We start from the raw sequence: 114263 nt of genomic DNA, 5'->3' as shown, positions 1-114263 counted from the left end.
AAACGGGAAACGGGAAACGGGAAACGGGAAACGGAAACGGAAACGGGAAACGGGAAACGGGAAACGGGAAACGGGAAACGATTTTATTTTGCTTTTCTAGGAACAAGTTCCGTCAACACCTTCTTAATCAAAATACCTTTTTACTACACTCTCAACGAGCACCTCTCGATTCCTAGAGCGAAACGTTCCCGCCTCTCGAAGCACAGCGTTCCCTCTCAACAAACAAAAAAAGGGCCGACACATTGTCGACCCTTTCAAAACCTTAATCCTTTGAATTACAGACCAGCAGCTGCAAACACTTGATTAACGATTTCCTGTGCTTCTGCTTCGATTTGTTTTAGGTGCTCTTCACCTTTAAAACTCTCGCAGTAAATCTTGTAGATATCTTCTGTGCCTGATGGACGAGCAGCAAACCAGCCATTCGCTGTTGTTACTTTTAGACCACCGATTGCAGCGCCATTACCTGGAGCGTGCGTTAAGCGAGCAGTAATTGTATCACCTGCTAGAGTTTCAGCCGCTACCATTTCTGGCGACAACTTCTTCAGCACGTCTTTTTGTGGGCCATTTGCTACAGCTTGAATACGGTTGTACTTCGATTCACCGTGCTTCGCTGCAAGCTCCTCATAGTAATCTTGAGGGTTCTTACCCGTTACCGCAGTGATCTCTGCCGCTAGAAGACATAGCAAGATGCCGTCTTTGTCTGTTGACCAAGGCGTACCATCTTTACGAAGGAAAGATGCACCAGCGCTTTCTTCACCGCCGAAACCGAACTTACCAGTGTACAGGCCATCCACAAACCATTTGAAGCCAACAGGTACTTCACATAGCTCACGACCTAAATCCGCTACAACACGGTCAATCAGAGCACTTGATACTAGCGTTTTACCCACAGCGACATCTTTACCCCACGCGTCACGGTGACGGTATAGGTAATCAATACAAACCGCTAAGAAGTGGTTCGGGTTCATCAGACCTTTTGGCGTTACGATACCATGACGATCGTAGTCAGGGTCGTTACCAAATGCTAGATCGTATTCGTCTTTCAGTGCCAACAAACCTGCCATTGCGTAAGGAGATGAACAGTCCATACGTACAACGCCGTCTTTATCTAGTGACATGAATTGGAAAGATGGGTCAATGGCTTCACTTACTAGCGTTAAGTCTAGGTTGTATGCCTGACCAATTTGACGCCAGTAATCAATGCCGCTACCACCCAATGGATCTACACCAATCTTCAGGTTTGCTTTTTGGATGGCTTCCATATCGATAACGTTTACTAGATCATCGATGTATGGTTTCACCAAGTCCATCTCAACAAACAGATCCGATGCTTTAGCTTCTGCTAGTGGTAGGCGTTTAACACCTTGTAGGCCTTCTGCAATCAGCGCGTTTGCACGATCTTCGATAGCTTGAGTCAGCTCTGCTTCTGCAGGGCCACCGTGCGTCGGGTTGTATTTGATACCGCCGTCTTGTGGTGGGTTATGAGATGGGGTAATTACAATACCGTCAGCTTTGTCATCATGCTTGATGTTGTGAGTCAGAATTGCATGTGAAATACCCGGTGTTGGTGTATAGCCGTTGTCTTGTTGGATAATCACTTTCACACCATTTGCAATCAATACTTCAATCACACTTGAAAACGCTGGTTCAGATAGCGCATGCGTGTCTTTACCTACAAACAGTGGACCTGTTGTACCTTGCTCAGCACGAACTTCTGCTACCGCTTGAGCGATGGCTAAAATGTGGTTTTCGTTAAAAGTGTGCTTATCTGCTGTACCGCGGTGACCAGAAGTACCAAATTGAACTTTGTGTTCTGCGTTTGCTGCGTCTGGTTGAAGTAAGAAGTAGTTAGCAACGAGTGCTGGGATATTGTGAAGATCTTCCTGCTGCGCTTTTTGCCCAGCACGAGGGTGCATAGCCATGTTTGACATCCTTTCTTTAAATACAAATAAAATTAAAAAAGCCTCATAATATCCGCTAAACGCTACACATTATGAGGCTTCTATCAGGTTTCTTTAGATTGAACCTGTTACTTTTTCGATTAAGTCAGGTTGGAACTCCATGTGTGTCATTACCTGCTCAACCATCTGTCTTTTACGACTGGTATTGTTATTGGTAATCACCCAAAACGGTGTATCCGGAATAGCTTTAGGCTTGGTTGTATTACCGTTTGCTAACAGTGTCTCTTCGTTGTCTGCAAAATATACACGTTTGCGACCTTTAACCTTTGTTGCTTGCGCAAACCCTTCTGGGTTCAGGTTATGCAATGTTGACAATACCAACATAAAACGATCAATTGCTTTTTTAAGTGACGCGAACTCATCCGAAATTAATAGCGAACGCATTTCTTTCACAGTATCAATTTGCGCGTCTTTACCAGCATCTTTACTTACTACAATTCCCTGTGGCTGCTCTAATACAGGAGCACTTGTTTGCTGCTGTTTTTGACCATCTAGGTCCAAAAGGCGTCGTAAAATATCCGAGGCACTTTCACCGATATGCTGAGTTTTGCTCGCAATAAAACGGTATAGATCCTCATCAACCTCAATTGTTTTCATTCGCTTTTCACATTCTCAACGTTTAAACTCTGGGGGATTATAACGAGATCCTCTCGGATACTCCACGTTAAACCCATCACGAATAAGATAAAATGTCAGCATTACTCAACTATAAGCAAGAAGGGCAAGGCCAACCGGTTGTTTTGATTCATGGATTGTTTGGAAGTTTCAGTAATCTAGGGTTACTGGCTCGCGATCTCGTTCAGGATCACTCGGTGATCAGTATCGATCTCCGAAATCATGGCCTCTCTTTCCATTCAGACACGCACAATTATGAAGTTCTAGCACAAGATGTGGCCGATTTACTTCGCTATCTAAAGGTTGAGCCTGCACTTGTCATCGGCCACTCTATGGGTGGAAAAGTCGCTATGAAGTTGGTGGATGCAGCACCTGAGTTTGTTAAACGACTTGTCGTGCTGGATATGGCGCCCGTGGCTTACCAAACCAACCGTCACGACAACGTATTTAATGGCTTGCAAGCAGTAATCAAAGAGCAACCATCTAATCGCCAGCAAACAATGGATATTCTCGCTCAACATATTGAGATCGATGGCGTCAGACAGTTCCTGTCGAAATCGTTGTATAAAAATGGCGACAAAATGGATTGGCGCTTTAACGTTGCGAGTTTGTTCAACAACTATAACGACATCATTGGCTGGCAAGAAATAGCACCTACAAACATTCCCACTTTGTTTGTTAAAGGTGGTGATTCAGATTACTTGATGCCTGAGCACCAGCCTGCGGTTCAGCGCCAGTTTAATAACGCCAAAGCACACATTATTGCCAATACCGGGCACTGGTTACATGCCGAGAAGCCGGTCGAAGTGATGCGCGTGATCAGGAAATATATTTCGAGTTAACAAATTCGAAAAACTACGCCTAATTATTGAAATAACCCTTCTTATAGTGCATTAACTTTACGGATTAACAGTGGTATAGTGCGCCCAAGATTTTTTGGCATGAAGGACGACAATGCTATACGACTATATGGACATGCTCGAGTCAATTGGACTCGATCTGCTTTTTGCTGCTATCTTCTTTTTCATCGGGATGGCAATAAAAGATGTACTCAAGCAAGGCAATGTACCTGTTTTTGGTCGTCGTATCGTATGGTTAGTCCTTTTCCTAGGCTGTGCTGGTTTTATCGCTAAAGGCATTATTCAGCTAAGCTGGGAAGGTACTGGATTAGGTTAAGTCCGGCTCCCCCATCGCCAGTAACATACAATGTAAAGGTATAGACTCTATGGCAAGTGTAGGTATCTTCTTCGGTAGCGACACAGGTAATACTGAAGCCGTTGCAAAGATGATTCAAAAGCAGCTAGGTAAACAGCTAGTTCACGTTCAAGACATCGCAAAAAGCAGCAAAGAAGACATTGATAACTTTGATCTTCTACTTCTAGGTATCCCAACTTGGTACTACGGTGAAGCACAATGTGATTGGGATGACTTCTTCCCAGAGCTTGAGCAAGTAGACTTCTCAACTAAGCTTGTGGCTATCTTCGGTTGTGGTGACCAAGAAGATTACGCAGAGTATTTCTGTGACGCGATGGGCACAGTGCGTGATATCGTTGAAGCAAAAGGCGGTACTATCCTAGGCCACACTTCAACTGATGGTTATGAGTTTGAAGCGTCTAAAGCACTTGTTGAAGGCGATGACAGTCAATTCGTCGGTCTATGTATTGATGAAGATCGTCAACCTGAACTGACTGACGAACGCGTTGAAAACTGGGTTAAGCAAATCTACGAAGAAATGTGCCTAGCTGAGCTTGAAGGCTAATACAGCATTCATGAAGAAAGACCTCCTACTGGGAGGTCTTTTTGTCTCTTATGATTATGGTGCTTCTGTTGCAATTTCTTCTTCTCGATACTGAGGCTTTTTACGTACATATAGCTTACGTTTAACTTCAGACACTACGTTACCATCTTTGTCTTTCACATAAGTGATGAATTCAGGAAAACACTTTTCTCCATTTCGCGTCATCTGATAGATCTCATCTAACATCCCATCGGTCACTTCGAAATCTGCATACAAATCACTTTGACCAGGTTTAATAAAGTTAATGCTCGCCTCTTTGTCCCATACATAGTATTCCTCTCGCAGAATGCCCATTAGCATCAGAGAATAAACAGGATCGGTCAGAGAGAAGATACTGCCACCATATTGGGTTCGATTTGCATTTTTGTTCCACCACCGAAGCTTCAGTCGGACTTTAACTGTTCGAAAGTCCTCGGAAATATGTAAGATTTTAATTCCAGCCCCCCCCAAAAAGGAGGCCAAATATTGAGCGCAAACTTCACTATTCCCGGCTTATATATTTTGGCGAGTCGCTTATTCATTGCCTTCCATGCCTCTAACATTTCCATGTTACGCAATTGTAACTGGTCTGATCTGTAATATAATCGACCCGTTCCCAATTTACAAAAATAATCTATTAACCCTTTGAAGTTCGTGGTTTATTGTTGACGCGGCTTAACCTATAATGGTAGGAATATTGAATTCTGTTAAATCGCTGCAGATGATCCAACGGGAAAGTATATGTCAGACAACAATCAGGCGCTAAAGGATGCGGGTCTTAAAGTAACGCTTCCTAGGCTAAAAATTTTAGAAGTACTACAACAGCCAGACTGCCAACACATCAGCGCTGAAGATTTGTACAAGAAGCTTATCGATTTAGGTGAAGAAATTGGTCTTGCGACTGTTTATCGAGTTCTAAACCAGTTTGATGATGCGGGTATCGTAACTCGCCACCATTTTGAAGGCGGCAAGTCGGTATTCGAACTTTCAACTCAGCACCATCACGACCACCTAGTGTGTCTTGATTGTGGTGAGGTTATTGAATTCTCAGATGACATTATCGAGCAACGCCAGAAAGAGATTGCAGCTCAATACAACGTACAGCTGACTAACCACAGCTTATACCTTTACGGTAAATGCAGTGATGGCTCTTGCAAAGACAACCCAGACGCACATAAACCATCAAAATAAATAGTTGTTGATGTTTATGTAATTTATGGTTAAAACGCTAGCGTAAAGCTGGCGTTTTTTGTTTTGGAGGTAGCCATGAATTCTCAGCAGAATGGTTTTACACTGCTTGAGCTTGTAATCGCGATCGTTGTGCTTGGTATTCTTGCTGTCGTAGCAGCGCCAAGATTTCTCAACATTCAAGACGATGCATATCTAGCTAAAATCGAAGATATCGCCACAAACCTCCAAACCGGGGTAAAGTTCACCCAGAGTCAGTGGCTCGCCAATGGTGCTACACCTGAAGCTCAGGTCAATTTACAAGGATATGGTGGTGGAAGCCTGGATGTAAATGAATTTGGCTATCCGCTAGGAACCAACAAAGGTAACAGTAACGGTAAGATTGGTAGTCCTTTTAACATTGGCAAGAACAACCCAGGCTGTATCGCCGTATGGGAAGCGTTATTGGGGGCTGAATATCGTTTATCTAACTCCAATAACCAGCATGATGCTGTCGACTTCATTACAAAAAGAGTAAGAGACAGCTCTGGTCACTGGTCTGTATGTTATTACATATATACAGTAAAGGGATATGATGATGATCCTGACAGCGCTCAGTTTGTGATTTGGTATGACTCTAAACAAGGTACCGCTTCCACAACAAAACCAGGACGTCTCTAACACTAACGTACAAACAAAAAATGCCAGCAATTGCTGGCATTTTTGTTGGCGATAAATTGAGATTATTGGTTCTCGATTTTCGCCCAAGTATCACGTAAACCAACCGTACGGTTGAATACTAGGTTATCTGCTGAAGAGTCTTTCGAATCTGCACAGAAGTAACCCATACGCTCAAATTGGTAACCTTTTTCAGCTTCTGATGATGCTAAGCTTGGCTCAACAAAACCGTTTAGAATCACTAGTGATTCTGGGTTGATTGTCGCAGCAAAGTCATCCGCAGCAGCTGGGTTTGGTACTGTGAACAAACGATCGTACAGACGAATTTCTGCAGGCAGAGCTTTGTCCGCTGAAACCCAGTGAATTACACCTTTCACTTTACGGCCATCTGCTGGGTTCTTACCTAGTGTATCAGCATCGTAAGTACAGAAGATTGTTGTGATGTTGCCTTCCGCGTCTTTCTCGATGCGTTCAGCCTTGATCACGTATGCGCCACGTAGACGTACTTCTTTACCTAGAACAAGACGCTTGTACTTCTTGTTTGCTTCTTCACGGAAGTCTTCGCGCTCGATCCAAACTTCACGAGTGAATGGCACTTCACGCTCACCCATTTCAGGTTTGTTTGGATGGTTAGCTACCGTTAGAGTTTCAACCGCGCCTTCTTCAAAGTTCTCGATAACGATCTTAACTGGATCTAGAACGGCCATCGCACGTGGTGCATTTTCGTTTAGATCATCACGAATACAAGATTCTAGTGAACCAAACTCAATCATGTTCTCCTGCTTCGTTACGCCGATACGCTTACAGAACTCACGAATAGATGCAGATGTGAAGCCACGACGACGCAGACCTGATACGGTTGGCATACGTGGGTCATCCCAACCGTCAACCAATTTCTCAGTTACTAGTTGGTTTAGCTTACGCTTAGACATCACTGTGTATTCAAGGTTTAGGCGGCTGAACTCGTACTGGTGAGGACGACATTCAATTGTGATGTTATCTAGTACCCAGTCGTACAGACGACGGTTATCCATGAACTCTAGAGTACAGATAGAGTGCGTAATGCCTTCTAGCGCATCAGAGATACAGTGTGTGAAGTCGTACATTGGGTAAATGCACCACTTATCACCAGTCTGGTGGTGAGTCGCGAAACGTACACGGTAGATCACTGGGTCACGCATAACCATGAATGAAGAACCCATGTCGATCTTCGCACGAAGACACGCTTTACCTTCTTCGAACTCACCCGCACGCATTTTTTCAAATAGCGCTAGGTTTTCTTCTACCGGACGATCACGGTATGGGCTTGGTTTACCCGGAGCCGTTAGCGTACCGCGGTATTCACGAATCTGCTCAGGACTTAGCTCATCAACGTACGCTAAGCCTTTATTAATCAATTCAATTGCATATTCGTAAAGCTTGTCGAAGTAGTTTGATGAGTAACATACTTCACCATCCCACTCAAAGCCCAACCAGTTTACATCTTTCTTGATAGACTCAACGTATTCGATGTCTTCTTTTTCAGGGTTTGTATCGTCGAAACGTAGGTTACATTGACCCTGGTAGTCCTGAGCAATACCGAAGTTCAAACAGATAGACTTAGCATGACCGATATGCAGGTAACCATTTGGTTCCGGCGGAAATCGAGTATGCACGCTAGTGTGTTTACCATCCGCTAGATCTTTATCAATGATCTGGCGAATAAAGTTTGATGGACGAGCATCAGCTTCACTCATCTATAGCACCTCAAAATAATAGTATTGTCAGAGAAAACGAGACTCTGTTAACCGCTATGGTTTTACAGAGTGCATTGCTCCTAATGATCCACAATTATTAGTAATTAGACAACAAGATCTCGCTTTAAATAGCCATTATTTATCGTGTTAGCTTGATTGCTCAGCAGTTCATCGTCTTAAAAACGAAAAAAGGCCTCCCGAAGGAGGCCCAATCATAGAGAGTCAGTTTGATGTAACTAAGGAAGTTTTACATCTGATAGGTCTTCACCTGCACCGATTGCTTTCATTTCACCAGCAACGATTTCAGCAAGAGGACCAAGGATAACTTGAAGGTTGTTTTCGCCTAGCTTAACGACACCTTTCGCACCTAGTTTCTTAAGTACAGCTTCGTCTGCTACTGAGCGGTCTTTAAGAGTAAGACGTAGACGAGTGATACATGCGTCGATTGAAGTTAGGTTGTCATGACCACCTAGCGCTTTCAGGTATTGACGAGCTAGGTCACCTTTCTTCGCATCACCAGCTGGAGCAGCAGATGTATCTTCGTCATCGTCTTCACGCCTGGAGATTTCAGGTTGAATGCGCGGATTGCGAAGCTAAATGTGAAGAAGTATAGAGCACCGAAGCCTAGACCGATTGCGAACAATAGTAGAGGTTTAGTTGCTAGGCCGTAGTTCAATACGAAGTCGATAAGACCTGCAGAGAAGCCGAAGCCGTGCAGTGTACCAAACATGTTAGCAACTACTAGAGATAGACCAGTAAATACTGCGTGCATTGCGTATAGAGCTGGAGCTAGGAATACGAACATGAACTCTAGTGGCTCAGTGATACCTGTTAGGAATGAACAGAATGCTACTGAGAATAGTGCACCACCAACTTGGCTACGTTTTTCAGCAGGTGCTGCTAGGTACATAGCTAGAGCTGCACCAGGTAGACCGAACATCATTACTGGGAAGAAACCGTTCATGAATACACCAGCGCTCTTATCGCCGCCGAAGAAACGGTGTAGGTCACCAGATTTAACAGTTTCTGTTACTTCTTTAACTGTTGCAGTGATTTCTGGAGTTACAGAGTTAGCAAATTCGAATGTGTGAGTTTGACCAGCAACAAGAGTCTTAGCTAGAGCTGGGTCAACACAAAGCTGTTGTAGAGCAGGAAGAGCTTGACCAGCAGCCGTTGCGCCAGAAACTAGAACTTCTTGACACGTACCCATACCGAACCAGAAGTACGAGTTTAGTACGTGGTGTAGACCTACAGGGATAAGTGCACGGTTAAGAGTACCGTATACGAACTGACCGATAGCACCAGAAGTAGAAACTGCGTGAGCTAGCGCGTCAAGACCGCCTTGGATTGTTGGCCATACAACACCAGCAACAGCACCAGCTACTAGCGAGAATAGACCCGCCATGATTGGTACTAGACGTTTGCCAGAGAAGAATGCCAACCACTCAGGAAGACGTGTAGCATGGAAAGCGTTGTAAGAGTGACCAGCGATAATACCAGCGATGATACCGCCGAAGAATGACATGTTAACGTCAGCGTTGATTGTGGTCGCTGTTGCTGTAATTACGAAGTAAGCAACTGCACCAGCTAGACCTGCAGCACCTTGACCGTCTTTAGAAAGACCAATCGCAATACCTAGACCAAATAGAAGTGGAAGCTGACCGAAGATCGCGCCACCAGCTTGAGCCATAAATGGAATGTCTAATAGGTCACCTTGACCTAAGCGTAGTAAAAGCGCCGCAACTGGAAGCGTTGCGATAGGAAGCATAAGAGCTTTACCTAACTTTTGCGCATATCCAAGAATATTCACCTTAAGTTCCCCCTATAGGATTTTATGTTTTGTCGAAAGACTTATTTCAGTCGTTCAATTTAGTCGTTCTCAGTTTATGACATTAATTTTGCTCCGCAAATTAAAAGCTCATTGTTTGTGATCATAATCACCAGTTTTTGCCTTTCCAAAAGGTTTTTGCTAGCGAGATCATAAAACTTATTTTATTATACGAAAAAATGGCGTTTTAAAGATAAGATTCTCGCACTTTATGCAAGACAGAATCAGTGTTATTTTGGTATCTCAATAGATGATTCATAGTAACTTCGCTCTGAAAAACAATCATAAAAACCAATTACTTTTATGTTTTTCAGTTGGTTACTCTGATAATGACATCGATAAAACGCGACTTGCTGTATTTAACTCGTTATCTAATTCAGTAACACAAAGTAAGTTACCGATTAGGTTCGCATTCATCGCTATTAGATAACGAGGAAGAATTTAAATTCTCACGTATAAGGATTAGCTGACTATGTATGCGCTAAGTAACTGTAAAATCTATACCGGTAGTGATGTTCTTACCGATCATGCGGTCATCATCGACAACGACAAGATTCAATCAGTAGTGCCAGTTACTGAACTGCCAGAAGGTATGGAAATTAGAAACCTAGAAGGTGCCAACCTAAGCCCAGGTTTTATTGACCTTCAGCTAAACGGCTGCGGCGGCGTGATGTTGAATGATGAAATCACTCCAGAAACAATGCAGATTATGCATGAAGCTAACCTTAAGTCTGGTTGTACAAGCTTCTTACCTACTCTTATCACTTCTTCAGACGAAGACATGCGTGCTTCGATTGCTGCGGCCCGCGAGTACCACAATAAATACCAAAACCAATCGCTAGGTTTGCATCTTGAAGGTCCGTACCTAAACGTAGCGAAAAAAGGTATTCACAGCGTTGACTTCATCCGCCCTTCTGACGACGGTATGATTGACCTGATCTGTGCGAATGCTGACATCATCGCAAAAGTAACGCTAGCACCAGAGCAAAATGACCCAGAGCACATCTCTCGTTTGAAAGCGGCTGGTATCGTGGTTTCTATTGGTCACACCAACGCGACTTATGCAGAAGCTCGTCAAGGCTTCGACGCAGGTATCACTTTCGCTACCCACCTATTTAACGCAATGACACCAATGGTTGGTCGTGAACCAGGTGTAGTTGGTGCGATTTACGACACTCCTGAAGTTTACGCAGGTATCATTGCTGACGGCTTCCACGTTGATTACGCAAACATTCGAATTGCTCATAAAATCAAAGGTGAAAAGCTTGTTTTGGTGACGGATGCCACAGCTCCAGCAGGTGCTAACATTGATCACTTTATTTTTGTCGGTAAGAAAGTATATTACCGAGATGGTAAGTGTGTTGATGAAAATGGCACACTAGGCGGCTCAGCTCTGACTATGATTGAAGCAGTTCAGAATACAGTTGAGCACGCAGGCATCGCTTTAGACGAAGCTCTACGAATGGCTACGCTGTATCCAGCAACCGCAATCGGTGTTGAAGACAGTCTTGGTCGTATTCGAAAAGGAATGGTAGCTAACCTGACCGTTTTCGATCGTGACTTCAATGTAAAAGCGACGGTTGTTAACGGACAATACGAGCAAAATTAAGCATGAATGGCGGACAGATTGGTAATGTAGATTTAGTAAAACAGCTTAACAGCGCTGCGGTATATAGGCTGATTGACCAACAAGGTCCAATCTCCCGTATTCAGGTCGCGGATGTTAGTCAGCTCGCTCCAGCGAGTGTTACCAAAATAACCCGCCAACTTTTAGAGCGCGGCTTAATCAAAGAAGTCGCGCAACAAGCTTCTACCGGCGGTCGACGAGCTATCTCGCTGACCACTGAAGTAAAACCTTTTCACTCCATCGCTGTTCGATTAGGACGAGACTATGTTCAGTTTTGTCTGTATGACCTCGGTGGCACCGCACTAGCAGAAGACCAACACGAACTTCACTACACCAATCAAGCAGACCTCATTGCAGGTTTGGTCGATTTGTTAAAAGAATTTGTGGATCGCTGCCACGATAAGATCGATCAATTAATTGCTATTGGCATTACGCTTCCTGGCTTGGTAAACCCTACCACCGGCGTAGTTGAGTACATGCCAAACACAGATATTGATAACCTAGCCTTGGGTGAGATCATTCGTGAAAAGTTCAATACCGCATGTTTTGTTGGTAACGACGTGCGTGGTATGGCACTGGCTGAACACTACTTTGGTGCGAGCCAAGATTGCCAAGACTCAATCCTTGTCAGTGTTCACCGTGGTACCGGTGCTGGTATCATTGTGAATGGCCAAGTATTCCTCGGCTTTAACCGCAACGTAGGTGAAATTGGTCACATTCAAATCGACCCGCTTGGCGAACAATGCCAATGTGGCAACTTCGGTTGTTTAGAAACCGTAGCAGCAAACCCAGCTATCGTTCAACGAGTGAAAAAGCTGATTGCACAAGGTTACGAATCTAGCCTTACCCAGCTTGAGCACATCACCATTGAAGATGTATGCACGCATGCAATAAACGGTGACGAATTAGCGAAGCAAAGCTTAGTTCGTGTGGGCAACCAGTTAGGAAAAGCCATTGCGATTACTGTTAACTTGTTTAACCCACAGAAAATAGTCATTGCCGGCGATATTACTGAAGCAGAAGAAATTGTTTTCCCTGCTATCCAGCGTAATGTTGAAAACCAGTCACTTAAAACATTCCACAATGAGCTGCCTATTGTCGCATCTCTTATTGATAAACAACCGACAATGGGTGCCTTTGCGATGATCAAACGCGCTATGTTGAACGGAGTTTTGTTACAAAAGTTGCTAGAAGACTAAGTTTATACAACCAATTGAGTTACAATCTCGGGCTGTGGTTTCACAGCCCGTTTTTGTATATCAGGAATATAGCTCAACAGTATGGAAATTATTCTAATTACAACGGCGTTTATCGCCGGCTTCATCGCTCTAAAATGTAACCTCCCCCCCCTTTGGTCGGCTTCCTACTTGCAGGTTTTGGCTTGCATGCATTTGGCTACCAAAGTAATGACGTCATTGTCACGCTCGCAGATCTTGGTGTGACCTTGCTGCTTTTCACCATTGGTTTAAAGCTGGATGTAAAAACGCTGCTTTCTAAAGAAATTTGGGGCGGTGCTACAGCGCACAATATTCTCTCGACTCTTTTCTTTGCGCTGGTTCTCGTTGGGCTGAAGTTGCTTGGGCTTTCATCCCTTGCCACCATGGATCACAGTCAGATCCTATTACTTGCCTTTGCGCTATCTTTCTCAAGTACCGTATTTGCCGTTAAAACTCTACAAGAAAAAGGTGAGATGAATGCTACTTACGGTACGTTAGCAATTGGTATTCTGGTTATGCAGGATATTTTTGCTGTGGTCTTCCTTACGGCTTCTACAGGCAAGATTCCAGAGTGGTACGCCATAGGTTTATTTGCATTACCGCTCCTTCGTCCATTGTTCTACAAGCTGCTCGATAAAGTAGGTCACGGTGAAATGCTGGTTCTGTTCGGCATCTTTTTCGCGTTAGTGGTTGGTGCAGGCTTATTTGAACTGGTCGGTATGAAACCAGATTTAGGGGCTTTGATCTTAGGTATGCTACTGGCTGGTCACCGTAAAGCGTCTGAGCTATCAAAATCACTCTTTAATATGAAAGAGCTCTTCTTAGTCTGTTTCTTCCTTAACATCGGTTTATCTGCGTCATTGAGCTTTACAGGTGTTGGCTTAGCACTGCTATTTATTCTGCTGCTGCCAATCAAGGGCTTGCTCTACTTCCTGACCATCAACCACTTTAAGTTCCGTGTGCGTACTTCATTGCTGACATCGTTATCACTTTTCAACTACAGTGAATTTGGTTTGATTGTTGGTGGCTTGGCCTACAAGATGGGGTGGATGCCTAGCGACATGCTGGCAGCAATTGCTGTTGCGGTGTCTATTTCATTCATCATTTCAGCCCCGCTGAACAGACTTGGCCACCAGATTTACCAACATTCTGGCAAATGGTTGCAAGAAACTGCAGCAGAAAAACTGAACCAACGCGACCAACTCATCAATCCCGGCCATGCCCAAGTCTTAATCCTTGGTATGGGTCGAATTGGCACTGGTGCTTACGACGAATTACGCGCTCGCTACGGTAAGATTTCGCTCGGCGTCGAAGTTCGTGAAGACGCCGCTCACAAGCATCGCTCTGAAGGCCGCAATGTCATCTCTGGCGATGCGACTGACCCAGATTTCTGGGAGCGTATTTTAGATACAGCAAACGTCAAACTGGTTTTATTGGCGATGCCGCATCACCAAGGTAACCAAACTGCGCTAGAGCAGCTGCAGAGTCGAAACTATAAAGGGCAAATTGCAGCGATTGCCGAATACCCAGATCAACTTGAAGGCTTGCTAGAGACCGGCGTCGATGCCGCATTCAACATCTATAGCGAAGCTGGTAGTGGTTTTGCACGTCATGTTTGCGATCAACTTCAACCTCAATTTACGCCGATGAAATAAGCATCGAGGTGGATATTTTTACCAAGCCCTCTTTCAATAAGAGGGCTTTTTTGTACATTTCTTAAACCAAACCTTGATCTCATTCATTAAAGATGGATAATTTTTAAATAAAATCTAATCAACAAGCCTTTTTATCATTTTTTTAATCACAAAACGTTGCTTTTTTTACTCAGAATGGCAAATTGAATCCATACCGATTAAAAATTGTTTAGTTTAAAAAGGATGTTGTATGTGTTCAGTATTTGGCATTTTAGACATTAAGAGCGATGCAGCGGCATTGCGCCCTATCGCACTTGAGATGTCGAAAAAGCTTCGTCACCGTGGTCCCGACTGGTCTGGTATTTACTCATCAGAGCGCGCAATCCTAGCGCATGAACGTCTGGCGATCGTTGGTCTAAATAGTGGTGCCCAACCGCTATACAGCCCTGATAAAAAACTCATCCTTGCTGTAAACGGTGAAATCTACAACCACAAAGAGATTCGTGCTCGCTACGAAGGCAAGTACGAATTCCAAACCGATTCAGACTGTGAAGTGATCCTAGCGCTATACCAAGACATGGGCGCTGACCTTCTGGAAGAACTAAACGGCATTTTTGCATTCGTACTTTACGATGAAGAAAAAGACGAGTATTTAGTAGGTCGTGACCACATCGGTATCATTCCGCTTTACCAAGGTTACGATGAGCACGGCAACTACTACGTTGCATCAGAAATGAAAGCACTAGTACCCGTGTGTAAAACCGTGAGTGAGTTCCCTCCAGGTTGTCACTACAGCAGTGCAGATGCGGAGCCTCAGCGTTACTACACCCGCGACTGGAACGAATATGCAGCCGTACAAGGCAACAGCACAAGCAAAGAAGAGCTAACTGAAGCGCTAGAAGCAGCAGTAAAGCGTCAGCTCATGACAGACGTGCCATACGGTGTACTTCTTTCTGGTGGTCTGGATTCTTCTATCACATCAGCAGTTGCAAAACGATTTGCAGCGATGCGTATTGAAGACGATGAGAAATCTGAAGCATGGTGGCCACAACTGCACTCATTCGCAGTGGGCCTAGAAGGTGCACCAGACTTGAAAGCCGCTCGTGAAGTTGCAGACCAGATTGGTACGGTTCACCACGAGATGACATACACCATTCAAGAAGGTTTAGATGCGATTCGTGATGTGATTTACCACATTGAAACCTACGACGTAACAACGATTCGCGCTTCAACACCAATGTTCCTAATGGGTCGCAAGATCAAAGCAATGGGCATCAAGATGGTACTGTCAGGTGAAGGCGCAGATGAAATCTTCGGTGGTTACCTATATTTCCACAAAGCGCCAAACGCGAAGGAATTCCACGAAGAGACTGTACGTAAGTTGCTTGCTCTGAACATGTTTGACTGTGCACGTGCTAACAAGTCACTAGCAGCATGGGGTGTAGAAGGCCGTGTACCTTTCCTAGACAAAGAGTTTATTGATGTAGCAATGCGCTTGAACCCAGCAGACAAGATGTGTGGCAACGGCAAGATGGAAAAACACATTCTTCGCGAATGTTTTGAGCACTACCTTCCAGAGTCGATCGCATGGCGTCAAAAAGAACAGTTCTCTGATGGTGTAGGCTACAGCTGGATCGATACGCTCAAAGAAGTTGCAGAACAGAAAGTAACGGATCAACAAATGGAAACGGCGCAATTCCGCTTCCCTTACAACACACCAACGACGAAAGAAGGTTATGTGTACCGCGAGATCTTCGAAGAGTTGTTCCCACTGCCATCTGCTGCAGAGTGTGTTCCTGGTGGTCCGTCAGTAGCGTGTTCTTCGGCTAAAGCGATCGAGTGGGATGAGTCGTTCCAAAACTGTGTCGACCCATCGGGTCGTGCAGTACAGACCGTTCACAACGACGCATACTAATCTTATTGAGCTTTTATTAGGGCTGGCTCCCCCAGCCTTGAATACAGGTAAGATAAACACGATCAAAAAGAGGTGCTTTCGCACCTCTTTTTCTATTTACTAGGGCCTGCTGATCTTTTGAGCTGATTTTTGCAGCACTTTGTGGGAAATTTCTACAAGGCAGAGGCTTTGAAGTGTAGCTAGCCTACATGAGAAGCCGATAACGCTGTAGAAATGAACCACAAAGGCTGCCCGAAGGGTTCGGTTAGAATCGTTTTATACTTCTTGCCGCGCCTAAAACGATTCTGACTAGGCGTCCCCATCCGAACAAAATTTAACCGCGAAAGATCAACAGACCCTAGCATCACAAGTCGAGATCTTTATTCTCAATACTGACAGGTACGCTTTGCGTAATCATTTTCACCAGCATCATTGAACGCTTCTCGCCATCTTTTTCTTGGAAGATCGCTTCTATACCAGCAAACTGACCACTCTTAATACGAATCATGTCTCCTTGCTTTGGCAAGCAACTGGCTGTTACTTGTTCGATTTGATGTTCCGATTCCCTTAGTTCAGAAATCAATGCTCCATCCACTTCTGTGGGTTGTGAGCCAAAGCGAACAAAGTCAATGACACCTCGAGTTGAACGAACTGCCGTAAATGTTGGTCCTTGCTCATAGTCAAACTTAGCAAAAACATAGGAAGGGAAAAGAGGCTCATTAACGACCTGCCTTTTCCCTCGTAAAATCTTTTCGACTTCTACCGTCGGATAGAAACACTCTACCGATTGGTTCTCTAAGTGCAGTTTCGCTCTAGCCTGCTCACCACGCTTACAATAAATCAAATACCAACGTTTCATTTTTTATATTCGCCTACTGCTTTTTTAATTATCGTAGCATTATCAAGAAAACGAGTCATTCCCGATCAAAATCATATACGTAACACCAAAACACATCCACGAAATCAATAACTTAAAACAACCCAACGCCGCAAAAGTCTATAACCAAAACTGAAAAGTAAGTTTGTAATACAAACATTACACCGACAAAAACACTGGATTTACACTCAAAAACAGCAACTTAGCAAAGGATTACTATCGAAACATGAAATTTTATTATTTGTCATCGCACAAATTGCAATGTATACGTAGATTTCGTTAAAAAATGTAATAACTACTATTAGAAGAGCTTATGTCAAACCAACATCAATACTTTGGTCACCCACGTGGCTTGTTCTTATTGTTCGGAACTGAACTATGGGAACGCTTTTCTTACTACGCAATGCGCGCCATTCTAGTACTTTACCTGACTGACACAACCATGAACGGTGGTCTTGGCTGGTCGACTAAAGATGCTCTAGATCTTTACGGCATCTATACTGGACTTGTCTACATCACTCCTCTTATCGGTGGCTACCTTGCGGATAACTACTTAGGTCAACGCCGCTCAATCCTGATTGGTGGTGCGTTGATGGCTGTTGGTCAATTCACGCTAGCGATGCCTGCAGATGCTCTAGGTCTTGGTTCTCTTCACACTTTCTACCTAGGTCTTGGACTTCTTATTGCTGGTAACGGCCTGTTTAAGCCAAACATCTCAACGATGGTAGGTGACCTATATCAAGAAGGTGATAACCGTCGTGATGGTGCTTTCACTATTTTCTACATGGGTATCAACATCGGTGCATTGCTTGCTGGCGTTGTATCAGGCTCAGTAACTAACGAATTTGGTTGGAAAGCAGGTTTTGTTGCCGCTGGTATTGGTATGCTTGTCAGCCTTGTTATGCAAATGACATTCGCTCAGTCTTGGCTTGGTGATATCGGCCGTGAACCAGCAGCAAAACGCGATCTAGCAAACAAGAATTCAGAGAAAAAAGAGCCACTAACGAAAGAAGAAGTGGATCGAATCAAAGTTATCCTAGTGATGAGTTTGTTTACTATCGTTTTCTGGGCTGGCTTTGAGCAAGCTGGTGGTCTAATGAACATCTACACGCAGCAATACACGGATCGCATGATCGGTGGCTTTGAAGTTCCAGCAGCGTGGTTCCAATCACTAAACCCATTCTTCATTATCACCCTTGCTCCTGTATTAGCAGTACTTTGGGTAAAACTAGGCAAACGTGAACCAAACTCACCAATGAAATTTGCCTTAGCTATGTTCTTCCTAGCTCTAGGCTTCCTATGCATGGTTGGTGCAGTTATGGAACAAGGTGGTGACACTGCTGTTAAAACATCAATGCTATGGCTAGTGGGCGCATTCTTCTTCCATACCCTTGGTGAACTGTGTCTATCTCCTATCGGTCTATCTCTAGTAACAAAACTAGCTCCGCTACGTCTTGCTTCGCTTATGATGGGTGCATGGTTTGGTTGTAACGCGATCGCAAACTACGTTGCAGGTTACGTAGGCTCTCACGTGGGCGAACTTGGTGCGCTAGCTATCTTCAGTGGCATCGCAGTTACTGCAACAATTTCAGGCGTGGTTCTACTGTTGTTCTCTAACACGCTAGTTCGTTGGATGCACGGTGCTGAAAACACGCACAGCACAGCAGAACAAATTGAAGAGCAACAAACTCAAGTTGCTTAATATAAAGTGCAAATAAAAACAAAGGGTCGCAATCGCGACCCTTTTTGTTTTCTGACACTCAAACGACGTTGGTGATAGATTTGGATTAAGCTTTATAGCTTAGAACGAACAAGCTCAGTCATCATTTCGATGTGATCATCGTTGTCGTTCAAACAAGGGATATAGCTAAAGCTCTCGCCACCAGCCTCTAGATAGATTTCACGACACTCTTCAGAGATCTCTTCAAGCGTTTCTAAACAGTCCGCCGAGAAAGCTGGGGTTATAATGTTCAGCTTCTTCTTACCTTGGCTAGGTAGCACTTCTAGGGTCTTATCCGTGTATGGCTGTAGCCACTCTTCGCGACCGAAGCGAGACTGATACGTCATGCCGATCTGCTCTTTATTCAAGCCTAGCGCTTCACCAAGCAAACGTGTCGTCTCTTCACAATGCTTAGGATAAATATCACCATTATCTGCGTATCGTTTAGGAATACCATGGTAAGAACACAGCAAGTAATCACCTTGGCCATGCTCTGCCCAATGGTCACGCACCGATTGCGCCAATGCAGCGATGTATTGGGGATGGTTGTGGTAATCACGGATAAAGCTAAACTCTGGCATTACAGGCATTTTTTTGAACGCCTTCGTCATACCGTCAGAGACGGCGGCCGTCGTTGTGCCAGAGTATTGCGGGTAAAGAGGCAATACAATCACTTCCTCTACCCCCTGAGCCTGCAGCGCTTCAAAGCCTGATTGTAAGCTTGGGTTGCCGTAAGTCATACCCAACTCAACTGGCATATCGAGGGCAACAGCTAACTTCTGAGCTTGTCGTTTTGAGTACACCATTAAAGGCGAGCCCTCTTCCATCCAGACTGACTGGTACAGCTTGGCAACTTTCGGTGAGCGAATTGGCAAGATGACACCGTGAAGAATTGGACACCAAAGCCAACGCGTCATATCAACGACACGATGATCATGAAGAAACTGACTTAAAAAGCGTTTTACAGCTGGTGCAGTTGGCTCATCAGGCGTACCCAAGTTAACCAATAACACGCCCTGTTTATTATTGTTGTTTTTCATAACATCCTATTCATGGTGATCGGCTTGCTTTGTACGGTGGAACGAACCAGATGGTTCATCGTACTTACAGGCAAAAATAAAAAAGCGACCCAAAGGTCGCTTTTAAATATATCAAAATATTAAATTTTGCCGTTAGCAAATTATGCTAGTGCTTTCTCAATATCTGCGCTTACTTCTGCAACTTGCTTAGTACCATCGAATTTAAGGTACTTAGTGTTACCTGCTTCAGCTTCTTTACCGTAGTAGTTGATAAGTGGCGCTGTTTGCTCGTGGTAAACACCTAGACGTGCACGTACTGTTTCTTCTTTGTCGTCATCACGAACAACTAGGTCTTCACCCGTTACGTCGTCTTTACCTTCCACTTTTGGTGGGTTGTAAACAACATGGTAAGTACGACCTGAAGGAAGGTGAGCACGACGACCAGCCATACGCTCAACAATCACGTCATCCGCTACGTCAAATTCAATAACGTAGTCTACGTCAACGCCCATTTCTTTTAGGCCGTCAGCTTGAGGGATAGTGCGAGGGAAACCATCTAGTAGGAAACCTTTTTCGCAATCGTCTTGAGCAATACGCTCTTTGATTAGACCAAGGATGATTTCATCAGAAACTAGCTGACCAGCGTCGATAACAGCTTTAGCTTGTTTACCAAGCTCTGTACCTGCTTTGATAGCAGCACGAAGCATATCACCAGTAGAGATTTGTGGAATACCGTATTTATCCATGATGAAGTTTGCTTGTGTGCCTTTACCTGCACCTGGAGCACCTAGAAGAATGATGCGCATGATTTATCCTCTTTAATATTTAAGATTTATACCGAAGCTCACAATAGCTGGGCTTCCAGGAATCAATCCTGCGAAGCACTGGCAACGATAAGTTTCGGTATAACGTTTAGGCGAGCCAAAATACACGCCTTATTACTCACATTCAAGTGTTGCGATTCTAACACAGGTTAACGATGCAATGAGCAGGTTAAGACTAAAGAATGTTAGCAATGCCTGCTTTCTTGTCTTATTGATTACTAACTCAACACTTAAAGTGTGAATCTATGCGGTAGCAAACAAAAAGCCCGCATTTTGCGAGCTTTTTGCTGATATTTGACTATTAAACCTTAGTCAAAAGCTTGTTGATGGCACCGACAAATTGCGTTGGATCTTCCATCGAACCTCGCTCTGCCAGCATTGCTTGGCCTAGTAACACTTCTACCCAACGTCCGAATGCTTCTTCATCTGCTTCGTCCGCCATGCGCTTCACTAGTTCATGCTCTGGGTTAATTTCGAAGATGTACTTCACTTCAGGTACCGCTTGACCGGCGGCTTCGAGAAGCTTCGCCATCTGCGTACCCATTTCGAAATCATCCGTCACGACAACCGCTGGCGTAGCAGCAAGTTTGAACGTCGTACGAACTTCTTTCACTCGGTCGCCTAGGTAAGACTGGGTGCGCTCAACAACAGATTTGAACTCTTCTTCAGTTTCTTTCTGCTTTTCTTTTTCCGCTTCGTCTTCAAACTTACTTAGGTCTAAACCTGCTTTAGTAATCGACTGGAACTGCTTACCATCAAACTCAGTCAGGTAGTTCATCAGCCACTCATCAATGCGGTCAAACATCAAAATAACTTCGATGCCTTTCGCTTTGAACTGCTCTAGATGCGGGCTGTTCTTCGCCGCTGCGTAGCTGTCTGCCGTTAGGTAGTAAATCTTATCTTGGCCTTCTTTCATGCGTTCAATGTAAGAAGCCAAACCAACGGTTTGTTCAGCAGAGTCCACTTCAGTAGAGGCAAAGCGCAATAGACCGGCAACTTTCTCTTTGTTTGCCATGTCTTCTGCCACGCCTTCCTTCATCACAAGGCCGAATTCTTTCCAGAATGATTGGTATTTATCTTCATCATTCTTCGCCATACGCTCAAGCATAGTAAGCACACGCTTGGTACATGCGTTGCGAAGTGACTGAGTAACCTTGTTATCTTGCAGAATTTCGCGTGATACGTTCAAAGGCAGATCGTTTGAATCAATCAAACCACGAATAAAGCGCAAGTAAGAAGGCATAAACTGCTCAGCGTCATCCATGATGAATACGCGTTGTACATACAGTTTTAAGCCTGATTTATGGTCACGGTTCATCATGTCCCATGGTGCTTTCGCTGGGATGTAGAGCAAGCTCGTGTAGTCGTTCTTACCTTCTACCCGGTTGTGGCTCCAAGTAAGAGGATCAGCAAAGTCATGAGAAACATGCTTGTAGAACTCTTGGTACTCTTCTTCAGAGATATCTGACTTATTGCGCGTCCAAAGCGCTTGGGCTTTGTTGATTTGCTCCCACTTCTTCTCACCCGTTTCGTTACCTTCGTCATCACGAACCGCTGTTTGGATAGAAACCGGGATACCGATATGATCAGAGTATTTGCTGATCACATCACGCAGACGCCATTCGTTTAGGAATTCTTTACCTTCTTCACGCATATGTAGCACGATATCCGTACCACGAGTGTCTTTGGTGATAGTCTCGATGGTGTAATCACCTTCACCTGCAGAATGCCATTGAACCGCTTCGTCAACCGCTAGACCCGCTGCACGAGTGCGAACAGTTACCGCATCGGCAACGATGAACGCCGAGTAGAAACCAACACCAAATTGACCAATTAGCTGAGAGTCTTTACTCTGCTCATCAGATAATTTTGAGAAAAATTCTGCCGTCCCTGATTTTGCAATCGTACCTAAGTGTTCAATCACATCATCACGGCTCATACCGATGCCGTTATCAGAGATGGTTAATGTGTTCGCGCTTTCATCAAACGCAAGCTTGACACCAAGGTCTGCATTGCCCTCAAACAAGTCTGGGTTAGATAGCGCTTGAAAACGCAGTTTATCCGATGCATCAGACGCATTTGAGATCAATTCGCGCAGGAAAATCTCTTTATTCGAATAAAGAGAATGAATCATAAGGTGAAGTAGCTGTTTTACTTCAGATTGAAAGCCACGAGTTTCTTTGTTTTGAGATACGGTCTCGCTCATGTTTGCTCCATATATCTAAATTAACGGCCATAATTGGCGTAGCCTGATAGGCATTTAATCATTCAATGCCAACGTGAGATGCTATTTAACATGTGGCTGACAAATGTAAATTCAAGGTCAATATTGGTAAAAACGGTGTTTTTTTAGAAAAATTTGTTTATCCTTGATGCATAAAACCTTCTAAAATTCACTATTTTGATCTTGTTATTGCAGAATAAATGCGATGCAAATCACCACTATTACAAAATCATCCATCTAAGAAGAACTAAATGACTAACATCGGCACCAAATTCCTACTTGCTCAAAGGTTTATCTTTGACCCAAATAGCAATTCTCTCGCTGACCAACAAAGTGGCAATGAAGTTGTTCGCTTAGGAAGCAATGAAAGTCGAATTCTGCTTATGCTTTCAGAGAGACCAAATGAAGTATTAACCCGCCATGAGCTCCATGAGTTTGTTTGGCGAGATCAAGGCTTTGAGGTGGATGACTCAAGCCTAACTCAAGCGATTTCTACATTGCGAAAAATGTTGAAGGACTCAACAAAATCCCCCGAGTTTGTAAAAACGGTACCAAAACGCGGCTATCAGTTGATTTGTAGTGTCGAAAGAATGAGCACTCCAACCTCAGAGCCAAATGCCGAGCTTGAAGATGTCGACGCTGAAGAAAGCACTTTGGAAAATGTTACCGAAGAGATTCAAGCGCAACCTCAGGTTGAAGACTCTGTATCAACAGATCCAAGCTCAGTAAGCGGCAACGCAACACCACTTTCAGCGGCAAAAGTAAGTTCAAAAAACAACTGGTTCACGCGTGCCATTTTATTCGTTGCTGTACTGCTGCCAATCATCGTCTTTACCCTCACTAAACCAGCTGAATCTCAATTTCGCCAAATTGCAGAGTTTAGCGGTGTACCCGTTATGACTCCGGCAAACCACCCTCAATTGATGCAGTGGATGCCTTCCATCGAGCAATGTGTTGCTCGATACGTAGAAAATCATACAAACGATGTAATGCCAGTGAAAGTTATCGCTACTGGAGGTCAAGGTAATAAGCTTGTATTGAACTACATTCACGATACGGACCATTCATATGAAAATGTGACATTGCGTATTTTTGCTGGTCAAAACGACCCAACTGACATCTGCAAATAATAGGAGGCATGATGAAAATTAAACTCGCTATTGCGGTGTTAGCCGTGTCTGCATTATTTAGTAGCTGGCTTTATTGGGGCAGTGACCTAAAAGTAGAACAAGTTCTGACTTCTAATGAGTGGCAGTCCACTATGGTTACCGTCATTACAGATAATTTACCTGATGACACTGTCGGTCCATTACGCCGTGTCAACGTTGAATCGAACGTCAAATACTTACCTAACGGCGATTACATTCGCGTAGCAAATATTAAGTTGTTTGCTCAGGGTTCATCTGCTGAGTCCACGATCAACATTTCAGAAAGAGGACGCTGGGAAGTAAGTGACAATTACCTCTTAGTTACCCCATCAGAGTTCAAGGATATCTCTTCATCTCAGTCAAAAGATTTTACTGACAAACAGCTGCGCTTAATTACGCAGATTTTCCGACTGGATGCCGAGCAAAGCCGTCGCATCGACGTGGTTAACGAAAAAACGTTACTACTGACTAGCTTGAACCACGGTTCTACGGTACTGTTTAGAAACTGATTTTGATTCAATGATAAGGGGCCAAGATGGCCCCTTTATTTCACGCATGGATTGGCTAGATACTCTCACTCTCTTCTTCGGTTCCCTTGTTGCAAATACACTCGCTTCCCTCTCTGGTGGCGGTGCTGGTTTATTGCAATTTCCGCTATTGATCTTTCTCGGCTTGCCCTTTTCTGTCGCACTTGGTACACACAAAGTGGCTTCAGTGGCACTTGGACTAGGTGCGGCAAGCACACACCTCAAAGCGGGCACAATAAAACCGAAAGTCGCACTTTATCTGATTCTAGTCGGCAGCATTGGTGTCGTGATTGGTGCGAATCTGATTGTCCAAATACCTGACAATATCGCTGAGAAAATGCTTGGTGCGATGATCCTTGCTCTTGGCATCTATTCCCGCTTTAAAAAAGAACTTGGCCAAGTCGAGCTTGCTACCCACCGAGATACATTTGGCTGGATCTTGGGCGGATTGGGGTTGATGTTAATAGGCATAGTCAATGGTTCTCTGACCGCAGGTTCAGGTCTCCTTGTGACGCTGTTCCTCGTGCGTTGGTTTGGGTACGACTACAAGCAAGCAGTGGCTTACACCATGATTTGTGTCGGTCTGTTTTGGAATGGTATTGGTGGTGTTGCCGTCGTACACGCAGGCGCTCCGATTCATTGGACGTGGCTACCCGTGCTGTTATTGAGTTCATTTTTAGGTGGTAGTTTAGGCGCGTGGGCAGCAACTCGATACAGCAATCGCGTTATCAAGATTGCGTTTGAGATCCTCACCTTTGCTGTCGGCATCAAACTGCTACTTTAGTCTTTAGAGAAAGGAAATAAGAAATGGATAAAGCCATCATAGACATTTACTACTGTCGCCAGTGCAATTGGATGTTGCGCTCTACTTGGCTATCGCAAGAGCTGCTTCATACTTTCAGTGAAGAGATTGAAACCATCAGCTTGCATCCGGACACAGGTGGCCGTTTTGAGATTTTTTGCAACGGCACGCAAATTTGGGAGCGTAAAAAAGACGGCGGTTTTCCTGAGGCTAAAGTCCTTAAACAACGAGTAAGAGACATCATCGACCCAGAGCGTGATTTAGGCCATTCAGAAACAAAATAGGGAGCCAATGGCTCCCTATTATTTAATATCTGATGTGCTCTATGACTCGTTGATTAAATCGTTGTTTGAGCTAGCACTGCACCTTCCGGCGTTTGCACGGTTAGTGTGTTACCTTCCATCAAACCATAGCTGCGCGGCAAACCGTTTCGAGGAAATGTCATCGAGCCAGGGTTAAAAATAACAGCCCCGTCTTGTTCCTCTGCCACTGGTATATGAGTATGGCCGTGAGCAATAATGTCTCCCTCACGCAATGGTGGACGCTTACCACTATGATACAAGTGACCATGAGTTAAGAAAATGCGCTTGCCGGATTCTAAAAGGATCCACGCATAGTCTGTCATCATTGGAAAGTTCAATAGCATCTGGTCAACTTCACTGTCACAGTTACCACGTACCGAAATAATCTGTTCACTGTATTGATTCAGAAGTTCTGCCACTTGTGGCGGATTGTAGCCTTCTGGCACTGGGTTTCTCGGCCCGTGATTGAGCGTATCTCCAAGTAAGATCAAGTGCTCTGCACCAGAGGCTAAATACAGTTTGATGGTTTCTTCTGTTGCTGGCAAAGAACCGTGCAAATCTGAGGCAAAAAATAGTTTCACGACATCGTCTCCTCAAAAAGAATGACGCCATTCTACGGCTTTCTTATATAACCTCAACAGCGATTCAGCTTCAGTACGGATTCAACTACTGCTGACGAGCAAACTCAATCATCATAGGCAAAAGGTAAAACCAGAAGGCATAACCAAAACCAATCAATGCAGCTAGCCATAGTGTCATCGACAGAAACTTAGATTTAGCCAAATGATTTAGAGGATCTGGCTCTCCACACCCCGGGCAACTGTGTGCTCGTTTTGAAATCTGTCTTTCGCAGACAGGACAGGCAACTAAAGGCATTCACTATTTCCTTAAAATTCTACTCTTTGCAAAAGGATAAAATGCATACTTCGGTTATGCAAAGGGATTTATAGCTGAAATAATGCTGTTCACTCCCAGTCGCTTGAATGAGATTAATGATCAGCTATTCCCCTTTCGCCATCCCATTCATGACAATGTTATTGTAACTAACCATGCCAATGACTTGACCATTTTCAATCACTGGTGCCCGACTAATACCAAAACGCTCAAATAACCGCGCACAATATTTTACGTTCATGTTAGGGTCGACTGTCAGCGCTGGTTTAGTCATGATTTCGTAGATATTGGTTCTTTGAGGAGATCGATCAACGGCGAGCACTTTTTTTGCAATGTCGTTCATCAGCACAATACCAAACTCATCATCTTGATTGCGTTTCTGGACGACTAATGCTTTGACCTGATGTTTTCGAGCCAGACCGATACCTTCATGAACCGTCATAAGTCCATCAACGATAACGTAGGTGGATGCCATCACATCTCTAATACGAATGATTTCTTGATTACTCATAGCTCATCCTCAACAACCTTTGCTAATGTCTCGACTTGGTGCGCAACACCCACTGCGTCTTCCACATCGATTTGTACCGCGATTCCCTGACCGGATTCTTGGTCAAACTCTCCGACCTCACTGATCGTTTCTAATATATGCCGCGAAAGATGCTCTTCAACGACAAATAGCAACACATCTTTCTGTACTTCAAGAGTGAGACCAAAGAAGGTACGTTTTTGATTTAAACCTTGCCCTCGGGCGTTATTGATGACCGTCGCCCCGGTTGCACCTGCTTCGCGAGCGGCATCCAACACTGTGTCGGTTTTGCTATCCTCCACAAAGGCCAGAATTAATTTAAAGCGCATTTTCTTTCTCCTCCGCGGTATCTTTATTCAACCACTGGGTTATTTGGGCATAGCCCATCACAGAAATCATAGGAAATAGACTGGCAAAAGCGATTAAGCCAAAACCATCAATCATCGGGTTTCGTCCAGGTACAGTAGACGCAAGCCCTAATCCCAAAGCCGTAACCAATGGGACAGTGACCGTCGATGTCGTCACCCCTCCCGAGTCATATGCCAAGGGAATGATTAACTTTGGTGCATATAGTGTTTGAATAACCACCACTATATAACCCGCTATGATGTAATAATGAATAGGGTCACCCACAACAATTCGATAGCTACCCAAAGCAATACCAATGGCCACCCCTAACGCAACCGCAATTCTGAGTCCGTTAACACTAATACTTCCCCCAGACACTTGATTTGCCTTGATGGCAACAGCGATAAGCGAAGGTTCAGCTATCGTGGTACTAAAGCCAATACAAAACGCGAATAGGTACACCCAATAATAGTCAACCCAACTCAGAGCTTTACCCAGTGAGACTTTAAATTCGATCAAAAAGTCAGGAGCTGTTAGCTGCATCGCCATTGTTTCACCTAATGGAAACAACGCCATTTCGAGCCCGATTAAAAAAAGAGATAATCCTAAAATAACGTAGAAGAAGCCAAGTATGACTTTAGAGAGGTTGGTAACAGGACGTCTCAATACCGCAAGTTGGAAACCAAAAATAATGGTCGCGATAGGCACGACATCACGAACGGTGGAAATAAAAGTATCCGAAAACTGAGCAAATGAGATCATGCCACCACCATCCCATAAACCATCACAAACATCATCGGTAGAAGGGAGGCAAAAGCAATCAACCCAAAACCATCAATCATCGGATTACGACCTTTGATCGCAGAAGCAAGCCCTACTCCCAAAGCGGTTACCAAAGGTACGGTAATCGTAGAGGTTGTGACGCCGCCAGAATCGTAAGCAATACCAATAATATTCTCTGGAGCAAACCCGGTTAGAATGACAACACCGATATACCCACCAATAATCATATACTGAATTGGCCAACCTTTGAGGATGCGTAGAACACCGAGCACGATTGCAATCCCTACCGACAATGCAACTGTGAGACGTAAGCCATCCGCGTATTCTTCCATCGCTTCTTCGGTATTGAGTATCATCCCGCCCTCAGCTGCCACTTCTGAAGCTTCATCAGCAACAGCAGTCAGAGCTGGCTCTGCGATGGTTGTTCCAAAGCCAAGACAAAAAGCAAAAATAAGCAACCAGAATACGCTGCCTTTTCTGGCAAAAGCCTGCGCCATGCTTTCTCCAATCGGAAACAACCCCATTTCCAACCCAAAAATAAAAAACGTCAGGCCAAGAACAACCAGCAATAAACCGAAAAGAATTGGAGCGATGTTGGGTAGCGGCTCTTGTAAAACAACCAGTTGGAAAAAAGTAATCACAACAACAATAGGAAGTAAGTCCCTTGCGCTGCTTAGACAGGCGCGAAATAGTGCCAACAATGCTGCCATTCAATTCCCTTTTTTGTATGTGCTTTTTTTAGAATGACATAGTTTTGAACAAGCGAGTGTGAGCAATATTCCGACATAAATAACATTTGGTTACATATGTTAAAAATGTGAACTAAGTGGGAGGGCAATGACTTAAATTGGGAATGTGCCAATGTATCAACATCAATTGAACACATCACTGATCATCTCAGTCAAAAAAGACTATAATGAGTAAATATGTCTTTAACTCAAAGGGATACCATGAAGATACTGCTTACTGGCGGCACTGGTTTTATTGGTTCAGAATTGATGAAGTTACTCACAACTCATCAAGTACTTTTGTTAACTCGCAATCCCGCACAGGCAAAACAGCGTCTTCAGCATGCTGATGTTGGAAATATTCAATACTTAGACTCTCTTAACTCCCTTGAAGATCTCAACGACATTGATGCCGTAATTAACCTCGCAGGAGAGCCAATTGCAGATAAACGCTGGACCAAGCAGCAAAAAGAGCTTATCTGCAGTAGTAGGTGGAAAATAACGGAGCGAATTGTCGAGCTAATTCATGCCAGCACCAAGCCACCTTCGGTGTTTATAAGTGGTTCCGCTGTTGGTTACTACGGCGACCAACAGGATCACCCCTTTGATGAAGCGTTGCATGTGAATAGCAACTGCTTTGCCCATCAAGTTTGTGAAAAATGGGAACAAATCGCAAAACATGCCGAATCTGAGCAAACTAGAGTTTGTATAATACGCACTGGTATCGTACTTGGCCAAAATGGTGGCGCGTTGGCAAAAATGATCCCTCCCTACAAGTTTGGTTTGGGTGGGCCACTGGGTAGCGGCAACCAGTATATGCCTTGGATACACTTACTCGATATGGTGCGAGCAATAATGTACCTATTAGAAACGCCTCATGCTCACGGACTCTTTAACCTATGCGCTCCTCATCCAGTTACCAACAGTATTTTTAGCAAGACATTAGCAAAAACCTTAAAGCGTCCCCACTTCATGCGTTCTCCTAAATGGGTGATGGAGCTAGCCATGGGCGAGGCAGCTTGCCTACTCTTCGATAGTGCGCGAGCTAAGCCGAAAAAGTTAACCGAACTCGGCTTCAAGTTCAGTTACTCTAGAGTTGCCCCAGCCCTCAAACACTTGCTTCAAGACCGAAGTTGTTGAATCATAAGGCTCACGCCCTCTCAGTGAGCCCTATACCATGAAAAAGTCAGTTCTTATCACCGGATGCTCCACTGGCATCGGTTACGTATGTGCCCATGCTTTGCAAAAGGAAGGCTTCCACGTCATTGCTTCCTGCCGACAAGACCAAGACATCGAACGCCTAACCAACGAGGGCTTAACGTGTATTAAGCTTGACCTTAATGATCCTGAGAGTATTTCATCCGGCGTCGCGCAAGCGCTCGAGCTAGCTGAGGGTAAACTTTATGCCGTCTTCAACAATGGCGCTTACGGTCAACCGGGTGCTTTGGAAGACTTGCCGACAGAGGCCCTTCAAGCACAATTTCAAACCAACTTCTTCGGCTGGCACCAACTCGTAAGAGAAGTGCTACCGCACATGCGTAAACAGGGTGAAGGGCGCATCATCCAAAACAGCTCCGTACTCGGCTTTGCCGCCATGAAGTATCGTGGCGCCTATAACGCATCTAAGTTCGCGCTAGAAGGCTGGACAGACACCCTACGTTTGGAATTGATGGATACCAACATCAAGGTTGCATTGATCGAACCAGGGCCGATAGAGACCCAGTTTAGACAGAATGCCTTAAAGGCGTTTGAGCAGTGGATTGATGTGGAAAGCAGCGCCCACAGAGCAGCTTACGAAGGGCAGAAGCAGCGTTTAGATAACGACAAGTCGAACAACAAGTTTGTGCTTCCTGCTGAATCTTGTATTGAGCCCGTGCTTCACGCACTCAACAGTGATAAACCAAAGATTCGCTACAGAATCACCACACCAACCAAAGTCTTTGCCGTTTTAAAGCGCCTATTACCAACTCGTCTTCTTGATAAAATTTTGCGACAAGCAGCATAAAAACTTTTTATCACAATGTAATTTTACCGTAACAATGTGATGTCATTATGAGCATGTAGGTTAAGAAAACCTCAATGTTCGAATCAATTTCTAGGTTAGTATCTTCATCCATCGAGCCTGAACGCGATGTGGATACTCACTTTAGATTTGGTATCGCCACCCTTTCTGTTTTGTATTTTCGCGAGACAATAATGACATTAAATCAGCTTAACTGGCTTAGTGTGGGTGTAGTGTTGACCATGTTCATCCTATTTTGATACCACACCCGGCACACAACTATAACGTCTAACAAGACTCTATTAACCCGTGCTGCACTTGCCAAATTTAATAGCACTTTCGCTTGCTATCAGGAATACGCTGCTTCGGCAGCGTTTTTCCTTTCTATCGCTTGAATTTCCCAAATATCAACTCCATATCTACAATCAACGACAAGAAACAAAAAGCAAGGATACTCTGATGCAATCCCCATTTATCGTTGAGTTAACAGAACAAAACTTCCGTGAAACGCTTGAAGGATCAATGAACACGCCGGTGTTGATTCATTTTTGGGCGAGTGCTCAACCAGAAAGTGCACAAGTGATTCCTGAATTACAAATGCTGACTCAGCAATACAACGGCGCTTTCACCCTTGCTCTATTGAACTGTGAACAGCAGCCTGCTCTTGCTTCTCAATTCGGCGTGCAAGTGCTACCGACCATCGCATTGTTTATGAATGGTCAAGCAGTCGATGGGATGGGTGGCCCTCAGCCAATTGACGCGATTACGGCAATGCTGCAAAAGCATCTACCAAGCCAAGATGAAATGCAGTTGAAGCAAGCTAGCGAACTGCTCCAACAAGGTGAACATGCTCAAGCTTTGGCGATTCTACAAACGTTATCGGAAGAGCTTCAAAACCGTGGTGATGTAAAACTAGCGATGGCAGATTGTTTACTGGAAACCAAGCAGTTTGAATTGGCACAAACGCTGTTGGGTGCGATTCCACTGGAATACCAAGACAACTACTACAAAGGTTTGATCGCGAAGTTAGATCTACATCTTCAAGCCGCAGATAGCCCAGAGCTTCAACGCCTTGAACAAGAGCTAGCCGCAAACCCTGATAATTTAGAACTCGCGTGTGAGCTTGCTGTTCAATACAACCAAGTCGGCCGTGATGAAGAAGCACTTGAGCTACTTTGGAACATTCTCAAAGCTAACCTTGGTGCACAAGACGGTGAAGTGAAGAAAGTCTTTATGGATATCTTGAGCGCACTTGGCCAAGGTAACGCATTAGCAAGCAAGTACCGCCGTCAACTTTACTCGATTTTGTACTAATCAAACCTTCGTAAAGTTAAAGAGTTTGAATAGAAAAGGCCGGAAAATCTCCGGCCTTTTGTGTTTCTGCGATTTCTCAAAACACTTGTTCAACCAAGCGCTAGCGCTAGAAATCACTGTACAGTGTTGGAACCGCTGGTGGGTATTCAATTGGCTGCCAGCGATCATTAAAGGTGTACTTGGCGTAGAGCATGAAATGGTTTGGCGTATAAAACTCTGAACGCTGCAAATCCACCAGCGCACCAAGGTACCAGCGTTTACTCACTCGTTTCTCAACGGCTGCTTGCAGCGAGGCACCAAAACCGCCACCGCGCTCAGAAGTGTCACCTTTAGACATATAAGGTGCATCTTCTTGCGTCCATGAATTAGAAATAGAAGCGCTAAGCTGATAGGACCATGTACTGTTGTAACGACCGTAATAGTTCACTGGCAATGATACAGAGAAATAACTTTGCGGGCTGTAGTAGCCGCCATGCCAAAGCGTGTATTCACCTAAGTTTTTATCGTAATCGAGGTACATCAAGTTGGTACCGATACTCAAACGCTGGTCATCCGTGGCAATCAGTTTGTAGTAAGCCCCACCTAGCACACCGAGACGAGTATTATCTTCAACGTTTTCTCCCGTCAGAGCATGGTATTGCAGGCTACTCCAAAAACCGTAAGGGCCGCCAATATCCCAGCTTGAATTAAGCTTAATACCAGTGCGAACCACACCACCCCATTTTTTGCCTTGAGGATCGCTGGTTCCACTCGGTTCCGTCATTCCAGCATAAGAAAGTGTGCTGCTGGTTTCTGGTCGGCGAGACGCTTCTGCAGTCCAACCAAAGTCACCAAGATCGCCATCAACACTGATGCCACCAACCCAAGTAGTATGATCAAAGCCAATTGGTGTAGTACCAATGTCCACTTGCCAGTCTTTCGCTTGCCAGCCTACACCAAGTGCCATTCCCGATGCCTCACTTTGAACCGTTGTTGGGGTCGGGTATTTTTCAGGATCCTTCTCGTAGTAATCTAGCTCACCAGAATCGACAGAGACGTAATCCGCTCTCAGCAACAAGTGACCGTCGAGTGATTCGATAGGAATGCGCGCTTCGATTGGCACTTGATTAGATGCATTCAACCCATCACGGGCGCTGTAATCCCAACCAATAAACACATGACCATCACTACGATCATGGAGCGTATCGATGTCTGACTTAACATTGCGAGTCAGCCAGTAGTCATCCTCTGTGTCATACAACTCGCGCAAAGTGAGAGTATCTTGCTGGGCTTTGTTCGGATTTGCGCTTTTTTCAATTCGGTCGCTATTTAGCGCTTGGTAACCTCGTTTTTCAGCTAACTTCCATTGCTGATTGTCCATCGCAATCGACATGCTGTCTCGGTAAGCCAAAGCATCAGCACCTTGCACGTCATCGAGCAATCGGTTGAGCGAGTTGGCGTCATTTTGATACCCAAGTTGATTAAATACAGAGGCAACCGTCATCAATTGAGCAGCAGAAAGCGTCTCACGCTTCTTATTCAAGATAAGATGCAGATCATGGTAGCTTGCTTCGTCTCCGCTCTGCGCACTGGCTTGCAACAACCCCACCTGAGCTTGCGTCTTGAATGGTTCAGGTTTTGATGAGATACGTTCATACAAAGCCATTGCTTGCTCTGGTTGTTGATTCGCAAGTAACAAATCCGCTTGCGCTAAGGTTCGACGTGTTTTCAGCTCATCAAATTGCAAAGTTTCAGACGCACTTACCTTTTGCTCATCCGAACTCAGCGCTAATTGCTCGTACCATTGGTCAAAATCTTCAAACTGATTCAAACTCACCATCATACTGCCGTAAGCGAGTTGCTCATCGCGAGACCAGTGTGGTGATTGTTCGAGGCTTCGATAAATTCTTTCAGCTTCAACGGCTTGATCGATCTCTACCCACGCTCCAGCAAGACGTGCTAGTGCCTGTACTTGGCCTTGATAGTCCTGCTCCAACGAATGCAACTTAGCTTGCACAGACGCGGGCTCCTCAAGGTAACGCTGTTGAATATCTTGTAATTCAGCATCGAGCTTCAATCGAGTCAAATTGCGCTGCATGGAAGGCGTGACCGCTTTCTCTGGCACACTTTCTAGCTCAGAAATTGCCTCTTCGACTTTGAAGTCTTGCGCGAGATACAGGGCATGAGCAAACTTCATCTCAGGGTCAGAACTGGATGCGGTCCACTCAGCCATCAGGGCATCTGCACGTTGCTTGTCCCCCATAGAACGAACAACACCAGCAATATCCAGTCTCAACCACGGCGATGTTGGTTTTAGCTCAATCAATTCTTCCACCGCAGATTGCATACCCGCTTGATCATTCTGGGCGATAGCGACTCTCAAACGAGCAAGAATTATCTCAGATTGAATACCATTGATTTTCTCAGACACCACCTGTTTTTGCGCTGGAGAAAAGCGCTGTGCAAGCGAAGCCGCACCCGCCCAATCCTGCTGCTCAATACGAACATCGAGTCGTCCACGTAAGGCAGAGCCGTTGAGTTGCTCAAGTTTGAGTGCTTGGATATAGGCTTTATCTGCCGCGGCATAGTTCTTTTGTTCTAAGTAAAGCGCCCCCAAAGAGGTAAAAGCGTAAGGCTGAGTTTTATCGGATTGAATGGCTTTACGGTAAAGGCTTTCAGCTTGTTTAAACTGCCCTTTCTCGGCTAGAGCATCACCTTGATCCAAATAAGCCCAATATTGCGAGGTTTCAATCAAAGTGGCCCATTTCGAGGCACTATCTGGATCTTTATCTAGCTGCTGTGCACGTTCAAAATACTCAAGCGCCTTTTGTTGCTGACCTTTACGCAGATATACCTTGCCCATCCCACCCAATATTTCTGGGTCGTTTGGACGCGTCGTCATCGCATAACGCAACTGCTTCTCAGCTTGTGAAGTTTTGTCTTCATCCAGCAGTTTGAGACCTTTCAATTTGGCAAGATAGGTTGGATCCTTACGCAGGTCTTGCTCGGTTTCCCAACGTTGCTTCGCACCTTGGTTGGCACGTTGAATCTCAAGGTCCGAAGGATAGTAGCTCGCTAGAATCGCGTATTGTTGAACCACTTGTTCTGAAATCGGCAATTGGTCGAGCGCACGCAACCAAGATGTCGCCGCACTGCTGCCAATGACTGGCGCTAAAGCGAGCTTTTTGTAGGTATCTAAAATCCATGGGTCAGCTGGATTCTCTTTGCGGATATGATTCGCCAATGCGAGTTGAAACTGAGGCACTCCCGGATAGTCTGCATTCAACCGCTCTAGGCCTTGTTTGACAGTCTGCCAACTGCCATCAAGATTGCTTTGCACCTGAAGAAACTCTAACTGCAAGGCAACCGAGGGCATGCCATTTGGAAAAATCGTTTTATACGCTTTGATGGCTTCTTCGTAACGTCCAGATTTAGCAAGCAGCTTCGCTCGCTGGTAATCGCCTTTCTTATCTCCCTGAAGAGCCATTATGGCGGCAAGATCTTTCGCTTGCGGGGAGTTTGGCGATTGTTTAGTTAAACGCTGAAAGGTCTGCTTGGCAAGCTCCGGTTGTTTACGCTTTAAATACATATAGGCTTGGTAATACAAGCCAATCGGGTTCCCTTCCTCAATTGCAAACAAACGCTCAAGGGTACTTTCAACGATATCATCACGCCCTATCGCATCCGCCAGCTTAAGCTGTTCAACCAACCACTCTACCGAGTTCACTCGAGCAAGAGACGTCGAGAACTGAATCGTTTCGATCGGTTGATAAACCGCGGCTAACTGCGCTTGGCTCAGCGGTTTTGAACTGAAACTTTGCGCGTGAACGGGGTAAATCCCACTCGCCATCATGGCCAACGGAATTAACCACGAAGCGCGTCTTATTCTTGGCATTGCTCGCTCCATGCAGGCAACAGTTCACCTTGTTTGCCAAAGCGGTAACGCGCCTGATGCCAGCCTAGGCCAAACAAGCTCAAGACATTGTCGTAGTAGTGGTCGTTTCTGTCCGAGATAAGCTTTTGCTTCGCTCGGCTTGCTTGTGCTTTGAGCAACTCAGACTCACCAGACGTCGCCAACAAAGGCAATGCAGCGGCAGAAAATCCAGCACTACCAACTTGAGTATATTCACCCGTTTCTGTATTTACTTCTCGAGGTGGCGCACCGAGTGCTTTAGTCGCTGCGACAAAGGGCTGCATTTGCTGAATCAGTGACGCTTTTTCTGCAACTTGATCATCAAGCATACCCGCCCATAAATAGGTACGGATAGCGTTGTAGCTGCCAATTGGCCCAGTCACCGAATCAGCACTGTACTGGCCTTGGCTGAGCGTTGCCCAATCAGGGCTGAAACCTTTTGGCATGGTTTGCGTTAGCATCTGTGCGCTCGCTTTATACATACCATCCCATGAATACTGCGGATACAGAGCTTCCATTCGTGCAATCAGCTGTAACGGCACATAACTCGGATTCACACGGTAGCGCTCACCAAATTCAAACCCTGTTGGTGCAGGCAGCAACATGCTACCAACGCCATCAATCGACACGGTTTCTTCACGCAAAATTCGACTAGCAAGCAGATGACCAAGCGATTGGTAGTAATAGTTATCCCACAATCGACCTGCTTCCACTAAAGCGTACGCAATCCAAAGATCGGAATCCGATGCTGCATTGGTATCTAAAACACCAAAACTGCCGTTCGCTTTTCTGCCCCACAACCAAGCCGGCAATCTTGCCGTTAAATCGCCACTAGCCAGATGAATTTGAGTCCATTTAAGCACTTCGGTGAAGGCTTTTCGGTCATTGGCAACCAATGCAAAGAACAGCGCATAGGACTGGCCTTCAGACGTAGTGATCATGCGCTCATCGCTGCCATCTACTACTCTTCCCTGTTCAATATAAACCGACTTGAACGTATCCCACTGCGGCCAGTCACACGTGTTTGCCCAGAGTTGAGGAGAAGCCATCAGAAGCATGAGTGCTATTAGCTTTTTCATTCTTCTTCTTCCTCCGTTTTTTCGAGACGCTTAGCCGACACTTGACGTAGCACACGCCACAGCACGATCGTGACAATCACCATCAATATCGCGGCAAAACAAGCCACTACAATTGGGTGATTTGAGAAGTGATACCAAACCAACTGCCATACAGGGAGCTCACCGACATAGTAATGAGAGCCTACGTTATAACTTGCGACTTCGTCGTTTCTTAGCGTCACCACAGAGCCAAACATGTGCTCGATTTTCCCCGAATCTGAGAGCGCTTTGTCCACCGAGGCAAAATCTGCTGGGTGTGCGGCCATGATTGACACCAAGCTACGATTGCTTGTGTATGGCGACTCCATGCCATATATCGCAGCAAAGGAACCATCAGCTTCAACTGAGACATAATCGGCAGGGACTTGGTTAGCGTCACTTGGCTCATCCAGTTCATACCAAGTTGTTGCTCATTCTTACTTGGCAGACGAATTTGACGTTCGCCTGCTTCGACCACAAGGTTAACTTGCTCTGGGTCGTTAGCCGCTTCTTCCAATGAACGCACAACGCCAATACTTAAGATATCCTTGTCTTTTAGTGTCTCTGCATCCCATTGGTCCGTTAGTTGAATCTGAATACCCGGATAACCAGAGTCAGCACCTAGCGAGCCCATCATGTTTAAAAACGTCTGCAACGCCTCTCTTGGGGCATTTTTAGGAACGACTACCGCAGTTTCAGACAGATCGGCCATACGTGTGTACGGGAAGCCTGATGTGGCAAACGCACGCATATTTGGCATTTCGATATAGTGTGGGAAGCCACTGAAGTCGAGCGTAGAGTCTCCATCTACAACAGCATATTGTTTGCTCGGTTGAGTAACCTGACACTGTCCATCGGTAACCGAGGCAAAACCAAATTCAAAGTCGATTTGGTTTTTGCTGCCAACTTTAAACGCGGGAATACGAACCTGGTCGTCAGAACTGAGAAAACTGTCATCCAACAAAGGCACGCGAACACGGTTGGAATCACCACCCTGACCTTCTGTTGTGAGGTTAAACGCTTCAATAAATTGATCGTTGATGCTCAGTGTTAGACGAGAGCCTGAATGGTCTTCTGTCGGTGGTGAGTAACGGTAGTTCAGATCCATTGGAATACCGCGGCTTTGCCAAGTGAATAGATCTGGCGGCAAACGTAAGCTCACGCTGATAGGTGGTGGTATGCGACCTTCCACTTGCAGCATGCTCTTTTGCTCGACAAGCTCAGAAAGCGCAACCGGACGATCGGTGCTCACCCAGTTTGGCGCATCGTAAGGCACACGAGGTTTGATTTGCTTCACCTCGTTGATCTTAGCAATTGGTCCAGTAAGAATCTGGTTACCCAATGCCAAACCACGTACGGCTGTATTGAGGTCTGCACTATCACGGCCAATCACCAAAAGTAACTTCACGTAAGGATCAGTTGGATGAGTGATCACCTGTAAACGAGGGCCATCAGTGTCCGGAAAATCTTTTAAGAACTCTGGCTTGTTATTGTTGGTGACAAACACTACGGCGTTGCGCTCTGGCAAGGTGTCGAAACTCAAAGGGAACTGCGCCCCACGCCAAGCTGCTAAAGAGCCAAAGTAGGAACTCAAAACACCAGCGGCTTTCACTTCGTCCAAGTCATATTTATCGCCCATCACAACCGGTAAGTTGAGTTGGCTAAAGTCGCGTACATCAAAAAATGGGGCAGGCAGCAGACTCAAGTCGCTTTCCAACTGCGTCTTTTGCACGAACATTTCGATGCGACTGCTTTGGCTGATCTCTGCCCAAATGCTCGAGTCGTTCGGGTTCGCACAATCTTTGTGAGTATTACCAATCAGCTCAAAACGAATTTGGTTGTAGTTGCTGAAATAACGCGCATCTAAAGGCATAGAAAGGCTAAGCTTTTTGCCTTGTTGGCCATCAACAATGGACGCGACACCCATGAGTTCATTGTTCAAATACACTTTGACGTGAGAAACCAAGGCAAGCAACGCTGGTGAAGGCGTGATGTCAAAATACAAAGTGGCTTTAGACACCACCTCATCAAGACGAGAACCAAAACCAACGTAAGCATTCGCTTCGCTACCTTGAATCGCAATTGAGCCACTGTAGCCCAGTTGAGTAAATGGAACCACGCGCTTAAAGACAGTGGCATTTTCCGCGTCTTGTTGCTGAGCGTGAGGTTCCGACAATTGCTGTTTTACTTCTTGTGCCGCGAGACTGCCCGACATACACATCAGAGTGATTGCCGTCGTCAACGCTGTTAGTTTTTTATTATTTAGCATGACTTTGGGTCCTGGTTGGGACATAGCGAGGTCTAAGTGACCAAATAAATTCGATACAAAATAAAAGAGCATCCACACTGACCAAGACAAACTTAGGACAGTGTTGTAGCAAGCGCTTGTATCCATTGAAGCCGACTTGTAGCACGGCTTGCATACTCGATAGTGGCTTATCTGCTTGATAGCCTTGTTGCCATTTCGCCCATGTATCTGCTCGCGCGAACGTGCACTGGACGTACTGGATTTGTTGTTGGTGCGACAACTCATTGAGTTGCATACCAAAGATGTCTTTATGAGCATAGGCAACGGTCATCGGGAACACGAATTCTTGACCACCACGATTCAGAATCACTTCCAGTGATTGACCGAGTAGGTACTGACAAGTTTGTTCATCCATTCCATCGATTTCGATACGAACACCGCCTAATGAAAAGTCTTTCATCTGAGCTTGAATCAAATGCCCAGAGTGAAGTCTCACCGCAACAGGAATCGCCACCTCTACACGGTGATCTTTTCGCACCTGTTTCGCTTCTACCGCAACCGCAACCGCTGCACCTAAGATCAGCAAGTTGTACATCGTCCACACTAAGTTAACGATGACAGTACCAACCTCGTCTTGGGGCCCCCACCCCATGCGATACAGCCCCACAGCAAAGCCTATGACATTCAGTGCCACCAGCACCAAATAAGGTCGAGAGATCACCCAGTCGTAATGTGATTTTTCGACTAAGCCGCCTTTCGCTGTCACGTTGAATGTCCCTTTATGGGGCGCAAACAAAGCGACAGTGGTTGGTCTTGCGATATACCAAGCAAGCACGGTTTCGTACACTTCTCCCCAGAAGGAGTAGCGATAGTCACCTTGCATGCGTGAGTTGGTCATACTGGCGTGGATCATGTGCGGCAAGACGTACAAAATGATCGCCAGTGCTGGCGCGTAAATGACGTAAGAGTGCAGTAACAAAAACGCCAAAGGTGCTATCAAAAACACAATACGCGGAATACCGGATAAGAAATGCAGCATCGCATTAACGTAACAAAGCCGCTGGGACAGCTTGAGCCCTTTACCAGTGAGCGGATTGTCGACCCTAAAAATCTGAGCCATCCCCCTTGCCCAACGAATACGCTGCCCGACGTGCGCTGATAAGGTTTCAGTCGCTAAACCCGCTGAAATCGGCTGCTTGAGATAAGCAGAGCGGTAACCCAAACGGTGCATGCGTAATGAGGTATGTGCGTCTTCCGTTACGGTTTCGACCGCAATACCACCGACTTCTTCAAGCGGCTCACGACGCAAAATGGCGCACGATCCACAGAAGAACGTCGCATCCCATAAATCGTTACCGTCTTGAATCAATCCATAGAACAAGTTGCCTTCATTAGGCACATTGCGGAAGTTCGACAAGTTACGTTCAAACGGATCCGGAGAGAAAAAGTGGTGCGGAGTTTGAATCAGCGCCAGCTTCGGATCTTTGAGGAACATGCCCATGGTGAGCTGGAAGAATGCTCGAGTTGGAATGTGGTCACAGTCGAAGATCGCCACAAACTCTCCATCCGTCTGCTTTAGTGCATAGTTAATGTTACCGGCTTTGGCGTGCTCGTTCGTCGGCCTTCGAATGTAGTTGACTCCAACACTCTTGGCGAAATCACGGAAGCTATCTCGCTTACCATCATCAAGGATGTGAATTTTCAATTTGTCTTTTGGCCAGTCCACCCCCATCGACGCATACACGGTTGCTTTCACTACATCGAGATCTTCGTTGTAAGTAGGAATCATCAGGTCGATAGTTGGCCAAGTGGATTGATCCGTCGGCATAGAAACGGGCTTGCGGTTGAGTGGCCAAATATTCTGGAAGTAACCCAGCATCAATACGATCCAAGAATAGGTTTCTGCCAAAAGCAAAATGCCACCCAGTACCAAAGCAACTGGATCATCCCAGTTTAAGGTTGAAGAGTAACGCCACCAAAGATAACGGCAAGAAGCGGTCACAGATAAGATGATCAGCAGCATCGTCGGGAAGCGACCCGGCATGCGTCTTACCATCATGGCTAATGCCCACAGCAGCAATACAAACACCGTCTGCGCCTCATAACCAAATGGGACGGTAAAACACAGCAAAGCAATAAGAACGACAACGAACAAAAGAATGTAATTGAGTGCCATTGCTGGTTTGCTCGCTTTGATGCGCTCACGGACCTCAGGATCTTTGACTTGGTTAGCGGTCTTTTCCAACCAGCGAACGCTTTTCGCTACCAACTCAAATGGCAGATAAAACGCGTTGCGAACTTGCTCCGCGATATGAAGAGAAAAATCACCGAGCTTTTTCGACCAAGATGCATTGAGGTTTTGCTTGAAGCATAGCAACCAAACACTTTGGATAACGAAACGAACCGGGTCGAATAGTCTTGGCGCTGCATAATTAACATGTGGGAAATAAACGAGAGGCAACTTCCAAGACGGCACACCGCCGATCATTGGTTTTAAGAAAATAAAGCTCAGCAAAAACCAAAACGAAAGCAAACAGCGCCCGAGCCAGTTAGATTTGCAGTTCCAAGCCTGCTCATAAACTGTTTTCTGCACATTAAACTGCTCAACGACCCAGTTTTGGAAGATAAGATTAAGGCTACGCATTACTACACCACCCTAGGCACTGGTTGCCGAGAGTGTAGACACACACCAAAACGCCAAGGACTGGTAATCTTTCGCTGCTTGGCTAATTGGAAAGTAATGCTGCACCGTGGTCAAGTTTGCAACGCACTCCGGCAGTGCCGTATCTCTGTGCATCATCACAGGCACCAAAGCATCCCCTAACTCTTTTTTCAAAACCAGCATGAAGTCACGTCCAATTTCTGTTTCCGGTTGATACTTATTGAGGACAAATTTGAGTTTGCCCTGTTCAATCAACGCTTGAATACCGTGCTGATGTTGAAATTGGGTTTTCAATACAGAGTAATTGATGGCATCTGCATTAAGTACAACCAAAACCATATCCATAGAAGCCATAAAGCCTGCTAGATTTGGCGCACTTAGATAAGACAAATCACCATGAAATAACTGCCATTGCTCACTCTCATCAATTTCGAGAGTGGCCTCAGCAAGCTGTTGGAGGTGGTGGTGAGCGTGAGAGAACTGAGAATGCTGCTCATCATTTATTTGGCCAAACGGAAGGAAAGTCACGCCTTGAGGACTTTGATAGCCAGCTTCCATCCACGAGCCGCCATTGAGCACTTGCTTAACCCAACCATCTCGCTCTTCGGGGGGGGAAGACCAAGATGAAGACGCAGCAAGTTTTCAGGTAACGCATCTATCGCGATAACCTGCTTGTTAATTTTGACTAAAGCTTGAGCCAAGTTTGCGGTCAGTGTTGTCGAGCCACAACCGCCTCTTAGGCTCACAAGAAGAAGGCGCTTCATATCGCTTCCGTTTTAAGACCTGCTTGATTCTTTCTGCTGCCCATTTTTGTCTCGCCAGTACACTGTGATTGAAATATTAACCACTTACTTTTCACCTTGTGGTACGACTCATTTTCTGTTGTTTCAACATACTGGTGCTGAGCTAAGTTATATGAAGAGTAGATCGAATTAATATCTTTTGCTGGTTCTGTCACAACATATTTCCATATTTCTTGCACACTTACTCAGAAAATGGCGGGATTCCTGTCCTACACTTAAACTCTGATTAAGCCATACTGATGAAAATTTGACGCACTTCTCCGTGCATCACATATTTACAGAATAATAAAAAATGTTAACAACATAAGTCATTAAACATATAGTTATTACATTCCTGCGTGATGTTTGGCTTCAGAAACCGAAGTTATGAAGATATGTTGTAATTATCCATTTACGATATATAAACCACAGCTATATGTGCACTTAAGTCATATAGATTTCAAAATGCAAAGATTTTAGGTTTATAAACATCAAGGCAGATAATGCTATATCTATTTTTATTTTCGATCAATTTCGTTTAATATCTCGGCGTCATTTTCTTGTCACTGAGAATGTATGTTTTGTAAGGATTGGCATACAGTGGAATGTTTGCTATCAGAGTAAATAATGTTAAACAGCTGATATATAAGGCAAATTAATGTCATCAATACACGGTTTATCCGCGATTACGAATGAGCGTGAGATTAAGTCTGTCTACGTCAATTTATTTTCCCACAAACGTATAGCAATCGATTACCTAGCAAATACAACATGCAATACTGGCAACAACTCCCTTACATCCTTTTCTGATAAAGCTTCTTTTCTTTCCGGTCTCAATGACAGCACATTACTTAAATTCAAGAACTTATCTGCCGAACATTTGGATAAGATTTTCTTTATTAGTAATAAGGCTTCAACAAAGAAGCCAAATCCGGTATTTCTAGCCAAAGACATTCACAGAATAAATATAGCCAAAAACTCACATTTTAATTTAATTATTCCGGACTCAATTTTAGTTCAATGCGAAGACCGTGATGTGAGATTATTCCTGCAGCAACTAAGCGATTTATCTTGTAAGAAAAAGTCTGTGGTCAATGTGTATATTTATGGGCACCTTGCGACCTCAATACTAAAACCAAAGTTATTGACCAATAATCACTTTATCTCCGGTTTAGCCACCATGACGGCTTTAGATGACTCTCGTTACGGTTACCTCGTTGATTTTTGGTCAAATAAACATGGCGTGAAGTCAGAAGAAGAGTACATCCTTACTCATGATAAAGCCGATAAGTTAATAGCGATACCGTATGAAAAAGTACAAGCATCGGAAGTCACCGAAGACAAAGCAGACAGTGAACGGATTTATATTTCCAGAGAGGCTATTGGCGAGAGCACTAACGTACCAAAAGAAATGCACATTGCAGAAGACAATCAGAGCCTGATAAGCATGCTAGATAGCCCTAGGGCATCAACGCTCATATTTAGCTGCGCGAGCCAAGACGAAGTACAACAGTTGGCATTGGATTGTTACCGTCTGAGAATGAAGGCGGGTCGTCAATTAAAAATCATCATCCGTGAAACACAGCAATGTCTGAGGTACGCCGACGAGAAGTTTCTTCTTCGTGCTGGGGTGAACTTAATCTCGCCAGTTCAAGTCCCACAAATGCGTTTTATGACTCAAGTGGAAGCCATACAGGGCCAGATGCTAACGCGCTCACTGCCACAAAATTTGGACGCTCTACTCAAATACGACGTTAAGTTTGGCAGTAAAGGCTACCTAAATAATCGAGACTTTGTTCAATATTGTACAGACGTTATCGCTAGCTCTACTCGATCTAATGTGAACTTCGCCCTCATAAAACTCAACTTATTACCAGGCATGAGCGCTGAAGAGTGCCTCAGATTGTGTCATATCCGCAGAGATGGTGACGTAGTGACAGCCTGCAATAAAGCGCTTTACGTTTTATTTAGTGCCATTCGTCACAACGATATTGAAGTCGCGCTCAACAATATATTTGAGTTCCCAACTCGAGACTTGTTTCACTCAACTCGTAGTTTTGAAACCCAGTATGATATTGAAAGTGAAGTAAAATACATCATGGAAGATGAGGTCGTTATCTCTGAGGAGATCTCTAACCTAACCACAGAGAAGCAGATTTTTTCAGCGTCAAAACAATCTTTAAATAACGTACCCGCTTTATTTGCCGTGAGGAAACCCATTAACCTGAAAGGGCAAGCATGAACATAAACGATTTTTTTCTCACTGTTGGCATTAGCCTTAGTGTAGGCCTGATTCTGGGCTACTTCTTACGGGATATTGTCGGTGCGGTATATGACTTCTACCAGCGAAACCTAAAACGCTCGCGCTATTTTGAACAAGATCTGTCCATCAACAAAAACAAGAAGCTTAAGTGATGACTTCACGTCCTAAACAAACTGCCCAGTTCACGATTGGATTGGGATGGTGGAACATTTATTTTATTGCCAAGGTCGCCCTTTATCTACAAGGGGTTATAGACTTCCACCCGCTAGAAAACTTCGCACTACTGCTGTTTATTTTGCTCCCAGTGCCAGTAAAAGCGTTAAATACCCTCCGTCATGTGGCTGCGATTCTTATTGCAGCATGGTTGCTTCATTACGATTCATTTCTTCCACCACTCGATCGACTTTGGGCACAAGCTGGCCAGCTAATGCAATTTGAGTTTAGCTATCTTGTTGAACTCCTGGGCCGCTTCATCACTGCTCAAGCGCTGCTAGGGCTGTTTGCGTTGTGTGCTGCTTATTACATCCTGAGTAAGTTTTTGCGCATTTCGGTGTTTGTTGTTATCGCGATGCTTTACGTCAGCGTTCCCAAAGATGCCGAGAGTCCTGTAACGGTTGAAGCAGCTCAACCTGCACCACCAGCCACGACTGACGTAGCAGAAACAACAAAACCGCAAATGGCAGAAATCAACGACGACACGCTCAACGGCATGAAAGCAGATTTCTTTGCTAAAGAAGCGTCGCGACGCGTGTCATTTAACCCAGATAACACTCAAGACGCGCCATTTGACTTGCTGTTCTTGAGTATCTGTTCCGTCGCTTGGGATGATATTGAAATTGCTGGCTTGGCCGATCATCCGCTGTTCAAAGAATTCGACATCATGTTCGACAACTTCAGTGCCGCAACCTCCTACAGTGGCCCTGCTGTTATTCGGCTGTTAAGAGCAAGCTGTGGCCAGCAGGAGCACAGCCAGCTATTTGAGCCCGCACCTAAGCAATGTTATCTATTCGACGACTTAAAGGCCCTTGGCTTTCAAGAAAACTTACTGATGAACCACAACGGCGTATTCGATAGTTTCTTGGAGTTAATTAAAAAAGATGGCGATCTAAAAACCGACCTCATGTCACAAGCAGGATTCACGCCTTACCAAAAATCATTTGATGGCTCCTCTATCTTCCGCGATAAGCAAGTGCTTGATAACTGGTGGCAACAAAGGATAAAAAGCGATGATGAAAAAGTGGTTGCCTTATACAACTCTATTTCATTGCATGACGGAAACCGAATCATCAATGCCAACTCAACAACCTCAATGGTGAGTTACAAGAAACGACTTAAGAATCTACTTGATGATCTTTACGCCTTCTTTAAAGAGCTGGAAGCCTCTGAACGCAACATCCTGGTCGCGTTAGTGCCAGAGCATGGTGCGGGTATGCGTGGCGATAGAATGCAAATCTCTGGCATGCGAGAGATCCCGGCTCCGACCATAGTGCATACGCCAGTAGGCATCAAAGTCTTTGGAGAAGGGATTCAGCGTCAAGGGGAAACTGAACACGTGAAAGCACCTTCAAGTTATTTAGCGCTATCACAACTGGTGTCAAATATTCTCGAGCAAAACATTTACGAGAAAAAGTCCTTCAATCCGAGCGACCTAGCCGAGAACTTACCGGAAACGCAAGTGGTTGCGCAGAACTCAGGTTCAACCGTTATCGAAGTCAATGGTAAGTACTATGTCTCGCTGGACGGCTCAAGTTGGATTGAATATCCAAACTAGCAGCTAAATTCTAGTGATGATATGAAATTAATGTGACTAAAGGCTGGGAATGATCAGCCTTTATTTTATTCGGAATTTATCAAACCTCTCATTTCTACGATTGTTTAATAAAGCCAAATGCGTAAGAATGGATTAATTATTATGCATTTAAGGGAATAGCACATGCCAATTGACTCATTGATAACTATCGGTATTTTCGTTGCTTTAGCCGTCGTCATCCTTGCCTCTGCAATTAAAACCGTTCCACAAGGCAATAACTGGACAGTTGAACGCTTTGGGCGTTACACCCACACTTTAAAGCCAGGTCTCAACCTAATCATTCCTTTCGTCGACCGTGTCGGACAAAAGGTCAATATGATGGAGCGCGTTCTCGACATTCCTGCTCAAGAAGTTATTTCCAAAGATAACGCCAATGTAGTCATCGACGCGGTAGGTTTTGTTCAAGTCATCGATGCTGCGAAAGCCGCTTATGAGGTTAACGATCTAGAACATGCCATTCGCAACCTAACCCTCACTAACATTCGTACCGTGCTTGGCTCAATGGAACTGGACGAGATGCTCAGCCAACGCGACATGATCAATACCAAGCTCCTCTCTATTGTCGACCAAGCAACCAACCCTTGGGGCGTAAAAGTTACTCGTATTGAAATCAAAGACGTTCAACCACCAGCCGATCTAACCGCTGCGATGAATGCCCAAATGAAGGCTGAACGTAATAAACGTGCGGAAATTCTCGAAGCAGAAGGTGTTCGACAAGCAGAAATTTTACGAGCAGAAGGCCAGAAGCAATCAGAAATCCTAAAAGCAGAAGGTGAAAAACAGTCCGCAATTTTACATGCTGAAGCTCGCGAACGGGCAGCTCAAGCAGAAGCGAAAGCCACCTATATGGTATCGGAAGCCATCGCAAAAGGTGATGTGCAAGCTGTAAATTACTTCATTGCCCAAGGCTACACCGAAGCGTTAAAGAGCATCGGCCAAGCAGAAAATGGTAAGATCGTCATGCTGCCACTCGAAGCAACAGGCCTCATGGGCTCAGTAGCTGGTATCGCAGAAATGTTCAAACAAAGTAAAGACTAAGGCCTGCGTATGGATCTATTTAGCCTATTAGAAGGTGTTACATTCTGGCATTGGATTGCATTTGGCCTCGCGTTGCTTGCCGTTGAATTACTAGGAACCGCTGGCTATTTTCTTTGGCTAGGCATCTCAGCGCTGATCGTGGGCACCATTATGTCCTTCTTACCCATCAGTTGGCAGATGCAATGGCTTGCATTTGCTACTTTTAGCTTAGTAACAACATGGCTATGGTGGAGAAAACAATGGTCAAAAGATCGCAAAGGTGATGAGTCCCGAGATCTCAACCAAAAACACAAACAATTAATCGGCAACATTGTCACTTTAGAAGAAGACTTCAAGGTAGGGATGAATCGCTTAAGAATAGCGGATTCAACTTGGTCAGCAAAATCTGAGCACGATTTACCAGCAGGAACTCGAGTCGAGATTGTGGCTGTAGAAGGTATTATTCTTAAGATTAAGCCTGTTTCTCGCTGATTTGTGTCAAAATAATAGGGTGTAAAGCACCCTATTTCATATTTATTCCAACTACCTCTTTTATTTCATCGACTTATTTAAATTATCCATAGAAATTAAGTAATAGAAATATTATTAGTATTCTATCAGTTCTATTTACCATTCAATTATTCGAGTCGAATAATTCAGATACATAGAAAAATATATTTCCTTTTTCGTCATCTAAATTTATTTTAAAAAATAAAACACTGTTGAATTAATTTTTGATCTTTCTTGGTCTCTATACATACTTAACGCATGAGCATTTCACTTTGATGCTTATATTTTTGGTAAGTAAGAGGATGTACTATGAAAATCTTAAGCCTAGTTTTTGCTGTGGGACTATTATTCTCAGTAACCAGCGTTTCAGCTCAAAATAGCGCAGGGCATGCATTTGGAGCTGGTGTCGATTGTACGTTTAGTGATGGGACAGTCAAACACCTTCCGAGAGAATTATGCAAAATGTATGGTGGTGAGCATAAGTAGTCATAACTAGTCCTCCATGTATAAACACATTTCAGAACGAAACAACCACCACAAAAAGGCCACCAGCAAAGCTAGTGGCCCTTTTGAATGTTATTCATCAACGAAATCTGTAGAAATCCGCACCAATAAATGCATCCCATCCCCTTTGCCATTCTGCTTTGATCATCACTTCTTGTGGCTGCCCTCTGCATTGGTCAGTATATTTTAGTCCTTGGATTCCCTTTTCAAAGGCCTTAAATGGATCGCAATATTCCTTTTTCCCTAGCTCATAACCACTCTTATAAGCTTCTTCATCAAATGGGACTTTCAGCTTCAACATTTCAATAGTGTCATTTTGATAACTATAACCATTTGAACCGAACCTCTCACCTTGTCCCATCCAGTATTCTGATGCTGTTTTCGGACTTGACGAACAAGCTTGTAAACCAATTAATAAAGCTGGAATAATCAATATTTTTCTATTCATAACCCACCCCAAAGAAATAAAAAAAGCTGAGCAAGTGCTCAGCTTTATAGACAGTAGTTAACTAAACAAGTTCTCTTATTTCACAGAGAATGGGATTGCCAACACTAACTTGAAATCTTCCTCGTCTTGGAACAAGTTTGTGTAACCAGTCCAGTTTGGAGCATTAGTGTCATTGAAGTAGTTAGTGTAGTAGAAGCTGATGTGTGCATCTTTAAGAGCACCAGCTTGGATAGCGTAGTTAGCGAAAGCACTGTATGCGTATTCTGTTAGGTCATCGTAACCTTGAACAGATGAACCGAAGCCATATGCACCGCTAATACCAGCGCTGAAACCTTTGCCACCAATGTCAGAGAAGTCGCGAGATACAGATGCGAATACCGCTAGCTCTTCATCATGGTTAAAGTCAGAACGGTTGTTCCACCAGATTTCGTAAGCACCATTAGAACCACCGTATTGGCTTGTTAAACGGTAAGACATGTTGCCCACAACTGCTGAGTCGCCGGAATCTGCACCCGTGTATGTTGCTTCTGCACGGTAAGAGTACTGACCTGAAGAGAAGCTAGTTAAAAGAGCTAGTTGGAATGCAGTGCTATCATATTGTTCACTGTCATCAACGATGTATAGTTGTGGAGACCAGTATAGACCACCTTCAGTAGTACCTTTCACTTTGAAATGAGCATTCCAACGGTCACCATCAGATAGACCACCGTATGCAGCATCAAGAGAAATACCATTATCTAGAGTGTAACGACCACCAATTGAGTACAATGTGCCTGCATCTTCACCTTTGGTTGTTTGGAACTCATAAGTTTCTTTGAACCATGGGGCTTTGTATTCAGTTGCAACAACCAAACCAAGATCTAAACCAGCAACCGAGCCACCAATCTCACCACCTAAGTACGAACCTGGAGCGAAAGACCAGTTCACACCAAGAGAACTAGGAACTGAAGGCTGGAAGTAACCTAACTTAGCAGTTACATTCTCACCAAATTTGAACTTAGCTGCTGCAGTAGCAAACGATACACCGTTATCAGTACAGTCAGTCCAAACATTAGAACATGCGCTGTCTTTTGGTTGCTTATCATAAGGGTTATTTACACCCCAGAAGTTCATTTCGTGGTCAGCACCACCGTTTTGCCACATGTCGAAAGTGCTGTAGATAACAACATCAAGACCTGCAACACCACCTACGTAACCAGAGTTAAAGCCTAGATTAGCAAAAATAGAGCCATGGTCTAGGTTTGTCGTTTTCTTGGTATCGTTGCCGTTAGCATCTACGTTACCGCGGTCACGAGCACGCATCCAAAAGTTAAGGTTACCGCTAATTGTTGATTCTGAGAAAAACTCAGAAACTGCATCAGCATACTCAGGACCCATAGGGTCTTCAGCCATTGCTGGAGCAGCAGCGATTGCGCCCATCATTGCTGCAGTGATCGACAGATATACTTTAAAAAATTTGTCCATGGAAAAACTCCTAAAAATGGATATAGCTGTACTTGTTTTCCTCACCTTTAGTTGGCCGCCGAAGGCAAGAAGTCAATTTCCTGATTAAACCTAATCATTTCTAATTTGGTTTTTTTTTAGCTCCTGCATACACACCGTGTATCCATGACTTTAAGACTAACTTCGCAGCTAAAAACATCCAAATAGAACTTATTTTTTTTCTAAAAAAATATGAGCCACGCCAAAGTTCCATCTAAGTTATTGATCTAGATCTGATTTTTGTCACTACTAGTTGGAACCAAAAATAAATACATGAATAACAATAACTTAAGTAAATAACTCATTAGTTAGTTTGAAGTGCGTCGCATGGCTGTAGGGGATATTAATTCAATATTTAAAGGAGAGACATTGATCACTGAATAAAAAAAGCGAGGTAAATTAGTGCTAATGTGTGACTTATTACGCGCAAACAAAAAGCCCAAAACTTGAACAGCTTTGGGCTCTTGAAGGCAATTTTTTGTTTTTTTAGGTGGGTTATTTCATCAAATTGAGTAAGTCTTGTTCAGTTTGAATCTCAATACCTAGCTCCTGCGCTTTTGCAAGCTTAGAACCAGCATTCTCACCTGCAAACAGAATGTCTGTTTTCTTAGATACACTGCCTGTCACTTTCGCTCCTAGATTCTGTAGCGCTTCTTTAGCTTCTGAGCGGCCTAACTGAGAAAGAGTGCCAGTTAACACGACCGTTTTCCCTTCCAAAGGCAGCTCTACCCCTTCTTGTGGTGCTGCAATTTCTGGCCAGTGAATACCTTGTTCTAACAAGTCTTGTACAACTACTTGGTTTTTCTCTTCGCTGAAGAAGGTGGTAATGTGTTTCGCTACTATCACACCAATGTCTTGAACTTCAATCAACTGCTCTTCTGTGGCTTGTTGAATGGCATCGAGGTTTTTGAAATACTGCGCTAGGTTGGCCGCAGTCGCCTCCCCAACTTCACGAATACCGAGCGAGTACAAGAAACGTGGCAACGTTGTTAGTTTTGACTTCTCAAGCGCATTCACAACGTTGGTCGCCGATTTCGGTCCCATTCGCTCTAGAACCGTCAATACGCCCGCAGAGAGCTTGAATAAGTCAGCTGGGGTTTCCACCATTTCACGATCCACCAGCTGCTCAATCACCTTATCGCCTAAGCCGTCGACATCAAGAGCCTTACGAGACACAAAATGCTTCAGCGCTTCTTTACGTTGAGCCTGACAAACTAAACCGCCAGTACAACGTGTTACCGCCTCACCTTCGATGCGCTCAACGTGAGAGCCACATACTGGACATGCATTCGGGAAGATGATCTCACGAGCCGTCTCTGGACGGCGCTCTTTAATCACCGATACAACTTGTGGAATCACATCACCAGCGCGACGAATAACAACTTGGTCACCTACCGTCACTTGTAAGCGTTCGATCTCGTCTGCGTTATGAAGCGTAGCGTTAGAGACCGTCACACCACCAACGAACACTGGCTCAAGCTTAGCGACAGGGGTAATCGCACCGGTACGACCCACTTGGAACTCGACTTCATTTAGCGTTGTGATTTCTTCCTGAGCAGGAAATTTGTAGGCAATTGCCCAACGCGGAGCACGAGCAACAAAGCCCAATTGCTCTTGAATAGCAATGTCATCAACCTTGATTACTACGCCGTCGATTTCGTAAGCTAAAGCCTCACGGCGCGTGAGAATGTCCTGGTAGTAAGCTTTGACCTCTTCTAAGTTATCGACACGCTTGGTTTCAGGGCACATTGGTAAGCCCCAAGACTTGATTTGCAAGAATCGCTCGTAGTGACTGTTGGCAAGTGTAGCGCCCTCAACAACACCAACACTGTAGGCGTAAAAGCTCAGTGGACGCGAAGCGGTAATACGTGAATCTAATTGACGTAGGCTCCCCGCCGCTGCGTTACGCGGGTTAACAAATACTTTCTCGCCTTTTTGACGGGCGATCTCGTTAAGCTTGTCAAAACCCGCTTTGGGCATAAACACTTCACCACGGACCTCGAGTCGAGCAGGCCAATCATTGCCTTGCAGTCGAAGAGGAATTGCACTGATAGTTCGCACGTTCTCAGTGATGTTTTCACCCGTTGTACCATCGCCACGAGTTGCTGCCTGAACCAGTACGCCGTTCTCGTATAACAGGCTTACCGCCAAGCCATCAAGCTTTGGCTCACAGCAGTATTGTTTGATGCTATGACCAACAACACGGTCTTGAGCGCGTTTATGAAAGCCGTCTAACTCTGCATCATCAAAAGCGTTATCTAGCGACAGCATTGGCACTTCGTGGGCAACTTGGCTGAATTCAGACAATGGCTGACCACCAACACGTTGGCTTGGAGAATCAACAGTAACCAGCCCAGGATGTTCGGCTTCAATATCCAATAGTTCACGCATCATACGATCGTATTCAGCATCTGGAATCTCTGGGTTATCTTCCACGTAGTAACGAACAGCGTGGTAGTGCAGCGACTCTTTTAGTTCTTCTAGTCGCTGATGTACTGATTCAGACATATTAAAGCCCCGTATATATTCATTAATGAGGTTGGGAATCCAAGAAAAAGGGCTCCTAACGGAGCCCTATCATTATTTGGTGTTAAGGTTATGCGTTAGCAGCATTAAACTCAACTATTTGACGTCGATATGATGCCAATCGGTCTGGTGTCATCAAGTTACGTTGATCGTCCAGTACGTTACCACCCATATCATCCGCTACTTGTTGTGCAATACGCAGCATAAGGTTGAAGTTTTGATCCGCTTCACCATAGCAAGGTAACGTCATAAAGAATGAAATGCCTTTGGTCGTGAACTCAGCTGGGTCACCGTGCTCCAACGTGCCTGGGTGCATCATGTTTGCAACGCTGAATAGCACTTTGCCATTACCAGATAAGTCTACATGACGGTGGAAAATGTTCATTTCACCGTAGATCAAACCATTCTGTTGAAGACTATCAAACAGCTTAGTTCCCACAAACGGGTCTTCTCCAGCACAGTGCACATTTAATATGATCACCTGCATTTCTGGCTCTGGCTTTGGTTCTTCTACTACGTTTGGCTCAAGCCCTTCTGGCAACGCTTGTTCTTCGGTATCTTCTACAAGGGTACTTTCAAGCGGTTCCTTTAGCGACTCTTTAGGTTGAACAACTGGCGCCTCGATTTCGACTTCTTCATCGGCAACGGCGCTAAACGCTGGCAACTCACTCTCTTGCTCTACAATAGCTGAAGGCTTTTTTACTGGCTCCGTATCTGGCACACCATCAATAAGAGGATCGTGGTTAATCAAAGGATCCGATTCGATATTCTTCTCAAAAGGATCATTGCTACCAAAATCCGGCTCTTTTCGATCTTTACGGATTATCTCAAAATCATCTTCAGGCGCAGGAGCAAAGTCACCACCAGCTAAGCTCTGCTCGTCAACCAGATCATTATCGAGCTTACCTAATGGTTTATCCCCAAATTTGGCTTTACCTTCTTTTTTACTTGTCCACAAACCATGGAACAACAACGCTGCAATGGCTAAACCACCAACAACGATGAGTACGAATCGCAATTCCTGCATTATTTACTCTCAATATCCTTAGTAAAACTGCCTTTGGGTATCCTGAAGCAGTCACGCTAAGCGCCAAAAATTCTATAGATAGATGTACTTTACCAAAACTGTATGCTGGTTTAGAACAACTTAATGCAAGAAGTTCCGTTTTTTGTTGTGATTTTTGCCACGAAAATTAATCCTCAGTCATGATTATCACTTTTAGTACAAAGAGTCGCTGGGGCGAGCTACGACATTGCAGTTGTTCACTAGGTGGTTACAATGGAGCCTTAACCGTTTATGACAAGAGATTGGGAATCTGTGGATATAAAACAGCGTAGTGGATTTGGGTACTTTTTCTATGGGCTTAAACTAGCCCTTTCTCCCCAACTGAGAAGATTTGTAGTATTGCCATTAATGGCCAATATTTTGTTGGTTGGTAGCGCTATCTTTTATTTATTTTCTAATTTGAATCTCTGGATAGAGAGTTGGATTGGGCAACTACCCGAGTTCTTATCTTGGCTTACTTACATTTTATGGCCACTATTAGCACTGACCATCCTCGCTACTTTCTCGTACTTCTTTAGCACCCTAGCAAATTTTATCGCCGCGCCTTTCAATGGCCTGCTTGCTGAAAAAGTAGAAGAGTCTTTAACTGGAAGAAAGCTTAACGATGATGGACTAAAAGCCTTACTCAAAGACACGCCTAGAATTCTTGCGCGTGAATGGCGAAAGTTACTCTATGTATTACCAAAAGCCATCGGCTTATTCTTACTTCTACTAATTCCGGCGTTAGGTCAAACTGTGGGACCATTCCTATGGTTCATCTTCACGGCTTGGATGTTGGCGATTCAGTACTGTGACTATCCATTTGATAATCATAAAGTGCCTTTCAACGATATGCGTTACAAATTGAAACAAAAGCAGGGTAAGGCATATGGCTTTGGTGTGTTGGTTTCTGTATTCACGACCATTCCAATTCTTAACCTCATTGTGATGCCAGTAGCCGTCTGTGGTGCAACTGCAATGTGGGTCACCGAGTTTAAGCATCAACAATAACGTGCGTTTTCATCAAATTAAGGGAGGCTCCACATGCCTCCCCCTTTCATTTTGTTTAATTCTCGACCAACCTCATAAGATATAACTTTTTAATCCTTTTCCCTTTTTTTCATACCGCATATTCTTTTACCCATATTCACAAAACGTGTAATGAAGGAACATCACTATGAGCAAGATCTACGAAGACAACTCTCTTACTATTGGTAATACTCCTCTAGTTCGCCTTAATAAAGTGAGCAAAGGTAAAGTTCTAGCAAAAATCGAAGCACGTAACCCAAGCTTCAGTGTTAAGTGCCGTATTGGTGCCAACATGATTTGGGAAGCAGAAAAGGCAGGTACTCTTAAGCCGGGCGTTGAGCTAGTTGAGCCAACCAGTGGTAACACAGGTGTTGCACTTGCATTCGTAGCAGCCGCTCGCGGTTACAAGCTAACGCTAACCATGCCAGAGTCAATGAGTCTTGAACGCCGCAAACTTCTTAAAGCACTAGGTGCAAATCTAGAACTAACAGAAGCAGCAAAAGGCATGAAAGGTGCGATTGCTAAAGCGGAAGAAATCGTAGCAAGCAACCCAGACAAATACCTTCTTCTACAACAGTTCAACAACCCAGCTAACCCAGAAATCCACGAGAAGACGACTGGCCCTGAGATTTGGGAAGCAACAGACGGTGAAATCGATGTATTCGTAGCGGGTGTAGGTACGGGTGGTACTATTACTGGTACAAGCCGTTACATCAAAGGCGAAAAAGGCAAAGCCATCACTTCTGTGGCAGTAGAGCCAGCTGAATCACCAGTGATTGCGCAAGCGCTAGCAGGAGAAGAAATCCAACCAGCACCACACAAAATCCAAGGTATCGGCGCAGGTTTCATCCCTGGTAACTTAGATTTAGAACTTCTAGACCGCGTTGAGCAAGTAACTTCTGAAGAAGCAATCGAGATGGCTCGTCGCCTAATGGAAGAAGAAGGTATCCTAGCTGGCATTTCTTCGGGCGCAGCGGTAGTGGCAGCAAATCGACTTGCAGAACTACCTGAATTTGAAGGAAAAACGATTGTAACGGTTCTACCAAGCTCTGGTGAACGTTACCTAAGTACCGCGCTATTTGCGGGTATCTTTACCGAGAAAGAGAACCAACAGTAATATGTGGTCAAATCAATTTTTCGTTTAAAAAAGCCCCGTTCAGGGGCTTTTTTGTTGATCCCTGCCTCACCTTTGGTAATATCAGGGTGTTTTATTTTTAGGTTCAAAATAAAGAATCTAAACCAAAAAGTTTTCTAAGTAATTGTGCACGCAAACAGTTGCGTAATTACCAAACTTTTGACTAGTATCAGTTCTGACACGCTTTGAACTCTCCCGTGCTAGCGCACAAGAAGTAAAGCAGTTAAGCTAAAACTCAGTCACAAACTAACAAAAAAATACATTTATTGGGGTATATCACATGTACGAGAAGCAAGTAGAAATCACAGCAGAAAACGGTCTTCACACTCGTCCAGCTGCACAGTTCGTTAAAGAAGCTAAAGCATTCGACGCGGACATCACTGTGACTTCTAACGGTAAAAGCGCTAGCGCTAAGAGCCTATTCAAGCTGCAAACACTAGGCCTAGTAAAAGGTACTCTAGTAACTATCTCTGCTGAAGGCCCACAAGCTCAGCAAGCAGTAGACCACCTAGTTGCTCTAATGGACCAACTACACTAATTCGGTCTCCTATTTCAGAAGCCATTTTGTGAAAGCAAAATGGCTTCGTTGGAAATAGGCTCAAAACTAAGCTAATACTATTCGTTAGCGCACCCATTATTCTCCCGTTTTATAAAGTTGACCAACTTAAGGTAAGGCTATGATTTCAGGCATCCTAGCATCTCCTGGTATTGCAATCGGTAAAGCACTACTACTTCAAGAAGATGAAATTGTCCTAAACACAAACACTATTTCTGACGATCAAGTAGAAGCAGAAGTTGCACGTTTTTTTGACGCACGTAACAAATCTGCAGCTCAGCTAGAAACTATCAAGCAAAAAGCGCTTGAAACTTTCGGCGAAGAAAAAGAAGCGATCTTTGAAGGTCACATCATGCTTCTTGAAGACGAAGAGCTAGAAGAGGAAATCCTAGCACTTATCAAAAACGACAAGATGACTGCTGATCACGCGATTCACTCTGTGATCGAAGAGCAAGCATGTGCTCTTGAGTCTCTAGATGATGAATACCTAAAAGAACGTGCTACTGACATTCGCGATATCGGTTCTCGTTTTGTTAAGAACGCTCTAGGCATCAACATCGTTTCGCTAAGCGACATCGATGAAGAAGTTATCCTAGTAGCTTACGACCTAACACCATCTGAAACTGCACAGATTAACCTAGACTATGTTCTTGGTTTTGCTTGTGACATCGGCGGTCGTACTTCTCACACTTCAATCATGGCTCGCTCTCTTGAGCTTCCAGCTATCGTTGGTACTAACGACATCACTAAACAAGTTAAGAACGGCGATATGCTGATTCTTGATGCGATGAACAACAAGATCGTTATCAACCCATCTGATGCTGAACTAGAAGAAGCGAAAGCAGTTAAAGCTGCATTCATCGCTGAAAAAGAAGAGCTAGCTAAGCTAAAAGACCTACACGCAGAGACAACTGACGGTCACCGCGTTGAAGTTTGCGGTAACATCGGTACGGTTAAAGACTGTGACGGTATCATCCGTAACGGTGGTGAAGGTGTTGGTCTGTACCGTACTGAATTCCTGTTTATGGACCGCGATGCACTTCCAACTGAAGAAGAGCAATACCAAGCTTACAAAGAAGTTGCTGAAGCAATGAACGGTGAGTCTGTGATCATCCGAACTATGGATATCGGCGGCGACAAAGATCTTCCATACATGGATCTTCCAAAAGAGATGAACCCGTTCCTAGGCTGGCGTGCAGTACGTATCAGCTTGGATCGTCGTGAAATCCTACGTGACCAGCTACGTGGTATCCTACGTGCATCTGCACACGGTAAACTGCGTATCATGTTCCCAATGATCATCTCTGTTGAAGAAATCCGTGAGCTTAAGAAAGCGATCGAAGAGTACAAAGCAGAATTACGCGCTGAAGGTCATGCATTCGACGAAAACATCGAAATCGGTGTAATGGTTGAAACTCCAGCTGCAGCAGCTATCGCACACCACCTAGCGAAGGAAGTATCTTTCTTCTCTATCGGTACAAACGACCTAACCCAGTACACACTAGCGGTTGACCGTGGTAACGAGATGATTTCTCACCTATACAACCCACTATCACCAGCTGTACTTACTGTGATCAAGCAAGTTATCGACGCTTCTCACGCTGAAGGTAAGTGGACTGGTATGTGTGGTGAGCTAGCAGGTGATGAGCGTGCAACACTTCTACTTCTAGGTATGGGTCTAGACGAGTTCTCAATGAGCGGTATCTCTATCCCTAAAGTGAAGAAAGTTATCCGTAACTCTAACTTCGCAGAAGTGAAAGCAATGGCTGAAGAAGCACTTTCTCTACCAACAGCAGCAGAAATCGAAGCAGTTGTAGAAAAGTTCATTGCAGAGAAAACTCAATAATCAACTAATTCCAATGAGATAGGCGGTTAAAAAAAGTCGTCTATCTCGAAAGATTGGTATACTATAATTCGACAGAATTAAATAAAACGTTAGGAGCATGACACAATGGGTCTGTTTGACAAACTTAAGAAGCTAGTATCTGACGACAGCGCTGACGCAGGTGCAATCGAAATCATCGCACCACTTTCTGGTGAGATCGTGAACATCGAAGATGTGCCAGATGTTGTTTTCGCTGAGAAAATCGTTGGTGATGGTATTGCTATCAAACCTGCTGGTAACAAAATGGTAGCTCCTGTAAACGGTACTATCGGTAAGATCTTCGAAACGAACCACGCGTTCTCTATCGAGTCTGACGACGGTGTTGAGCTATTCGTTCACTTCGGTATCGACACTGTTGAACTGAAAGGCGAAGGCTTCAAGCGTATCGCAGAAGAAGGTCAAACTGTTAAAGCTGGCGACACTGTAATTGAATTCGACCTAGCTCTTCTAGAAGAGAAAGCGAAATCAACGCTAACTCCAGTTGTTATCTCTAACATGGACGAAATCAAAGAGCTGAACAAGCTTTCTGGTTCTGTAACTGTTGGTGAAACTCCAGTTCTACGTGTAACTAAGTAATTATTACTTAACCTAACACGAAAAAAACGCTGCCAACGGCAGCGTTTTTTATTACCTGAAACTTTTACTTCCGAACGATTTCTATCGCAGAGCCTCGTTCAACTGAGCAAGCCAAGTGCCGAGCTCGGTCTCTGCTTTGCTTGCGCTAACAGAGCGGTAGTCGCATCTTCCAGCACTTGTGAACGTACCATCTCTGTCGATTCTCGAGCAAAGTCAGTATCTCGTATCCGCCCTTTTGATTCAGTCACACTGCGATTGACGGTATTGAGGTTGTCCATAGTGCCACTAACCCGGTTTTGAAAGCCGCCTATTTCACTTCGATGCGAGTCAACGTACTTAATTGCCGCATCAACCACGCCAACCGAAAGCTGTGCTCCGCCGACAGTCGACATATCGATGTCGTCCATTGTGACTAACCCACCAGCAGTAACATCAAGCTCATCCACTAAACTGCCCTTTAGTTCCACACCTTCTGGCGCATTCAGCGTCGAGGAAAAGAATTGAAGTTCATTGTTTTCAGTCACTGAGGCACTCACTATCGATTGCTGCGCATTGATGTAAGTGGCCACTTGCTCGATGCGGTCTCCTCGTTTGAGCCTAATAGATTCTGTTTGGGTTTGCCCTTCGCTGTCTTGGTATTCAAACTTGAGAGTTTGATTACCTTTGGAGACTTGCCAATCTTTCTCGACTGCATCACCGACATAATGCTGCCCTCCCATCTCCGGGATATGGCTGCGCATATTTCGCAATGTCAAAGAGATTGAGTTGGCATTTGCTCCTATATGGAAGCTTTGTGAGCCGTAAGATCCATCAAACAGGTTTTTATCCGCAAATGTCGTCGTGATCGCAACACGATCAAGCTCATCTTGTAGCGCTACGACCTCGTATTGAATACTTTGCCGGTCACTTGAATCATTACTGCCGTTTGCTGCTTGAAGCCCCAGAGAGCGTAAGCGTTGCAATATATCGCTACTCTCATGCAAAGCCCCCTCTGCGGTTTGCGCCACCGAATATGCGTCGTTCGCATTTCTCAAGGCGACATCCAACCCTCTTGTTTGGACATTAAGAGTATTGGAGATCTGTAGACCAGCAGCGTCATCACTGGCAGAATTAATCCGATAACCCGAGGTAAGATTACGCTGCGATTCTATATTTTGCTCAGCTGCATGACCGAGGTGTCGCTGCGTCATCATCGCAGCAACATTGGTATTTAAAGAGACCATCTAATCGATACCAACTCCTTGTCCCCGCCCTATACGGCCTGTCTAGTGCGTAATTTGAATAAGCAAAAAGCCAGGGGCGAGCCTGGCTTTTGTATCGCGTCGTATTAGGTTGATTAACCTAGTAAGCTTAGCGCTGAGTTAGGCGCTTGTTTCGCTTGCGCAAGGATTGAGCTTGACGCTTGCGATAGAATTTGTGACTTGGTCATTTGAGTCGTTTCTTTCGCGAAGTCTGTATCTTTGATACGGCTCTTCGAGGCGTTCACGTTCTCGTTAATGTTATCCAAGTTGCTGATTGCGTGGTTGAAACGGTTTTGGAAAGCACCCAGCTCTGCACGGTGGCTATCTACGTATTTCAGTGCGGCATCAACAATAGCTACAGACTCTTGTGCACCAGCAACAGTAGTTACGTCTATAGTGTCAACCGTTGTAGCTTTAGCTTCACCTAAACTTAACTCACCAGCTAGACCACCAGAGAATGACACTTCGCCGTCAACTTTGTTGTTACCCGCAAATACTTGTAGCTTACCGTCTTCACCTACAGATGCTTTCACTAGGTCAGTTTGACCGTTGATGTAAGTTGCTACTTCTTCAATATCATCGCCAGCTTTTGCGTTGATAGTGAACTCTTGCTCTTCACCAAAGCTATCTTTTAGCGAGATAGTAAGGTCTGCTTTGTCGCCAGCAACCGACCAGTCTTTACCTTTACCGTTTTCAGCGACGTAGCTGCTGCCACCCATCATTTTGTTGTCTGAGCGCATGTCTTTTAGCTCAAGCATTACTGCTTCGCCATTATCTGCACCAATTTGGAAAGATTTCGAACCATGTGTGCCGTTTAGCAGCTTGTTACCACCGAACGATGTCGTTTCAGCGATACGGTTAAGCTCATCGTTTAGTGCCGTTACTTCTTCCTGAATCGCAACACGCTCCGCTTTAGAGTTAGAGCCGTTAGCAGATTGTAGAGATAGGTCACGCATACGTTGTAGGATGTTGGTTGTCTCATTCATTGCACCTTCAGCAGTCTGTGCAATTGAAATACCATCATTCGCGTTACGTACCGCAACGTCTAAACCACGGCTTTGAACGTTCAAGCGGTTCGAGATTTGAAGACCCGCAGCGTCATCTTTTGCGCTGTTGATTTTAAAGCCTGAAGACAAACGCTCCATAGAAGTTTGTTGTGCTGAGTTTGCGTTGTTTAGGTAACGCTGAGCGGTCATCGCTGATACGTTTGTGTTTACATTCACTGCCATGGTGATTTCTCCAATTGATTTTCCGATAAAGCGGTTTCCGACGTCTCGGAAAACCAAGTAGTTCTCTCAAAGTTACCCTTATAACGACGTCAATTTGAGAAGCTTTAGAAAAAAAAAGAGAAAAATAGCAATGCGAGATTCGAACGACAGTTTTGAAAAAATAGTAAAAAAAACACTAAAGTTTTAATGAGATACGTCGAGAATAGCTCGTAGGTATGATCAATATACGATTGAGAATTGGAACCACTAGAATTGGTTCACTAGAAAAGAAAAGCCCCTTTTCCTTTGAGAGAACCGGGGCTAGGTTGGTAGCCAGAGCCTATGTGGAGATCAAGAGAAATGAACACATATCCGACATACCGGGTGCAACCTTACATTGAAAATGATTGGCAGGTGAGAGATGAGAGAGCCGCACATTCTATTGTAAAGTCGCTTGCCAAAAGCCTGTATTCCCATCCACGTCTGAATGTATTGAGTACAGGCTAGATAAACTACTGCAATAGTGACATTGCAGAGTTTGGCAACTGCTTTGCTTGAGCAAGAATCGAAGTACCTGCCTGTTGCAAAATTTGAGCTTTAGTCATTTGCGTCGTTTCTTTCGCAAAATCTGTATCTTTAATTCGACTATTCGAAGAGTCTACGTTTTCTTGAATGTTAGCCAAGTTGTTAATGCTGTGACTTAAACGGTTTTGCTTCGCACCTAAATCCGCACGCTGTGAATCCACGTACTTCAGTGCGGCATCCAAAACACCAATCGCATTCTGAGAACCTTGAACCGATGTCATATCGATATCTTGCACTGTGGTTGCAATAGGTTCACCAGTGAATCCTAGATCAGATGCTAGACCACCTGAAATTGAGATATCACCTTGTACATTTGGTTCTGCAATGAAAATTTGTAGTTTGCCATCTTCACCGACAGATGCGTTGATCAAATCTGATTGTCCATTGATGTATGTCGCTAACTCTTCAATGTCGTCACCGGCCTTTGCTGTGATTTCGATATCAAGGTCAACCGTGTTACCTTCTTCATCCTGCCCCATGCCTGGTAAAGTAATCTTTAAGTCAGCTTTATCTGCTGCGACGCCCCAATCTTTACCTTTACCATTTTCAGTCAGGAATGTTGTACCACCCATGCGATGATCGTCCGCACGAATACTGGTTAGCCCCACAATCATAGCTTCACCAGAACTTGAACCAATTTGGAATGCCGCTTCACCAAATGTACCATTTAGTAGACGACGACCACCAAATGATGTGGTTTCGGCGATACGGTTAAGCTCATCCTGAAGTGCATTTGACTCTTCATTAATTGCTTGTCTTTCCGCTGGTGAGTTCGTACCGTTTGCCGACTGAATGGCAAGGTCACGCATACGCTGCATGATGGATGTCGCTTCATTCATTGCACCTTCTGCTGTCTGTGCAATGGAAATACCATCGTTCGCGTTGCGCATCGCCACGTCCAGACCACGGGACTGAGCTGTCAGACGGTTCGAAATTTGTAGACCAGCAGCGTCATCTTTTGCGCTGTTAATCTTATGACCTGATGACAAACGCTCCATTGAAGTATTGAGTTCGTTTGACGCTTTATTTAAGTAACGTTGTGCGGTCATCGCAGAAACGTTAGTACTAACCGTTACAGCCATTTTGCTCTCCTTTTGAGTTCGCAAGCTTTGCGAAGCGGCCAGCTTTACTCTCATTTGGAAAAGCACTGACCGTAAAAATTACTTGCTAAAGCTGCCTACTAGGCAAGGTTTAGAATCCGTAAATCTATTCTGACCACATAGATACAATATACATGCCAACTTTAATAAAAAATAATCAAAATCAGCAAAAGCCTTTATCAGCATAGGGTTACAATAAAGCCAGCCCCATTAATTCCGCCAAAAAATACGTTGAGTGGCATTGCCCATGCCAACAAATACATCATTCCTGATGAACCTCCCCCAAACTTTGCCGCTTTGGGAAATAACATGCCGCTTATTTATCTCTCGCACTTAAGGCATTGCACATAAGGCATAGAGAGAAGCGCCGCTGCACGCATCGATATTTAGATGTAGTTAAATAACGTTAAGTCTTTCGTCTTACCAAAAGCTTGCTGCGATGCTTGCAGTGCTCTTGTGTTTTCCGAAAATTCAATAACAGCCTTGGAATAATCTAAGTCTTCAAAATTACTCTTTGATTTGGCCAGAGAGAGATTGAAGTCTTCATGATTCTGCTCTTGAATATCTAGCGTACTCAGTCGAGCACCAACATCGGTTCTTGCTTTGTTTAAATGAATAAACGCCGCCTGAAACTCTTCTGTCATCTGATGAAGCTGTGCTGTTGCCGAGGCATCGGAAACTGATTCATCAGACCATTTAGCGGTATCTCTGAATGTATCGAAGATACTAAAAGTCTTGCGCGGCTCAATCGTAATGCTGTCTCCGGCAGTGACTTGCCCTTTCAGTTGGATGCTCACCCCTTCATATTTAATGCCATCAATTGGTGAGTAGTCATCAACTTGCACAACACTTCCGTTCTTTTCCAATTGATAACCAAATTTACCATTGCTCATATCAACAAAAGTGAGTTTGAAATTGGATTCATCTCTTGAGCGAGTTGTTGCGCTGCTTAGTAAAAGCTCAGATCCTTCCTGCAACTCGTATTTAGGCTCAAAGTCACCAAACGGGTTAGGAATATCCATGAATAGCTTACTACCAGGATCACTCGTTGCCATTTCTATGTTCGACGAAATGCGCATTTTCCTTTGATAGTCATCACCGGTATATGTGACCGTGCCATCAAAGTCTCGGAAAAAAGGTTGGTTTTTCGGCTTGGTGCCAGCAAAAACGTAGTTGCCTGCTTCATCTTGGGAGTTAACTAAAGCGAGGAAGTTATTGGAGACTTCTTCCAACTCTCGCTTTTTTGCCTCACGATCTTCTGGCGACATCGCACCGTTGATCATTTCCATACTTAAGCGCTTAGCATCGTCGGCAAACTGCTCTGAGTTAGCGATAGTGACCTCATGATGCTCGAGCCTATTACGCACTAAAACAATGGCATCTAAATACTGTTTTAGTTGCTCTTCTTGCTGACCAATACTTTGAATGTAGTGAGTCGCTAGTGGGTCATCACTCGGTTTAGTTAACTTCTTACCGGATGCTAATTGTTCTTGATTATGATGAACTTTGTTTTCTTGACGACGAAGATCATTCTGCACTGATTGATAGTTATGGAAGCTAGAAATTCGAGTTAACATTTATTCTCTCCCCCTATCGCAACTGAAGAATGGTATTAAACGTATCGTTTGCCGCCTGCATAATGCGTGAAGAGGCCATATACGCTTGTTGAAACTTCATCATATTCGCGGCTTCTTCATCCAGATTTACACCGGAAATAGACGCTAATCGCTCTTGAGCAGACTCGTTTTCTAGACGAGCAACATCAGACAAGCGACTTGCTGTAGAGGCTTTAAGTCCAACGTTGGTATTCAAATTTTGATAGATATTCAAAATGGTCGCTTCTTTGCCATCCATCTTTTTATCTGTTTGAATATGAAGCATTTTCCTCAAGTTACCGTTATCACCCTCTGAAGGAACGAGGTTTGCCGTAAATTTATCATTCGCTATGGCGCCAGACGACAGCTCAAATACTGTTGCTGAACCATTTTTATAGAGTGGATGTTCTGGCGGTAATGTTACCGATACCGGGCCTGATGGTGGATACGCCTGAGGTGGCATCACAACATTGCCGCTGGTATCTGTTACAGCAAATTGGTCTCCCATCGGAGAAACAACGACCTCAAATTCACGTAGGTCACCAGCATCGACAATTTCGAATGTGGCTTTGCCTTGTGCAAAGGTCGTGGACGCTTCATAACTTTGAGCCGCAATTGCCTTTGGATCGTTAGTTTCTATCTGAATCTGCGCAGCACTGCTTCTGGTTGGGCGAATTAACACTTGCTCACCCACTTTAGGCTCATTACGAACTTCGACGCGCATTCCATCAAGATAAAATGCTTTACCTGACGAATCTGTATCAACTTTCACTGTTTCGCCGTTAGGCTTGGTGATGCTATAGCTATCGCCGTCGTAACGTAATGCGTACTCACCGCCTTTTAATTGGCTCAAATCATTGATATAAACCGCCATATCAGCTGTCGATTGAGCGGATGTCACCACTCTCGACTTTGCGAGCAATTCTGAGTTTACATCGGTAAAAATCAGCTCACCAACGTTGCCATATAGATCTAACCCTTGGCTCTGTAACTGGTTTACTTCATGAGAAAATGCGGTAGCTAGACGACCAAGCTCGTCCATTATGTATGGGATTTGCTCATCTCTCATACTTAGCATGGCGCCTATTTTTCCATCTATGTCATCTGATTTAATTGGTTTTATTCCGCCACCTTCAACCATAGCCAGTCGACGCTGGTGAACATCAGGGTAACCATCAATCATTTTGAGTTGACTCGCTTCCGTACCAGATACCAATGTATGGCCATTACCGATATGGACATTAAAGCCTTCAGCATTCTTGCGCGGAGTCACTGTCACCTTGGTATAGTCAGATAACTCTTTGATTAACTTTTCATGTTGGTCCATCAAATCGTTATGAGGACCAGGCGAGCGCATCATCAATCGATGTACATCACGAATCTCAACAGCAAGCTGGTTAACACGCTCAATACCCATGTCGAGTTTACGGTTGGTCACGTCAGACTGTTGTCGAACTGTCTCATGAAAACCATTTAAGGTTTCACTCAACAGTTTTGCTTTCTCAAGTACCACTTTACGTGCACCAATATCATTTGGTGTATCCGCTAAAGTTTTTACCGCGTCAAACCATTCGTTAAGGTTCTCTGGAATTTTCTTTGAGGCAACAGATGAGAGCATGCTAGAAAGCAAATCGAGGTCTGCTTCTTTATCTAGCTTATTCGCGTAGTTCGTTGTGGACAGGTTCAACTCTTTAACGGCAAATTCATCCCATGAGCGGCGAACATTTTCCACATGCACGCCCATGCCATAAGTCGAACCACCAAATTGTCTAGGATCATTGGTACCTTGGATGACAGACTGACGGCTATATCCCTCGGTATTAACATTCGAGATGTTATGACCTGTGGTATTTAGCTGTCTCTGAGCGGTAAGTACACTTTGAGTACCTACATTCAGCAGATCTGACGCCATAAATGCCCCCAACAAACAAAATAAAATCGGTATTGACCGATCACCTAATTAGAAGGTTAGCAAAAGGCGTGCCAGCATAGGCAAAACGGCAAACAGAAAGAAAAAGAAAGGCTTGCACCATGGCAAGCCTTATCAAAGAGGAGGAGTGCATTCAAAATCGTTATAAATTACATACTTTCGATTTTTTGCTTCACCTGCAGCACTTTGTCTGCGTAATTTGGGTCGGTCGCGTAACCAGCACTGTGAATACCGCGAATAAATGATTCTGAATTGCCTTGATGCTGAAGTGCTGTCTCATAGCGAGGGTTGTCGTTTAAAAAACGGACGTAGTCATTAAAGCTGTCTTGGTAGCTTGAGTAAGAGCGAAAAGCGGCGGTCTCTTTTACTGGGGTGCTATCATGAAACTCCAGAGTTTGAGTAGTAACTTTATCCCCTTGCCAACTTCTGTCTGCTTTTATATTGAATAAGTTATTACTACTACCACGAGCATTTTTAACCATCTTTTGCCCCCAGCCAGTTTCTAGCGCTGCCTGTGCAATTAGTAGAGATGGCTCAACACCCAAAGCTTTTGCTGCGCGATCAGCGTATGGCTTCATTGAATTAACAAAAGACTCCGGTGTATCAAAGCGTGCGGATTCTGAACTTGGACGCGATAACTGACCGGATTCTATTAGACGCTGCTCTATTTCACGTGCTTTCTTCGGATCGACGCGACGATATTCAACAGCATTGTTGGCCGCATCGCGCATTGCCGTTTCAGTTTTGTCGTCACCTTGACCAACCGTTAATTGCTTAACAATCATATCCGCGAGTCCCATCGAGCCTGACGCACTTAAATTGCTCACCATCTGCTCATCCAGCATTTGACGGTAGAACTTTTCGTTTTGGCTATTCATGAAGTTAGACTCAAAGCCTTCATTGGCTTCACGCATCGACTTCAACATCATTGAGGTGAAAATAGATTCAAACTGACGAGCTGCCGCGCGCAACGCTTCTTGCTCACCATCTTTGCCCTCTTTCACGGCCTTTTGGCGCAAAGTATCAAGTGAGCTAATGTCATGAATAAAGCCAATATCGTTAGGATTGTTCACCATGGTTTTCCCCCTAATCGATTAGATGATGATCAGCTGGCCTTCAATGGCACCAGCTTGTTTCAATGCTTGTAGAATTGCCATCAAGTCAGAAGGCGCAGCGCCGACCTCATTCACGGCTCTAACAAGATCATCCAATGTAAGTCCAGGCTCGAACTTAAACATTTTTCCCTGTTCTTCAGTGACTTCGATATCTGAATCAGGCACAACCACGGTTTGTCCTCCAGAAAAACCATTTGGCTGACTTACATTTAAGTTCTCTTTAATTGCAACGGTCATTCCACCATGAGTCACTGCCGCTGGTTTAAGTCGAACATGCTTACCAACAACAATGGTACCTGTTCGAGAATTGACAATGATTTTTGCTGCTCCATCTGCCGGATCAAACTCAAGGTTTTCAATCGCAGAGAGGAATGCCACTCGCTGGCTAATATCACGTGGCGCGCGAACTTTTACTGACGTAGCATCAACCGCGTTTGCCATTTGAGGGCCTAAAAAGTTGTTCACTGCATCAGCCATGCGCTGCGCTGTAGTAAAATCAGAATCCAATAAGTTGAAGGTAATAAAGTCACCTCGACCAAAAGGTGTCGGGACTTCACGCTCAACCATTGCTCCGCTAGAAATAAGTCCTACTGTTGGGTTATTACCCACTAACTTGGAACCATCCGCGCCTTGAGCACTAAAACCGCTCACGACTAGGTTACCTTGCGCTACGGCATAAACTTGCCCGTCAAGGCCTTTAAGAAAGGTCTGTAGCAACGTGCCACCACGAAGGCTTTTCGCACTACCGATAGAAGAGACCGTCACATCAACTTGTTGGCCAGGTTTCGAAAATGGAGGCAGTTCAGCTGTCACCATTACGGCAGCAACGTTCTTGATTTTTGGCTTAGTACCCGGTGGTAATTGAATACCAAAGTTCTGCAACATTGCATTAAAGCTTTGTTCTGTAAAAGGGTTAGACTCACCAGTACCAGGTAACCCCGAAACCAAACCATAACCGACCAACTGGTTACTACGTACCCCAGCAACTTGTGCAACATCTTTAATTCGTGCAGCTTGTGTCGATGCCGAAAATAGAGCGACACTCATCAACAGTAGTACGATTCTTTTCATGATTACCTTTCTTATGCAGTCAAATTGCCGTCAATTTTGCATTTGTTACAACGATACATTAAAGAATCGTGCCAAAAATCCAGGCTCTTGCATATCTTGCTGGATTCCTGTGCCAGAGTATTGAATTCGCGCATTCGAAACGCGATTAGATGCGATTGTATTGTCGAAGCTGATGTCATCCGGACGGATAGTGCCGCTTAAACGAACATACTCATCGCCAGTATTCAAAGTCATCCACTTTTCGCCTCGGATAACTAAATTACCGTTAGCTAAAACTTCAATCACCTCAACAGTAATGTAGCCACTGATGCTATTACTTTGCTTAGAAGAAGCATCACCAGCAAATGTATTACTATTACTTAAGTCATAAGAAAAGTTGTACTTGCCACCAACTTGTAACTCTTGACCGCCAACTGATAGAGGATCCATCGTCGCATCGTTAGACTTAGACAAGTCTGCGTTTGCACTTTTCGTTGCACTGGTTGTCTCGTCTAAGGTGACTGTAATAATATCGCCGACACCACGAGGCTTAGAGTCATCGTATAAGTCGGAAATGTGGTCTACACTAAATAGCGACCCCGTTGCTGCTGCATAATGCTCTGGCTTTTGTTTAGGGTGAATCGGTGCCCACGCAGGATCACCCGCTATAGGATCAGTCCTACCTCTTAGCGTATCAACCAGACCATTACTTTCATCTTGAGATTTATCACCTTCAACCGCATCAATAACCGTTGTCGCTTGCGATACTTCATCCGTTTCAATTGGCTCTAACATTGAACAACCAGACATGGTTAAAATCAGTGCAAGTAGTGAGATACGTTTCATCTGAAGGCCCTCAATTCGAATTAGTCGTTATAGTTGTTGGTTGACAAAGCTCATCATCTTATCGACAGATGAGATAACTTTAGAGTTCATTTCATAAACTCGCTGCGCTTCGATCATGTTGACCAATTCTTCAGTCACGTTCACGTTAGAGGCCTCTAGCATGGATTGACGAATTTCACCTAAGCCATCTAGACCCGGAACCCCCTCTTGAGGATCACCACTTGCTCCCGTTGGTAGGTAAAGGTTTTGGCCAATTGGTTCTAGACCACCTGGGTTAACAAAGTCTGTAATAGTTAACTGGCCAACGACCTGGTTATCTTGCTGACCACGAACACGTACAGATACCTCACCATCAGTACCAACAGTAATAGAGATCGCATCTTCTGGGATGACAATTTCTGGCTCAACAGGGTAGCCAGAACCCGACGTCACTAATGTACCTTCACCGTTCAAGGTGAACTGGCCATTTCGCGTGTAACCAATATTGCCGTCAGGCAGAGTCACTTGGAAAAAGCCATCACCTTCGACCATCATATCTAGCGCGTTGGTGGTTGTTTGCGCATTGCCATGAGTGTGAACTTTTTGAGTAGCAACCACTTTAGAACCAGCACCCAACATCAAGCCACTTGGTAATTCTGTGTTTTGTGAGGACTGACCGCCCGGTTGATTAATATTCTGGTAAAACAAATCTTCAAATACGGCACGACTTTTTTTGTAGCCAACCGTTGAGGCGTTTGCCAAGTTGTTGGAAATGGTTGCAATATTGGTCTGCTGGGCGTCTAGACCTGTTTTACTTACCCATAGTGCTGGATGCATAATAAACCTCTAACTCAATTAACTCATACGAAGCAGTGAATCGGACGACTTGTCCATCTCTTCAGCTGTGCTCATCATCTTGACCTGCATTTCAAATTGACGCTGTAAATCAATCAAAGCGGTCATCTCACCTACGGCATTGACGTTACTACCTTCAATCGCACCTGTTTGGATGCTTACTGATGCGTCTGCTTCGTAAGGTTGGTTTGGAGTTTTATGGCGGAATAAGCCATTGATATCTTTAAAAAGTCCTTGATCGTCAGTACGAACTAACTTAATACGATCAACCACTTCTAATTCTTCAGCCGGAGCACCTTGTGGAAGTACAGAGATGGTGCCATCACGACCAATTTCTATTTTGGATAATGGTATAGGGAGTGTAATTGGTGCATCATTTTCACCAAGTACAACATGGCCCGAGCTATTGGTTAGCAAGCCGTTTTGATCAACTTTCAGGTTACCATTGCGCGTAAGACCTTCTTTGCCCATCGGATCGAGAACTGATATCCACCCTTGGCCTTCAACCGTAATATCTAGGTCGCGCCCGGTAGTAATCACACTGCCCTGAGCAAAGTTATGCCCTGGCCGTTCTGTCATACTAAAAACACGTGAAGCATGGCCTTCACCATAGGCTTGCATTGAACGAGCTTGTGCTAAATCAGCACGAAAGCCTGTTGTGCTCACGTTAGCTAAGTTATTAGCACGCAATTGCAGGGCTTGCATATTCTGCTTAGCGCCACTCATTGCGAGAAACAGTGCGCGATCCATAAATTACTCCAAAAGTCTCTGTACTAAGGAGTAAAAGCAATAGTTATGCCAACATTAAAATAATGTTATTAATCAAAAACTTGAATATAAAATGAGAATTTCAGATGGCAATTCGGGATGAATCAACCAAGAGAGAGGCAATGCTTTGATCCGCCTAGCGGCAACAGCGGCAAACGAGAGATCAAAGCATGCTCAACCAGAATCGAGGTTTATTCTGGTTGAGCATCAGATGAATGTCATGATGTCATCAAACGAAGCGGCAAACGCACGTAACGTCTGACTAAGCAAAGTATCCTGCTCTAGCGAATCTGCAGGATATTTTGTTGTAGCTGGTTATGCACTTCTAGCGCACGCGAGTTGGCTTGGAAGTTACGCTGAGCAGAAATCAGGTCCACAAGCTCTTGAGTCATATCGATATTTGATTGCTCAAGCATACCATTATCGATAGTTCCGAAGGAGCCCTTGTTTGACTCACCCCAGATCTTGTCACCAGAGAACTGTGTTGAATCCCATTGAGTACCGCCTTTCTTATCCAAACCTTGCTCGTTAGGTACACGTACAAGTGCAACACGGCCTAAAGTGACATTTTCACCGTTAGAATAAGTACCTAGCACACTACCGTTTTCATCAAAATCGATCTTTGTTAGGAAACCCGTTGTTGCACCATCTTCATCAAACTTAGTTAGTTCGAATGGTGCCGCAAACTGGGTTGCTGAATCCAAACCAAAGTTTAAGGTCTGAGCAGGATCAGCGCCGTTAAGATCAACAGGTGAACCGTTAGTCGCAGGGTCCCCAAGTCCAACAGAGATTATTGGCTGGCCATTATTTAAACTTGCCAAAGTACCGTCATTGTTAAACCGCATAGTATGGCCAACGTGACCACCAGGAGTTGTCGCATCACCATTTGCAACACTTAACGGTTTCTCACCCGTTTTATCTGTCACGGTATAGTAGGTTTGCCATGTATTAGGCTGAGTCTGATCTTTCAAGTAATACGTAGTCAACTTGTAAGATTGGCCCATGGAATCGTAAATTGTCGATGACGTTGAACGGTTATATGTATCTGGGTCTGAGAAATCAAACTGAGTTGGATCTTTAAGATCACCATTTGCTGGCAAGTTTACCCCAACCTCAATATTTGCGGTCTGCTTCGGTTTACCGAATTCAGCCGGAATATTGATTGGTTGTGGTTCATAAGATGAAACTTCACCTGACTCAGGATTTACTTGGTAACCAAGCAAAAACTCATCATTCGCCGTAACCATGTAGTTGTCTTTGTTTAAATGAAATGCACCATTTCGTGTCATCTCATTTTGTTGCGGAATCAAGCGATCTTTCGCTACCGAAAAAAAGCCAGTACCTGATACACGCAAGTCCATTGGATTATTAGTATAAATACTTGAGCCTTCGTGGAATTGCTGAGCTACTTGGTTTGCTTGAGCACCACCACCAGGTGTGGTTTTAGCATTGGTAAATAGCGAATTAGAATATACATCACTAAACTCTGCACGAGACTCTTTAAAGCCGTAAGTGTTCGCGTTAGCAATGTTATTACTGGTAGTGTTTAAGTCCAGCTGAGCTGAAGACAAACCACTTAAAGATACATATGACATTTCAAAATCTCCTAATCTGGCTAACGCTCAATTACGCCTTGCCTACCTCTAGTACTTCAGCAAGTCGAACTGGCGATTCAAAGCCAGCCAGGTTGAGCAGTACGTTACCATCACCCTTACCAAGCAATACACTGTTTACATTCGCGTATGTTGACACAGGAAATTCTTGTGACTCTCCCTCAATCAAGCCAGACGCTTTTACATTGTATTTGCCAGCAGGCAACGGGTTACCGTTTTCATCATTTCCGTCCCAAACCACACGTGTATCTCCAGCAGGCTTCGCACCAACCTCAAAGGTACGAACCAGTTGGCCAGCTTGATTCTCAACACGGACAAATAGATTATCCAGAGCTTGAGGAAGCTTAACCATTGCTGCCATTGCAGCATCATCTGTTTTTACACCAGCGGCACCAGGCACCAATACATCACGCCCAACTAATGAAGAAGCTTGTAACGCTTGGTTAGAAGTCATTGACGAGTTCAAGCTCTCAAACTGAGAGTTCATCTTGCCGATACCATCTACGGTCGCAAATGAAGCCATTTGCGCAATCATCTGGTCGTTGCTAACCGGCTTAAAAGGGTCCTGCTGAGAAAGCTGCTTAGTCAACAGGGATAAGAAATCTTCTTGTTTAAGATCCTGCTTACCTGTTGTTTCGTCGGGCTTTTTGTTCTCTTGTAAACTCTTAAGCTGATCAACATAGGACAAGCCGCTTTGACCAACGTTATTAAATCCGGCCATACGCTACCCCCTTATCCCTATTGACCCATCTGCAGCGTACGCAGCAGCATTTGTTTGCCTGAATCAGCTACTTGCACGTTCGTTTGGTACGCACGAGAAGCAGAGATCATATTTGCCATTTCTTCCATCACATTAACGTTTGGCTTATAGATATAGCCTTCGTCATTTGCAAGTGGGTGATCAGGGTTATACTCCGCATTGAGAGGTTTATCGCTTTCAACAATACCCAAAACTTGAACAGGTACAGTATCACCGCCTCGCAACGCGTGACTTAACTCGGCACCAAAGACAGCGTGACGGGCTTTGTAAGTATCTTTTGCTGAGCTACTTACACTGTCCGCATTGGCTAAGTTACTTGAAGTTGTATTTAGACGAACAGACTCAGCGCTCATTGCAGAACCTGTTACATTGAAAACGTTAAATAAGCTCATCTAAATTATTCCCCTTTGATTGCCTTGGTTAAGTTCTTAAATTTACTACCTAAAAATTCGAGTGATGCTTGATGTCGAATTTGGTTTTGCATAAACAAGTTACGCTCTAGATCCAAATCAACCGTGTTGCCATCGCCCGTATCTGGCTGAGTAGGTAAACGATATAACTTGTCCCCGACCAACGTAGTAGTGGCAGGAATGTGCCGACCATCTGTGCGGCTAAGACCAATGCTTGCCCCAGAAGTTGCCGCCTGCAATTCCTTAGCAAAGTCTAGACCTCTTGATTTATACCCAGGCGTGTTAGCTTGCGCGATATTGGTGGAAATCACCTCAGCGTTGCGCTCACGTACGCCCACCGTGTATTGGTGGATGCCTAGTGCATTGTCAAAAGATATAGCCATGTTTGCCTCTACATTAAGAACTGACCGTTATTGATAACTTAAAAGCAATTAGCGTGCCAAAAACATAACATGCTGTTTTGCCACTTTGGTTATCGACGTAATGGATTGCAATAAACAAGCCAAAATGAATGATGAAATGTCATATCAAGTCAGTTAATCAATCTAACTCACTAAAAATATACACCCTATATTCATGCACAGGCAAAAGAACCCTATGCATAAGATCAAAACGCGGGAAAGAATGGAAAGAAGAAGATGAAACACTAGAAAAAGAAAAGCCTGACAAAAAGTCAGGCTTAATAAGTATTAAAGCAGTCCGCTATTTTAGTTTGTAAATGATGCCTGGATTACAACGCACCATTTCAAATCGATCCGTTAAACCGGTTAACGACTCTGACGCGCCAAGCAGCAAGTAACCACCAGGGTTCAAGCTATTGGCCATTTGGTTCAGAACCTTAGACTTCATCTCTGGAGAGAAGTAGATTAGTACGTTGCGACAAAAAATAATGTCAAACTTACCAAGTAAGGCATAGCTATCCATTAAGTTCTGCGGTCGAAAGTTGACTAATCGCTTAACGTTATCTTTAACCTTCATACGACCATCGCCAGCATCTTCAAAGAAGTTGCGACGACGCTCCGGTGAGAGTCCTCGTCCCAAAGCCAAGTTGTCGTATACGCCTGTGCGGCACATATCAAGCATGCTCGCTGAGATATCGGTTGCTGTAATAGAAACACTAGGCAACAAACCGGGTTTGCGTTGCTGAGTTTCCAATACCGTCATAGCCATCGAATATGGCTCTTGACCTGATGAACTTGCTGCCGACCAGATTTTTATTGGGCGTTTGTTCGCCGCCACTTCAGGCAATAATTTGTCAGCTAAAACCGTGAACGGGTAAGTATCTCTGAACCACAATGTCTCATTGGTTGTCATGGCATCTACAGCAGCCACACGTAACTCACGATTACGTCCAGTCACTACATCACGAAGCAGATCAGAAAGTGACGCTAGCTTGAACTTTGTCACCAAAGGGCTCAAACGACTACGCACTAGATACTGCTTACTATCACCTAACACAATACCGCATTGTGATTCTAGAAAACGGCTAAAGTCACGATACTCTTGATCACTGATTGTAATAGCAGTCATTAATGTCTCTTTTACTTAGTTAAAGCAGATTTAACCGCGTTACCTAATTCGTCCGGGTTAAATTTCGCAATGAAAGAGTTTGCGCCAACACGCTCAACCATCGCTTGGTTGAATACTCCACTTAGTGAAGAGTGGAGAATTACATAAAGATCTTTAAGATCAGCATTGCGACGAATTTCCGCAGTCAGCGTATAGCCATCCATCTCTGGCATTTCGATATCAGAAATAACCAAAGATATTTGATCGTAAATACTGCCCTGCTGAGCCATCTCAATCAACTTATTATACGCTTCTTTACCGTCTTTGACTGATACGACTTCAAATCCAATTGAAGTAATTGCACGTTCAACCTGCTTACGTGCCACTGTAGAATCATCAGCAATCAGGATTCGACGTACAATTGCTTTCTCTTGCTCTGCTTGAGCAATCTCTTCACCGATAGTGCTATCCATTGTTTCATCAACAGGCGCGATCTCAGCAAGAATCTTCTCAACATCAAGAATCTCAACCAACTCATTATCGATATTGGTCACAGCTGTTAGATAATTTGCTTTGCCCGCACCATCAGGTGGCGGCAAAATCGCTTCCCAGTGCATGTTGATGATTCGTTCAACTGAAGTCACCAAAAACGCCTGAATCGTGCGGTTAAACTCTGCAATAACAACAAAGCATTTTTCAATATCAGTGGTTGGGCGACCGCCGATAGCCAAGCTCAAATCAATAACCGACACTGTATGGCCACGGATATGAGCGACACCTTTAACCAGCGGGTGTAGGTTTGGCATAGAAGTCAACTTAGGGCATTGTAGTACTTCTTTTACTTTAAATACGTTGATGCCGTAACGCTGTCGTCCCATTAGCCGAAAGGTCAATAGCTCCAATCGGTTTTGGCCGACGAGTTGCGTACGTTGATTCACCGAATCAAGAATCCCCGTCATATGCTCATCTCCATCTCAAACTTTTTGGTTTTAAATGATACTCTACATCTGGCAGCACGATACCAAAAAAAACAGTATGGCGTATTTTAATACTAGTTGGATACCAATTTCTATGAATATATGTAGAGTGTTCTATACAAATCTCGCTAAGTCTATCGGCATTTTACTCATTATGTTTAGTTTTTTTGCGCATTCAGCGACAGAAAATCAGATCGAGCAGATAAAAGTAGCGGCAGAGAACCATATTCTAACCACGGTTCCCCACCCAGAGGGAGGGAATTTAAGTGTTAATGCGGCAAATATTGATCAACGTATCAAAGCAACAGACTGCCCCGAGCCGCTCGCGACCTCTGCCTCTTCGACAAGTAGCACAAGAAGCAATATCAACGTTCTTGTTGAGTGCCCTACCGATGATTGGAAAGTGTACGTTCCAGTTCGACTGTCAGTTTCAATCCCGATGGTCGTCTCTGCTCGGCCTTTAGCTCGGGGGGGAAATGATCTCCTTATCGGACGTTAGGATCACAATGATCGAACTTCAGAGATTTAGGAAAGAAGGCTTTTCTGAACCTAGCCAAGTTGTTGGAGCCAAACTAAAACGTAACGTTCGCTTAGGAGATGTGGTAGAACGTAACGATATTTGTGTGGTATGCCGAAACGAAAAAGTAACCATTAGAGCAGTAAAGTCAGGAATGACGATCACCACTCAAGGTACTTCACTGCAAGATGGTGGAACCGGAGATCAAGTGAGAGTGAAAAACGATAAGTCTCAGCGTATAATTGAGGGAATAGTAACTAATGCAGCAGAAATAACGGTTACATTTTAAACCGAAATCTGCCACTATTCGTTAGCAACAAACCGTGCAAATATAGCGCAAAAAAAAGCTAAAGTTTTACACGCTCCGGTCGATAGTGTGGATACCAATACTACGACATGACTAAAAGGTTGATATATGGCAGGTATAGACAACATACGTTCTGGACAAATAATGACGACAACAAGTCGTACTCCAGCACGTAGCGATTCTAGTACCACCACAAGTACAGAATCGAAAAAATCCACTGTGGCTCAAGACGCAGTATCACTTAGCAAGCAAGGCAAAGCTGTAAGCCAAATGCATCAAGACCTCGCAGCTTCGCCAGCGTACGATAGTGCTAAAGTTGCTGCGATCAAAGATGCGATTGCTAATGGTTCATACAAAGTTGATCCTGAGAAATTAGCTGACAACATGATCAAGTTTGAAAATGAGCTAAAAGCCGAAGGTTAACTGGCTTAGTTTGTAAGGTAACTCCAGTATGGCAGCACTCGTCGATTTGGTTAATTTCCAACTTGAGAACGCGAAAGCTTTATCTCAAGTACTACAGCAAGAAACACGTGCAATTGCTTCTCGTGTATCTGCTGATATCGAAAAAGTTGCCAAAGAAAAAATGACCCTCATTGATCAACTTCGTACAACCGATCAGCGTATTGCCTCTCACCCGCATGTCAATCAACTTACCGAAGATGAACAGCTAAGCCAAACGGTCAAACAAATACAGTCTATAGTCTTAGACTGCCAGCAAGTGAACCACGTAAATGGAGAGTCTCTTAACCGAGCACAATCTAGCTACAACAAACTCAACAACATGCTCCAACGTACCCACGGTAAAGTAGGTATGACTTACAATGCTGGGGGTAAGACTCACACTATCTCCACGCTAGGCACCAATATCAAAGCCTAAACCACCCAAATTCTTACCTAACCAATGGCTACAACAACTCAGAATGTCGCCTATAAAAAAGCGACCGATTGTTGCCAATCAGCCGCCCGCTAAGATTATCTGATAAACAAAGCTTGTTTCAATTAAAACAAGGTCTGCTGACGCTTCTCAGGAACTTGTTGTACTTCTCCATAGTCACGTAGCTTATCCATCTTACGGATATCAAGGCGAAGCTCTGTTACGTAACTATCTTCAACAAGGTAACTACGCACTACTTCGGCACCACGAATAACGCCATCAACCGCACCTGAGGTACTCTCGACACCCAATCTTTGATCTTCTAGCTCAGCACGACCACTCACGCGCATGCCGTAAACCTGCTCTGCAAGCTCGCGATACGCATCAATTTTGGAGGCACGCATCGCACGAACACGTTTCTCTTCAATAGTACGCCCTGTTTGCTCACTAACACTTGCATAACCGACCGCTACCAAAATTTCATCTTGGCGCATTTGCTGTAAAGGCTGGCAACCCACCAGCACCAATGTCGCGATAATAAATAATAACTTGTTCATTTCGGTTTCCTACGGGCGGAGAATCACAGTGTAAGGCTGACGAATAGTTGGGTCAGAACGAATCAGAACGCCATCTTGGGTACGAATGCTGTTTAACGTATCTAAATCACGACCAATACGGTCGGCCGGTAAAAAGCCTTGAGCTGTTGCCACAACAACACGGCTTTGCATCCCCACAACACGCGCATTAACTAATACACCACCTTCTTGGCGTAGCATGGTACCAGTAAGCACATACTGAACTTGTTGTTCTTGCGCAAGCTCTTGCCAATCTCGACTCAGTGCAAAATCGCCTTGCTGCGTCACTTGAATCGATCCCGTCGTTTTGAAGTCGACCACTTTAAAACCACGACGTTGAAACTGGTGAATAAAGCCTTCTGATACCGAATTACCTAACCAATTAGTTGCATCCAAATTTTGTAGATCGACGAAGGATGTAATGGCAATTGGCGTCCGTGATGAAACCGCCACATTTGATACCATTAAATCTTCAGTCATGCTTTCGATAAAAAAGTCCATCGTATGGCGAGGGCTATCCATTAACATGAATTGGCTACCAGAATATGGTTCTTTACCATTATATATGGGTGCATATGCACACGATGTTAACAACGTCATCATCGATATTGCAATAAGCCATTTCTTCATGGTTTCGTTCTCCAGATAATCTTGGGTGTCACTGTTCTCTGTCACTTCATTTAGAAAGAAATGTAATACTGGAACAGTCTTTGCTTTCTTCTGTTTGCTGAACTAAAGAAAAACCACCAATACGCTACTGAAATTGTTAAAGCAATATTTATACCTGAACGGTCAAACACAATGAAAAAAATAGTTTTAAGCCTAATATCAACCGCTTTTGTCTTGCTCATGCCATTTCGAGCTATCGCGTCTTGGTATGAAGTTACAGGCGTTGCCACGATCGTTTCTTCTGAAGAAGCGGCTAGATTACACGCGTTGGAAGATGCTCTGTTTAAAGCCGTCAACTTCTCAGGTGCAGATATTGGTAGCATCAGTAACTTAATGCCTTTATTAGAAGAGAGCCGCAGAGAATATCAGTTCACAAACCATGAAGTACGCTACATATTGGTGGAATCAGAGCGTAAACGTGGTGGCAAGATGGAGCTAAAGATCCGCGTTGATATCTATCCATCGGCAACGGGTTGCCACGTTGATCAATACAAGAAGACGGTCCTAGTAGGCAATATTGATGTTGCTTCCCCACAACAAGCTGTCATGGGACAAATCTACCGTGTTGGTGATGATTTCAGCCATGTAGTTGATCGACAACTCGAGCAAACATCGCGCAGCTTTGTCTCGGTGGGGACAACTGACTATGCTATCGATAAGAATTACCCAGAGCGCGTAAAAATGATCGCTCAAGACACTGGTTCACAGTACATCATTGGTGGTGTTATTACCGATTTGACCGCCACTGTTGAATCAAAATTGCTAAAAGACGATATCATTAATCGTCAGTTTGCTCTGGAAATGCAAGTGTACGATGGTAAAACGGGGCACGAAGTTTATAACAAGAATTATCGTGAAGTAGCAAAATGGCCATTCGCAAAAACAAGCCAAGTTGATACACGAAGTGCACGTTTCTGGGCATCGACTTATGGCGAAATGATGCTACGCGTTAGCCGCAACATTATGTTGGATTTGGAATCAGAGCTGTCTTGTAAAATCACGCTTCCAGAGGTGGTTGCAGTATTTGGTAATACGGTGACGATGGATCTTGGTCGCATACATGGCGTACAAGAGGGTGACAAACTGCAATTGTGGCACACAGCATCTTTCATTGACCAAAATGGATTACCGCGCAATAAAGTCTCTCAGAGCGAAATTACCCTTACCGTCTCTCGTGTATACGAACATGAAGCAGAGCTGACTATTGACCAAGCAAACCTTGCTTCAAGCGTACAAATTGGTGACGTAATGAACAAGATGTTGTAACAGCACGTATAAGTCATTGCCATATGCTTTCTTTTGAATATCATAGGCAACGCATCATATCTAATTACGCCCCCATGGCACAGCTGGATAGCGCAGTCCCCTCCTAAGGGACAGGTCGTAGGTTCGAATCCTACTGGGGGCGCCATCCATGCCTTGGCTGTATGACAGAAAGCCAAGGCAATAGACTCACGTGATTTTTAGATGCAGGGTTCAGAGCATTTTCACTGATTCCCTGTTTACCGAAAGTAAGCAAACAACGTGCTTCGGTGGCACGCTCCAGAAGGGCGAGGTTACTTGAGCACAAAACACCCATTCATACCTATTGTTCGCCCTTTTTGCTCTTAGGACCTAAACTTGTCGGAGAGAAATGTCATCTCTTTGCAGTTTTGTGTTTTATTACTTTAATTATCCATAAGTTTTGCTTACCCTTTAGGTATTAATAAAAATATTATTTAGCAATATGTCTAAGAGCAATTTAATTACAAATACTGGACACCGCTTTATTTCAAAAGGCAAAACCGCCTTCAAAATTCATATCCACACCCCAGATGATACGGTGTTACATCGCTCTGTTGGGTTTGTTCGCATTGGTGAAAAGAAAGGGCTCAAGAAGGCAATTAAACTGCGTAATGAGCTTGGGCGTGAGATGTGGGGGAAATTTTGGCGCCGCCTGCTGAAGGATCCATACCTAATGACAAGGCTGCCACATAGTGTCGAACCGAAGATTGTTCACAAACCTAATCCTACTCTAGAAGATCCTGACAACCGAGACACATGTTATATTGCTAAATGGCGAGAGTTCAATGATTCTGGCGAATACAAGTATAAAACGGTGGTTCGTTCGATTAATAAATACGGGAAACTCGCCGCTTATATGCAAACCAAAAAAGCACTGCTCGATGCACACAAGGACAACCTCGAGATCCTAACGTTTATGGGCCGACTTAACAGCATTGACCTGAAGTAACCGTTACTTTCTCTACGACTGAGTATCTCATTCATATTAAAAAGCCCCAAAGAACAAACTCTTTGGGGCTTTTTATATTTGGCTTTCTAACAGCTAACGTTAGATTCGCGCTTATTGTTGAACTTGGTATTCAAACTCAGGAACAACGATTTCTACGCGACGGTTTTGTTCGCGACCTTCACGAGTCTCGTTTGAAGCGATTGGGTTGTTTTCACCTTCGCCACGAGCGTGGATGCGTGATGCATCAATGCCTTTTTCAACTAGAGCGTTTGCCACAGACTCAGCACGCTTCTCAGAAACTTTTTGGTTGTATGCAGCAGGGCCAGAAGTGTCTGTGTAACCAATTACATCAACGTTTGCTTGTGGGTACTCGTTTAGGAATGCTACTAGGTTATCTAGTTTAGCAGCGCTCTCTGGTTTAAGCGTTGTGCTGTTTAGCGCAAAGCTACCAGTACCGATTGTTTGAGTTTCAAACGTTTTAGTTACAACAACTGGTGTAACAACTTCTTCTACCACAACTTCTTCAACGATTGGCTCTTCTTCAACAACAACTTCATCGTTGCCGCCAAACTTGAACGCAACGCCTAGTGTTGCAGAGTTGCCCATAGCTTTTACTGAATCGTTGTTGATGTCAGTGATTGTTTGGTATTCCGCACGTGCTGTTACGTTTTGGCTAATGTTAAACTCAACACCAGCCGCACCTAGGTAAGAGTAGTCATCTTTACCATCGTTCATCATTAGGTAAGCACCACCCACTTTACCGTAAAGAGCGATGTCTTCAGTGATTGGTAGGCTTAACTTTGGCGCAAGAGTGATTGCTTCTACATGACCACCGAAAGACGTTTGGTCAAAATCACCTAGGTTGTCAAAACCAGCTTCTACTGAGAAGTAGTCATTCATTTCGTAACCAACAAAAGCACCTAGAGTAGAGCCGTCTTTATCACAAGCTTGGCCAGCGACACAAGCGTCGTCCATCCAAGACTTACCCATCTTACCGCCCACGTATACTTCTGCGTGAGCTGCTGAAGCCATAAGTAAAGAAGCTGAAATTACCGCTGCTAGTTTTTTCATTATTGATTCCTCTAAAAGAAGTTCTTTTGTTCGTTAACGAAATGCACTGTCTTTGAGACATTGTATTTCTATTCTTTTTTCAGTTCCTTTGAGCTTGATACCGAAATAACTTCCATCTCAGTGAATAAAAGTCACTTGGGTATACCTCCTGTCCAATGATGCATATCAATACTTCACTGACGGCGAGCACTATAACTCCAAGAAATCCGAAGACAAAACCCCAAACTGTCAATTTAATGTCATCGAAACACTCCAACTTATGTGATCCAGAGCACAACAAAGCCCGCCACCACAAGAGAGCAAACGATTGCGCGGATATTTGAGATAGAATATCTAAAACAAATTAATTTCTCATTTATGAGATGAAATATGAGGAACTTTAGGAATTAACGCTATATTTCAGAGAGATATTTTGAATAAAACAGGCCAAGTAACATTTACATCAGCTATGTTTTGATAAGTAAAACTAATTAAATATTGAGCAATTTAACGAATCATAAAGCAGCACTTTGGCCAATCATCAAACGGAATATTGATTTAAAACGCCCAACAAACAAAAAAGCCGCGGAAATCTCCGCGGCTCATTAACAGTTTTTTCGAGTAATTATGCGTTTGCTTCACGCTCAGCGATGAACTCAAGAGCCATCTTGATACGAGCAACACAACGCTCTTTACCAATCAGTTCCATTACAGCGTCTACAGAAGGAGACTGACCGCCACCTGTAACTGCTACACGTAATGGCATACCGATTTTACCCATGCCAATTTCTAGCTCTTCACATACTGCTGCGATAACGCCATCTTTGATGTTCGCTGTCGTCCACTCAGTCAATGCTTCTGCTTTTGCTAGCGCAAGCTCTAGTGGCTCTTTTGCAACGCCGCGTAGGTGTTTCTTCGCCGCGCCTGCTTCAAACTCAGAGAAATCTTCGTAGAAGTAACGGATTTGCTCCGCTAGCTCAACAAGTGTGTTACAACGCTCACCCACTAGCTTGATCACTTCAGTGATTGCTGGGCCGTTCGCTACGTCAAGTTTTTGCTGATCTAGGTGCCATTGTAGGTGCTCTGCAACGTACGCTGGATCAGAGTTCTTGATGTAGTGGTTGTTCAACCATTGCAGTTTGTCAGTGTTGAATGCAGACGCTGATTTAGATACCGCATTTAGGCTGAATAGGTTGATCATCTCTTCTTGTGTGAAGATCTCTTGATCACCATGAGACCAACCAAGACGCACCAGGTAGTTGTTTAGCGCTGCTGGTAGGTAACCCATATCGCGGTACTGCATTACCGATACAGCGCCGTGACGCTTAGACAGTTTCGCACCATCATCACCCAAAATCATTGCACAGTGTGCGAATGTTGGTACTGGTGCACCTAGCGCTTCGTAGATGTTGATCTGACGAGGCGTGTTGTTGATGTGGTCTTCACCGCGCACTACGTGAGTGATGCCCATGTCCCAGTCATCAACCACTACACAGAAATTGTATGTTGGAGAACCGTCAGTACGACGAATGATCAGATCATCCATTTGGTCGTTACGGATTTCGATACGGCCACGGATTTGGTCATCAAATACTACGCTGCCTTCTTTCGGGTTACGGAAACGGATAACGCATGGTTCGCCATCTTTTGCTGCTTCGTTTGCCGCTTTAATTTTTGGATGGTTTGCATCGTAACGAGGCATTTCTTTGTTTGCTTCTTGCTCTGCACGAACTTCGTCTAGCAGCTCTTTAGATGCGTAACATTTGTATGCTTTGTCCTCTGCAAGAAGCTTATCAACCATCTCGTTGTAACGGTCAAAACGTTGAGTTTGGAAGTAAGGACCTTCATTCCACTCAAGACCTAGCCACTCCATGCCTTCAAGAATTGCATCTACGGCTTCTTGAGAGTTACGCTCAAGGTCAGTGTCTTCGATACGTAGAACAAACTCACCACCTTGGTTTTTTGCGTATAACCAAGAGTAAAGTGCAGTGCGTGCACCACCTACGTGAAGGTAGCCTGTTGGGCTTGGAGCAAAACGTGTTTTAACCGTCATTGTTTATTACCTTAATATTAAGACATTCGCTGACTAACTCAGCGCAACCTAAATTTTTGCGCGTTATTCTATCACTCCAAACTCGACAACTACAATTTATTCCCCGAAAACAATTAAAGCCCCTACATTGAGGGGCTTGTTCTTTTATGTAAGCTCAAAAATTATTTGATGCTCATCGGAATCACTAGAGTGACTTTCAAGTCGTTTTCGTCTTGGAAACCGTTTGAGTATCCTGTCCAGTTTGGTGCGTCTGAATCATTAACATAGCGTGTGTAGTACATTCCTAGGTGAGCACCTTTCAAAGGACCACCTTGAATAGCGTAGTTAGCAAATACACTACCTGAGTACTCGATTAGCTCATCGTATCCTTCAGCTTCTGCACCAAACGCGTATACACCGTTGATACCAGCACTGAAGCCTGGAGCGCCTAGGTCTGAGAAATCACGACTCATTTGGCCAAAGAAGCCAATTTCACCATCATGGTTAAAGTCAGAACGGTTATTCCACCAGATATCATATGCACCATTCGAACCGCCGTATTTCTCAGTGAGACGGTAAGCAAAGTTACCTACGTTGCCACGAGTATCCGTTGAATCTGCTGACGTGTATGTACCTTCTAAACGGAAGCTGTATGCACCTACCGATTTAGAGGATAGGAATGCAGCTTGGAATGCCGTGCTATCGTACTGATCTTCATCATCCATAATGTAGACTTGAGGAGATAAGTACCAACCGTTTTCTGTGGTGTGCTTGTACTTAATGTGGGCATTCTTACGAGGACCATCAGTCAAACCCGCATAAGCGATATCTAGAGACGAGTTTGGTGTTAGGTTGTAGCGAGCACCGAATGAGTATGCATCGCCTGCATCTTTATTTTGTCCATCACGGAACTCGTAGCTCTTCTTAAACCAAGGAGCACGGTATTCAACAGCATAGACAAAACCAAGTGCTAGATCATCAAAGTTAGCGCCGATCTCACCACCAGTATACGTACCAGCCGCAAAAGACCAGTTAACTCCCATTGCTGTAGGAACACTTGGTTGGAAGTAACCCGCTTTCGCTGTCACAGAGTCGCCAAACTTGAACTTTAATGCCGCCGTTTGGAATGCTGCGCCGTTGTCAGTACAGTCAGAATCCCACGCGCCACTACAACCAGAAGAATCCGTTGGGTTCATATCGTAAGGGTTATCCACCCCCCCCAAAAGTTCATTTCATGGTCTGGTGAAGCGTTATTCCACATATCAAATGTCGAATACACATTAAGGTCCAAACCAACGGTATCACTAATATAACCAGAGCTAAAACCGAGTGAAAGGTACATAGAACCATGATCTAGGTTTGGCTTCTTAGACGTTTGGTTTCCGTTAGAATCTACATCTGCACGAGTACGGTCACGCATCCAAAAATTCAACGCACCAGTAACGGTTGACTCTTCAAAAAAGGCTGATGCTGCTGATGCATACTCAGGACCAACAGGATCGGCGGCCACCGCAACCCCACCAAACATGAAACTGGCTACTGCACTCGCAACCAAGCTTTTCTTTAGGTAAGACATTTTTAACCCCTATATTTTATTTGTTTTTCCATTTTCAAATTCACTAACTAGGACAGGTATGGAATCTGAAACAACTTGTGGACGGAGCAAATATGGCAAACTTTTTTTTCTTCAAAAAATGAAAGGCGAGGCAATCTGAGCCACTTCAAACTAACAAAAACAAAAACAATATAAATAACATAAAAACAACAACTTAAAGCCAGACATAAAGAAACAAAAACGTCAAAGAAGCATTTATGCACACTATTTTTATAAAACAAACGGCAAATTTGTGACTTATCACTCCTGAATTTCACAACGATTAATGGAACTTTATAAACAGAGAGAAAAAACCTTGATGTGACTCGCAAGCATTCATGACCAAAAGTTCAGTTTTTAACCAAATTTTGACGTTATGAATTCAGCAATTGAATGCTTGACCTTCCCCTTGCAGGAAGGTTTATGCTCTCCACATTAGTATTATTGAGGACAAATTATGTATCAGTTCGTTGTACCTATGTCGGGACTTAACTGCATGGGCTGTGCGAGAAAAGTTGAGAAAGCTTTACATGCCAATCACAGTGTTGAGATCATCAATTTGTCCCCAACAATGGTTGAAGTCATTACTGAATCTCCGCTTTCTTCTATTGTTGATTCAATCGAGTCACTGGGCTACCACGCAGGCTACCAGTTTCAGTTCAACCTTGCCGGATTGAACTGTGGCGGTTGTGTGAAGAAACTCTCTTCTCTATTAGAATCAAATCAAGACGTCATTACGTTTCAAGCGTCTACAACACAACTCGACATCACAACACTACTCTCAGAGCAGCAAGTGATTGATCTTGTGGCCACTCTCGGCTACACCGCCAGCCTTGATTCTATTGAAGTAGAAAAAGAAAGCTCACCGGAAACTGAACCCGTAGAAAAGCAGACCAATATTGAACACACTCAACGGCCACCAGCAGGTATTCAGTTGCAAATGCTGATTCAAGGCATGACCTGTGCAAGTTGTGTCTCTTCGGTAGAGAAAGCACTTACTAGCGTAGAGGGCGTTGAGAAAGCACAGGTTAACCTTGCTGAACAAAGTGCGTTAGTGTTTGCGACTGAAGATACAGAGTCGCTCCACCAAGCGATTGTCGACTCGGTAAAACAAGCGGGTTACCAAGCTGAAATTCTACAAGACGCAGCTACACAGCAAGAAAAGCAAGCCACTCAACAACTTGCCCAACAAAAACGTTTCAAACTTGATGCAATAGCAGGATTAGTTGTCGGTGCACCACTGATGTTGTGGGGTGTATTTGGCGGCAACATGATGATTCGTAATACCAATGATCAGCTGGCTTGGGGGGGGCGGTTGGTATTCTGTGTTTATTACTGCTTGCGACAGCGGGTAAGCACTTCTTTACTAACGCATGGTTAGCGGCCACTCACAAACGTGCGACCATGGACACCTTAGTAGCCTTAGGCACAGGTGCTGCGTGGTTCTACTCAATGCTTGTTGTCATTTTCCCTGAATGGTTCCCACTTGCTTCCCGCCATGTGTACTTTGAAGCGAGCGCAATGATCATCGGCTTGATTTCTCTTGGTCACTATATAGAAGCAAAAGCCAAAGCAAACACAACGCGCTCTTTGCAGGCATTGATTAATCTACAACCTCAGCAAGCGACGGTAATTACCGACCAAGGCGATCAACAAATTGCGGTTGAGCAAATCACGCTAGGAATGAAACTGCGCATCAAGCCGGGCGAGAAGGTGCCGGTTGATGGCATAGTGGTTCAGGGTGAATCGTACATTGATGAGTCAATGCTAACCGGTGAACCCGTACCAGTATTAAAAGCACAAGATGCGCAAGTATCTGCCGGTACATTAAATACCGATGGTGGCTTAGTCATAGAAGCAACGGGCATCGGTGCGAACACCATGTTGGCACGTATTATTCGCATGGTACGCACGGCGCAAAGCAGTAAGCCCGCGATAGCCAAATTAGCAGACCAAATTTCAGCGGTGTTTGTCCCTGTTGTTGTGGGCATTGCCATCCTTGCCGCTTTGGTTTGGTTTGCCGTAGGTCCAGAACCTAAAGCGAGCTACATGCTTGTCGTAACAACAACCGTGCTGATTATCGCCTGCCCTTGTGCCCTAGGCTTGGCAACACCACTATCGGTCACAGTTGGTGTCGGTAAAGCCGCGGAGCTTGGCATTCTGATCAAGGATGCTGACGCGCTGCAATTGGCAAGCAAAATTGACACGGTCGTATTCGATAAAACGGGTACGCTCACTCAAGGCAAACCAAGTGTGCAGCAAGTGTTTACTCACGCCACCAGCCAAGCGCACTTATTAGCACTGGCCTACGCTGCTGAGCGACAATCTGAGCACCCACTCGCTAAAGCCGTGTGTGATTATGCTAAGCAACACAATACAGAAACTGTTGAGTTGAACTCATTCGAAAACATTCGTGGCCGTGGCATTACTGCGACTTACCAAGCACAACCGCTATTCATTGGCTCATTGCAGTTTATGCAAACCGAGCAGGTTGATATCAGCCCAATGGAGCAAGCGATTCAAGATTGTGCAAGCAACGCATGGACACCAGTAGCTGTGGCGCTTAACAACGAACTGATCGGTTTAATTGCCATCGCTGATCCGATTAAATCTGATGCCAAACAGGCGGTGTCTGCATTAAAATCACAAGGTATAAAAACCGTCATGCTTACAGGTGACAACCAACACGTTGCCAATGCCATCGGCAAAGCTCTCGGCATTGATGAAGTCATTGCTCAAGTGATGCCCGATGAGAAAGCGCAGCATATTGAACTACTGCAATCTCAACGCCGCACGGTTGCGATGATCGGTGATGGTATCAATGATGCGCCAGCGCTTGCACTGGCGGATCTTGGCGTCGCCATGGGTAGCGGTAGTGATGTGGCGATCGAAAGCTCACAAATGACCATTCTCAATACATCACCAATGGCTGTTGTGCACGCGATAGAGCTTTCTCGCGCTACACTTAAAAACATGAAACAAAACTTGTTCGGTGCCTTTGTTTATAACTCGTTGGGTATTCCTATCGCCGCAGGCGTACTTTACCCAGCATTCGGCTTTTTGCTCAGTCCTGTTGTTGCTGGAGCGGCAATGGCACTGTCTTCAATCACAGTCGTCAGTAATGCAAACCGACTACGACTGTTTACCATTAAGTAAGCGACACTTCTTCTCGAGGATATTATGAAGTTGAAACTATTAACCTTTACAATGCTTGCTGCCACATCGGCGAACGTCTTAGCCGCTGATGTCATCAACCACAAATCGCCATACTGTGGCTGTTGTGGCGAATGGACAAAACACATGGAAGAGAACGGCTTTACTGTAGAGGAAAAGCTGCATGATGACATGAATGCCATCAAGCGCGATTTGGGCATTAAGAACGAACAGCTCTACTCTTGCCATACAGCAGAGATCAATGGCTATATATTTGAAGGACATATCCCTGCTGACGATATTAAAGCCTTTCTAGAAAACCCTCCTCGTAATGCTAAAGGACTGGCCGTCCCTGGCATGCCAATGGGTTCGCCTGGCATGGAATATGGTGACAAGAAAGACAGCTACGCTGTTTATGCCTACAACGAAAAAGGCCAAGTGTACGAATACCGTTATCACAAAGGTAACGACCAATAAACGAAACCTAACATCAGGGCAGTCATTGAGCTATTGTTAAAAACTCTTAAACTGATGCGTCGTTGTGTGACTGGCTATCCTGAAATGCTGACCTTAACTTCATAAAATACCTATGCACCCCTGTGCAATAAAAAGGAAAATTTATGAAAGCACTTATTTATGACACGCTTGTTAGTCTAGCCAACCAAGAACCAGAGCAACATGCGAGAATTCGACAACAGTTATACGACCAACTCGATTTGCCCTTCGATAAACAGTTAGCCCTATATGCTTGCGCACTTGGGCCTGCTAGCTCAGGAAAGCTTGAGAGTAGTCAGGTGATCAACAATGTGGTTGACAGTGCAGTTAGACTGCTAGAAACACCTGAGCGTTAAGGTGCTTCCCGAAAAAGGTCCGCTATTCCCCTAGCGGACCTTTTTTTGTATCTGACATCCAATTAACGGAATTGGTATTCTCAAGATCCAGAAACAAAAAAACGGCCTCAACAATGTTAAGGCCGTAAGCTTACTGCATTTGGGCAATGCTAAGCTTTGATGTGCTCACATTTTATATGAACAACTAGGACTCATTAGAAACCGTAAGATGCACCAAATACAAATGCGTTGTTTGCGTTGTCAGCTTGGTTACGGTACTCAAAGTAAGGTTGAACACCATTACGTGTCCAAGTAGCACGAAGCTCGTGATCCATCGTGTTATCAGCGTCGCTGATCACGTATACGTTGTTGTAGCTAACAGCTAGCTCTTCGTTCACTGCGTAACCAATACGGTTGTCAAAGCGAGTTTGGTCATCTGCTTTGCTGTCTTCCATCGCGTGGTAACGAGTACGGTTGCTGATAGAAATACCGTTATCGAAGTTGTAGCCAATTTTTACTAGAGGACGGTACTGAACAGTTTCACCGTTGTTTAGCAAGTGGTGGTAACCCACAGCAACCCAAAGGTTGTCGTTAATGTTGTAGCTTTGTTCGATACCAAGCGTAATGTATGGCGAGTTACCTAAGCCTGTGTCTTGGATCAGCTCGTTATCGTATTTACCAAGTGAGATGCCATCAAACTCAGTTAGTAGTGTTGTGCCAGTATCAAACGTATGGCCAGCTTCAAGTGTTGAAGTCGCGTTAGGTTGGAAGTCCGAGTGGAACTGAACGTTACCTGTTACGTAAGAAGAACCCGCGAAAGCGCTAGAAGCGAAAACAAGAGAAAGTGCACTTAGAGCGAAAACATTTTTCATAATTACTGCCTTTGTGTTTTGGGGCGGCTGCGTGGGTCCTCACTGACCTTAAACCGCACTTTTTTAGGGAGTCTCCCTGACGACGGCAATACTGCTTGATTTAATTCGCCTTGAAAAATAATTCAAAACGAAAGGTGATCCAGTTCAAATCAAAAAGAAACGAACCGCAAAAATTGCATTAAAAACAGAGTGTTATATAAAACATAAAAATAGGTAAACAAAACAAAATGTGATTTCACGCAGAAAAACACGGCCAGAACAACGCCAAGTAGCAATCAAGATCACACTTCAATATCGATTCTAAAAAAACAACTTATTTATCTTTGAAAAATAATCAGACATTGATCACACTTATTTTCCACCGTGAAATAAATAAAGCCCTCAACATAAGTTGAGGGCTTTGAGTAAGGAACAATGATTTTAGTGAACGATTATCGGAATTATTTCACGCTAGTGACGCGGCTTGTTTTCTCACCAGTCGCTGATACCGAGCGGATAAACACCTCACCTTTCACATTTGGACGAGCATTGTCTGCATAAGTTAGCCAGTTTTTGCCGTCTAGAGAGTATTGAAGCTTCACACCAGGGAACTGAACGTTCATTGCTAGCTTGCCATCTTCGACTTTCGCGCCAGGGACTGGTAAGCGGTAGTCGATACCTGATTTCTCTAGCTTAGCCAGTTCACGTTGGCCTAGTACGTTCGCAAAGCGGTTGTAGTCTTGGTTTAGCGCAGCTTTGTCTACTAGGTTAGAGTTTTGCGAGTACTCAACACCTACTTTGTAGTCGTTTTCCCAGTCTGCACGGTGCCATGCACGCTCAGCCGCCGCTAGTACGCGAGGGAATACCATGTACTCGTATTGCTCATCGTTACGTACTGTCTCAGACCAAAGCTGCGCTGATAGACCGTAGAAAGGTTTCGCTTCGATTTCACCTTTACCAGTAAAACCGTTGCCATCGCGGTCTACAGAAGTTTCTGCGTTCTGCGGCATGTTCTCTGGAGCAAAGCCAAACATCTTACGAGTATCTGTTGCACGCGTTGCCCAGTAGTAACCACGCTCTTTCGGGTCCACTTCGTATGGCATGTCCATGTAAACGTAGTCTGGATTAGAAACGATCACGTCGTAACCTTTCTTAGACCACTCGTACACAGATGATGTGCCACCCCAGTAAAGAACGTCCCAGAAGTTAACTCGTGTGTTTTCTGTTGCGAACGCTTTTTCGCCGTCACTGTATTTCAAGCCATCTTGCCAAGCTTGGAAGTTTGGAATGCCTTTCTCAGCAACAATCTTCGACACTTCTTCTGCAAAATGGCTTGGTAGGTGAGCAAAGTCACTGACTGTGCCATCTGTGATTAGCGTCTGACATTGTGGAGACTGTGCGAATGGCTTATCTTGTTTAGATAGGTCAATCGTACCTTTCCAGCTTACTTTGTCTTGTGCGTTAACATCTTGGAAGCCTGCGCCTAGCTTGATGTTCTTCGCTTCGTCACCACCGAAATGCCATGTAGTTAACGGTGCGCCAGCCTCTTGGTGCATTGCTGCTACTTCTGAAATCACTTTATCAACAAAGCGAGTTGAAGATTCCATACATGGGTTGATAAAGCTTTGCTTGTTGTAGAACTGAACCGTCGTTACGTTCGATGTATCTTGAGGATCCATCAGGCGGTATTCGTTCGCTTCTGCTTCTTTACCTTCTTCCATTAAACGGTCGTAACGCGCTTCCATGGATACTACCGCTGCACGAGCGTGCGCTGGCATATCGATTTCTGGAATCACTTCAATGTTACGTGCTTTCGCGTATTTCAAGATTTCCACGTAGTCTGCTTTGCTGAAGTAGCCAGAGCCAAAGTTGTCTGTCGTTGGACCAGAGCCAAGCTGAGGCAGTAAACAGCTTTTCTCTTGTGTATCGAAACAACGGTTAGCACCCACTTCTGTCAGCTCAGGCAGACCCGGGATTTCTAAACGCCAGCCTTCATCATCGGTTAGGTGAAGGTGTAGTTTATTCATCTTGTACGCTGCCATTTGGTCTAGCGTTGCAAGAATTGCGTCTTTAGAGTGGAAGTTACGAGCTACATCGACCATCACACCACGGTAATCAAAACGAGGTGCATCTTTAATCGACAGTAGTGGTAGAGAATCAGCATTTTGGCTATCTACCAGGCCAAAGATAGATTGTACGGCGTAAAACGCACCTGCTTGGTCAAACGCTTTAATCGCAATACCGTCGCCTTTGATGCTCATTTCGTAAGCACCAGATTTTGCTAATTCACCGGTGAAGTCTGCAGGAACTAGCGTGATGCTAACAGGAACATCACCACGGACATCCACACCTACCACTTCTGCACGTTCTTGAATTGCTGCAAATTGAGTCGCATCGAATGCGTCTTTAGGCAGCGCAATACCATCCGCGATATCTACTGTGCCTTTACCTGCTTCAACAGACAGTGGCGTTGGTAGTAACGTGGTTGATACATCTTGTTTTGCTAGGTCTTCGTTCTTCTCAAAACGAGACACAGCGTTTGCAAATACGTTGTTGTCGTCTGGTGTACGTTTTAGGTTATTACCTTCAAGACCCGTCACGAAAGACGCAACGTCTTCTGTGTTAAGAGAAGCGATCATCTTAGGCTCTGCATTCGGTGCAGCAACGAAAGCGCCTGGCATGAAGTCAGTTTCAAATAGCTGCCAGTATTCAGCAACAAGAGGAAGCACAACCTCTTCACCCGCAGCGAAGCCATCAAACTTATCGGTCGGTTCTAGCTTGTGTAGGTCACCCGTTACACGTGAGATTTTGAACTGCTCGTTGTCAACATCCAGAATCAAACGAATGCTGTGGAAGTAAATAGCCCAATCTTTTGAGTCAACCGCTTCACCTTGGTTAACAAGCGTCATGTTTACTTTGTTACAAGATGCCCACTCTGCGCCCATATCTTGACACGCAAGACCTTCGTTAGCGCCGTGGTTAGTTAACACTTCATATTGAATATCAAGGTTATCAGCCAGTGAGTTTACAACTTGTTGCTCAGAGCTCTGTAGTGAAGAGCAGCCTGCCAATGTAGCGATAACAGAAGCAGCAATCAGACTATGTTTCAACATCTTACTTTCCCCAAAAAGTCAGTGGTTCAAAACGACAATTATCAAAAATAGTGAGCACCTAAATGCGAGGCGCTTAACAGTTGCATTCAACATACAAGCAGTTATTTCTAGGCGTAAAATTAATGGAACTGATAAGTGATCTAGCTCAAATTCAGGTTGAAGATGAAAAATATAAACACTTTAAATTCAAAAACTTAGACAAAACGTCAAAAACGAGCAACTTTTTTTGACGTGTTTGTTGCGATCTCAATCACGAATATTGATGGGTTTCGACTGGTTTTATAGGATTTTGATCACAAGTGGTTATTTAGTGTTCCATTAACAACAAACTCAATTGAAACACTTTCGTGAATTAGCTCTCACTTCTTCACCGTTAAAACTCGTCAATATTTTTAAAAATGACGATTTTGCCGAACCGTGTTATAGATAAGATGCATATTGAATTCGAGGAAAAAATATGTTTCGACTCTTGTCCGTGATGTCATCTCTGATCGTCTTTTTGACTTCTTATTCGGTTCAAGCCGAGCCACAGCATTGGCTAGCCAAGAAAGGTAATACCGAATACATGATTATTGGCTCCGTCCATGTTGGTGACAACACCATGTACCCACTGCCAAAAGCGGTGACTGACTTCCTCAAAAACAGCGACGGCTTAATCATTGAAGCCGATGTTAGAAATACCGAAGGGGTCACTTATCCAAAAACCGCGTTTCTGGCCAAAGATGTCTTGGACAGGACACAGCGCAAACATCTTGCTGAGATTGCTAATGACCTAGGTTTACAAGAGTCACAGCTACTCAATGCACCGCCTTGGTCTGCGGCATTAACGATTCAACTGTTACTGATGAACAAATTGGGATACGCATCTGATCAAGGTGTCGATATGCACTTGATTAATATCGCGGACAAAAAACGTGTGCCCATCCTTCCACTGGAAACGGTTCAATTTCAAATAGACTTAATTGCTGGACAAAAAGACGGTGGCAAAGAATTGCTACTTTCTTCTATTGAAGAATATGACGGAGGCGAGAAGTTAGTGCAGTGCTTAATCGATAGTTGGAAGACAGGAGATGGCAGCTCGTTGGAAGAAGCGTCCATGAGTGAACAATCAAGCGATGAGTTTAACGAAGCTTTCTTGTATGCCCGTAACCGAGATTGGGCTGAAAAGCTCGATTCTGGCAGAGTCTTACCGAAGAAGTCAGGCCAATACACGATTGTTGTGGGTAGCTTGCATTTGGTCGGAAAAGACAGCTTAATTGAACTGCTCGAGACACGCGGCTTTGCGATTGAACCATTAGGCAATACAGGCAAAGCAGACTGCGATATCGAGCACTAACTCCTACTTATATCATTGTATTTATGCATCTAGATATTATTGGGTCAATCTGTAAACAATTTAAAATTTGATAAGGGCGTTATGAAGTTCAAAGCCTCACTATTATGTCTTGCAAGCGCGTTACTTTTGCCATCGCTTGCTCACGCAAAACCTTCTTGTACGGTTGAAGACTTCCAACCTATTGATGTCACACCAGATACCAAAGGCGGTGTTTTAGATAAAGATAGTGGGCAGTTTCTCATTACTCAAAAGCCGATGATGCGTTGTGCAAACATCACTTTTTCGACCGCTCATACTCGCAATCGCGTCGCTCATATGATGAACCACAACTTTGAAGCCTACTACTTTGATGGCAAAACTGGTCAGTCTCATTCCGCTACTTTTGACGAAGATGAGCTAAAAGCTGGGTACATTAAAATCGGTCCAAACCATCCGAAAACGGCTTACGTGTGTTTCACGACATCCGAAACACCGATCAAAGATATAAGTTGTGATGTGAAGTAACGGGATTCGACTTTATTTTGCTTTTCTAGGAGCAAGTTCCTTCAACACCTTCTTAATAAAAATACCTTTTCCTATACTCTCAACGAGTACCTCTCGATTCCAAAAGCGAAACGCTCCCAACTCTCGGAGCGTAGCGTTCCTAACTGAGAGATTCCCGACTGCGCTCCTTCGTCGCTTTCGGGAATGACGCCGTTTGAATTCAGTGCTTTTTATTCGTCATCCTCAAGAGCGAGGGACGAGCGAGTTGGGGATCTTTTACGTTTTCATTTACCAGTTGGTGAAAGCTGATTTGCCTCAAAGCGTTCCTTCTCTCGTATCTCGAAGAGCAGAGTCTGTTCCCAAAGCGAAGCGTTCTCGATTCAAAAAGCCGTAAAACGCAAAAAAGCCGTAGCATTTCTGCTACGGCTTTCTCTAATGTGGTCGGTGAAGAGGGATTCGAACCCCCGACCCTCTGGTCCCAAACCAGATGCGCTACCAAGCTGCGCTATTCACCGAGATGTTTAACTGAGGACTTATCCCCGTCAACGGATGCGTATATTACGGATTCTCCGCAGAGACGCAAGTGCTTTTTCAAAAAAAACGTAATGTCTTAATTCGTTTGATTATTTACTAAACACTAGCACGTAAAATGTGACTAAGAACCCACAATAAAACACAGTTTGTTAACCTTGGCAACATAATTGATCCAGATCAGTGTGCAAAAAAACACCACCCATTAACGTTATCCATGTCGGAAATATCTTGGAGGAAACATATGGACTTTTGGCTTGATCTCCTATTTGGTAATGCGGTGGGGCTATCGTCAATGATAGTAATCTTTGGGGCAATTGGTCTGATGCTATTTTACGGCGGTTTCTTCATTTACAAGATTATGAACGACAAATCTCCTCACTAGATCTCGCTTAGCTCTAGAAACGCTTTGCACCGGAGTTGGTTATTTGCCTGCTCCGGTTTTTTATTTGATCTCAATGCGCCACTCCTTGATATAATCTTACTATTCCGACCTTGTTCTTTATGAGATTGCCGTTATGTCTCAAGACGACGATTTTGATCTGTTCCAACAGATGATGGGCGATGTAAAGCCTATCGACCACGACACTGCAGAGCATAAAAAAGTGCATCAAGTAACGGATGCTCAATTAGCGAAACGCGAAGCTGCAATTTGGCTCACTGAAGATGATCCCGAGTACTTGTCGATTGACCATGCAGAAATGCTCAAACCTGATGACTTTATCGAGTTCAAGCGCGATGGCGTACAAGATGGTGTGTACCGCAAACTACGCCTTGGTAAATACCCGATCCAGGCTCGCCTTGATCTGCACCGTAAGACGCTAAAAGAAGCGCGCGACGAAGTCGTTAAATTCCTCAAACAATGTATTGAGATGGACATCCGAACGGTCGTCATCGTGCATGGCCGTGGCGAACGCTCGAATCCACCAGCATTAATGAAAAGTTTTGTCGCGAGTTGGCTGCAACAAATTCGTGAAGTGCAATGTGTACATAGTGCTCAACGATTCCACGGTGGTAGTGGTGCGGTATATGTTCTACTAAGAAAAAGTGCTGAAAAGAAAATGGAGACGCGTGAACGTCATCAAAAACGTTTAGGCTAACCGGATTCTCGGTGCTAGAATGCCCGACCTTATCTCGCCTTGCTGCTTTAATTAGCAGCAGGCACTTCAATTAACCGCCGTTGTGAAACGTTAGGAGACTCACATGTCACAAGACAACGCAAAACGCTTAAACAAATACATCAGCGAAACGGGCTTCTGCTCGCGTCGTGAAGCAGACCGTCTTATCGAGCAAGGCCGTGTCACTATTAATGGTCAACAACCAGAGATGGGCACAAAAGTACTGCCAGGCGATGATGTTTGTGTCGATGGCAACCCTGTTGCCGCGAAAGAAAAACCAATTTACATCGCGTTGAACAAACCAACCGGTATCACTTGTACCACAGAGCGAGATATCCCTGGCAACATCGTTGATTTCATCGGCCATAAGAAGCGTATCTTCCCTATCGGTCGTCTGGATAAACCTTCCGATGGTTTGATCTTCCTAACCAACGATGGCGACATCGTAAACAAGATCCTACGTGCTGGTAACAACCACGAGAAAGAATACGTAGTACGTGTCGACAAGCCAATCACGGGTGAATTCCTCAAGCAGATGTCGAGCGGTGTGAAGATCCTCGATACAGTGACTCTACCGTGTAAAGTGGAGAAAGAGACCAAATTCTCTTTCCGTATTGTACTTACTCAAGGTTTGAACCGTCAGATCCGTCGTATGTGTGAAGCATTAGGCTACGAAGTTTTCAAACTGCGTCGCGTACGTATTATGAATATCTCACTTGATGGCATTCCTAACGGTAAATGGCGTTACCTAAGTGAAGACGAAGTGGCAGAGATCCTAGCAATGTGTGAAGGTTCTGTGGGTACAGAAGAAGCATCAAAAACAGATTCTAGAGGCCGCAACATTCGTAAAGCGACCGATGCGAAACTGTACGATAGCCGTGAAGAAAACCAAGATTCTACTGCTCGTCGTAACCAAAAAACACGTACGTTCCGTGGTAACAATGCTGATGAATTCCGTCATGCACCGAACTCGAAAAAAGGCCAACAACGTCGTCAACGTGATGATGAAGGCGGACGCCCAGCAAAAGAGCATTACAAAACGAAACCACAAGGTGAACGTGGCAGACCGCAAGGCGAGCATGGTAAATCGCACCGTAAACCAGATGCATCGAGCAATACGCACTCAGCAAACAAGCCTCAATCACCGAGTAAGCCTAAGCAGCATTACATGAACCCAAATGCCGCGAAGCCAAGCAAACCAGCAAAACGTTCTGGTGGCACATTGAGTCTGAAGAAGTAACGCCTCACTGAATGGCAAGATCAAAAAAGGACGCTCATGAGCGTCCTTTTTTTGTCTTCAACTTACAAGCACAGCGGTACAAATTGACCACGAGTTAAGCTCAATAAATCTTTCGGGGCTAACTCGATTTCTAAACCACGTTTACCTGCACTCACACAGATTGTGTCTTGCTCTGTTGCGCTTTCGTGCAAAAAAGTCGGCAGCGCTTTCTTCTGTCCCAGTGGCTAATCCCACCAACAACATACCCTGTGGTCTTTTGCGCGATTTCCGGATCGGCCATATCGGCCTTTTTGCCCTTCGCTGCTTTCGCCGCCAGTTTTAGGTTCAGCTTTTGATCAACAGGGATAATCGCAACCGCAAGGTTCTTTGGCTCGCCGTTCAAACAGAACAACAAGGTTTTGAATACTTTCTTTGGATCTTGTCCCAATACCTCAGCCGCTTCTAGTCCATAGCTGTCTGCTCTTGGATCGTGCTCGTATTGGTGAATGGTGTGTGTAACTTTTTTCTTTTTCGCAAGATTAATGGCCGGAGTCATCAAGATTCTCCTTATAAAACAAAAAACGCTGCCCCTAGTAAGGAGCAGCGCTTTAAGTTAATGGTATCAGCGACTTTGAGTCAATCGCTTTTTACTTGTAAACGATGTCACCAGAAGGCGCGTACTCATTTACATCAATTGGACTGTGTGACTCCAAGAACTCTTTCAGTACCTCAGCATCCGTAAATCCCGTGTTGACGTAACCCGGATGAGTATTCACTTTCGGGTAGCCATCACCACCCGATGCGTTGTAGCTTGGTACGGTAAAGCGGTACTCGCTATCCAGACGCAGCTGCTTTTCACCAATAAAGACATTCGATACTTTGCCGTTTTCTACCGTCATAGAAATACCAGCAAACTGAGCGTAAGCACCTGAATCTACTGGCTTCGTCGCCACAATATTTAGGTAATCCAACACTTCTTTACCCGACATATCGACGTAAGAGACCATGTTACCGAAAGGCTGGACGGTCAGCACATCTTTGTAAGTAATATCACCGGCTTCAATCGAATCACGCACACCGCCTGAGTTCATCACAGCGAAGTCCGCCTTAGCACGCTCCATATGGGCAGTTGCAATCAAACGACCAAGATTGGTTTGTTGGAAACGAACAACATTGCGGTCACCTTCCAGCTTGCCGTTAGATTCGGCAATTTTTACATTCAACTGGCCCTGACCTTTTTCTTGGTAAGGACGAAGGAAATCCAGCATTGCCGAGTCTTGTGCGATTTCATCTTGCACCAACACACGTTGAGATTCGCCGTTCACTTTGATTTTCTTCTTCAAGTTGACGGGAATCAGATCGTAGCTCACCATCGACAGTTCACCGTTGCGGAACTCGTAATCTGCACGCCCCACATACTTACCCCACTCGTACGCTTGCACGATGTAAGTACCGTTTTGCTCATCCGGCTTACATTCCTCACCCGGCTTAAAGCTCTTCTTAATGACGTTAGGACCTTCCATACAAACTGGTTCTTGTGAGTGACCACCCACAATCATGTCCAAATCACCTTCATTTAGGTAGCGAGCCAATGCCACATCACCGGGAGCATTCACACCACGATTGCCATTTTCATAATGCCCCATGTGCGTCACCGCAAAGATAAGATCTGGCTTTTCAGTTTGCTTCAGTTCAGCTATCAGTTTTTTCGCTTCTTGTTTCGGGTCGCGGAAATCAACCTCACCGATGTACTCTGGGTTACCTAGTTTTGCCGTATCTTCTGTCGTAAGACCTATCACGGCAATCTTGATGCCTTGCTTATTGAACATGGCAAAAGGTTGGAACAGGCGCTCGCCAGTTTCTTTGTCGTAAATGTTGGCAGACAGCATCGGGAAGTTTGCCCATTCTTGCTGTTTGAACAGTACTTCCAGTGGGTTATCGAATTCGTGGTTACCCAGCGCCATTGCGTCATAACCAATCTTGCTCATGCCTTTAAAATCTGGCTCAGCATCTTGCAGGTCAGACTCAGGTACACCTGTATTGATATCACCACCTGATAGTAGAAGCACGCTACCACCTTCGGCTTGAATCTCTGCTCGCAGTTCATCGATCAGCGTTTTACGTGCCGCCATGCCGTACTCACCGTACTTGTTCTGCCAAAAACGACCATGGTGGTCATTGGTATGCAATACCGTCAGTTTGTAAGTTGTGTCTTCATTCCATTCGTGTGCTGGTTGGGTTGCACATCCGGCCAGAGTAGCCAAGATAGCCGCGCTCAAAGCGGTCTTTACAATCAGGCGTTGCTTCATTGTTTACCTTATTATTGTCCGGGTTCCACTGCATTGCGCGCCCAGCAATGAAGAAACCGTCTTCTCATTGTGCGAAAACGCGCAAACTTAGAACTAGTGTAAAACACTAATATATTGATTTCATGTTTCTGCGACGCAGTTTGCTGCTGACAAGTTAGATAGCCTTAAATCTAAGCAAATTATAGACATAATCAAGGTGGTGTAAGGAAGCGAGAAGCGAGAAGCGAGAAGCGAGAAAAAGATAGTGAGGCAGAATGAATGTGTCGATACAAAAATGGCCAGCGCACGGGCTGACCATTTCATTCAAACATTCACAACAATCGATTATTTGATATCGATGTCTGCAAAGCTCTTAATTAGATCGTCTAGCGATTTCATTTGAGCTAGGAACGGTTCTAGTTTGTCTAGAGGCAGTGCAGATGGGCCATCACAACGCGCTTGATCTGGGTTCGGGTGCGCTTCAATAAACAGACCAGCAATACCTGTTGCTAGGCCTGCTTTCGCAAGTTCAACAGTTTGCTCACGACGACCACCAGATGCTGCGCCCGATGGATCACGCATTTGAAGTGAGTGCGTTACGTCAAAGATGATTGGGCTGCCTTTTGATGCATTTTTCATTACACCAAAACCAAGCATATCAACCACTAGGTTGTCGTAACCCATACAAGAGCCGCGCTCACATAGGATAATGTTTTCATTACCACACTCTGCGAACTTCTCAACAATGTTACCCACTTGGCCAGGGCTCATGAACTGAGGTTTCTTCACGTTGATCACTGCGCCGGTTTTCGCCATTGCTTCAACTAGGTCAGTTTGACGAGCTAGGAATGCTGGAAGCTGGATAACGTCAACCACGTCAGCCACTGGCTGAGCTTGCGCTTCTGTATGAACGTCAGTGATGATTTTCACACCGAATGTGTCTTTTAGTTCTTGGAAGATTTTCATGCCTTCTTCCAGACCAGGACCACGGTATGAGTGAACAGAACTGCGGTTTGCTTTGTCGAACGACGCCTTGAATACGTAAGGGATACCAAGCTTATCGGTTACTTTTACGTAGTGCTCACAGATCTGCATAGCAAGATCGCGCGACTCAAGAACGTTCATACCTGCGAATAGGGTGAATGGCTTGTCGTTAGCAACCTGAATGTCACCAATATTAACGATTTTCTGTTCCATTTTGATTCTCTTTTTTCTGTCTTCGGCACGCATTTTTTCAGCATGTCGATAAAATTAGTGGAGCGTAACGTGCTTCTCGCTCATGGCGTTAACTTGTGATTTTAGTAGCTCTGATGCTGGATCGTCTGGGCATTGGTCAATAAAGTACTGAAAATCTGAAACCGCTACCTGATGACAGTCTAGTTGCTGAAAGATAAAACCACGATCACGAATCTCATACGGGTCATCCGGTACGAAGGTCAACGCTAGGTTGGTGCACCGCAGTGCTAATGTATAACGCTCTTCACGTAGCATCGCGCTCTTGATTAGAGCCAACCAGCGACCAATAACGGTCGGGTTGTCTGCCTCTTCAAAATGTTCTGGCTTCAACGTTGCTAATGGGCCTTCTTGACCAATCAACCATGCTTGGAGGATTTTCTCACCGACATACTCACCGTTGAACGGGTTAATGTAGTCTGGTGTTTTGTGCATCCAATCCACTTTGATCAGAAATTGAGTAGGAAATGTCACGCCTTTCATAGGAAAACCAAGGCGGTTACCCAAGTAAAGTAAGATAGCACCAAGACTTACAGGAATGCCTTTTTTACGCTCAAGCACTTTGTCGATAAAGCTATTGTCAGAGATAAAGTACTCTTGTTCATCGCCTTTAAAGCCCCATTCATAGAAGAACAGGCGAAGGAAAGAATCAAATCGTTGCTCTTCGTCCGTCTCATGAACCAGAATCGCTTCCGCTTCTTTATAAAGGCGCTCTAGCTCTTGCTTTGCCCAATGTACATTGGTGTCTGGGTTTACCGATTGATTCAGTACCAACGCCCCTTCCACCAATGCCATATTGTCAAAATCTTCGTCAAAAAACTCTAGCATGACGATTACCCAAATAAGTTCGGATTTTTAGATACGGCAATGTTAGCCGCCATCACTAGCCAACCAAGTGCGCCAAAGAAAGCAAATATTCTCAGTAGCTTGTTTTTCGCCATCTTCATTGCGAAGAAGCCAAGAGCAATGTACGCAAGCACACAAGTAATTTTGTTGGTTAGCCATGGTGCTGATTCGGTAAAAGGAATAAAGCCTGTCACCATGATCAAACCAATACCAGACAGCAACAACGCGGTATCAACAATGTGTGGGAAAACTTTCAGGAAGCGATTGTTGCGTTTTGGAGAGTCCATCATCAACAACACGAATCGGATCGATAGTAACATCGCGCTCAATGCGATCGTCACTAAGTGAATATGTTTTAGAGCTACGTACATTTCTCTTCTCTTTTATAAGTTACTGCTGACTTGCTCGTTATTATTGAGGCTTGTAACAACCAAGCGTCACTCGATCATTACCACCGTAGTCTTTTTCCGTGACTACTTGTTCAAAACCAAAGTGAACCATGATCTCTCGGACCGCTTCTCCTTGGTCATAACCATGTTCAAATGCGAGCCACCCACCCTCTTCCAAATATTGACGAGCATGGTCAGATATATGACGAATATCCGCTAAGCCATTTTCATCGGCGACAAGCGCTGATTTTGGTTCAAAGCGCACATCCCCTTGAGAAAGATGCGGATCTTTTTCGTCGATATACGGCGGGTTGGAGACAATTAAAGCAAACTTTGTTCCGCTAGCAATAGGTTCAAACCAGCTACCTTGGTCAAACGTCACATTTTTGATGTTTAACTGCGACGCATTGTACTCAGCAAGCTCTTTCGCCTCTTGCTTGAGGTCAACGCCCATCACTTGGCGGTTCGGCATCTCAGATGCTAATGCAAGCGCAATCGCACCTGTACCGGTACCCAAATCTAGGATTTTTCCAGTCTGCCCATACGTTTTATCCAGTGCGACTTCAACTAAACGTTCAGTGTCTGGTCTTGGTATCAGCGTCGATGGGGAGACTTTAAGTGGCAAAGACCAGAACTCACGCTCACCAATGATGTAAGCCACCGGCTCGCCCGCAATACGTCGCTCTAAAAGCACATCAAACTGAGCTTGCTGCTCGGCTTCTAGTGCTTTTTCTGGCCAAGTAAGTAGATAGGTTCTTGGTTTGCCAAGGACATGGCAAAGAAGTACGGCAGCATCAAGAGAAGGCGACTCTTTGCCGCCTTCTGTCAGAATTGCCGTTGCACTTTTCAGTGCTTGCTCAATCGATTGAACTTGGCTCATCGATTAGTTGTTCTCAGCAAGCGCCGCAAGTTGGTCTGCTTGGTGTTCTTGAAGCACTGGATCAATCAAGCTTTGCAGGTCACCTTCCATCACTTCGTTCAAACGGTAGATGGTTAGGTTGATGCGGTGGTCAGAAACACGGCCTTGCGGGTAGTTGTAAGTACGGATACGGTCACTACGGTCACCAGAACCTAATAGGTTACGACGTGTGTCAGAAACTTCTGCTGCACGACGTTCTTCTTCCGCTTGAACGATACGAGCAGCAAGTACTGCCATCGCTTTTGCTTTGTTCTTATGCTGTGAACGCTCGTCTTGACACTCTACCACTGTACCTGTTGGTAAGTGGGTAATACGGATTGCAGAATCCGTGGTGTTAACGTGCTGACCACCCGCGCCAGATGCACGGAATGTATCGATTTTTAGGTCTGCCGCTTTAATTTCTGGTAGATCCGCTTCTGGGATTTCCGCCATAACCGCTACGGTACATGCAGAGGTGTGAACGCGACCTTGAGATTCTGTTGCAGGTACACGTTGTACACGGTGACCGCCTGACTCAAATTTCAGCACACCGTATGCACCGTCGCCGCTCACTTTGGCGATCATCTCTTTGTAACCACCGTGTTCTGCTTCGTTAGAAGACATCACTTCGATGCGCCAGCCACGCTTCTCTGCGTACTTGCTGTACATACGGAACAGGTCACCAGCGAAGATACCCGCTTCATCACCGCCAGCACCAGCTCGAATCTCAAGGAAACAGTTGCGGTCATCGTTTGGATCTTTTGGAAGAAGAAGGATCTGAAGCTCATCAGCTAGACGCTCGATCGCTTCTTTTGCTTCTTTGATTTCTTCCTGCGCCATTTCACGCATTTCTTCGTCATCTTCGTTAGCCATCTCTTCAGCGGCTACAAGATCGTCTTGCGCTTGTTGGTATGCTTGGAAGCACTTAGTAACTTCTTCTAGCTGAGAATACTCTTTTGATAGAGCGCGGAATTTGTCCTGATTTCCAATTACGTCAGGATCACCAAGAAGATGTTGAACTTCTTCGTAACGTTCTACTAGCGTTTCTAGCTTAGTCAGAATTGAGGCTTTCATAGTGTCGTTTTCTTAATAAAAAGCGTGAGTTACAGATCATCCAAACCAAGTGTCTGGCGGATAACCGTTAATTTTGCTGGTTCGCCCTGCTCTGCCGCACTTTGCAGCGCACGAGTCGGAGCGTGAATCAGTTTATTGGTGAGTTTATTGCTAAGCTCGCGCAGTACTTTTTCCGGGTCTGCACCGGTTGCCAGTGATTGCAGGCTTTTACTTAGTAGGTCTTCACGAATCTCGTTGGCAGATTTACGGTAATCACGAATGCTGTCCACTGCTTGGAGTGAACGTAGCCACGTCATAAATGCCGCACTTTCTTCGCTAACGATCGCTTCTGCCTGAATGGCTTCTACTTTACGTTGTTCAATGTTGTTATCGATGATCGACTGTAAGTCATCCACCGAATACAAATAAGCGTCACTTAATTCACCGACCTGCGCTTCCACATCACGTGGAACGGCAATATCTACCAATAGCATTGGCTGATGACGGCGTTGCTTCAACGCAGTCTCGACCATGCCCTTACCAATGATAGGCAAAGGACTCGCTGTCGAGCTAATCACAATGTCTGCTCTAGATAGATGATCTGGAATTTCATTCAAGCTGATCACTTCTGCACCAAACTCTTCAGCCAAACCAAGAGCACGCTCTCGAGTTCGGTTAGCAACAATCATCTTAGTACAGCCATTCGACGCTAAGTGCTTTGCCACCAGTTCGATGGTTTCACCTGCCCCGACTAACAATACCGTGGAGTCAGAAAGTGATTCAAAGATGTGTTTCGCCAGTGTACATGCAGCATACGCCACTGACACCGCATTACCACCAATGTCGGTTTCTGTTCGAACGCGTTTTGCGACTGAAAAAGTCTTTTGAAACAACTTATCAATCGACGCATCCACCGCCTGATGATCACGGGAATCGGAAAACGCTTGTTTTACCTGACCCAAAATCTGAGGCTCACCTAGTACCAGTGAATCAAGGCCGCAAGAAACACGCATCAAGTGCTTAATCGCCGCTTGTTCTTCGTGGACATAAAGACTCGGCATCAAGTCTTCTTGACTAACTTGATGGAACTGGGCTAACCAGTCGATAAGCTTATTTCGCGCTCCTTGCTTTACGTCGCAGTACACTTCGGTACGGTTACAGGTTGAAACAATCACACTACCATTAACGGCTTCATGGTCTCTGAGTTGCTCAAGTGCTGGGCCCAGTTTATCGGGTCCGAAAGCCACTTTCTCTCGCAAGTCAACAGACGCTGTATTGTGATTGATTCCAATAGCAAGCAAGGACATCTAACGTGGTATCTCTGAGATCGGTTATAAAATAGGTTCAGAATTTTACTGTAAGCACGCATTTATTGAAAGGGTAAGCCGGATTTGTTTTCCTTCACTCGGCTTTTCAATGCTATAGTTGTGAGCGATTACCGATGAAACTGATTAATAAGCCATCAAACATGACCTTACGCTCCTTTCTCATCTTATTTTTTTCGAGCATTTTGCTCGCGGGTTGTAGTTCTGTCCCTGACAGCATCACTAGCGTAGAGTGGCAAGCACACGAGCAGCGACTCAAAACCATTAATGACTTTCAAGCCACAGGTAAACTTGGCTATATTGCTCCCGACCAAAGACAAAGCCTCAACTTTTATTGGAAGCAATCAACAACATTAAGCCAACTCCGCTTAACTACCGTGCTAGGCCAAACCGCATTAAAGCTCACCATTACTCCGCAAGGCGCGACTGTCGAAACTTATGACGATCAAGTACTCACCGCGCGTAACGCTAATCAACTGATTTACCGTTTAACTGGCTTAATGATGCCTGTTGATCACCTGCCCGACTGGCTACTCGGCTTGCCCACCAACGCTGACTCATTCCAACTTTCATCCACTAACACGTTACAAGTTCTGGATAAACAGATTGGCTTAAACGATTGGAATATCGATTACCAGCGTTACGGTGACATTGAGTGGCATAACCAGACGTTGCCTCTACCAAGTAAACTCAAACTAAGTACGTCTGATGTAAAAATTAATTTAGTGATCACAAAATGGAACATCACCCAATGATCGACCTTTCAACCCGCTGGCCATCACCAGCGAAATTGAATCTCTTTCTTTATATCAATGGTCGCACTGAAAATGGCTACCATGAACTACAAACGCTATTCCAATTCGTCGACCACGGCGATGAACTCACTATTCAAGCGAACAACTCGGGTGAGATCAGCATTTCCCCTGAGATTGAAGGTGTGCCACTGCACGATAACTTGATCTGGAAAGCCGCAACTGCACTTCAGCGTTACGTAAATTGCTCATACGGTGCACATATCGATCTAAACAAGATTTTACCGATGGGCGGTGGAATCGGCGGGGGCTCCTCTAATGCAGCAACGGCGTTAGTCGCCCTTAACTACCTTTGGCAAACCAATCTCAGTGACGATGAACTAGCAGAAATAGGCTTAGCACTTGGCGCAGATGTGCCTGTATTTGTACGCGGTTTCGCTGCTTTTGCCGAGGGTGTCGGTGAGAAGCTATCTCCTGCTCATCCAGAAGAGAAATGGTATTTAGTCGTTCGCCCGAACGTTTCTATTGCAACAGCTGACATATTCCGACATCCAGACTTAACTCGAAACACGCCAAAACGAGATTTGGAAACGCTTTTGAACGCACCGAGCGTAAACGATTGCGAAAAAATTGTACGAATGCTCTACCCAGAGGTTGATAACCAACTTTCTTGGCTGCTACAATACGCGCCGTCAAGATTGACGGGGACAGGATCTTGCGTATTTGCTGAATTTTCCAGCAAATATGAAGCAGAAGCTATCCTTGCACAACTCTCTGATAAAGTCTCGGCATTTGTCGCTCAAGGGCGCAATGTTTCGCCACTAAAAGAGACTTTGGCTGAATACCAATCAGCCTCACACCGACCTAACTAAAACTGGACGCAAACCCGAGGTTTCCACCGTGCCTGATATGAAGCTATTTGCTGGTAACGCAACACCTGAACTAGCCCAACGTATTGCTGATCGTCTTTACATCTCTCTAGGTGATGCATCTGTTTCTCGCTTTTCTGATGGCGAAGTTGCAGTTCAAATCAATGAGAATGTTCGTGGTAGCGATGTTTTTATCATTCAATCCACTTGTGCACCGACTAACGACAACCTAATGGAACTGGTTGTTATGATTGATGCAATGCGCCGTGCTTCAGCAGGCCGTATCACTGCAGTTATTCCTTACTTCGGCTACGCTCGCCAAGATCGTCGTGTACGTTCTTCTCGTGTGCCAATCACTGCAAAAGTTGTTGCTGATTTCCTATCTAACGTTGGTGTTGACCGCGTTCTGACTATCGACCTACACGCAGAGCAAATTCAAGGCTTCTTCGATGTACCAGTTGATAACATCTTCGGTACACCTGTACTTCTAGAAGACATGCAATCTCGTGGTCTAGAAAACCCTGTTGTGGTTTCTCCTGACCTAGGTGGCGTTGTTCGTGCTCGTGCAACAGCAAAAGCACTAGGTGACATCGACATCGCTATCGTTGATAAGCGTCGTCCACGTGCAAACGTTTCTGAAGTAATGAACCTAATCGGTGACGTTGAAGGTCGTGACTGTGTGATCGTTGATGACATGATCGATACTGGTGGCACACTATGTAAAGCAGCTGAAGCGCTAAAAGAGCGCGGTGCTAAGCGTGTATTCGCTTACGCAACTCACGCTGTATTCTCTGGTAACGCTGCGGACAACATTAAGAACTCTGTTCTTGACCAAGTTATCGTAACTGACTCTATCTCTCTATCTAAAGAGATGGCTGCTACTGGCAAAGTAACCACACTAAGCCTATCTCGCATGCTAGCTGAAGCGATTCGTCGCATCAGCAACGAAGAGTCAATCTCTGCAATGTTCAACTAATCCGAACATTTCAGTTAAACTGATTTCAAAAGCACCCCTCTTTGGGGTGTTTTTTTATTTGTATCGATAGGCAGAAAATCCCTTGGTCGCCCACCGCGAGAATTCTGTGCTATCATACTGCGCTTTTTGAGATTCCAGAGAGATCCTAACCTTGACTCAACCAATCAAACTTCTTGTTGGTCTTGCTAATCCGGGACCAGAATACGCCAAAACTCGTCACAATGCGGGCGCTTGGGTTGTAGAAGAATTAGCTCGCGTTCACAACGTTACCCTAAAGAATGAACCAAAGTTCTTTGGCCTAACAGGACGCATTATGGTCAATGGCCAGGATCTCCGTTTGCTAATCCCAACCACCTTCATGAACCTATCTGGCAAAGCGATCGCAGCACTTGCGAAGTTTTACCAAATTAAACCAGAAGAGATCATGGTTGCTCACGACGAGCTAGACTTACCGCCAGGTGTCGCTAAGTTTAAGAAAGGTGGCGGTCACGGTGGCCACAATGGCCTGCGTGATACCATTAGCAAACTGGGCAATAACAAAGATTTTTATCGTCTTCGTATCGGCATTGGCCATCCGGGACACAAAGATAAAGTGGCAGGTTTTGTACTAGGCAAAGCTCCAGCGAAAGAGCAAGAGCTACTAGACGCCGCAGCTGACGAATCAGTGCGCTGTCTGGATATCCTAATTAAGGATGGCCTATCAAAAGCACAAAATCGCCTCCACACGTTCAAAGCTGAATAAGGTTACTATCATGGGTTTTAAATGTGGCATCGTTGGTCTACCTAACGTTGGTAAATCAACTCTGTTTAACGCACTAACTAAAGCGGGTATTGAAGCAGCAAACTTCCCGTTCTGTACCATTGAACCAAACACTGGTGTGGTTCCTGTGCCAGATCTACGTCTAGATGCTCTAGCAAAGATCGTTAACCCACAGAAAGTTCTGCCTACCACAATGGAATTCGTAGACATCGCTGGTCTAGTTGCAGGTGCATCTCGTGGTGAAGGTCTAGGTAACAAATTCCTAGCGAACATCCGTGAAACTGACGCAATCGGCCACGTTGTACGTTGTTTTGAAAACGACAACATCGTTCACGTTGCAGGTAAAGTATCTCCAATCGAAGATATTGAAGTTATCAACCTTGAGCTAGCGATGGCTGACCTTGATTCTTGTGAGCGCGCTATCCAGCGTAACGCAAAGAAAGCAAAAGGCGGCGACAAAGACGCGAAATTCGAACTGACGGTTCTAGAAAAACTACTTCCTGTACTAACAGAAGGTGGCATGGCGCGTACTATTGAGCTTGCAAAAGAAGAACTAGCAGCAATTGGCTACCTGAACTTCCTAACGCTAAAACCAACGATGTACATCGCTAACGTGAACGAAGATGGTTTTGAAGACAATGCATACCTAGACGCAGTACGTGAGTTTGCAGCGAAAGAAAACAACGTTGTTGTTCCTGTATGTGCAGCTATCGAATCAGAAATGGCTGAACTAGAAGATGACGAGCGTGAAGAGTTCCTGGCTGACCTTGGTATCGAAGAACCTGGCCTAAACCGCGTTATCCGCGCAGGTTACGAACTACTAAACCTACAAACTTACTTCACGGCTGGCGTGAAAGAAGTTCGTGCATGGACTATCCCTGTTGGAGCAACAGCACCAAAAGCAGCTGCGAAGATCCACACTGACTTCGAAAAAGGCTTCATCCGCGCTGAAGTTGTTGGTTACGACGATTTCATCCAATTCAACGGTGAAAGCGGTGCGAAAGACGCAGGTAAATGGCGTCTAGAAGGTAAAGAATACATCGTGAAAGATGGCGATGTTATACACTTCCGCTTCAACGTATAATTAAGTGAATGAATTCTAAACACTTCATTTACATAAAAAGCCAGCCATAGTGCTGGCTTTTTTTATGCCATTCATAAATGACAAGAAATTAAGTCTCTTACTGTAAGCCATTTTATTTCCAGTTTTAGATCATAAACGCGCCTCTTTGTTTAAAAAGAAAGCGAACGATGGATTTTGCAGGATTTATTGAAAAAAACTGTTGACGGATCTCACTCAACTTCGCATAATGCGCGCCGTTCCCGACGACAAGGCAACTTAGCGACGAGAACAAGAAAACATGGTTTTGGCTACGTAGCTCAGCTGGTTAGAGCACATCACTCATAATGATGGGGTCACAGGTTCGAATCCCGTCGTAGCCACCATTCCTAACTGTTCTTTTTAAAGTGCTGTTAGGAATAGATGCGGAAGTGGCGGAATTGGTAGACGCACCAGATTTAGGTTCTGGCGCCGCAAGGTGTGAGAGTTCAAGTCTCTCCTTCCGCACCATGTTTTAAGTAGTTTTATAACTACTGCCTGCAGGTCTATCGCCAAGCGGTAAGGCAGCGGCTTTTGATGCCGCCATTCCCTGGTTCGAATCCAGGTAGACCTGCCATTATTTAAAGTGAGATTCCTTTGATAAAAAGGGTTGTCACTTAGAGCGTGAAGGTTTATATTGTCTCGCTCAAAAAGATGGCTACGTAGCTCAGCTGGTTAGAGCACATCACTCATAATGATGGGGTCACAGGTTCGAATCCCGTCGTAGCCACCATTCTTTCTTTTGAAAGAAAAAATTTAGTTATTAGTTTTTACCAATTAGCTGATAGCTTATAGAGTTCAAGATGCGGAAGTGGCGGAATTGGTAGACGCACCAGATTTAGGTTCTGGCGCCGCAAGGTGTGAGAGTTCAAGTCTCTCCTTCCGCACCATCTTGAAATACTCTAAACAATATATGCGGAAATGGCGGAATTGGTAGACGCACCAGATTTAGGTTCTGGCGCCGCAAGGTGTGAGAGTTCAAGTCTCTCTTTCCGCACCATATATTGAATAGTCTTTTGACTATTGCCTGCAGGTCTATCGCCAAGCGGTAAGGCAGCGGCTTTTGATGCCGCCATTCCCTGGTTCGAATCCAGGTAGACCTGCCACTATTTTGATTATTGAGTTTGCTCAGTAATTATGCGGAAGTGGCGGAATTGGTAGACGCACCAGATTTAGGTTCTGGCGCCGCAAGGTGTGAGAGTTCAAGTCTCTCCTTCCGCACCATTATTAAAGTCTCTTTAATTAGAGCGCTGTAGGTCTATCGCCAAGCGGTAAGGCAGCGGCTTTTGATGCCGCCATTCCCTGGTTCGAATCCAGGTAGACCTGCCATATTCAACGTTACTGATGTTTTACCAATTACATCAATAACTACAGATCAAGTTGCGGAAGTGGCGGAATTGGTAGACGCACCAGATTTAGGTTCTGGCGCCGCAAGGTGTGAGAGTTCAAGTCTCTCCTTCCGCACCATCTTGATTTAAAGAATATTGTGTTGGCTACGTAGCTCAGCTGGTTAGAGCACATCACTCATAATGATGGGGTCACAGGTTCGAATCCCGTCGTAGCCACCATTTATTTCGTTGTTTAGGTTTTTACCAATTACCTTTATAACGACAGAAAAGTTGCGGAAGTGGCGGAATTGGTAGACGCACCAGATTTAGGTTCTGGCGCCGCAAGGTGTGAGAGTTCAAGTCTCTCCTTCCGCACCATACTTTTCTAACTTGATTAGTCTTTATGACTATCGCCTGCAGGTCTATCGCCAAGCGGTAAGGCAGCGGCTTTTGATGCCGCCATTCCCTGGTTCGAATCCAGGTAGACCTGCCACTATTTTGATTATTGAGTTTACTCAGTAATTATGCGGAAGTGGCGGAATTGGTAGACGCACCAGATTTAGGTTCTGGCGCCGCAAGGTGTGAGAGTTCAAGTCTCTCCTTCCGCACCATTATTAAAAGTCTCTTTAATTAGAGCGCTGTAGGTCTATCGCCAAGCGGTAAGGCAGCGGCTTTTGATGCCGCCATTCCCTGGTTCGAATCCAGGTAGACCTGCCATATTTCAACGTTACTGATGTTTTACCAATTACATCAATAACTACAGATCAATTGCGGAAGTG

Annotated in this window: 92 protein-coding genes, 17 tRNA genes and 9 pseudogenes; 62 read left to right on the top strand and 56 right to left on the bottom strand. The window is 44.6% G+C overall.

Annotated elements, in window-relative coordinates; genetic code table 11:
- Positions 1 to 275: 275 nt before the first annotated feature.
- Positions 276 to 1922 (bottom strand): phosphoglucomutase (alpha-D-glucose-1,6-bisphosphate-dependent), encoded by a 1647-nt coding sequence (gene pgm / locus B853_RS04005; protein ID WP_038885288.1) that lies wholly within the window; start codon positions 1920 to 1922, stop codon positions 276 to 278.
- A 93-nt stretch (positions 1923 to 2015) separates the two neighbouring features.
- Complete coding sequence (gene seqA, locus B853_RS04000) at positions 2016 to 2558, bottom strand: replication initiation negative regulator SeqA (RefSeq protein WP_010446807.1); 543 nt, start codon at positions 2556 to 2558, stop codon at positions 2016 to 2018.
- Positions 2559 to 2650: 92 nt separating this feature from the next.
- Between seqA and B853_RS03995 the strand changes: the two genes are divergently transcribed.
- The 3 genes from B853_RS03995 (at position 2651) to fldA (ending at position 4335) form a co-directional block, all read left to right on the top strand.
- Complete coding sequence (locus B853_RS03995) at positions 2651 to 3418, top strand: alpha/beta fold hydrolase (protein WP_038885289.1); 768 nt, start codon at positions 2651 to 2653, stop codon at positions 3416 to 3418.
- A gap of 112 nt (positions 3419 to 3530) precedes the next feature.
- A complete protein-coding gene (locus B853_RS03990) occupies positions 3531 to 3752 on the top strand; it encodes a DUF2788 domain-containing protein (protein ID WP_010446802.1) in 222 nt (73 codons plus the stop codon).
- A gap of 49 nt (positions 3753 to 3801) precedes the next feature.
- Complete coding sequence (gene fldA / locus B853_RS03985) at positions 3802 to 4335, top strand: flavodoxin FldA (protein ID WP_038885291.1); 534 nt, start codon at positions 3802 to 3804, stop codon at positions 4333 to 4335.
- A 54-nt stretch (positions 4336 to 4389) separates the two neighbouring features.
- On the opposite strand, the pseudogene B853_RS03980 reads toward fldA, so the two are convergent.
- Positions 4390 to 4895: pseudogene (locus B853_RS03980) on the bottom strand (DUF4442 domain-containing protein).
- A gap of 199 nt (positions 4896 to 5094) precedes the next feature.
- On the opposite strand from B853_RS03980, the gene fcrX reads away from it, so the two are divergent.
- Positions 5095 to 5544 (top strand): ferric iron uptake transcriptional regulator FcrX, encoded by a 450-nt coding sequence (gene fcrX / locus B853_RS03975; RefSeq protein WP_010446797.1) that lies wholly within the window; start codon positions 5095 to 5097, stop codon positions 5542 to 5544.
- A 75-nt stretch (positions 5545 to 5619) separates the two neighbouring features.
- Positions 5620 to 6201: a type II secretion system protein gene (locus B853_RS03970; protein WP_038885292.1), complete on the top strand. Its 582-nt coding sequence runs from the start codon at positions 5620 to 5622 to the stop codon at positions 6199 to 6201.
- Between the two features lie 62 nt (positions 6202 to 6263).
- On the opposite strand, the gene glnS is transcribed toward B853_RS03970, so the two are convergent.
- Both glnS and nagE read right to left on the bottom strand, forming a co-directional pair.
- The gene (glnS, locus tag B853_RS03965) at positions 6264 to 7934 is read right to left on the bottom strand and encodes a glutamine--tRNA ligase (RefSeq protein WP_038885293.1); all 1671 of its coding nucleotides are present in this window, start codon (positions 7932 to 7934) and stop codon (positions 6264 to 6266) included.
- 236 nt (positions 7935 to 8170) lie between these two features.
- A pseudogene (gene nagE, locus B853_RS03960) lies at positions 8171 to 9744 on the bottom strand (N-acetylglucosamine-specific PTS transporter subunit IIBC).
- Positions 9745 to 10234: 490 nt separating this feature from the next.
- Between nagE and nagA the strand changes: the two are divergent.
- From nagA to asnB, 4 genes and pseudogenes are all read left to right on the top strand, one after another.
- Positions 10235 to 11371 carry an N-acetylglucosamine-6-phosphate deacetylase gene (nagA, locus tag B853_RS03950; protein WP_038885294.1) on the top strand — a complete coding sequence of 379 codons (1137 nt, stop codon included), beginning with the start codon at positions 10235 to 10237 and terminating at the stop codon, positions 11369 to 11371.
- Positions 11372 to 11373: 2 nt separating this feature from the next.
- Entirely contained in the window at positions 11374 to 12588 is a 1215-nt protein-coding gene (gene nagC, locus B853_RS03945; protein ID WP_010446789.1) for a DNA-binding transcriptional regulator NagC, read from the top strand.
- An 81-nt stretch (positions 12589 to 12669) separates the two neighbouring features.
- Positions 12670 to 14261 (top strand): annotated as a pseudogene (locus tag B853_RS03940) (cation:proton antiporter domain-containing protein).
- Between the two features lie 229 nt (positions 14262 to 14490).
- Entirely contained in the window at positions 14491 to 16155 is a 1665-nt protein-coding gene (gene asnB / locus B853_RS03935) for an asparagine synthase B (protein ID WP_010446787.1), read from the top strand.
- A 343-nt stretch (positions 16156 to 16498) separates the two neighbouring features.
- Here the strand turns inward: asnB and rfaH are convergent, their stop codons facing one another.
- Positions 16499 to 16993, bottom strand: a complete 495-nt coding sequence (gene rfaH, locus B853_RS03930) for a transcription/translation regulatory transformer protein RfaH (RefSeq protein WP_010446786.1) — start codon at positions 16991 to 16993, stop codon at positions 16499 to 16501.
- A 331-nt stretch (positions 16994 to 17324) separates the two neighbouring features.
- On the opposite strand from rfaH, the gene B853_RS03925 reads away from it, so the two are divergent.
- A complete protein-coding gene (locus tag B853_RS03925) occupies positions 17325 to 18713 on the top strand; it encodes a peptide MFS transporter (RefSeq protein WP_038885296.1) in 1389 nt (462 codons plus the stop codon).
- 92 nt (positions 18714 to 18805) lie between these two features.
- On the opposite strand, the gene hemH is transcribed toward B853_RS03925, so the two are convergent.
- The 3 genes from hemH to htpG all read right to left on the bottom strand — a co-directional run bounded on the left by hemH (position 18806) and on the right by htpG (position 22780).
- A complete protein-coding gene (gene hemH / locus B853_RS03920) occupies positions 18806 to 19771 on the bottom strand; it encodes a ferrochelatase (protein WP_038885297.1) in 966 nt (321 codons plus the stop codon).
- Between the two features lie 140 nt (positions 19772 to 19911).
- Positions 19912 to 20556 carry an adenylate kinase gene (gene adk / locus B853_RS03915; protein ID WP_005425498.1) on the bottom strand — a complete coding sequence of 215 codons (645 nt, stop codon included), beginning with the start codon at positions 20554 to 20556 and terminating at the stop codon, positions 19912 to 19914.
- A gap of 319 nt (positions 20557 to 20875) precedes the next feature.
- Positions 20876 to 22780 (bottom strand): molecular chaperone HtpG, encoded by a 1905-nt coding sequence (gene htpG / locus B853_RS03910; protein WP_038885298.1) that lies wholly within the window; start codon positions 22778 to 22780, stop codon positions 20876 to 20878.
- A gap of 269 nt (positions 22781 to 23049) precedes the next feature.
- Here htpG and B853_RS03905 point away from each other — a divergent pair, with 269 nt between their 5' ends.
- From B853_RS03905 to B853_RS03890, 4 genes are read left to right on the top strand one after another with little or no spacing between them, the layout of a single operon-like run.
- Positions 23050 to 23928: a transcriptional regulator gene (locus B853_RS03905; RefSeq protein ID WP_038885299.1), complete on the top strand. Its 879-nt coding sequence runs from the start codon at positions 23050 to 23052 to the stop codon at positions 23926 to 23928.
- 11 nt (positions 23929 to 23939) lie between these two features.
- Positions 23940 to 24455, top strand: a complete 516-nt coding sequence (locus tag B853_RS03900) for a regulatory protein ToxS (protein ID WP_038885300.1) — start codon at positions 23940 to 23942, stop codon at positions 24453 to 24455.
- A gap of 46 nt (positions 24456 to 24501) precedes the next feature.
- A complete protein-coding gene (locus tag B853_RS03895; RefSeq protein WP_038885301.1) occupies positions 24502 to 25257 on the top strand; it encodes a sulfite exporter TauE/SafE family protein in 756 nt (251 codons plus the stop codon).
- A 23-nt stretch (positions 25258 to 25280) separates the two neighbouring features.
- Positions 25281 to 25559 carry an Rdx family protein gene (locus B853_RS03890; RefSeq protein ID WP_038885302.1) on the top strand — a complete coding sequence of 93 codons (279 nt, stop codon included), beginning with the start codon at positions 25281 to 25283 and terminating at the stop codon, positions 25557 to 25559.
- Positions 25560 to 25612: 53 nt separating this feature from the next.
- On the opposite strand, the gene yfcE is transcribed toward B853_RS03890, so the two are convergent.
- The 6 genes from yfcE to B853_RS03860 form a co-directional block, all read right to left on the bottom strand.
- On the bottom strand, positions 25613 to 26158 hold the full coding sequence (yfcE, locus tag B853_RS03885; protein ID WP_038885303.1) for a phosphodiesterase: 546 nt from the start codon (positions 26156 to 26158) through the stop codon (positions 25613 to 25615).
- A gap of 85 nt (positions 26159 to 26243) precedes the next feature.
- Positions 26244 to 26453 carry a hypothetical protein gene (locus tag B853_RS03880; RefSeq protein WP_010446774.1) on the bottom strand — a complete coding sequence of 70 codons (210 nt, stop codon included), beginning with the start codon at positions 26451 to 26453 and terminating at the stop codon, positions 26244 to 26246.
- Positions 26454 to 26577: 124 nt separating this feature from the next.
- Positions 26578 to 26982: a CBS domain-containing protein gene (locus B853_RS03875; RefSeq protein ID WP_010446771.1), complete on the bottom strand. Its 405-nt coding sequence runs from the start codon at positions 26980 to 26982 to the stop codon at positions 26578 to 26580.
- Positions 26979 to 27329 (bottom strand): P-II family nitrogen regulator, encoded by a 351-nt coding sequence (locus tag B853_RS03870; protein ID WP_010446770.1) that lies wholly within the window; start codon positions 27327 to 27329, stop codon positions 26979 to 26981. The genes B853_RS03875 and B853_RS03870 overlap by 4 nt, the downstream gene beginning before the upstream one ends.
- A complete protein-coding gene (locus B853_RS03865) occupies positions 27319 to 28110 on the bottom strand; it encodes a DUF1538 domain-containing protein (protein ID WP_038885304.1) in 792 nt (263 codons plus the stop codon). The genes B853_RS03870 and B853_RS03865 overlap by 11 nt, the downstream gene beginning before the upstream one ends.
- Positions 28107 to 28841: a DUF1538 domain-containing protein gene (locus B853_RS03860; protein ID WP_010446766.1), complete on the bottom strand. Its 735-nt coding sequence runs from the start codon at positions 28839 to 28841 to the stop codon at positions 28107 to 28109. Before B853_RS03860 ends, B853_RS03865 begins: the two co-directional genes overlap by 4 nt.
- A gap of 240 nt (positions 28842 to 29081) precedes the next feature.
- Between B853_RS03860 and B853_RS03855 the strand changes: the two genes are divergently transcribed.
- From B853_RS03855 to B853_RS03840, 4 genes are all read left to right on the top strand, one after another.
- Entirely contained in the window at positions 29082 to 29999 is a 918-nt protein-coding gene (locus B853_RS03855) for a TIGR01777 family oxidoreductase (RefSeq protein WP_038885316.1), read from the top strand.
- Positions 30000 to 30036: 37 nt separating this feature from the next.
- Positions 30037 to 30864, top strand: coding sequence for an SDR family oxidoreductase (locus B853_RS03850; protein WP_010446761.1), 828 nt, complete (start codon positions 30037 to 30039; stop codon positions 30862 to 30864).
- Between the two features lie 74 nt (positions 30865 to 30938).
- The gene (locus B853_RS25925) at positions 30939 to 31121 is read left to right on the top strand and encodes a hypothetical protein (RefSeq protein WP_077201018.1); all 183 of its coding nucleotides are present in this window, start codon (positions 30939 to 30941) and stop codon (positions 31119 to 31121) included.
- 199 nt (positions 31122 to 31320) lie between these two features.
- Positions 31321 to 32175 carry a thioredoxin family protein gene (locus tag B853_RS03840; protein WP_038885305.1) on the top strand — a complete coding sequence of 285 codons (855 nt, stop codon included), beginning with the start codon at positions 31321 to 31323 and terminating at the stop codon, positions 32173 to 32175.
- Positions 32176 to 32281: 106 nt separating this feature from the next.
- Here the strand turns inward: B853_RS03840 and B853_RS03835 are convergent, their stop codons facing one another.
- From B853_RS03835 to bcsQ, 5 genes and pseudogenes are all read right to left on the bottom strand, one after another.
- Positions 32282 to 36049, bottom strand: coding sequence for a cellulose synthase subunit BcsC-related outer membrane protein (locus B853_RS03835; RefSeq protein ID WP_038885307.1), 3768 nt, complete (start codon positions 36047 to 36049; stop codon positions 32282 to 32284).
- Positions 36037 to 37146 (bottom strand): cellulose synthase complex periplasmic endoglucanase BcsZ, encoded by a 1110-nt coding sequence (gene bcsZ / locus B853_RS03830; protein WP_038885309.1) that lies wholly within the window; start codon positions 37144 to 37146, stop codon positions 36037 to 36039. The genes B853_RS03835 and bcsZ overlap by 13 nt, the downstream gene beginning before the upstream one ends.
- Positions 37143 to 39433, bottom strand: a pseudogene (gene bcsB, locus B853_RS03825) (cellulose biosynthesis cyclic di-GMP-binding regulatory protein BcsB). Before bcsB ends, bcsZ begins: the two are co-directional and overlap by 4 nt.
- The gene (bcsA, locus tag B853_RS03820; protein ID WP_038885311.1) at positions 39423 to 42056 is read right to left on the bottom strand and encodes a UDP-forming cellulose synthase catalytic subunit; all 2634 of its coding nucleotides are present in this window, start codon (positions 42054 to 42056) and stop codon (positions 39423 to 39425) included. The pseudogene bcsB and the gene bcsA overlap by 11 nt, the downstream one beginning before the upstream one ends.
- Positions 42057 to 42068: 12 nt before the next feature.
- A pseudogene (gene bcsQ, locus B853_RS03815) lies at positions 42069 to 42838 on the bottom strand (cellulose biosynthesis protein BcsQ).
- 676 nt (positions 42839 to 43514) lie between these two features.
- Between bcsQ and bcsE the strand changes: the two are divergent.
- The 5 genes from bcsE (at position 43515) to B853_RS03790 (ending at position 48438) form a co-directional block, all read left to right on the top strand.
- The gene (bcsE, locus tag B853_RS03805) at positions 43515 to 45098 is read left to right on the top strand and encodes a cellulose biosynthesis protein BcsE (protein ID WP_038885312.1); all 1584 of its coding nucleotides are present in this window, start codon (positions 43515 to 43517) and stop codon (positions 45096 to 45098) included.
- The gene (locus B853_RS25920) at positions 45095 to 45271 is read left to right on the top strand and encodes a hypothetical protein (RefSeq protein WP_167381315.1); all 177 of its coding nucleotides are present in this window, start codon (positions 45095 to 45097) and stop codon (positions 45269 to 45271) included. The genes bcsE and B853_RS25920 overlap by 4 nt, the downstream gene beginning before the upstream one ends.
- Positions 45271 to 46890 carry a cellulose biosynthesis protein BcsG gene (gene bcsG, locus B853_RS03800; RefSeq protein WP_038885313.1) on the top strand — a complete coding sequence of 540 codons (1620 nt, stop codon included), beginning with the start codon at positions 45271 to 45273 and terminating at the stop codon, positions 46888 to 46890. The genes B853_RS25920 and bcsG overlap by 1 nt, the downstream gene beginning before the upstream one ends.
- Before the next feature lie 162 nt (positions 46891 to 47052).
- On the top strand, positions 47053 to 47967 hold the full coding sequence (locus B853_RS03795) for an SPFH domain-containing protein (protein ID WP_010446739.1): 915 nt from the start codon (positions 47053 to 47055) through the stop codon (positions 47965 to 47967).
- Positions 47968 to 47976: 9 nt separating this feature from the next.
- Positions 47977 to 48438 carry an NfeD family protein gene (locus tag B853_RS03790; RefSeq protein ID WP_038885314.1) on the top strand — a complete coding sequence of 154 codons (462 nt, stop codon included), beginning with the start codon at positions 47977 to 47979 and terminating at the stop codon, positions 48436 to 48438.
- A 601-nt stretch (positions 48439 to 49039) separates the two neighbouring features.
- Here B853_RS03790 and B853_RS03785 read toward each other — a convergent pair.
- The 4 genes from B853_RS03785 to zipA all read right to left on the bottom strand — a co-directional run bounded on the left by B853_RS03785 (position 49040) and on the right by zipA (position 54443).
- Positions 49040 to 49408: a DUF2799 domain-containing protein gene (locus B853_RS03785; protein WP_010446733.1), complete on the bottom strand. Its 369-nt coding sequence runs from the start codon at positions 49406 to 49408 to the stop codon at positions 49040 to 49042.
- A gap of 75 nt (positions 49409 to 49483) precedes the next feature.
- Positions 49484 to 50872 carry a multidrug transporter gene (locus B853_RS03780; RefSeq protein WP_128826801.1) on the bottom strand — a complete coding sequence of 463 codons (1389 nt, stop codon included), beginning with the start codon at positions 50870 to 50872 and terminating at the stop codon, positions 49484 to 49486.
- A gap of 513 nt (positions 50873 to 51385) precedes the next feature.
- Positions 51386 to 53398 (bottom strand): NAD-dependent DNA ligase LigA, encoded by a 2013-nt coding sequence (ligA, locus tag B853_RS03775; RefSeq protein WP_038885681.1) that lies wholly within the window; start codon positions 53396 to 53398, stop codon positions 51386 to 51388.
- 88 nt (positions 53399 to 53486) lie between these two features.
- Positions 53487 to 54443, bottom strand: a complete 957-nt coding sequence (zipA, locus tag B853_RS03770; RefSeq protein ID WP_038885680.1) for a cell division protein ZipA — start codon at positions 54441 to 54443, stop codon at positions 53487 to 53489.
- A 270-nt stretch (positions 54444 to 54713) separates the two neighbouring features.
- Here zipA and cysZ point away from each other — a divergent pair, with 270 nt between their 5' ends.
- The 5 genes from cysZ (at position 54714) to crr (ending at position 59642) form a co-directional block, all read left to right on the top strand.
- Positions 54714 to 55472: a sulfate transporter CysZ gene (cysZ, locus tag B853_RS03765; RefSeq protein ID WP_038885678.1), complete on the top strand. Its 759-nt coding sequence runs from the start codon at positions 54714 to 54716 to the stop codon at positions 55470 to 55472.
- A gap of 166 nt (positions 55473 to 55638) precedes the next feature.
- Entirely contained in the window at positions 55639 to 56607 is a 969-nt protein-coding gene (gene cysK / locus B853_RS03760) for a cysteine synthase A (protein WP_005436896.1), read from the top strand.
- A 298-nt stretch (positions 56608 to 56905) separates the two neighbouring features.
- Positions 56906 to 57163 carry an HPr family phosphocarrier protein gene (locus tag B853_RS03750; RefSeq protein ID WP_005436894.1) on the top strand — a complete coding sequence of 86 codons (258 nt, stop codon included), beginning with the start codon at positions 56906 to 56908 and terminating at the stop codon, positions 57161 to 57163.
- Positions 57164 to 57302: 139 nt separating this feature from the next.
- On the top strand, positions 57303 to 59027 hold the full coding sequence (gene ptsI, locus B853_RS03745; RefSeq protein ID WP_010446728.1) for a phosphoenolpyruvate-protein phosphotransferase PtsI: 1725 nt from the start codon (positions 57303 to 57305) through the stop codon (positions 59025 to 59027).
- A gap of 105 nt (positions 59028 to 59132) precedes the next feature.
- Positions 59133 to 59642: a PTS glucose transporter subunit IIA gene (crr, locus tag B853_RS03740; protein ID WP_005425608.1), complete on the top strand. Its 510-nt coding sequence runs from the start codon at positions 59133 to 59135 to the stop codon at positions 59640 to 59642.
- A gap of 98 nt (positions 59643 to 59740) precedes the next feature.
- Here the strand turns inward: crr and B853_RS03735 are convergent, their stop codons facing one another.
- From B853_RS03735 to B853_RS03660, 16 genes are all read right to left on the bottom strand, one after another.
- Positions 59741 to 60865, bottom strand: coding sequence for a flagellin (locus B853_RS03735; RefSeq protein WP_038885677.1), 1125 nt, complete (start codon positions 60863 to 60865; stop codon positions 59741 to 59743).
- Between the two features lie 113 nt (positions 60866 to 60978).
- The gene (locus B853_RS03730; RefSeq protein WP_128826800.1) at positions 60979 to 62112 is read right to left on the bottom strand and encodes a flagellin; all 1134 of its coding nucleotides are present in this window, start codon (positions 62110 to 62112) and stop codon (positions 60979 to 60981) included.
- Between the two features lie 491 nt (positions 62113 to 62603).
- A complete protein-coding gene (locus B853_RS03725; RefSeq protein ID WP_010446723.1) occupies positions 62604 to 63758 on the bottom strand; it encodes a flagellin in 1155 nt (384 codons plus the stop codon).
- Between the two features lie 404 nt (positions 63759 to 64162).
- Positions 64163 to 65353, bottom strand: a complete 1191-nt coding sequence (flgL, locus tag B853_RS03720; protein WP_010446722.1) for a flagellar hook-associated protein FlgL — start codon at positions 65351 to 65353, stop codon at positions 64163 to 64165.
- A gap of 13 nt (positions 65354 to 65366) precedes the next feature.
- Entirely contained in the window at positions 65367 to 67283 is a 1917-nt protein-coding gene (gene flgK / locus B853_RS03715; RefSeq protein ID WP_038886569.1) for a flagellar hook-associated protein FlgK, read from the bottom strand.
- Positions 67284 to 67450: 167 nt separating this feature from the next.
- Positions 67451 to 68377 carry a flagellar assembly peptidoglycan hydrolase FlgJ gene (gene flgJ, locus B853_RS03710; protein WP_038886571.1) on the bottom strand — a complete coding sequence of 309 codons (927 nt, stop codon included), beginning with the start codon at positions 68375 to 68377 and terminating at the stop codon, positions 67451 to 67453.
- Positions 68378 to 68395: 18 nt separating this feature from the next.
- On the bottom strand, positions 68396 to 69487 hold the full coding sequence (locus B853_RS03705) for a flagellar basal body P-ring protein FlgI (protein WP_010446716.1): 1092 nt from the start codon (positions 69485 to 69487) through the stop codon (positions 68396 to 68398).
- Positions 69488 to 69532: 45 nt separating this feature from the next.
- On the bottom strand, positions 69533 to 70312 hold the full coding sequence (gene flgH / locus B853_RS03700) for a flagellar basal body L-ring protein FlgH (protein ID WP_038886573.1): 780 nt from the start codon (positions 70310 to 70312) through the stop codon (positions 69533 to 69535).
- Between the two features lie 27 nt (positions 70313 to 70339).
- The gene (gene flgG, locus B853_RS03695; protein WP_005382032.1) at positions 70340 to 71128 is read right to left on the bottom strand and encodes a flagellar basal-body rod protein FlgG; all 789 of its coding nucleotides are present in this window, start codon (positions 71126 to 71128) and stop codon (positions 70340 to 70342) included.
- 18 nt (positions 71129 to 71146) lie between these two features.
- Positions 71147 to 71896 (bottom strand): flagellar basal body rod protein FlgF, encoded by a 750-nt coding sequence (locus B853_RS03690; protein ID WP_010446701.1) that lies wholly within the window; start codon positions 71894 to 71896, stop codon positions 71147 to 71149.
- 299 nt (positions 71897 to 72195) lie between these two features.
- On the bottom strand, positions 72196 to 73509 hold the full coding sequence (gene flgE, locus B853_RS03685; protein WP_010446697.1) for a flagellar hook protein FlgE: 1314 nt from the start codon (positions 73507 to 73509) through the stop codon (positions 72196 to 72198).
- 31 nt (positions 73510 to 73540) lie between these two features.
- Complete coding sequence (flgD, locus tag B853_RS03680; protein WP_010446696.1) at positions 73541 to 74248, bottom strand: flagellar hook assembly protein FlgD; 708 nt, start codon at positions 74246 to 74248, stop codon at positions 73541 to 73543.
- Between the two features lie 17 nt (positions 74249 to 74265).
- Entirely contained in the window at positions 74266 to 74679 is a 414-nt protein-coding gene (flgC, locus tag B853_RS03675; RefSeq protein ID WP_038886574.1) for a flagellar basal body rod protein FlgC, read from the bottom strand.
- Between the two features lie 5 nt (positions 74680 to 74684).
- Positions 74685 to 75080 (bottom strand): flagellar basal body rod protein FlgB, encoded by a 396-nt coding sequence (gene flgB, locus B853_RS03670; RefSeq protein ID WP_010446694.1) that lies wholly within the window; start codon positions 75078 to 75080, stop codon positions 74685 to 74687.
- Positions 75081 to 75399: 319 nt separating this feature from the next.
- Positions 75400 to 76227, bottom strand: a complete 828-nt coding sequence (locus B853_RS03665) for a protein-glutamate O-methyltransferase (protein ID WP_010446693.1) — start codon at positions 76225 to 76227, stop codon at positions 75400 to 75402.
- A gap of 11 nt (positions 76228 to 76238) precedes the next feature.
- Positions 76239 to 77165: a chemotaxis protein CheV gene (locus B853_RS03660; RefSeq protein WP_010446692.1), complete on the bottom strand. Its 927-nt coding sequence runs from the start codon at positions 77163 to 77165 to the stop codon at positions 76239 to 76241.
- Positions 77166 to 77241: 76 nt separating this feature from the next.
- Between B853_RS03660 and flgA the strand changes: the two are divergent.
- The 3 genes and pseudogenes from flgA (at position 77242) to B853_RS03645 (ending at position 78884) form a co-directional block, all read left to right on the top strand.
- A pseudogene (flgA, locus tag B853_RS03655) lies at positions 77242 to 77989 on the top strand (flagellar basal body P-ring formation chaperone FlgA).
- Positions 77990 to 78115: 126 nt separating this feature from the next.
- The gene (gene flgM / locus B853_RS03650) at positions 78116 to 78430 is read left to right on the top strand and encodes a flagellar biosynthesis anti-sigma factor FlgM (protein WP_010446690.1); all 315 of its coding nucleotides are present in this window, start codon (positions 78116 to 78118) and stop codon (positions 78428 to 78430) included.
- A 28-nt stretch (positions 78431 to 78458) separates the two neighbouring features.
- On the top strand, positions 78459 to 78884 hold the full coding sequence (locus B853_RS03645) for a flagella synthesis protein FlgN (RefSeq protein WP_010446689.1): 426 nt from the start codon (positions 78459 to 78461) through the stop codon (positions 78882 to 78884).
- Positions 78885 to 79006: 122 nt separating this feature from the next.
- On the opposite strand, the gene flgP is transcribed toward B853_RS03645, so the two are convergent.
- Together flgP and B853_RS03635 are read right to left on the bottom strand one after the other, a co-directional pair.
- Entirely contained in the window at positions 79007 to 79438 is a 432-nt protein-coding gene (flgP, locus tag B853_RS03640; protein ID WP_010446688.1) for a flagellar assembly lipoprotein FlgP, read from the bottom strand.
- A gap of 9 nt (positions 79439 to 79447) precedes the next feature.
- Positions 79448 to 80086 (bottom strand): FlgO family outer membrane protein, encoded by a 639-nt coding sequence (locus B853_RS03635; protein ID WP_038886580.1) that lies wholly within the window; start codon positions 80084 to 80086, stop codon positions 79448 to 79450.
- A 171-nt stretch (positions 80087 to 80257) separates the two neighbouring features.
- Between B853_RS03635 and B853_RS03630 the strand changes: the two genes are divergently transcribed.
- The 3 genes from B853_RS03630 (at position 80258) to B853_RS03620 (ending at position 82358) form a co-directional block, all read left to right on the top strand.
- The gene (locus B853_RS03630; RefSeq protein ID WP_038886576.1) at positions 80258 to 81391 is read left to right on the top strand and encodes a flagellar assembly protein FlgT; all 1134 of its coding nucleotides are present in this window, start codon (positions 80258 to 80260) and stop codon (positions 81389 to 81391) included.
- Between the two features lie 68 nt (positions 81392 to 81459).
- Positions 81460 to 81536, top strand: a tRNA-Arg gene (locus tag B853_RS03625).
- A 315-nt stretch (positions 81537 to 81851) separates the two neighbouring features.
- Entirely contained in the window at positions 81852 to 82358 is a 507-nt protein-coding gene (locus B853_RS03620) for a hypothetical protein (RefSeq protein WP_010446535.1), read from the top strand.
- A 111-nt stretch (positions 82359 to 82469) separates the two neighbouring features.
- Here B853_RS03620 and B853_RS03615 read toward each other — a convergent pair whose 3' ends face one another.
- The 3 genes and pseudogenes from B853_RS03615 to B853_RS03600 all read right to left on the bottom strand — a co-directional run bounded on the left by B853_RS03615 (position 82470) and on the right by B853_RS03600 (position 86968).
- Positions 82470 to 83429, bottom strand: coding sequence for an OmpA family protein (locus tag B853_RS03615; RefSeq protein WP_038885400.1), 960 nt, complete (start codon positions 83427 to 83429; stop codon positions 82470 to 82472).
- A gap of 604 nt (positions 83430 to 84033) precedes the next feature.
- Positions 84034 to 85461 carry a glutamate--tRNA ligase gene (gltX, locus tag B853_RS03605; RefSeq protein WP_010446531.1) on the bottom strand — a complete coding sequence of 476 codons (1428 nt, stop codon included), beginning with the start codon at positions 85459 to 85461 and terminating at the stop codon, positions 84034 to 84036.
- Positions 85462 to 85622: 161 nt separating this feature from the next.
- Positions 85623 to 86968 (bottom strand): annotated as a pseudogene (locus B853_RS03600) (multidrug transporter).
- A 523-nt stretch (positions 86969 to 87491) separates the two neighbouring features.
- Here B853_RS03600 and B853_RS03595 point away from each other — a divergent pair.
- From B853_RS03595 to B853_RS03585, 3 genes and pseudogenes are all read left to right on the top strand, one after another.
- Positions 87492 to 90190, top strand: a pseudogene (locus B853_RS03595) (heavy metal translocating P-type ATPase).
- 24 nt (positions 90191 to 90214) lie between these two features.
- Entirely contained in the window at positions 90215 to 90664 is a 450-nt protein-coding gene (locus tag B853_RS03590; protein WP_038885396.1) for a DUF411 domain-containing protein, read from the top strand.
- Between the two features lie 143 nt (positions 90665 to 90807).
- On the top strand, positions 90808 to 91038 hold the full coding sequence (locus B853_RS03585) for a PAS factor family protein (protein WP_010446514.1): 231 nt from the start codon (positions 90808 to 90810) through the stop codon (positions 91036 to 91038).
- A gap of 194 nt (positions 91039 to 91232) precedes the next feature.
- On the opposite strand, the gene B853_RS03580 is transcribed toward B853_RS03585, so the two are convergent.
- Complete coding sequence (locus B853_RS03580; RefSeq protein WP_010446512.1) at positions 91233 to 91889, bottom strand: oligogalacturonate-specific porin KdgM family protein; 657 nt, start codon at positions 91887 to 91889, stop codon at positions 91233 to 91235.
- 440 nt (positions 91890 to 92329) lie between these two features.
- Positions 92330 to 94981 (bottom strand): beta-N-acetylhexosaminidase, encoded by a 2652-nt coding sequence (locus B853_RS03575; RefSeq protein WP_038885395.1) that lies wholly within the window; start codon positions 94979 to 94981, stop codon positions 92330 to 92332.
- Between the two features lie 457 nt (positions 94982 to 95438).
- On the opposite strand from B853_RS03575, the gene B853_RS03570 reads away from it, so the two are divergent.
- Positions 95439 to 96317, top strand: coding sequence for a TraB/GumN family protein (locus tag B853_RS03570; RefSeq protein ID WP_038885394.1), 879 nt, complete (start codon positions 95439 to 95441; stop codon positions 96315 to 96317).
- Positions 96318 to 96398: 81 nt separating this feature from the next.
- The gene (locus tag B853_RS03565) at positions 96399 to 96821 is read left to right on the top strand and encodes a hypothetical protein (protein WP_038885393.1); all 423 of its coding nucleotides are present in this window, start codon (positions 96399 to 96401) and stop codon (positions 96819 to 96821) included.
- A gap of 417 nt (positions 96822 to 97238) precedes the next feature.
- Here the strand turns inward: B853_RS03565 and B853_RS03555 are convergent.
- Positions 97239 to 97315 (bottom strand) — tRNA-Pro (locus B853_RS03555).
- A gap of 260 nt (positions 97316 to 97575) precedes the next feature.
- Between B853_RS03555 and B853_RS03550 the strand changes: the two genes are divergently transcribed.
- The 3 genes from B853_RS03550 to rluF all read left to right on the top strand — a co-directional run bounded on the left by B853_RS03550 (position 97576) and on the right by rluF (position 99689).
- Positions 97576 to 97716, top strand: coding sequence for a DUF3149 domain-containing protein (locus B853_RS03550; RefSeq protein ID WP_005382236.1), 141 nt, complete (start codon positions 97576 to 97578; stop codon positions 97714 to 97716).
- A gap of 133 nt (positions 97717 to 97849) precedes the next feature.
- The gene (gene smrA, locus B853_RS03545) at positions 97850 to 98431 is read left to right on the top strand and encodes a DNA endonuclease SmrA (RefSeq protein WP_038885392.1); all 582 of its coding nucleotides are present in this window, start codon (positions 97850 to 97852) and stop codon (positions 98429 to 98431) included.
- A 103-nt stretch (positions 98432 to 98534) separates the two neighbouring features.
- Positions 98535 to 99689, top strand: coding sequence for a 23S rRNA pseudouridine(2604) synthase RluF (gene rluF / locus B853_RS03540; protein WP_038885391.1), 1155 nt, complete (start codon positions 98535 to 98537; stop codon positions 99687 to 99689).
- Between the two features lie 62 nt (positions 99690 to 99751).
- Here rluF and ybaK read toward each other — a convergent pair.
- The 8 genes and pseudogenes from ybaK to hemA all read right to left on the bottom strand — a co-directional run bounded on the left by ybaK (position 99752) and on the right by hemA (position 107682).
- A pseudogene (gene ybaK, locus B853_RS03535) lies at positions 99752 to 100224 on the bottom strand (Cys-tRNA(Pro) deacylase).
- 91 nt (positions 100225 to 100315) lie between these two features.
- The gene (gene ushA, locus B853_RS03530; protein WP_038885388.1) at positions 100316 to 101977 is read right to left on the bottom strand and encodes a bifunctional UDP-sugar hydrolase/5'-nucleotidase UshA; all 1662 of its coding nucleotides are present in this window, start codon (positions 101975 to 101977) and stop codon (positions 100316 to 100318) included.
- Between the two features lie 324 nt (positions 101978 to 102301).
- The gene (kdsA, locus tag B853_RS03525) at positions 102302 to 103153 is read right to left on the bottom strand and encodes a 3-deoxy-8-phosphooctulonate synthase (protein WP_012127204.1); all 852 of its coding nucleotides are present in this window, start codon (positions 103151 to 103153) and stop codon (positions 102302 to 102304) included.
- 54 nt (positions 103154 to 103207) lie between these two features.
- Entirely contained in the window at positions 103208 to 104017 is an 810-nt protein-coding gene (locus tag B853_RS03520) for a SirB1 family protein (protein WP_010446497.1), read from the bottom strand.
- Positions 104018 to 104022: 5 nt separating this feature from the next.
- Entirely contained in the window at positions 104023 to 104406 is a 384-nt protein-coding gene (locus B853_RS03515; protein WP_010446496.1) for a SirB2 family protein, read from the bottom strand.
- A gap of 40 nt (positions 104407 to 104446) precedes the next feature.
- Positions 104447 to 105304, bottom strand: coding sequence for a peptide chain release factor N(5)-glutamine methyltransferase (gene prmC, locus B853_RS03510; protein WP_038885387.1), 858 nt, complete (start codon positions 105302 to 105304; stop codon positions 104447 to 104449).
- Between the two features lie 3 nt (positions 105305 to 105307).
- Complete coding sequence (gene prfA / locus B853_RS03505; protein ID WP_038885386.1) at positions 105308 to 106396, bottom strand: peptide chain release factor 1; 1089 nt, start codon at positions 106394 to 106396, stop codon at positions 105308 to 105310.
- A gap of 29 nt (positions 106397 to 106425) precedes the next feature.
- Positions 106426 to 107682, bottom strand: a complete 1257-nt coding sequence (gene hemA, locus B853_RS03500; protein WP_038885385.1) for a glutamyl-tRNA reductase — start codon at positions 107680 to 107682, stop codon at positions 106426 to 106428.
- 134 nt (positions 107683 to 107816) lie between these two features.
- Here hemA and lolB point away from each other — a divergent pair, with 134 nt between their 5' ends.
- The 20 genes from lolB to B853_RS03395 all read left to right on the top strand — a co-directional run bounded on the left by lolB (position 107817) and on the right by B853_RS03395 (position 114201).
- Positions 107817 to 108455, top strand: coding sequence for a lipoprotein insertase outer membrane protein LolB (gene lolB / locus B853_RS03495; protein WP_081641200.1), 639 nt, complete (start codon positions 107817 to 107819; stop codon positions 108453 to 108455).
- Positions 108452 to 109324, top strand: coding sequence for a 4-(cytidine 5'-diphospho)-2-C-methyl-D-erythritol kinase (gene ispE, locus B853_RS03490; protein ID WP_170001010.1), 873 nt, complete (start codon positions 108452 to 108454; stop codon positions 109322 to 109324). Before lolB ends, ispE begins: the two co-directional genes overlap by 4 nt.
- Before the next feature lie 28 nt (positions 109325 to 109352).
- The gene (locus tag B853_RS03485) at positions 109353 to 110297 is read left to right on the top strand and encodes a ribose-phosphate pyrophosphokinase (RefSeq protein WP_010446481.1); all 945 of its coding nucleotides are present in this window, start codon (positions 109353 to 109355) and stop codon (positions 110295 to 110297) included.
- A 151-nt stretch (positions 110298 to 110448) separates the two neighbouring features.
- Positions 110449 to 111039, top strand: a complete 591-nt coding sequence (gene pth, locus B853_RS03480; protein ID WP_005438598.1) for an aminoacyl-tRNA hydrolase — start codon at positions 110449 to 110451, stop codon at positions 111037 to 111039.
- Positions 111040 to 111049: 10 nt separating this feature from the next.
- Entirely contained in the window at positions 111050 to 112141 is a 1092-nt protein-coding gene (gene ychF, locus B853_RS03475) for a redox-regulated ATPase YchF (protein ID WP_038885382.1), read from the top strand.
- 285 nt (positions 112142 to 112426) lie between these two features.
- A tRNA-Met gene (locus B853_RS03465) sits at positions 112427 to 112503 on the top strand.
- 39 nt (positions 112504 to 112542) lie between these two features.
- Positions 112543 to 112627: transfer RNA gene (locus B853_RS03460), tRNA-Leu, on the top strand.
- Positions 112628 to 112658: 31 nt separating this feature from the next.
- Positions 112659 to 112733: transfer RNA gene (locus B853_RS03455), tRNA-Gln, on the top strand.
- A 79-nt stretch (positions 112734 to 112812) separates the two neighbouring features.
- Positions 112813 to 112889, top strand: a tRNA-Met gene (locus B853_RS03450).
- Positions 112890 to 112961: 72 nt separating this feature from the next.
- Positions 112962 to 113046 (top strand) — tRNA-Leu (locus B853_RS03445).
- A 25-nt stretch (positions 113047 to 113071) separates the two neighbouring features.
- Positions 113072 to 113156: transfer RNA gene (locus B853_RS03440), tRNA-Leu, on the top strand.
- Positions 113157 to 113187: 31 nt separating this feature from the next.
- Positions 113188 to 113262, top strand: a tRNA-Gln gene (locus B853_RS03435).
- A 33-nt stretch (positions 113263 to 113295) separates the two neighbouring features.
- A tRNA-Leu gene (locus B853_RS03430) sits at positions 113296 to 113380 on the top strand.
- A gap of 30 nt (positions 113381 to 113410) precedes the next feature.
- Positions 113411 to 113485, top strand: a tRNA-Gln gene (locus B853_RS03425).
- A gap of 53 nt (positions 113486 to 113538) precedes the next feature.
- A tRNA-Leu gene (locus tag B853_RS03420) sits at positions 113539 to 113623 on the top strand.
- Positions 113624 to 113647: 24 nt separating this feature from the next.
- A tRNA-Met gene (locus B853_RS03415) sits at positions 113648 to 113724 on the top strand.
- Between the two features lie 53 nt (positions 113725 to 113777).
- Positions 113778 to 113862: transfer RNA gene (locus B853_RS03410), tRNA-Leu, on the top strand.
- A 40-nt stretch (positions 113863 to 113902) separates the two neighbouring features.
- Positions 113903 to 113977, top strand: a tRNA-Gln gene (locus B853_RS03405).
- A gap of 33 nt (positions 113978 to 114010) precedes the next feature.
- Positions 114011 to 114095: transfer RNA gene (locus tag B853_RS03400), tRNA-Leu, on the top strand.
- 31 nt (positions 114096 to 114126) lie between these two features.
- A tRNA-Gln gene (locus B853_RS03395) sits at positions 114127 to 114201 on the top strand.
- The last annotated feature ends 62 nt before the right edge of the window (positions 114202 to 114263 follow it).

The sequence above is a fragment of the Vibrio rotiferianus CAIM 577 = LMG 21460 genome (assembly GCF_002741985.1).
Taxonomy (GTDB): domain Bacteria; phylum Pseudomonadota; class Gammaproteobacteria; order Enterobacterales; family Vibrionaceae; genus Vibrio; species Vibrio rotiferianus.
Note: the sequence above shows the minus strand (reverse complement) of the source record. Positions and strands in the feature narration are given on the sequence as shown.

Bases quoted from the DNA above. Each gene is read 5' to 3' on its own strand.
- pgm (WP_038885288.1), bottom strand. From the start codon at position 1,922: ATGGCTATGCACCCTCGTGCTGGGCAAAAAGCGCAGCAGGAAGATCTT.
- seqA (WP_010446807.1), bottom strand. From the start codon at position 2,558: ATGAAAACAATTGAGGTTGATGAGGATCTATACCGTTTTATTGCGAGC.
- B853_RS03995 (WP_038885289.1), top strand. From the start codon at position 2,651: ATGTCAGCATTACTCAACTATAAGCAAGAAGGGCAAGGCCAACCGGTT.
- B853_RS03990 (WP_010446802.1), top strand. From the start codon at position 3,531: ATGCTATACGACTATATGGACATGCTCGAGTCAATTGGACTCGATCTG.
- fldA (WP_038885291.1), top strand. From the start codon at position 3,802: ATGGCAAGTGTAGGTATCTTCTTCGGTAGCGACACAGGTAATACTGAA.
- fcrX (WP_010446797.1), top strand. From the start codon at position 5,095: ATGTCAGACAACAATCAGGCGCTAAAGGATGCGGGTCTTAAAGTAACG.
- B853_RS03970 (WP_038885292.1), top strand. From the start codon at position 5,620: ATGAATTCTCAGCAGAATGGTTTTACACTGCTTGAGCTTGTAATCGCG.
- glnS (WP_038885293.1), bottom strand. From the start codon at position 7,934: ATGAGTGAAGCTGATGCTCGTCCATCAAACTTTATTCGCCAGATCATT.
- nagA (WP_038885294.1), top strand. From the start codon at position 10,235: ATGTATGCGCTAAGTAACTGTAAAATCTATACCGGTAGTGATGTTCTT.
- nagC (WP_010446789.1), top strand. From the start codon at position 11,374: ATGAATGGCGGACAGATTGGTAATGTAGATTTAGTAAAACAGCTTAAC.
- asnB (WP_010446787.1), top strand. From the start codon at position 14,491: ATGTGTTCAGTATTTGGCATTTTAGACATTAAGAGCGATGCAGCGGCA.
- rfaH (WP_010446786.1), bottom strand. From the start codon at position 16,993: ATGAAACGTTGGTATTTGATTTATTGTAAGCGTGGTGAGCAGGCTAGA.
- B853_RS03925 (WP_038885296.1), top strand. From the start codon at position 17,325: ATGTCAAACCAACATCAATACTTTGGTCACCCACGTGGCTTGTTCTTA.
- hemH (WP_038885297.1), bottom strand. From the start codon at position 19,771: ATGAAAAACAACAATAATAAACAGGGCGTGTTATTGGTTAACTTGGGT.
- adk (WP_005425498.1), bottom strand. From the start codon at position 20,556: ATGCGCATCATTCTTCTAGGTGCTCCAGGTGCAGGTAAAGGCACACAA.
- htpG (WP_038885298.1), bottom strand. From the start codon at position 22,780: ATGAGCGAGACCGTATCTCAAAACAAAGAAACTCGTGGCTTTCAATCT.
- B853_RS03905 (WP_038885299.1), top strand. From the start codon at position 23,050: ATGACTAACATCGGCACCAAATTCCTACTTGCTCAAAGGTTTATCTTT.
- B853_RS03900 (WP_038885300.1), top strand. From the start codon at position 23,940: ATGAAAATTAAACTCGCTATTGCGGTGTTAGCCGTGTCTGCATTATTT.
- B853_RS03895 (WP_038885301.1), top strand. From the start codon at position 24,502: ATGGATTGGCTAGATACTCTCACTCTCTTCTTCGGTTCCCTTGTTGCA.
- B853_RS03890 (WP_038885302.1), top strand. From the start codon at position 25,281: ATGGATAAAGCCATCATAGACATTTACTACTGTCGCCAGTGCAATTGG.
- B853_RS03880 (WP_010446774.1), bottom strand. From the start codon at position 26,453: ATGCCTTTAGTTGCCTGTCCTGTCTGCGAAAGACAGATTTCAAAACGA.
- B853_RS03875 (WP_010446771.1), bottom strand. From the start codon at position 26,982: ATGAGTAATCAAGAAATCATTCGTATTAGAGATGTGATGGCATCCACC.
- B853_RS03870 (WP_010446770.1), bottom strand. From the start codon at position 27,329: ATGCGCTTTAAATTAATTCTGGCCTTTGTGGAGGATAGCAAAACCGAC.
- B853_RS03865 (WP_038885304.1), bottom strand. From the start codon at position 28,110: ATGATCTCATTTGCTCAGTTTTCGGATACTTTTATTTCCACCGTTCGT.
- B853_RS03860 (WP_010446766.1), bottom strand. From the start codon at position 28,841: ATGGCAGCATTGTTGGCACTATTTCGCGCCTGTCTAAGCAGCGCAAGG.
- B853_RS03855 (WP_038885316.1), top strand. From the start codon at position 29,082: ATGAAGATACTGCTTACTGGCGGCACTGGTTTTATTGGTTCAGAATTG.
- B853_RS03850 (WP_010446761.1), top strand. From the start codon at position 30,037: ATGAAAAAGTCAGTTCTTATCACCGGATGCTCCACTGGCATCGGTTAC.
- B853_RS25925 (WP_077201018.1), top strand. From the start codon at position 30,939: ATGTTCGAATCAATTTCTAGGTTAGTATCTTCATCCATCGAGCCTGAA.
- B853_RS03840 (WP_038885305.1), top strand. From the start codon at position 31,321: ATGCAATCCCCATTTATCGTTGAGTTAACAGAACAAAACTTCCGTGAA.
- B853_RS03835 (WP_038885307.1), bottom strand. From the start codon at position 36,049: ATGCCAAGAATAAGACGCGCTTCGTGGTTAATTCCGTTGGCCATGATG.
- bcsZ (WP_038885309.1), bottom strand. From the start codon at position 37,146: ATGAAAAAGCTAATAGCACTCATGCTTCTGATGGCTTCTCCTCAACTC.
- bcsA (WP_038885311.1), bottom strand. From the start codon at position 42,056: ATGCGTAGCCTTAATCTTATCTTCCAAAACTGGGTCGTTGAGCAGTTT.
- bcsE (WP_038885312.1), top strand. From the start codon at position 43,515: ATGTCATCAATACACGGTTTATCCGCGATTACGAATGAGCGTGAGATT.
- B853_RS25920 (WP_167381315.1), top strand. From the start codon at position 45,095: ATGAACATAAACGATTTTTTTCTCACTGTTGGCATTAGCCTTAGTGTA.
- bcsG (WP_038885313.1), top strand. From the start codon at position 45,271: ATGACTTCACGTCCTAAACAAACTGCCCAGTTCACGATTGGATTGGGA.
- B853_RS03795 (WP_010446739.1), top strand. From the start codon at position 47,053: ATGCCAATTGACTCATTGATAACTATCGGTATTTTCGTTGCTTTAGCC.
- B853_RS03790 (WP_038885314.1), top strand. From the start codon at position 47,977: ATGGATCTATTTAGCCTATTAGAAGGTGTTACATTCTGGCATTGGATT.
- B853_RS03785 (WP_010446733.1), bottom strand. From the start codon at position 49,408: ATGAATAGAAAAATATTGATTATTCCAGCTTTATTAATTGGTTTACAA.
- B853_RS03780 (WP_128826801.1), bottom strand. From the start codon at position 50,872: ATGGACAAATTTTTTAAAGTATATCTGTCGATCACTGCAGCAATGATG.
- ligA (WP_038885681.1), bottom strand. From the start codon at position 53,398: ATGTCTGAATCAGTACATCAGCGACTAGAAGAACTAAAAGAGTCGCTG.
- zipA (WP_038885680.1), bottom strand. From the start codon at position 54,443: ATGCAGGAATTGCGATTCGTACTCATCGTTGTTGGTGGTTTAGCCATT.
- cysZ (WP_038885678.1), top strand. From the start codon at position 54,714: ATGACAAGAGATTGGGAATCTGTGGATATAAAACAGCGTAGTGGATTT.
- cysK (WP_005436896.1), top strand. From the start codon at position 55,639: ATGAGCAAGATCTACGAAGACAACTCTCTTACTATTGGTAATACTCCT.
- B853_RS03750 (WP_005436894.1), top strand. From the start codon at position 56,906: ATGTACGAGAAGCAAGTAGAAATCACAGCAGAAAACGGTCTTCACACT.
- ptsI (WP_010446728.1), top strand. From the start codon at position 57,303: ATGATTTCAGGCATCCTAGCATCTCCTGGTATTGCAATCGGTAAAGCA.
- crr (WP_005425608.1), top strand. From the start codon at position 59,133: ATGGGTCTGTTTGACAAACTTAAGAAGCTAGTATCTGACGACAGCGCT.
- B853_RS03735 (WP_038885677.1), bottom strand. From the start codon at position 60,865: ATGGTCTCTTTAAATACCAATGTTGCTGCGATGATGACGCAGCGACAC.
- B853_RS03730 (WP_128826800.1), bottom strand. From the start codon at position 62,112: ATGGCAGTGAATGTAAACACAAACGTATCAGCGATGACCGCTCAGCGT.
- B853_RS03725 (WP_010446723.1), bottom strand. From the start codon at position 63,758: ATGGCTGTAACGGTTAGTACTAACGTTTCTGCGATGACCGCACAACGT.
- flgL (WP_010446722.1), bottom strand. From the start codon at position 65,353: ATGTTAACTCGAATTTCTAGCTTCCATAACTATCAATCAGTGCAGAAT.
- flgK (WP_038886569.1), bottom strand. From the start codon at position 67,283: ATGGCGTCAGATCTGCTGAATGTAGGTACTCAAAGTGTACTTACCGCT.
- flgJ (WP_038886571.1), bottom strand. From the start codon at position 68,377: ATGGTGAACAATCCTAACGATATTGGCTTTATTCATGACATTAGCTCA.
- B853_RS03705 (WP_010446716.1), bottom strand. From the start codon at position 69,487: ATGAAAAGAATCGTACTACTGTTGATGAGTGTCGCTCTATTTTCGGCA.
- flgH (WP_038886573.1), bottom strand. From the start codon at position 70,312: ATGAAACGTATCTCACTACTTGCACTGATTTTAACCATGTCTGGTTGT.
- flgG (WP_005382032.1), bottom strand. From the start codon at position 71,128: ATGCATCCAGCACTATGGGTAAGTAAAACAGGTCTAGACGCCCAGCAG.
- B853_RS03690 (WP_010446701.1), bottom strand. From the start codon at position 71,896: ATGGATCGCGCACTGTTTCTCGCAATGAGTGGCGCTAAGCAGAATATG.
- flgE (WP_010446697.1), bottom strand. From the start codon at position 73,509: ATGTCATATGTATCTTTAAGTGGTTTGTCTTCAGCTCAGCTGGACTTA.
- flgD (WP_010446696.1), bottom strand. From the start codon at position 74,248: ATGGCCGGATTTAATAACGTTGGTCAAAGCGGCTTGTCCTATGTTGAT.
- flgC (WP_038886574.1), bottom strand. From the start codon at position 74,679: ATGAGCTTATTTAACGTTTTCAATGTAACAGGTTCTGCAATGAGCGCT.
- flgB (WP_010446694.1), bottom strand. From the start codon at position 75,080: ATGGCTATATCTTTTGACAATGCACTAGGCATCCACCAATACACGGTG.
- B853_RS03665 (WP_010446693.1), bottom strand. From the start codon at position 76,227: ATGACTGCTATTACAATCAGTGATCAAGAGTATCGTGACTTTAGCCGT.
- B853_RS03660 (WP_010446692.1), bottom strand. From the start codon at position 77,165: ATGACGGGGATTCTTGATTCGGTGAATCAACGTACGCAACTCGTCGGC.
- flgM (WP_010446690.1), top strand. From the start codon at position 78,116: ATGGCAGGTATAGACAACATACGTTCTGGACAAATAATGACGACAACA.
- B853_RS03645 (WP_010446689.1), top strand. From the start codon at position 78,459: ATGGCAGCACTCGTCGATTTGGTTAATTTCCAACTTGAGAACGCGAAA.
- flgP (WP_010446688.1), bottom strand. From the start codon at position 79,438: ATGAACAAGTTATTATTTATTATCGCGACATTGGTGCTGGTGGGTTGC.
- B853_RS03635 (WP_038886580.1), bottom strand. From the start codon at position 80,086: ATGAAGAAATGGCTTATTGCAATATCGATGATGACGTTGTTAACATCG.
- B853_RS03630 (WP_038886576.1), top strand. From the start codon at position 80,258: ATGAAAAAAATAGTTTTAAGCCTAATATCAACCGCTTTTGTCTTGCTC.
- B853_RS03620 (WP_010446535.1), top strand. From the start codon at position 81,852: ATGTCTAAGAGCAATTTAATTACAAATACTGGACACCGCTTTATTTCA.
- B853_RS03615 (WP_038885400.1), bottom strand. From the start codon at position 83,429: ATGAAAAAACTAGCAGCGGTAATTTCAGCTTCTTTACTTATGGCTTCA.
- gltX (WP_010446531.1), bottom strand. From the start codon at position 85,461: ATGACGGTTAAAACACGTTTTGCTCCAAGCCCAACAGGCTACCTTCAC.
- B853_RS03590 (WP_038885396.1), top strand. From the start codon at position 90,215: ATGAAGTTGAAACTATTAACCTTTACAATGCTTGCTGCCACATCGGCG.
- B853_RS03585 (WP_010446514.1), top strand. From the start codon at position 90,808: ATGAAAGCACTTATTTATGACACGCTTGTTAGTCTAGCCAACCAAGAA.
- B853_RS03580 (WP_010446512.1), bottom strand. From the start codon at position 91,889: ATGAAAAATGTTTTCGCTCTAAGTGCACTTTCTCTTGTTTTCGCTTCT.
- B853_RS03575 (WP_038885395.1), bottom strand. From the start codon at position 94,981: ATGTTGAAACATAGTCTGATTGCTGCTTCTGTTATCGCTACATTGGCA.
- B853_RS03570 (WP_038885394.1), top strand. From the start codon at position 95,439: ATGTTTCGACTCTTGTCCGTGATGTCATCTCTGATCGTCTTTTTGACT.
- B853_RS03565 (WP_038885393.1), top strand. From the start codon at position 96,399: ATGAAGTTCAAAGCCTCACTATTATGTCTTGCAAGCGCGTTACTTTTG.
- B853_RS03550 (WP_005382236.1), top strand. From the start codon at position 97,576: ATGGACTTTTGGCTTGATCTCCTATTTGGTAATGCGGTGGGGCTATCG.
- smrA (WP_038885392.1), top strand. From the start codon at position 97,850: ATGTCTCAAGACGACGATTTTGATCTGTTCCAACAGATGATGGGCGAT.
- rluF (WP_038885391.1), top strand. From the start codon at position 98,535: ATGTCACAAGACAACGCAAAACGCTTAAACAAATACATCAGCGAAACG.
- ushA (WP_038885388.1), bottom strand. From the start codon at position 101,977: ATGAAGCAACGCCTGATTGTAAAGACCGCTTTGAGCGCGGCTATCTTG.
- kdsA (WP_012127204.1), bottom strand. From the start codon at position 103,153: ATGGAACAGAAAATCGTTAATATTGGTGACATTCAGGTTGCTAACGAC.
- B853_RS03520 (WP_010446497.1), bottom strand. From the start codon at position 104,017: ATGCTAGAGTTTTTTGACGAAGATTTTGACAATATGGCATTGGTGGAA.
- B853_RS03515 (WP_010446496.1), bottom strand. From the start codon at position 104,406: ATGTACGTAGCTCTAAAACATATTCACTTAGTGACGATCGCATTGAGC.
- prmC (WP_038885387.1), bottom strand. From the start codon at position 105,304: ATGAGCCAAGTTCAATCGATTGAGCAAGCACTGAAAAGTGCAACGGCA.
- prfA (WP_038885386.1), bottom strand. From the start codon at position 106,396: ATGAAAGCCTCAATTCTGACTAAGCTAGAAACGCTAGTAGAACGTTAC.
- hemA (WP_038885385.1), bottom strand. From the start codon at position 107,682: ATGTCCTTGCTTGCTATTGGAATCAATCACAATACAGCGTCTGTTGAC.
- lolB (WP_081641200.1), top strand. From the start codon at position 107,817: ATGAAACTGATTAATAAGCCATCAAACATGACCTTACGCTCCTTTCTC.
- ispE (WP_170001010.1), top strand. From the start codon at position 108,452: ATGATCGACCTTTCAACCCGCTGGCCATCACCAGCGAAATTGAATCTC.
- ychF (WP_038885382.1), top strand. From the start codon at position 111,050: ATGGGTTTTAAATGTGGCATCGTTGGTCTACCTAACGTTGGTAAATCA.